The sequence below is a fragment of the Pseudomonas sp. GOM6 genome, from assembly GCF_029537485.1.
Lineage (GTDB): Bacteria > Pseudomonadota > Gammaproteobacteria > Pseudomonadales > Pseudomonadaceae > Aquipseudomonas.
Window position 1 is genome coordinate 1 of sequence record NZ_JARPUS010000016.1, and the last position, 96,750, is coordinate 96,750.

Genomic DNA, 96,750 nt, shown 5'->3' on the forward strand with positions numbered 1-96,750 from the left:
AGGGTCGGCGGTTCGATCCCGTCATCACCCACCAATCTCGCAGTTACGCGCAGCGGTAGTTCAGTCGGTTAGAATACCGGCCTGTCACGCCGGGGGTCGCGGGTTCGAGTCCCGTCCGCTGCGCCATATACAAGCCTTGGTCACACTGCTGATCCGGCTGAAAGAAGCGACCGCAAAGGTCGCTTTTTTTTGCCTGCAAATCCTGCGTAGTTTCGCAGCTTGAATGCCCGCCAATATCTGAACTTATCTCTGGTTCACTGTTCCTAATGTGCCGTAGCCAGTGCTTGTCGCGGGCTGCTAAGCTCGCGCTCTCTCTTCTCGCCCCACGCGGCATCACAAGGAACAAGCATGAAACAACATCGTCTTGCGGCAGCGGTTGCCCTGGTTGGCCTGGTTCTGGCTGGCTGCGATGCACAGACCAGCGAAGTGGAGCTGAAGACTCCCGCGCAGAAAGCCTCTTATGGCATCGGCCTGAACATGGGCAAGAGCCTGTCGCAGGAAGGTCTGGATGATCTGGACTCCAAGGCCGTTGCTCTGGGTATCGAGGATGCCATCGGCAAGAAAGAGCAGAAGCTGAAGGATGAGGAACTGTCCGAAGCCTTTGCCTTCCTGCAAAAGCGCGCCGAGGAACGCATGGCCAAGCTCAACGAGGAGTCGGCGGCTGCCGGCAAGAAATTCCTCGAAGAGAACGGCAAGAAGGAAGGCGTGGTCACCACCGAGTCCGGCCTGCAGTACGAAGTGATCAAGAAGACCGATGGCGCCCAGCCCAAGGCGACCGACGTGGTGACTGTGCACTACGAAGGCAAGCTGACGGATGGCAGTGTGTTCGACAGCTCCATCGAGCGTGGCAGCCCCATCGATCTGCCGGTCAGCGGCGTAATCCCGGGTTGGGTTGAAGGTCTGCAGCTGATGCACGTGGGTGAAAAGTACAAGCTGTACATCCCCAGTGAGCTGGCCTATGGCGCACAGAGCCCGAGCCCGGCGATTCCGGCCAACTCGGTGCTGGTGTTCGACCTGGAACTGCTGGCGATCAAAGATCCGGCTGCGTCTGCCGAATAAGGCGATCCCCTGGTCAGAAACGCCCCGCTTGTCGGGGCGTTTTCATTGGGGGCGGATTAATCGGCGACTGGTGAGTCTGAAAGGGAGGTGAGAGAGGGCAGGTGTTACGCTTATGCACATTCGTGTGGTAACTCTTCTGCTAGCGACTGTTACGGTTTCTGCGATCAGGTCGCATAACATAACTTTATGATTTTAATGAATTTTTTCTGCTGTCCAAAAAATGTTCGATCTGTTGTCCGGCCCCGTGGCTTGGGCGTTTGCTCGTGTTGTAAAGGATGTGTTCACAGGTTTATCCACAGGCTTGGTGGATAACCTGCTGCGAATCAGTACTGGTGCGGTATTGCTGGAGGTGACGATGAAATATCGTGCGGTAGGTGACCGTTACCTGCGTCAGGCTCGACGTGTGTTGAGTCGTGGACGGCTGCCGGCATTGCTGTTGGCGGTGTCGAGAAAAAGCACTAGTAGCGAGCGATTCTCGCGGCTGCGCGAGGATTTGTTATTACTGCAGGGGCTGTGCGCGGCCTGGTGGCGTGGTGAGTATCGCGCCATTAACTCCAAGGCCCTGCTGGCGGTGGTCGCTGCGCTCGTGTACTTCCTGGCGCCGCTGGATGCGGTGCCGGACTGGCTGCTGGGGCTGGGCTTGCTGGATGATTTGGCGGTGTTGGCCTGGGTGTTGCGCACCTGGGACGACGAGTTGCAGCGTTATGCGGGTTGGCGAGCCCAACAGTCGCCGCAGGAGCTGGCGCGTATCGAGAAGTTGCCTCAGGAGAGTTAATGGTTTTCCCGGTTGGCCTGTTCGAACAGTGCTTCTATTGCACCGCTGTCGCGCAGTTCGAGCAGCACTTGGTCGAGTTGTTCCGCTGCCATTTTCAGATGCGGACTGTAGGCGCAATGCATCCAGTATCGATTTACCACCCAGCTGCTGAAACGTACCGGTAGTGTCGGGTTGCGGCGCAGGCGGTAGGCCAATGGGCGCTGCATGTCGATCAGGGCATCCAGGCGCTGACGGCTGAGCATCTGCAGACGGGTTTCCAAGTCGCTCACATCCTGGCGCACTACTTTGCCGTTGCTGAATGCACTCATCAGCGGCTCTGTGTAGATGAAGCCCAGGCTGGTACCCAGGCTCTTACCCTGCAGCTTGGCAAGGTCGCTGAAGTCGGGGCTCTGCATATGTTGCAGCAGGCGATCCTCTTCCTGATACAGCGGCGCAGACCAGTGCAGGCGACTGGCTTGAGGCATCCAGTCCGGATGGGCATTGCAGATGATCTGGATGCGGCCTTCGAGCAGAAAAGCTTCGAGACGGTTGTTGGGGGTCTCGATGAAGCGCACCGGGATGGCCAGTTCACTGCTCACCCGTGCGCCCAGCAGGTGGGTGAAACCGCCGATCAGTTGATGCTGGCGTACGGCGACATAGGGCATGCCGTCATGCGGGCCGAAGCCCCAGAGCAACTCTGCCGTGGCCGGAGTGCTGCTCATAAGCAGTGCCCCCGCTAGAAAGCTGCGTATCACCACTGTTCTAAGGCCTCTCGACTCTTGTCTGCGGGGTCAGTATAGGTCAGGCTTGCACCATAACCGGGCTGTTGAACATGAGCTGCAAGGACGTGCCGGGCGTGTTGGCACTGGGTTTCATGGAGTGTTGTATGAGTGTGCAAGTGATCATGCGCGAGGGGGCACCGGAATACGCCGTGCTGCCCTGGGCCGAATATCAGGCCCTGCTACAGGCTGCCGGGCAGGCTGTAGCCCCAGCGGCGGAGGCTGCCAGTTCGCCACTGAGCCGATTGGCCGAACTGCGCGAGGCAAAAGGAATGTCCCAGGCCGATCTGGCGCGGGCCGTGGGAATCAGCCCGCACTATCTGGGCCTGATCGAGAGCGGTGAGCGTGAGCCGGACGGCGCGATTCTGCGCTCGCTGGCGCGGGTGCTCGAAGTGGCTGACTGGGAGCAGCCGTCTTGAGCGTACGTATTCATCGACAGCACTGGCAGGCTTTGCTCGGGGAGTTGGAGCATGCCCGGCGTCAACGCCATCTGCTGACCTACCGTGCTCTGGTTGAGCGCCTGCAGCTGCCGACTCCTGCCATGCAGACCCTGACCGCCGCGCTGGAGCATCTGGCCGCGCTGGATGCTCGCGCCGAGCGTCCACTGCGCAGTGCGCTGGTGATCAGTCAGGGCGCCAGCCGCCTGCCACGTACCGGCTTCTTCGATTACGTCACGCGTCTGGGACGCTTTACCGGCCCCTCCGATGGTGTGGCTGCTGCCTCCTGGCATGCCGCCGAAGTGGCGCGGGTCTTCGAGTTCAGCTATCCCGAGGAGCCCTGATGCTCCTGCGCCTGCGTGCCCGCCTGAGTTACTGGCTGGCGCGGCGTCTGTTTCATTGGTCATGGTTATTGCGCCAGCCGCGTGCCTGGGCCTGGATGCAGGGGCAGTACGCCCGGATGGCTGCCATGGGCGATGTGCCGGCGCAAAGCTTCTACGGCCATATCCTGCTGTTTCGCGGCCAGGGTTTGGGCGCTCGCGAAGAGGGGCTGCGTTTGTTGCGTCTGGCTGCCCAGGGCGGCGATGGCAAGGCGGCTTACCAGGTGGGCGTGCAGGTGCTGGCGGGCGATAGTCGCCAGGCGCCTGATCGCGAAGCGGCGGCCCGCTGGTGGGGGCTGGCTAGCGAGGCGGGACATCCGCTGGCGGCTCAGCGTCTCTCCAACCTGTATCGTGATGGCGCACCCGGCGTTGAGGCAGACCCACTTCTGGCCGAGCAATATGCCCGGCGTGCCGTGGAGCTTGGGCTCAAGCCGAGAGACTGAGCGTGTCGAGAATGTGCAGGCTGTAGCCCGGTACCGCCTTGGCGTGGCGCTTGGCCTCGGAAGCCATGCCGGCCAGCTGACTGGCGTCGAGGTGCTGGCAGCTTTGCGGGTGCAGATGAACCACGCCGACCGACAGTGACAACAGCGGAAACTCCTCGCGCTTGCCCTGGCGGTTGTGGCTGACGAAGCAGCCGGCCTGCAGGTGTTCCTCATGGTAGAAACGCCGGCACTGGGCCTGAAAATCTTCCAGCAACTGATTGAGGCGCTTGCGCCAGTCCACCGAGCCCAGCACCAGGAGAAAGTCGTCGCCGCCGATATGCCCGACGAAGTCGCGGCTGGGATCGACCCGTTCGTTCAGGCACTGCGCCAGGCACAGCAGCACTTCGTCGCCCTTGGCATAGCCGTACAGGTCGGTCAGGGGCTTAATTCGAGAAAAATCTTAGCTCTGCTGCCGTAGTAGATGCATTCCCAAAAAGTCGCTCTGTTGCTTCATTTGTGAAAAATGCCCTTGCGTTTACAGAGGTACTTTTCTCATTACGTGCATACATTGCTAATGTATGGGGCGTAGGTATTAGAAGTCAGTCTAAGGAGCGGAAATGTCAGTTGAGCAGGTACGTTCGGCATTAGAGAAATTTATTTCTGGGCAGGAAGCTAAGGCTATTGTGCTAAAGGGGGACTGGGGGACAGGGAAAACTTACTTGTGGGATTCTGTGCTCAAACAAAAGAAAGAGAAAATTTCACGGAGAAAATATTCCTATGTCTCTCTTTTTGGGCTAAGTAATCTTTCTGATTTGAAACGTGGGATATTTGAAAATGTGGTTTCTAGCGAGACTGCTGATGTCAGCGGTGATTTTAGAAGCTTGATGGATAATGTTGCAGGGGTCGGGCAAGCTTTAGATAGAGCTTTTCGGAAGGGGGTGAGGGTCACTGCGGAGGCAGCCTCTATTCCCTTTGTTAAAGGGTTGGGGGGTGTTGTAGATGCCGTTTCATTTGCCAGTGTTTCTGATTCATTAATTTGCATTGATGACTATGAAAGAAAGAGTTCTGGTCTTTCTGGGAGAGAGATATTAGGTCTTATTTCTCATCTCGTTGAGAAGAAAAATTGCAGCGTAATTCTGATACTGAATCAAGGGCAGGTAACTGGTGATGCTGCTGAGTATTTACAATTTAGTGAGAAGGTTTTTGACTATGAGGTAGAGTTTTCTCCTACCCCGGAGGAGGCAGCTAATATCGTTTTTAACTATGAGGATGACTATGAAAGAAAGGCAATTGAAAACTCCCTTGCTTTAGGTATATCAAATATACGCCTCTTGAAGAAAGTGAAGTATTTTTCTGGAGCTTTAAGAGATGTGCTTGTGGGGTATCCTGATGCTGTTGTTAGGCAAGTTCTTAATACTCTTACTTTGGCAGTTTGGTCTATATATTCGAGCGATCCGGATAAGGTTGCTATTACTGCTATCAGGGAGTTTGGGGGTGGAGGGTTCGAAAAGTTTTTCGAAGAGGGTTTAGAGGATGAGGGTGGTGCTGCTCAGAATCTTAAAAATAAATCATCGAACTTGCTTCGTAAATATGGGTTTATTAGGTGTGATGAGTTAGATGAGGCGGTTATTTCTCTCGTTGAGAAAGGCTACCTTGATGAGGCTGGACTTAGAATGCTTGCAGAAAAAGCAGCTGAGAATGTTAAGCACAATGAGGATGTTCAGCTGCTGCAAGAGGCGTGGAGAGTATATAGGTGTTCGTTTAGGGATGATGAGGGAGAGATAATAGCAGGATTTGAAAGGGCTATAGCTGCTTGTCTAAATAAGATGAGTGTTATGGATCTGGATTCTATTTGCTTTTTTTATAGGGGTGTGGGGCGCATAGAGCGTTTGGAACAAGTGGTTGATAGTTATTTTGTGGGCATGAGGGAGCAGGGAGTGGCTATAAGCAGGAGGGAGATTTTTAGATGGCCTGGGGATGTGTTTTTGTCTGAAGCGCTAACGGCTTATATAGAAAGTTCTAGAATTGTAAAAAAATTTGAGGATTACATTATTCCGTATGCGGGAACTAATGGCTTGGATAGAGATGATTATCTGAGTTTGTCTTGTTGTGAGGTGGAAGAGTTTTATAATTTCTTCGCTGGTTCGGATTCCGAAAATCTTCACTCTTGGATTTCTTTCTGTTTGGGTTTTGCAACGATTAGAGCATCAGATGATGAGTCGCAGCGGGCTTTCGAGCAGATATTTGTAAGAGCATTTGAAGCGATACTAAGAATAAGGGCAGAATCTAATCTGAATGCTCTTAGAACGAATGTGTATATGAGTTATCAGGACGCTTATGACACACTGGTTCGGAAGAGTTAATGTTTAAGGCCCATGCTCAGCATGGGCCTTTGTCCTCAGATCTTTGCAGTTCTTGTTGCTGCTGCAGCAATCTTACTGGCGAATTCATATATTTCAGTAGTCAGGGCGCTAATATGATGATTGGTGTCAATGGATATCCATGTGGTCGGGTTTCCGACAAACTTTCCTTTGCTGCACTCCATAATGCGATAGTCCCCCCAGCTGAAGTTCTCCCCCATGTAATGTGGGGACTCTACGATAGCTCGGGCAAGCACATTGTTCTGTGCTGCTTTATTTTCTCGCCGTAATGAGTGTCCACGAGCTATGAAGTAGCTATTTTCTATTGTGTACCTGATTTTTCCATTCATGTCAGGGGCGATAATGTTATCAACTGCTCTTGGATTACGAACACCATAGTCGCCAAAGTAGATGCTTGCTGTAGGATATGCCTGCAAGAAGCCTTTCCAGGCCAGCACCTCTTTCCTGAAAATTGTGGCTGATGAGTCTGGTGTTTTTACTGCATGATTTACCGATGTCGGAATTGAGCTTCCCACCGAAATAATATAGGTGAAGCCTAGGGAGCGCATATGTTCATATGCCCGGCTAATCGTCTCAATGGCGTCATTGACAGACTTCTTGGTAATGTCTTCGAGGTCAATTATGACTGGTGTGTTTAGCGGGATTAGATTTGCCTCTGCCAGTATGTCTTCAATAACCTCATTGAAGTAGTCAGGGTCAAGCATGTCCTCTAAAGCTACGCTATCCAAGCGAATGCTGAAAAATTGATCTTTGCCAAGTCTGATAGACTTAATTGCCTCTTTATATTCAGGGGTTTCCCAGCGGTCATAACCAATTAAAGGGCAGGGGAGAATACCTTTCTCTGTAAGCTGGTCGACTGCATAATTCAAAATATGCTCGCCTGACTCAAGCAGGAAATTTTCTGGCCACTGGAAAATATCGAGCATTATCTGTTTTTTAGGAATTGCTTTCGCAATATCGGCTGAGCACTTTTCAATATAATCTTTGAAGGGAGTATCTGTCCGCCTCTGGGCAGTTTCCAGCTGCAATCCGCCAAGCTTGGTGAGTTCAATGATCGGTGTTGTTCTAGCAAGAACGCTTTGAGAAAGGTTGCTCAGGGCATCTAGCTCGCCTTTTTTGGCCTTCAAGACCGGGAAATACTGATCGTTCATAATATGTCACCCTGCATTTCGGATTTAAACAGCTTTCTTACTTCGCCTTGTCCCACAAGGTCAGAGAAGAGATTGTAGTTGCCGCTTTCTTGTCGCAATCTGCCTGCGATAATCGCAGGGTGTATTTTTAAATTTCTAGCAAGATCTAATATAGATTCTTTGCTTGGATTTAGATACGCATCTGATCTTTTCCATATGGATCGAGGTATGAAGGCTTCTCTTGCAATTCTATTTGCTTCGGCTTCTCTCTTGTCTTCAGATGGTCTTTCTAGATCATCTAATATTGCTTCGGAGCTATCATCCATGTGTTTCCAGATGTGTGCAACTTCGTGTATCAGTGTGAACCAGAAATTATCAATCCTATCGTTGCGAAGTGTAAGGCCAATTATTGGTGTTCCGTCTGCATCTAATAATGCAGCGCCGTCAAGCATTGTCCCTTTTAGGTGTGGCTCTATAATTACGGATACGCCTATATCTTCTAGTAGTTTTTTAGCCAGCAAGGGGCCGCTTTCAAATCTACTTAGTTGTGATAGTTCTTTTATGAGGCTATTGTTTATTGAGTCTTTTTTGTACTCATTTGTTTTTCGGGTCTCTCTTGATTTCTGGATTATTCGTGCGACCCATGCATATAGAGTGTAATTTGTGGTAGGAGTTGCAGCCTCACCTTTTAGAGTCCTTCTAAAGGATGCTCCGCCAGTTTGCAGCCCCATCTCGAAGATGAAGTTTTTTACTATTTCTTCGGCACTAGATTTCGCTTTGTCTGTAGCCTTCTGAATCCATCCCCGTGTCACCATTTCGGCGACTGGAAATTTTTTCCAGTCGATACTTTCTTTTTTAGGAGTGTTCTCTATTTCAGAAAGCCCAATTAACGTGTCAGTCGATATTCCAAGTCCTATAGCTAATGCTCTGATCATTGGAACTGTGAGGGGTCTTTTTCGTGAGAGTATTTCTGACACTCGACTGCGTGTTCCAAAATAAGGAACTAGGTCAGCTTGTTTAAGACCTTTTTCCTCCATTCTGAACAAAATGGCATCAATTGGGTCAGGTGCCTCTACGGGGTATTTATTCTTTTCATAATCCTCAATTAGCACGGACAGAAGCTCAAGGTCGTCACTTTCATCAGTGCCTGGCGCTGGCATTTTATGAATAAGCTCTTGAACCTTGTCGAAGTACTCTCTGTACTGCTCTTCGGTTCTAATGACTTTTGCTTCAATAGTATTCATAGTTTTTTAATAAGCTTAGTAATGATCGCAATGCCTTGGGCAAAGGCAATTTTCAATTCTAGAAAGTGTCCCGATGAGCAGACGCAAAAGGAAAAGTGGTTCTCTTCCAGCTTTTGGGCTTTGGGGTACTGCTCTAGAAGCTCAGAGGAGTGCTTCCAGTGGGCGTGCGAAATTTCGCTCACCCAGTTAGAAATCCACTTATCTATGTGCTCGCTTTCCCCCCTAAGGGTTACGAGCTTCTCACGCCCTAGCAATTTCATGATTGATGCTTTGTTCCCAATTTGGGAACAATATAGGGGTGCGCCTGGAGAGCTGTCAAGCGGAATGTTCCCAGATTGGGAACATGATGGTTGGTTCTACTGCAGACTCAGAGTGTGGTGGTCAGCTCACGCTCAATGAGGTCAAAAATCTTATTGATCACCTCTTTTGCTTGCTCCGGCGTCTGGAATAAATTGCCTCCGTACAGGTCGTTGAATGGCTTGAAGCTGTCGATATCCACATAGCACACCACGGCTTCGCGGCTTTGCTGCAGCAGGCGTCCCAGGCATTGCTGGATGGGCACGTTGCCCGGTAGCAGGGTCAGCGGGTTGGCATGGCGGGCCTGCTGGATCTTCAGTTCGGTGATCAGCTTGAGCACATCGATAACTCTCCCCAGGCCGCGGTAGCGGCCGTTCTGCACGATGATGAAGTCTTCCTCCATGCGCTGCCGGGCGCGGCTGGTGAGCAGTCGGCTGACCTGTTGCAGCGACTGGCCGATATCGACGGCGAGGAAGTCCTGGCTCATCAGGCGGCTGATCGGCTTGCGGGCGAACAGGTCGGTGGCGAAGGGCTTGAGCAGTGCGTCCGACAGCGAGTGGCGGTGGACGATGCCCACCGGTTGGCCCTGCTCGTCGAGCACCGCCAGGGAATTGAGGTTGGCCTGGGCGCGGAAAGCCTCCAGCACTTCGGCGATGGCGGTCTGCTGCGGCACGGCCTGCTGCTCGTTGAGCAGTGCTGACAGGTCGCCGCTCTCTTCACCCAGCGTGGGAGACAGGTTATCCAAACGCGGCAGCAGTTTCTGCGCATCGCGGGGCGGCTGTTCCTGAGGACGGCAGAGCAGATAGCCCTGCACCAGATCGATGCCCATCTCGATCAGCGTGGCCAGCTCCTCTTCCAGTTCGATGCCTTCGGCGATCACCTGGGCGCGCGAGGCACGGGCCATCTTCAGGATGGAATCGACGAACTCGCGTTTGACCGCATCCTGGTGGATGCCGTCGATGAAGTGGCGGTCGATCTTCACGTAGTCCGGGCGCAGTTCCGACCACAGGCGCAGGCTGGAATAACCGGCGCCCAGATCGTCCAGGGCGATGGAGAAACCCATGGCGCGGTAGTGGTGCAGGGCGGTGTCGAGCAGAGCGAAATCGTCGATGGGGGCCTGCTCGGTCAGCTCGATGACGACCTGATCCGGCGGAATGCCGAAGTCCCTCAGCAGCTTCAGGGTACGGCCCGGCTGGTGGCTGGGCTCCAGCAGCGACTCCGGCGAGACGTTAAGGAAGAGCTTGCCGTGCAGTTTCTGTGCGCTGAAACACTGGCAGGCGCTCTTGCGGGCCTGCAGTTCCAGTTCGCTCAGGCGCCCGCAATTGCGGGCCACGCTGAACAGGGCGATGGGAGCGTGCAGTGGGCTGTTCGATGGACCACGGGTCAGGGCTTCGTAGCCGAGAATACGCTGCTCGGAGAGGCTGATGATGGGCTGGAACAGGCTATGGAGGTCGCCGTGAGCAAGGATGGACTCCAGGGCGCTCAACTGCTCGGTGACGGTCATGGGGTGTCTCGATCTGGCGGAAAAGAAAAAGGCCGGTATCGCTACCGGCCTCTATTTCACGACAGTTCAGTGACTGTTTGATGACCATTGCCTCAGTGCTTGGCGATGGTCGCCTCCAGTCCCAGGTAGTCGAGCAGGATGCGCCCGCTCTCCGCCAGGTAGGCGTCGTCTTCCGGCTTGGTCTTTTCCGGCTCGACAGGGCTGGCGTCTTCATCTTCCGCTTTGATTTCCTTGAGCAATTCCTCGCCCTTGGCCTTGCGCTTGGTGTTTTCCAGGGCCAGTTGACGCTTCTCGATATCGGCGTGCTGGGCGCGGCGTTTTTCCTCGTTGAGGCTGACGCTGGTCTCGGCCATCAGCTCCTGGGTCAGCGCCAGGCGCTCGCGGGTGAAGACGAAGTCCGGATCGTTCGCCGTACGCGACTCGTGGCGGGCCTTGAGTTCGGCCAGGAAGGGTTTGTAGGGGTTGCTGTCCGGGCGTACGGCCGGTTTGATGCTGTCCCAGGGCATGGCCTCGGGCAGGGCGCTCTCGCCGATTTCCTGGGTATCCACGATGTTCGGGTAGGCGATATCCGGTAGCACGCCTTGGTGCTGGGTGCTTTGCCCGGAAACCCGGTAGAACTTGGCTAGGGTCAGCTTCAGCTCGCCATGGTTGAGCGGCTGGATGGTTTGCACCGTGCCCTTGCCGAAGGTCTGGCCGCCGAGGATCAGGGCGCGATGGTAGTCCTGCATGGCGCCGGCGAAGATTTCCGAAGCGGAGGCGGACAGGCGATCCACCAGCACTGCCATCGGGCCGTTGTAGAACACGCCGGGTTCTTCGTCGGCCAGGACGTCGACGCGGCCGTCGCTGTTGCGTACCAGTACGGTGGGGCCCTGATCGATGAACAGGCCGGTCAGTTCGGTGGCTTCCTGCAGGGAGCCGCCGCCGTTGTCGCGCAGGTCGATGACCACGCCGTCGACTTTTTCCTGCTTCAGTTCGCCGAGCAGGCGTTTCACGTCGCGGGTAGTGCTCTTGTAGTTCGGGTCCTGGGCGCGGTAGGCCTTGAAGTCGAGGTAGAAGGCCGGAACCTTGATCACCCCGAGTTTGTATTCGCGGCCTTCATGCTGCAGCTTGAGCACGGACTTCTGCGCCGCCTGTTCCTCCAGCTTGACTGCCTCGCGAACGATGGTGACCACCTTGCTGGTCAGGTCGCTCGGCGCGTTGCTGGCGGGGATTACTTCCAGGCGCACCTTGGAACCTTTCGGGCCACGGATCAGCTTGACCACTTCGTCGAGGCGCCAGCCGATCACGTCGACCATTTCCTTGTCGCCCTGGGCCACGCCGATGATCTTGTCGGCCGGGGAGATCAGCTTGCTCTTCTCGGCCGGGCCCGCCGGCACCAGGCGTACGACCTTGACGTACTCGTTGTCGTTTTGCAGGACGGCACCGATGCCTTCCAGCGACAGACTCATGTTGATGTCGAAGTTTTCCGCGTTGTCCGGCGAGAGGTAGTTGGTGTGCGGGTCGTAGGTTTGCGCGAAGGCGTTGATGTAGGCCTGGAACACGTCTTCGCCACGGGTCTGCGCCAGACGCTTGCGCTGATTCTTGTAGCGCTTTTGCAGCAGCTCCTGAATGTCCTTGGGCTCCTTGCCGGCGATCTTCAGGCGCAGTACTTCGTCCTTGACGCGCTTGCGCCAGAGATCGTCCAGTTCGGCGTTGTTCTTGGCCCAGGGGGCCTTTTCGCGATCCACCAGCAGGTTCTCGTCGATGCTGAAGTCGATCTTGTCGACCCCCTTGGCGAGCAGGGCGTCGACGTAGTCGAGACGCTCTTCGGAGCGCTGCAGGTAGGTGCGGTAGATGATGAAGCCTGGCTCCAGGTCGCCACCCTTGAGCAGGTCGTCGAAGCGCTTGCTCCAGCGGTCGAACTTCTCGATATCGGCGGCGGTGAAGTAGCTGCGCGCCGGGTCGAGCATCTGCAGGTAGCCCTCGTAGATTTTCTGCGAGCGGGCATCGTCCAGAGGCGGCTTGTTGTAGTGGTGGCGCTTGAGTAGCTCGACCACATTGAGGCTGGCGATCACCTGTTCGCGATCCGGCTGCAGGTAGGCCCAGTTTTCGGCTGCGGCCTTGGCGGCGGCGGGCAGGGCATTGAACCCAAGCAGCAGGGCGAGGGCGGTAGCGGGGATAAGTCTCTGCATGGTGGTTCGACGCGAAGGCAGGTGATAACGCATATTAGGCCGTCTAGTAGGGCGCCGGTTCCGTTGGAGCCGAGCGGCAAAATGCAAAAACCCGGAGTGCGGTGGCGCAAGCCGCGCGCCGTCTACGCCGGGGTCTCATTCACTATGGAGGCAGCATGAAGGCATTGCAAGGCGTTGAGGGGCAGTTGGAATGGGTGGAACGGTCGCTTTCTGCCTGCGATGTGGGGCAGATCCGCATTCGTGTCGCCGCCGCTGGCCTCAACCGTGCGGACCTGTTGCAACGCGCCGGCCACTATCCGCCACCCCCGGGTGCCAGCGATACGCTCGGCCTGGAATGCTCCGGGGTTGTGGTCGAGGCTGGGCCGGGCAGTCAGTGGCAGGTGGGCGAGCGGGTCTGCGCGCTGTTGGCCGGTGGTGGCATAGCCGAGGAAGTGCTGGTCGATGCGCGCCATGCGCTGCCGGTGCCGGAAGGCGTGTCACTGCTTGAAGCTGCGGCGCTGCCGGAAGTCTATGCCACCGCCTGGCTCAACTTGTTCCAGCTGGCGGCTATCAAGCCCGGCGAGAAGGTGCTGCTGCACGCGGGTGCCAGCGGTGTCGGCTCGGCAGCGATCCAGCTGTGCAAGGCGTTCGGCAACCCCTGCTGGGTCAGCGTCGGTTCGGCCGAGCGTCTGGCCTACTGCGAAGCGCTGGGTGCCCAGGGCGGGGCGATTCGCAGTGAGGATCTGCAGAGCCTGCGCGACTTCGGTCCCTTCGATGCGATTCTCGATCCGGTCGGTGCCAGCTATGCCGACCTCAACCTGCAACTGCTGGCCCGCGATGGGCGCTGGGTGTGCATCGGCTTGATGGGCGGCAGCAAGGCGCAGCTGGACATGGCGCTGCTGCTGGGCAAGCGCATCCAGCTGACCGGCTCGACCCTGCGCAACCGTGACGAGCAGTTCAAGGCCGAGCTGATGGCGGATTTGCAGCACCACGTCTGGCCGCTGTTCGGCGAAGGCCGGCTGAAGCCGCAGCTGGAGCGTGCCTATGCGGCCAAGGACGCCGAAGCGGCCTTCGCCGCGCTGGCCAGCAATCAGGTCAGTGGCAAGCTGGTGCTGCAGCTCGACGACAGCCTGGTCTGAGTTAACGCCAGTGCAGGATGTCCCAGCCCTCGCGTTGCGCATGCTCGCGCAGCGTCGGGTCGGGATTGACCGCATGCGGGTACGGCACCTGCGCCAGCAACGGCAGGTCGTTGCGCGAATCCGAGTAGAAGTGCGCCCCCTCCAGAGTCTCGCCCTCGGCCTGCAGCCAGGCGTCGAGGCGGGTGACCTTGCCTTCGCGGTAGGTCAGCACGCCCTGGGTGCGACCGCTGTAGCAGCCGTGTTGCAGTTCGCAGTCGATGGCCAGCACTTCTTCGACGCCCAGGCGCTCGCCGATGGCGCTGACCAGGAAGTGCGCCGAGGCGGAGATGATCAGCAGGCGGTCACCGGCCGCGCGGTGGCTGGCCAGACAGCGCATGGCGTCGCTGTAGATGATCGGCTCGATCACGTCCTCGACGAAGGGCTCGACGACGAAGGCCACTTCCTCCGGCGTGCGACCCACCAGCGGCGACAGGGTGAAGGCCATGTAATCCTCCATGGCCAGCTTGCCTTGGGAGTACAGGGTCATCAGCTCCTGCTCGCGGGTCAGGAAACTGTCGCGGTCGACCCACTGCAGGTCGACCATGTGCTCGGCCCAGAGCGAGGCGCAGTCGCCGTGGATCAGGGTTTCGTCGAGATCGAAGATTGCCAGGGCCATCAGGCCACCTCCCGGATTGCGTTGGCGTCGATGGACAGGCCGATGCACTGGCCCTTGCCGATCAGCTCGCCTTCGCTGCGATTGAGTACGTCTACCAGCAGTTCCACGCCGTTGGCCTGTACCCGGTAGCGGATGACGTTGCCCAGCAGGCTGTGGCCGAGTACTTCGGCGGCGATGGTGCCGCTGTCGTGTAGCTGGATGGCCTCGGGACGGATGGCGATGCGGCTGTTTACCGGGCGCAGCAACAGGCGGCTGGCGGTGTCGGCATCGAGCAGGTTGTAGTTGCCGATGAAGCCCGCGGCGAAGGCATCCACCGGGGCGGTATAGAGCGATTCGGCATCGCCGCTCTGGACGATCTTGCCGGCGTTCATCAGGAAGATGCGGTCGCTCATGGTCAGCGCTTCTTCCTGGTCGTGGGTGACGAAGAGGGTGGTCAGACCCAGCTCCTGCTGGATGGCGCGGATCTGCTCACGCAGGTGTTTGCGGATGCGCGCATCCAGAGCCGACAGCGGCTCGTCGAGCAGCAGCAGGCGCGGGCGGGTGACCAGCGAGCGCGCCAGGGCCACGCGCTGGCACTGGCCGCCGGAGAGCTGGTGCGGGTAGCGCGCGGCAAACTCGTGCAGCTCCACCAGGCGCAGCACTTCGTCGACGCGCTGGGCGGTTTCGTCCTTGCCGACCTTCTGCATGCGCAGGCCGAAGGCGACGTTCTGCGCCACCGTCATGTTGGGGAACAGCGCATAGCTCTGGAACACCATGCCGATGCCGCGCTTCTGCGGCGTCAGCGGCACCAGGTCCTGTTCGCCGAGGAGGATTTGCCCGCCGTCGACTTCGGTGAGGCCGGCGATGCAGCGCAGCAGGGTGGATTTGCCGCAGCCGGAAGGGCCGAGCAGGGTGACGAACTCGCCCTGTTCGATCTCGCAGTGGATGTCGCTGAAGATCGGCGTGTTGCCGTAGCTTTTGTGCAGATTACGGATGGAAAGGTAACTCATGCCTTGTCCTTATTCAGGCGAGTGGCCGCCCAGGTGAAGACCAGTACGAAGAAGAAGTAGGAGATGACCAGGGCGCTGTTGAAGTGGCCGCTGCTGTTGCGCATGTTGTTCAGGTACACCTGCAGGGTTTCGTAGCGGGTGCCGACCAGCAGGTTGGCGAACACGAACTCACCGAACAGGAAGCTGAAGGAAAGGAACAGCGACACCATCAGGCCGTTGCGCAGGTTGGGCAGCACCACCAGGAAGGCGGCCTTCCAGGTGCTGGCGCCGAGCAGGTGGGCGGCGTCCATCAGGTCGCGCAGGTTGATCGCCTGCAGGTTGTTGGTGATGGCGCGGTACATGAACGGCAGGGCCACGGTGAAGTAGCAGCCGATCAGGATCCACGGTGTGCCGACCATCGCCAGTGGCCCGGAGCCATAGACCTGCAGCAGGCCCACCGAGGACACCACCGGCGGCACGGCGAACGGCAGCAGGATGAGGATGTTCATCACCCCGTCCAGCTTGGGGAAGTGGTAATGCACCACGAACAGCAGCGGCAGGATCAATAGCGCCGACAGGGCCAGAGCGCCGAAACAGACCAGCAGCGACTGGCCGAAGGCGTTCAGAAAGCGGCTGTCGCTCCACAGTGCCAGATACCACTTGAGGGTCAGGCCGTCCGGCAGGATGGTCGCGCCCCAGCTGGTGGACAGCGAGTAGAGCAAGGTCGCCGCCAGTGGCAATAGCAGGATCAGGAACAGTAGCCAGACCACGATGCGGTGGTAGAGGGCGGCGGGTTTGCTTTCAGTGCGCATCGTGATAACTCCTGCGCAGCAGCCATTGATGAACCACGGTGATCAGCGCCATCAGGCCGACCAGCACCATCGCCAGGGCACTGGCCAGGTTGGGGTCGAGGCTGATGTCGCCGGCGACCAGACCGGCGATGCGGATGGGCATCACGTTGAAGTTGCCGGTGGTCAGGTAGTACACGGTGGCATAGGCGCCCAGGGCGTTGGCCAGCAGGATGACGAAGGTACCGAGCAGCGCCGGGGTCAGTACCGGCAGACCGATATGCCGCCAGAAGTCCCAGGTGCCGGCGCCGAGCAGTTGCGCCGACTCGCGCCAGTCCTGGCGCAGAGCGTCGAAGGCCGGGTAGAGCAGCAGCACGCCCAGGGGAATCTGGAAGTAGGTGTAGAGCACGATCAGGCCGGTCTTGGAGTAGAGGTTGAAATCCTCGATCAGCCCGGCCTGCTTGAGCAGCAGGGTCAGTGCGCCGTTGAAGCCGAGCAGGATGATGAAGGCGAAGGCCAGCGGCACGCCGGCGAAGTTGCTGGTCATGTTGGAGAAGGCCATGACGAAGTCGCGCAGCTTCGAGTCCACCTGGCGCAGCGAGTAGCTGCCGAGGATGGCGATGACGATGCCGAACAGGCTCGACCAGAAGGCGATCTGCAGGCTGTGCTTGATCGCCTGCAGGTAGAACTTGGACGAGAAGATCTTCTGGAAGTTGGCCAGGCTCCATGTATCGCCGACGATCAGACTGTTGATCGCCACCCACAGTAGCGGGGCGATCTGGAAGGCGAAGAAAAAGAGGGCGAAGGGCAGCAGGCAGAGCAGAGGCAGCCATTTGCCGCGTAATGCAGGCATCACTTGAGCAGTTCCTTGCACAGGGTTTTGTCGTGGGGCGCGCCGAGCAGGGCGCAAAGGGTGCCGCACAGCTCGGTCTGGCGTGGTGCAGCCTCCGGATCGAGGCTGAAGGCGTCGCCCAGCACCAGCAGCGGTACTTCACGCTCTTCCGGCAGCAGGCCGTTGTGCGAGCGGTCTGCGTTCATGCCATGGTCGGCGGTCACCATTACCTGATAGCCGGCATCCAGCCAGCGCTGCAGGTAGTCGGCGAGGATCACGTCGGCGCGGCGGGCGGCGTTGCGGTATTCGGGCGACTGGCCGCCGTGGCGATGGCCGGCGTCGTCGATGTTCATCGGGTGCACCAGGAGGAAGTCCGGGCTGTGCGCCAGGCGCAGGCTCTCGGCATCGGCGAACAGGTGCGAGTCCGGGTAATGGTCGGCCCAGTAGAACAGGCCATGCTGGATCGGCAGGCTGCTGTCGCAGGTCAGGCGATCGCGGGCACTGACGAAGGGTGCGCGGTTGTACAGCTCGCTGACCCAGTGGTAGGCCGCCGCGGCGGTACTCAGGCCGGCTTCGTGGGCGTAGTGGAACACGCTGCGCTGGTTGGACAGACGCACCACATCGTTGTGCACCACGCCGCTGTCGATCGGCGCGACGCCAGTGAGGATGCATTCGTAGAGCGGGCGCGACAGCGCCGGCAGTTCGCATTCCAGCTTGTACAGCTGGGCGCGGCCGGCGTTGCGGTAGGCATACAGGTGGCCCAGGGCGTGGCTGGCGACCTCGAAGTTGAGGCCGTCGAGCAGTACCAGGATGACTTTGTGCTTCATCGGGAATTCCTTGGTGTGTGCGGGGCCGGCAGGCCCCGCATCACGATTACTGCATTTCGATGATCACGTTTTCCTGCCACTGCTGCGGCAGGGCCTTGGACGTGGCTTCCCAGGCGGCGGCATCCTTGATCGGCTGGACCTTGGCGTACTGCTCGTTGGGCAGCAGCTTGGCCTGCACTTCGGCCGGCAGGGTCAGGTGCTCGGCACGGATCGGCCGGGCGTTGCCCTTGGCCAGGTTGATCTGGCCGGCGTCGGAGAGGATGTACTCACGTGCCAGCTTGGCCGCGTTCGGGTGCTTGGCGTACTTGTTGATGATGGTGGTGTAGCCGGAGATCACCGAACCGTCGGACGGGATCAGCACCTCGAAGCGGCTCGGGTCGATCTGGTCGCGGTAGCTCAGGCCATTGAAGTCCCACACCACGCCGACTTCCACTTCACCTTTTTCCAGGGTCTGGATGGTCGGGTTGGACAGCGACAGGCGGCCCTGCTTGGCGATCTCGGCGAAGAAGTCCAGGCCCGGCTGGATGTTCTTCTCGTCACCGCCGTTGGCGATGGCGGCGGCCAGTACACCGTTGACCGCCTGGGCGGCAGCGCTGACGTCACCGATGGCGACCTTGTACTTGCCCTGTTTCAGGTCGGCCCAGGACTTGGGTACTTCCTTGACCAGGTTCTTGTTGACGATGAAGGCGATGGAGCCGGTATAGGCCAGCATCCAATGACCGTCCTGATCCTTGGCCCAGGCGGGGATCTGCTCCCAGGTGCTTGGCTTGTACGGCTGGGTCACGCCCTTCTGCACGGCGATGGGGCCGAAGGCGGCGCCAACGTCGCCGATATCGGCAGTGGCGTTGTCCTTCTCGGCGTCGAACTTGGCGATTTCCTGGGCCGAGCTCATGTCGGTGTCCATGTGCTTGAGGCCATACAGCTTGTTCAGGTCGGCCCAGGTGTCTTTCCAGTTGGCCCAGCTGTCGGGCATGCCGACACTGTTGACTTCGCCCTCGGCACGGGCGGCTTGTTCCAGCGCTTTCAAATCCTCATTGGCCATGGCCTGGTTACCCAGAATGACGGCCGATCCCAGCAGTGAAGCCAGCAGCAGGCGTTTCATGTGGAGCTCCTTGTCAGGTGAAAGGTTGGTCTAGATCAGCAAGACCCAGGCCAAATCTAGTAGCCTTCTGTGACGCTTTTATGGCGAATACGCGGCGATCTTCGTTCTGCGCGTGCCGCAGGAAAGCGTAGACCATGGCCAAGTGCCTGATTTCTCTGGAGGGTTACAGGCGCTGTGGCACAGGGCATGCAGGCATCGGTGAGCGTCCAGTGGCTGTCATCTGAGAGTCATCTAGGCTGCCTAGCATGGCCAGTTCAGGCACTGCTTTGGTGCTGGTCTATTCCAGAATGGAGATTTGCATGCGCGAAGAAGCGCCGCGTACCGTGACTGCCATCTGCCGAGCCCTGCAGGAGCAGATTGACCACGGCCTGTTGCCCCAGGGCGGCAAGCTGCCGGCCGAGCGCAAGCTCAGCGAACTGTTCGAGACTACCCGTATCACCCTGCGCGAGGCGCTGGGCCAGCTGGAGTCCGAGGGCTTGATCTACCGCGAGGAGCGCCGCGGCTGGTTCGTTTCACCGCGCCGGCTGGACTACAACCCGCTGGGGCGCAGCCACTATCACGCCATGGTGCGCGAGCAGGGGCGGGTGCCGTCTACCGAGCTGATCAGTGCGCGCAGCATGCCGGCGCCAGCGGATATTTGCGCACGCCTGGGGCTGCCGGCACTGTCCTCGGTGCTGCAGATCCGCAGGGTGCGGCGCATCGACGGGCGGCTGGTGCTGTATGTCGAGCACTACCTCAATCCGGCCTATTTCCCCGGCATTCTCGATAACGACCTGACCACTTCGCTGACCGAGATGTATGAGCGCCAGTACGACATTCATTACGGGCGGGTGGCTTTCGACATCCTGCCCACGGCACTGCCGGCCGAGGCGGCGTTCAACCTCAAGGCGGCAGCGGGCAGCCCGGGGCTGTGCATCACCCGGGTCAACCGCGACCAGCGCGGGCGGATCATCGATTGCGATGTGGAGTACTGGCGCCACGACGCGGTACGGGTACGGGTGGAAGTGCCGGATTGAGGGGACTGATTCCCCTCTCCCTGTGGGAGAGGGGGCCAGATTTCACGCCAGCTCGGCGCTGGCGTAGAAGGCGCTGAGCACTTTCACCAGATGGGCCAGGTCCTGGCTGCCGGCCAGCTCGCGAATCGAGTGCATGGCGAAGGTTGGCAGGCCGATATCCACGGTGCGCACGCCCAGCTGGCTGGCGGTGATCGGGCCGATGGTCGAGCCGCAGCCCATGTCGCTGCGCACCACGAAGCTCTGCACCGGCACCTCCTCGGCCAGGCACAGGTGGCGGAAGAAGCCGGCGGTTTCGCTGTTGGTGGCGTAGCGCTGGTTGCTGTTGACCTTGATCACCGGGCCGGCGTTGAGTTTGGGGCCGTGGTTGGCGTCGTGTTTGTCGGGGTAGTTGGGGTGCACGCCATGAGCGTTGTCGGCCGAGACCAGCAGCGACTTCTGGATGCAGCGCACGAAATCTTCACCTTCCGGCAGCACGCGGCGCAGCACCTGTTCGAGGAAGGGGCCGTCGGCGCCGCAGGCCGAGCAGGAGCCGATTTCCTCGTGGTCGGTGCACACCAGCACGCAGCTTTCTTCACCTTCTGCCGCCAGCAGGGCCTGCAGGCCGGCGTAGCAGGACAGCAGGTTGTCCAGGCGCGCGCCGGCGATGAATTCCTGGTTGAGGCCGATCACGGCGGCGCTCTGCGTGTCGTAGAAGCTGAGTTCGTAATCCAGCACCGCGTCGGCGCTGACGCCATGTTCCTCGGCAAGACGCTCGGTGAGCAGGGCGCGGAAGTCGGCTTTTTCGTCGCCCAAGACCTGGGCCAGGATCGGTGGCAGTTCGGTCTGCGGGTTGATCGCCCAGCCCTGGTTGGCCTCGCGGTTGAGGTGAATGGCCAGGTTGGGAATCACCGCGATGGGCTGCTGGAAGTCGATCAGCAGGCTCTGCACCTTGCCGCTCTCACGGAAGGTGACACGGCCGGCCAGTGACAGGTCGCGGTCGAACCAGGGGGCGAGCAGGGCGCCGCCGTAGACTTCCACGCCGAGCTGGAAGAAGCCCTGGCGCTGCAGTTCCGGTTGCGGCTTGACGCGCAGGCAGGGGCTGTCGGTATGCGCGCCGACCAGGCGCAGGCCGCCGTCCAGCGGCGCGCGGTTACCCAGTTTGAAGGCGATGATCGAGGAGTCGTTGCGGCTGACGTAGTAACGGCCACCGGGCTCTGTGTGCCAGGGCTCGCGCTCGTCCAGCGGCTTGTAGCCGGCGGCCTGCAGGCGTTGGGCCAGGCTGCGGGTGGCGTGGAAGGGGGTGGGCGAGGCCTTGAGGAAATCGATCAGGCCCTGGTTCAGCTCTGTGCGCATAACGGACTCCGGACAGCGATGCAGCGGAGTTTATCGGATTCGGCCCGATGATTGGCAGGAGAGTCCGGCTGTTGTGCGCCAGGTTTGGCGGGGCAGTCCCGGAGGTCATCCGGTAACTGCCCTGGTGGGCTTCAGCCGACGGTGACCTTGGGCATCTCCGGCATGTTCAGGGTCTGCTCGGCACGTGGGGCGAGGACTTCAGCTTCGCCGTCCACGACTTGCTCATTGTTCTGGTTGAACACCCGGGTGGCGATGCGCACGCGGTTCTTCGGCAGTTTTTCCAGCACTTCCAGCTGCACGGTGAGGGTGTCGCCAAGCTTCACCGGGCGGGTGAATTTGAGCTGCTGGCCCAGGTAGATGGTGCCGGGACCGGGCAGGTTGCAGGCGATGGCCGCACTGATCAGTGCGCCGCTGAACATGCCGTGGGCGATACGTTCCTTGAACATGGTTTCGGCGGCGAAGGTGGCGTCCAGGTGTACCGGGTTGTTGTCGCCGGAGACGGCTGCGAACAGCTGAACGTCGCGTTCATCGACCGTCTTGACAAGGCTGGCCTGCTGGCCGACTTCGAGTTTTTCGTAGGGGATGTTGGTGATCTGGCTCATGGAGCGGTCCTTTCAGGGAGTGGGGCACTGGCGGCTGCGGGCCAGGGCTCGCTCCAGCCAGTCGCGCAGGTAGTGGGTGACCTCGTTGCGGTTGCTCTCATTGAGCAGCTCGTGACGGGCTTCGGGGTAGATCTTCAGTTCGACCTCCTTGAGGCCGGCGGTACGCAAGGCGCCGGCCAGATCGCCCAGGCGTTTGCCGGCGCTGACTGGGTCGTGTGCTCCGCCGATCACCAGTAGCGGCAAGTCGTTATCGATCTGCGCCAGGTTTTCGACGGGGGTGATCTGCTGCAAGCCCTGCATCAGGTCACACCACAGCTGGGTGGTACAGACGAAGCCGCATTGCGGGTCATCGACGTACTTGTCGACTTCATCCGGGTCGCGGCTGAGCCAATCGAAGGCAGTGCGGTTGGGTTTGAACGCCTTGTTGAAGGAGCCGAAGGAGAGAAAATCGATCAGCTTGCTGCGACCGGTCGGGCCCAGGCGCCAGCGCTCGAAGCGGGCGACCAGTGCTGCGGCCTTGTACACCGGCAGTGGCTGATAGTTGGAGCCAGACAGGATGGCGCCCTGCAGGCTGCAGCTGTGCTGCATCAGGTAGGCCATGCCGATGTAGCTGCCCATGCTGTGGCCGAGCAGGAAGATCGGCGTCTGCGGGTGTTGCTTGCGGATATGGTGGTTGAGGCTGGCGAGGTCGCCGACCACCTTGCTCCAGCCGTCCCGCTCGGCGTAGTGGCCCTGGATGCCGCGCTGCGCAGTTTGGCCGTGACCACGCTGGTCGATGGCGTAGACCTCGTAGCCGTTGTCCACCAGCTCACCGGCCAGCCGGGCATAGCGCGCCGAGTGTTCGGCCATGCCATGCGCGATCATTAGGGCTGCTTTCGGGGGGCGATCCGAGTACCAGCGGGTGAGGTGCAGGGCGGTGCCGTCACTGGCGCCAATCCAGGAGTTTTCTTGTTGCATGGCGGGTCCTTATGCCCGGGGTGTCGCGGCATTGTGCATCGCCGCGCTCATTGCGCAAAGGGCGGTGCCGCGTAGCGTTTGAGGATGCGTGTGTATTCCCCGCTGCCGTGCAGTTCACGCAGGCCGCGCTCGAAGATGGCGGCCCAGTCTGGTTCACCCTCACGATGACTGGTGAAACCCACTACCAGGGGGATGCGCTCGAGCGCCGGCTCCTGCCACACCAGTCGGCCGCGTAGCTCACTGTCGTTGGCAATCAGGTGCTCGCCGACGATGCGTTCCAGTAGCACCAAATCGAAGCGGCGGGCCGCCAGCTTGCGCAGGTTGCTGATGTCATCAACCGCTTCTTCGGTAATAAGGCCTGAGGTGAGGAGGCGCGGCGGGTAGCCATAACCGCGCACGATACCGACCTTGAGCCCACGCAGATCAGCGAGGCTGGAAAAGCGGACGGGATCTTGCTGGCGAGCAAACAGGCCAAGTTGGCTGTAGAACAATGGTCTTGAGGCGATCAGCTGTTCTTCCTTTATCTCCTGTGGCCACAGGGCCAGGGCGCCCTGATAAGTGCCTGCGCGCAACTCGGCGCGTACCCGTGCCCAGGGCAGGAAGTCGATTTGCGGTTGATGGCCTTGGCTGGCAAAGGCACGTCGGGTCAGCTCGACGATGCTGCCGCCGCCTTCGAGCACGCTGGAGCTGTAGGGTGGGTATTCCAGCGTCGCCAGGCGTGGTTCGGCCTGGAGCGGCAGGCAGAGCAGGGCGAGCAGGGTCGGCAGGAGCAGGCGGGGCATGGCACGCTCGGTGGGTGATGAACTTCAGGGTCTGTTGACGTTTTGTCGCGAGCCGCATTGCAGCGAAGCATTGCGCAGCTCGCAGGAACGGGCCCGTTTGGGCCATGGCAAAACATCATCAGACCCTAGCTATAGACTAAGGGGTGACGAATCGCTGTAAAGCATGGCAAAGATTCATGCGGTCAATTGGCGCGTTAGGCTATTTGCCAGTGGGTGGGGAGCTGCTAAGTTCCGGCACAGCCCGGTCGCACTCGCAGGCGACCGGCCAGCACATTCAGGGCAAGGGGATAACAACAATGCAACCTGATTTCTGGGACGATAAGCGCCCGGCCGGAGTCGCCAACCACATTGATCTGACCGCCTACCGTTCGGTGGTCGAAGTGTTCGAACGATCCTGCAAGAAGTTCGCCGACCGTCCGGCCTTCAGCAACCTCGGGGTCACGCTCAGCTACGCAGAGGTTGAGCGTCAGTCGGCCGCCTTCGGTGCCTGGCTGCAGCAGAACACCGATCTCAAGCCGGGTGACCGTATCGCAGTGCAGATGCCCAACGTGCTGCATTACCCGATAGCGGTGTTCGGCGCCATGCGCGCCGGGCTGATCGTGGTCAACACCAACCCGCTGTACACCGTGCGCGAGATGCGTCATCAGTTCAATGACGCCGGCGTGCGTGCACTGGTGTACCTCAATACCTTCGGCAAGTCGGTGCAGGAGGTACTGCCCGATACCCAGCTCGAATACCTGATCGAAGCACGCATGGGCGACTTCATGCCGAGCCTCAAGGGGTGGCTGGTCAATACCGTGGTCAAGAAAGTGAAGAAGATGGTGCCGGACTATCACCTGCCCCAGGCCATCTCCTTCAAGGATGTGCTGCGTGGCGGCAAGGGCCATGCACTGAAACCGGCCCAGGTGGGTCTGGACGATGTGGCGGTGCTGCAATACACCGGTGGCACCACCGGCGTAGCCAAGGGCGCGATGCTCACCCATGGCAACCTGGTGGCCAACATGCAGCAGGTGCACAACTGCATGCAGCAGCTGGGCGACGACGGCCAGCCGCTGATGAAGGAGGGCAGCGAGATCATGATCGCGCCGCTGCCGCTCTATCACATCTATGCCTTCACCGCGAACTGCATGTGCATGATGGTCAGCGGCAACCACAATGTGCTGATCACCAACCCGCGCGACATTCCCGGCTTCGTCAAGGAACTGGGCAAGTGGAAGTTCTCCGCGTTGCTGGGCCTGAACACCCTGTTCGTCGCGCTGATGGATCATCCCGAGTTCAAGAACCTCGACTTCTCCAACTTCAAGCTGACCAACTCCGGCGGCACCGCACTGGTCAAGGCCACCGCCGAGCGCTGGGAGCAGATGACCGGCTGTGCGGTGGTCGAGGGCTACGGCCTGACCGAAACCTCCCCGGTGGCCACCACCAACTGCTATGGCGCGCTGTCGCGGCTGGGCACCGTGGGCATCCCGGTGGCCGGTACCGCACTGAAGGTGATCGACGATAACGGCGTGGAGCTGCCACTGGGCGAGCGTGGCGAGTTGTGCATCAAGGGCCCGCAGGTGATGAAGGGCTACTGGCAGCGCGAGGAAGCTACCGCCGAGGTACTGGATGCCGAAGGCTGGTTCAAGACCGGTGATATCGCGGTAATCGACCCGGACGGCTATGTGCGCATCGTCGACCGCAAGAAGGACATGATCATCGTCTCCGGCTTCAACGTGTACCCCAATGAGATTGAGGATGTGGTCATGGCCCACCCGAAAGTTGCGGCTTGCGCGGCAATCGGCGTGCCGGACGAGAAGTCCGGCGAGGCGGTCAAGCTGTTCGTGGTACCGCGTGAGGGCGGCGTGACCGTCGATGAGCTCAAGGCCTTCTGCCGGGAGAACTTCACCGGCTACAAAGTACCCAAGCACATCGTCCTCAAGGATGCGCTGCCGATGACCCCGGTTGGCAAGATCCTTCGCCGCGAGCTGCGCGATATCGCCTGAAGCACGATTCAGGCGACTTCCTTACCCGTGAATCAGGAAGTGACCGGTCGCTAATGATCGGTCATTTTTCTGACCGGGGTGGCCATGTTTGGTGCTAGGCGCCCCCCGGCAAAGCTGCTACTCTCGGCACGCTTTGCGCCAGGCCCCACCTCGCGCCAAGGGCAAAACATCACAACAAATAGCCGCCATCATGCGCGGTGTAGACAAGCTGTTGCTCAGGAGTAGGCTTCCATGACCGATAACTTCTGGAAGGACAAATACCCTGTCGGGATCTCCTCCGAAATCGATGCCGACCAGTACCCCAATATCCAGGCCGTACTGAAAGAGTCCTGCCAACGCTTTGCCGATAAGCCTGCTTTCAGCAACATGGGCAAAACCCTGTCCTACGGCGAGCTGTACGAACTCTCTGGCGTTTTCGCCGCCTACCTGCAGAACCACACCGACCTCAAGGCCGGCGATCGCATCGCCGTACAACTGCCCAACGTTCTGCAATACCCGGTCGTGGTGTTCGGCGCCATGCGTGCCGGCCTGATCGTGGTCAACACCAACCCGCTGTACACCGCGCGGGAGATGGAGCACCAGTTCAACGATTCCGGCGCCAAGGCTCTGGTCTGCCTGGCCAACATGGCCCACCTGGCCGAGGAAGTGCTGCCCAAGACCGGCGTCAAGCACGTCATCGTCACCGAAGTGGGTGACCTGCTGCCGCCGCTCAAGCGCCTGCTGGTCAACGCCGTGGTCAAGCATGTGAAGAAGATGGTGCCGGCGTTCAACCTGCCGCAGGCCGTCAAACTGAACAAGGCGCTGGCGCTGGGCCGTGGCAAGTCGTTCACCGAGGCCAACCCGAGCAATGCCGAGATCGCCGTGCTGCAGTACACCGGCGGCACCACCGGCGTCGCCAAGGGCGCCATGCTGACCCACCGCAACCTGGTGGCCAACATGCTGCAGTCCAAGGCGCTGATGGGCTCCAACCTGGGCGAAGGCTGCGAGATCGTCATCTGTCCGCTGCCGCTGTATCACATCTACGCCTTCACCTTCCATTGCATGGCGATGATGCTGACCGGCAACCACAACATTCTGATCACCAACCCGCGCGACCTGCCGGGCACGGTGAAGGAACTGGGCAACTGGAAGTTCACCGCCTTCGTCGGCCTCAACACCTTGTTTGTCGCCCTGTGCAACAATGAAGACTTCCGTCGTCTGGACCTGTCCAGCCTGAAGCTGACCCTGTCCGGTGGCATGGCCCTGCAACTGGCCACTGCCGAGCGCTGGAAGGAAGTCACCGGCTGCTCCATCTGTGAAGGCTACGGCATGACCGAGACCAGCCCGGTCGCCACCGTCAACCCGTATCAGAACATCCAGATCGGCACCATCGGCATCCCGGTTCCGTCGACCCTGTGCAAGGTGATCGATGACGAGGGTAACGATCTGCCGCTGGGCGAGCGCGGCGAACTGTGCGTCAAGGGCCCGCAGGTCATGAAGGGTTACTGGCAGCGCCAGGAAGCCACCGATGAAATCCTCAACGACGGCTGGCTGAAGACCGGCGATATCGCCGTGATTCAGGAAGACGGCTACCTGCGCATCGTCGACCGCAAGAAGGACATGATCCTGGTGTCCGGCTTCAACGTGTACCCCAACGAGCTGGAAGACGTGCTCGCCACCCTGCCGGGCGTGCTGCAGTGCGCCGCTATCGGCGTGCCGGACGAGAAGTCGGGTGAGGCGATCAAGGTGTTCATCGTGGTCAAGCCGGGCGAGAGCCTGAGCAAGGACCAGGTGATGGAGCACATGCGCTCCAACCTCACCGGCTACAAGGTGCCGCGTTTCGTCGAGTTCCGCGATGCGCTGCCGACCACCAACGTCGGCAAGATTCTGCGCCGTGAGCTGCGTGACGAGGAGCTGAAGAAACTGGCCGCGGCCTGATCTTCGCGCTAGCCAGAAAAAGCCCCGCTTCGGCGGGGCTTTTTCGTTTCTGTGTGATGCTCAGCTGCCTTTCTGCATCCGGCGCAGTGCTTGCTGCCGGGCAGTTGGCAGCATGCCCACGGGGCAAGTGCACACCGGTGGTGTGTCGAGGTGCGGAAGACCACCTCGGCCGAATACTCTCCCTGCGCTGCAGAACGGATGCCGAGGGCTTGCGTATCGGGGGATGGTCGAGTGCGTAGTGGCCTCAGCCCGGTGCACTGGCCGCCGGGCAAGCGTGCCTGGGAGGGGACAGGATGCCGATCAGAACTGCCGTCCGGCGCGCCGTGAGCCTGAAGGCCCCGGCAGGCTTTGGTGCTCGCCGCAGAATCTAGACGGCCAGCACCTCGGCGGACAGCTCGCGCAGGCGCTGTCTGTCCTCCTCCAGGGTTAGCACCGCTTCTGCGCGCTTGAGTGCCAGGCCAGAGTGGCGCTGGGCGTCGGCGCGGTAGCAAGGGTCGAGCAGGGCCAGGGTCAGCAGGGCCTTTTGCAGGCGGATACACACTTCGATCAGTGCTGCCCCGTCGCGGGCAATGGGGGTGAACAGATCGTCGAACAGATCCGCCAGGCATAGGTCCGGGGCATGAATGCGGCTGCAGTCGATGACGCGTTTGGCGTCGGCTTCTGTCTGTGACCACAGGGCCAGCACGCGCACGCTACGACCGAGGATGTCGATGGCGGTGCCAGGGTCGTTGACTGCCGGGGACAAGGCGCGCGAGGCGATTTCTGCCAGTACCGCGGCACCGAAGCGCGGGTCCTGCTGATAGGAGCGGCGTGTGCCGATGGTGAATGCGCCGCGCAGCCTCTCATCGCTGTCCTCGTCGATGCCCACCACGGCGGCCAGCGCCTCGCCGGGCGCGATGAAGCTGCCGGGCACGGCCATCAGGTAGATGGCGCAATGCTCGTTCTGGCTCAGTTCGGCCAGAGCCGGCAGATCGATGTGCTGCACGTAGCCGATCTGTTGCGGGTAAATGCGGCGCGCCTCGCGTGGAATTGCTTCGGCCGAGGCCAGACGGCTGCCCCCCAGATTGGGCAGGCGCAGGCGCTCGACCAGAGCGTTGCAGGTGGCGTTCTCGACTCGGTCGCTGGTTTCGCCCACGCGGCCCAGTTGCGCCAGGTGATCGACCCAGCGCAGCAGGGCGATGACGATCAGCACGATGACCACCAGGGTGACCAGGAACAGCAGCACACGCCCCTTGCTGCCATAGGCGCCCGTGCTCAGGGCGACGATGCCGACCAGGCTGAACAGAAAGGAGCCGATGAAGGTGCCCAGTGCGTTCTGCGTAATGCTGTCTTCGATGACCAGGGGCGTGGCGCGTGGGGTGACGGTGCTGGTGGCGGCGGAATAGGCGGCCACCATGATGCTCAAGGAGAAGGTGGTCACCGTGAGCATGCTGGTGGCGAGGATGCTGAGGATCTTGTCCACCGCGTCGGCGCCGACGCTGTTGGCCAGGCTATCCGGCACATAGTCCTTGAAGGCCAGGGCCAACAGGGCACTGACCACGCCGAGCAGGGAAAACAGGCTGGCGCGGAACCACAGGCGCTTGCCGATCTTTCTGATAATCCATTGCCAGCGTGCGGTCATGGGCGGCTCGGCTCAGTCGATGAGCCTCGATTCTGCCTGCCCATGCCGGAGATGAACAGGCGCTACAGCTTCAGCTTGCGAATCGCCTTGCCGAGCGCCTCGGCCAGCTCGACCAGTTCGGCGCTGGTACTGGCCGAGGCCTGCGTCTGCTGCACGGTCTGTTCGGTGACGTCGCGGATGCCCACCACCGAGCGGGTCATTTCCTCGGCCACCTGGCTCTGCTGCTCGGCGGCCACGGCGATCTGCGTGTTGCTCTCGCGCATCAGGGCCACGGCGCGGGCGATGTCGCCCAGCGCAGCACCGGCGGCGTCGGCTTCCTGCACGCAGTGGTCGGCCTTGTGCGAACTTTCCTGCATGAACTCAACGGCATCGCGGCTGGTGGCCTGCAGGTTGCTGATCATGCGGGTGATTTCGTCGGTGGAGTCCTGCACGCGCTTGGCCAGGTTGCGCACTTCGTCGGCGACCACGGCGAAGCCGCGACCCATTTCGCCGGCACGGGCGGCTTCGATGGCGGCGTTGAGGGCGAGCAAATTGGTCTGCTCGGCGATGCCGTGGATGGTCTCGACCATGCTGCCAATGGTGTGGCTGTCATCGGCCAGCTTCTGAATCATCTCGGCGGTCTGCTGTACGCCTTGTGACAGGCTGGCGATGGCCTGGCTGGCGCGGCCGACTACCTGTTGGCCAACGCCACTGAGGCGATCCGCCTCGGTGGACTGGTCGCGGGTGTCGGCGGCGTGCTGGGCGATGTGGTGCACGGTGGTGGACATCTCGTTGATCGCCGTGGCGGCCAGGTCGGTCTCGCTCTGCTGGCCGAGCATGCCGCTGCGGACCTGCTCCATGCTGCTGGCCAGGCGCCGCGCGCCATCGTCCAGGCTGGCAGCGGCCTGGGCTACGGTGCCGACCACGCGCTGGTAGCCGGCCTGCATGGCGTTGAAGGCGCTGGCCATCTGGCCGACTTCGTCACGGCTGTCCAGTTCCACGCGGGCGGCAAGGTCACCGCTGCGCTCGACATGCAGCATCACGTCCTTGAGCTGGTTGAGATGGCTGAGGATAAAGCGGATCAGCAGCTGTGAGGCGCCGAGTAGCAACAGCATCAGCACGAATACGCACAGTGCATAGGCGCCGGCGCGGGCTTCGAACACCTGCCACAGGCTCGGTGCGGTTGCCGCGATGGCCACGCGCTGGCCGCCGACGTCCTGCACCCAGGCACCGATCACCGGCGAATCGCCCCACAGGTCGTCGTGCTGCACATCCACCCAGCCACGGGCGCTGGTGCTCAAACCCAGTGGCGGCGTGCCGCCCGCCGGGAAGGGCAGGGTTTGCGCGTCGCGCGGCAGCTCGCTGCCAGCCGGCCAACTGGCCAGCAGGGTGGCGCGGGCCTGAGCCGATGCGCGCGCCTCCTCGGCGCGGCCGCTGTGCTCCTGTTGCATGGCGAACAGCACCAGCAGCAGCGTGGTGACGAACGCCACCAGGTTGACGGCCCAGAACTTGTACTTCAGCGAGAGATCACGAATCCATGCAGCCATAGTGAGCTTCATCTGCGAGTGAGGGGTGGCACAAGGCCGCTATCTTGCCTGCGACAATGCGACCGCGGTTGATCGGGGTCAAGCGAAGGTCATCTGCTCGGGTTAGCGGTCGCGCTTGGGCAATCTTTAAGGCGTTTGCGGTGTTGCTTGGGAACAACTTTAGTTGTGCCGATTCTCCGTGAGGCCCCCTCGCGACTGAAGTTGCTCCCACAAAAGCTGCTCTTGGCGTTTTCTGGATGCCCGTCCCCGGTTAGGCCCGGCGCCGACAATCTGCGACAATCGCCGCCTTGCCGAAAACTGTGCCTTTCCCGCCCGATGACCGATAACCACGCCTCTTTGCTGAAGAATCTCGACCAGGCCATGCAGGCCGACCGTCACCGCCTGCGCCGTCAGCTGCACGAGCTGCAGAAGAAACCGGACGAAGCCAAGCTGACGCAGTGGCTGGAGCGCTTCCAGGCATCCGTAGCCAAGGTCGAGGCGCGCCAGCGCAGCATTCCGGCCATCCGCTACGACGACGCTCTGCCGATTGCCGCCAAGCGCGACGAGATCAAGGCCGCGCTGCAGAAGAGCCAGGTCGTGGTGATCGCCGGCGAAACCGGCTCGGGCAAGACCACCCAGCTGCCGAAGATCTGCCTGGAAATCGGCCGCGGCGTGCATGGCCTGATCGGCCACACCCAGCCGCGCCGCCTGGCCGCGCGCAGCGTCGCCACCCGCGTGGCCGAGGAAATCGGCTCGCCGCTGGGTGAACTGGTCGGCTACCAGGTGCGCTTCGAGGATCAGAGCAAGGACAGCACGCTGATCAAGCTGATGACCGACGGCATCCTGCTCGCCGAGACCCAGCACGACCGCTTCCTGGAAAAGTACGACACCCTCATCGTCGACGAGGCCCATGAGCGTTCGCTGAACATCGACTTCCTGCTCGGCTACCTGAAGACCCTGCTGCCGCGCCGGCCTGATCTGAAGCTGATCATCACCTCGGCGACCATCGACCTGGAGCGCTTCAGCAAACACTTTGATAACGCCCCGATTATCGAGGTGTCCGGCCGTACCTACCCGGTGGATACCTGGTACCGCCCGTTGGCCGCCGAGGTGGACGAGGAGGGTGAGAGCCTGCTCGACGACCTGACCGTCGACCAGGGCATCCTCGCCGCGCTGGACGAGATCGCCGCCCACGAGAAGGCCGAAGGCAAGCGCCCCGGCGATGTGCTGGTGTTCCTCCCCGGCGAGCGCGAGATTCGCGAGGCCGCCGAGGTGCTGCGCAAGGCCAACCTGCGCTTCACCGAGGTGCTGCCGCTGTACGCGCGCCTGACCCCGGCCGAGCAGCAGAAGATCTTCGCGCCCATGGCCGGGCGCAAGATCGTACTGGCCACCAACGTGGCGGAAACCTCGCTGACCGTGCCGGGCATCCGCTACGTGATCGACTCGGGCACCGCGCGCATCAGCCGCTACAGCTACCGCGCCAAGGTGCAGCGCCTGCCCATCGAGGCGGTGTCCCAGGCCAGCGCCAACCAGCGCAAGGGCCGTTGCGGGCGGGTCGAGCCGGGCATCTGCATCCGCCTGTACAGCGAGGAGGATTTTCTCGGTCGCCCCGAGTTCACCGACCCGGAGATCCTGCGCACCAACCTGGCGGCGGTGATCCTGCAGATGCTCCATCTGCGCCTGGGCAGCATCGAAGACTTCCCCTTTATCGAGCCGCCAGATGGCAAGGCCATCAGCGACGGTTTCACCCTGTTGCAGGAGCTGTCGGCGGTCAATCGCGAGGGCCAGCTCACGCCCATCGGCCGCCAGCTGGCGCGCCTGCCCATCGACCCGCGGTTGGGGCGCATGGTGCTGGAGGCGGCCAGGCTCGGCAGCCTGGACGAGATTCTGATCGTTGCCTCGGCGCTGTCCGTGCAGGATCCGCGCGAGCGGCCGATGGACCGCCAGCAGGCCGCCGACCAGGCCCACGCGCAGTGGAAGGACGTGGATTCCGACTTCGCCGCGCTGATCAACCTGTGGCGCGGCTTCGAGGAAAAACGCCAGGAGCTGGGCAGCAACCCGCTGCGCAGCTGGTGCAAGAAGAACTTCCTCAACTACCTGCGTCTGCGCGAGTGGCGCGACGCCCACCGCCAGCTGGTGCTGATCGCCCGCGACCTGCAGCTCGGCAATGCTCGTGGGAGCGACTTCAGTCGCGATAAAGGTCAGCAGGCCAATGATCGCGGCCAAGGTTCCTCCCACAAGGGCGCGCCCAGCCCGACCAAGGACACCAAGGTCAACGTCATCGTCCGCGAGCAGGCCGAGGCCAGCGAGGCGGCGCAACGGGCCAAGAGCTACGCCGCCGTGCACAAGGCGATTCTCAGCGGCCTGCTCAGCCAGATCGGCCAGAAGACCGAGGATGGCGACTACCTCGGCGCTCGCCAGCGGCGTTTCTGGGTGCACCCATCGTCGGTATTGGGCCGCAAGAAACCGGCCTGGCTGATGACCGCCGAGCTGGTGGAAACCACCAAGCTGTTCGCCCGCATGGTGGCCAAGATCGAGCCGGACTGGATCGAGCCGCTGGCCGGCCACCTGATCAAGAAGAACCACTTTGAACCGCACTGGGAGAAGAAGCGTGGCCAGGTGGTGGCCTACGAGCAAGTCACCCTCTACGGCTTGATCGTGGTCGGCCGCCGCCCGGTGCATTTCGGCCCGGTCGACCCGGTAGCCGCGCGTGAGCTGTTTATCCGCGAGGGCCTGGTGCGCGGCGAGATCAACAGCCGCGCCAAGTGCCTGGCGGCCAACCGCGAGCTGCTCGAGCGCCTCGACGAGCTGGAGGCCAAGGCGCGCCGCCGCGACATCCTGGCCGACGAGGAAACCCTCTACGCCTACTACGAGGCGCGCATCCCGGCGGAGATCCACCAGGCCGCGACCTTCGAGCACTGGTACAAGGCCGAGAGCGCGAAGAATCCGCAGCTGCTGATCATGCGCGAGGAAGACGTGCTGGCACGGGACGCCAAGGAAGTCACTGCCGCGCAGTACCCGGACATCCTCCAGCTCGGCGAGCTGCAGCTGCCGCTGAGCTACCACTTCGAGCCCAATCACCCACGCGACGGCGTGACCCTGCGCGTGCCGGCGCCGCTGTTGCCGCAACTGCCGGCGGATCGGCTGGAATGGCTGGTGCCGGGCCTGATCGAGGCCAAGGCCATCGCCCTGGTGCGCTGCCTGCCCAAGGCGATCCGCAAAAACTTCGTGCCGGTGCCGGACTTCGTCGGCGCGGCGCTGGCCAAGATCGCCTTCGGTCAGGGCTCGCTGCCTGAATCCCTCGGCCGCGAGCTGACCCGCATGACCGGCGCCCGCGTGCCCGAGGAAGCCTGGCGTGATGCGGCTGCGCAGCTGGAAAACCATCTGAAGATGAACCTGGAAGTGGTCGACGCCCGTGGCAAGTTTCTCGGCGAAGGTCGCGACCTGGCCGAGCTGACCGCGCGCTTTGCCGAGGCCAGCCAGGCCGCGTTGGCCATTCCGCAGCAGAAGCAGGAACAGAAGCCTGTCGAGGCCAAGGCCTTCGCCCAGGTCGCCGAGAAGACCCAGCAGAAGATCGCCGGCCTCTCCATGACCGTGTTCCCGGCGCTGGTGGAAGAGGGCGGGGTGGTCAAGGAAGGCCGTTTCCCGACCCAGGCCGAGGCCGACTTCCAGCACCGCCGCGCGCTGCAGAAACTGCTGCTGCAACAGCTGGCCGAGCCGGCCAAGTACCTGCGTGGCAAGCTGCCGGGCCTCACCGAGCTGGGCCTGCTATACCGCGAAATGGGCCGCCCCGAGGCGCTGGTCGAGGACATCCTGCTGGCCAGCCTCGATGCCTGCGTGCTTGAGGGCGAAGCCAGCCTGCCCCGCGATGGTGCCGCATTGGCAGCCCTGGCCGAGAAGAAGCGTGGCGACTGGACGGCGCATGCCGAACGCATCGCCAAGCTCACCCTGGAGATCCTCAAGCTCGCCCACGGTCTGCAGAAGCGCTTCAAGGGCAAGATCGACCTGGCCCAGGCCATGGCGCTCAATGACATCAAGCAGCAGTTGGCCAACCTGGTCTACCCCGGCTTCGTGCGCGAGACGCCGGGCGAGTGGCTGAAGGAAATCCCGCGTTACCTCAAGGCCATCGAACAGCGCTTTGACAAAATCGGCGGGCAGCTGCAGCGCGACCGCGTATGGACTGGCGAACTCAGTGCCGCCTGGGAGCAGTATCAGGCCAGAGCCGCCAAGCACGCTCAGGAGGGCAAGCGCGACGCCGAGCTGGTGCTGTACCGCTGGATGCTGGAGGAGTACCGCGTGTCGCTGTTCGCCCAGCAGCTGGGCACGAAAATGGCCGTGTCGGACAAGCGCCTGAGCAAGCAGTGGAGTCAGGTCGAGGCCTGAGCCGTGCTCATCACGGGCGGTCGAGAAAGGATCGGTCGCTCACGCAGGTGACGTGCCCGCACTGCTCCAGGGCTGGGCTCGGTGCCGATGCGCGGTAATGACTGCTGCCTGTTTGGCAACGGGATGGCCATGGAGCAGGCCGGCGCGAAAAATCTCGAGACCATCGGGCTGCCTCGGCCCGACCACTGGCTGCCGGCAGCGGGCATAATGCGCGGCCTGTTATCGCGCCGTTCGGAGTTGCCCGTCATGTTCGAAATTCAGCCCATGAGTCCCGAGCTCTACCGCCAGCAGACTCGGCGCAGCACCCTGGTGATCGCCGTGCTATTTCTGGCACTGGCCATGCTCTGTTCCACCCTCAGCACCCAGTTACTGGGCACGCCCGGCGGCGACAACTTCAAGTGGAACCTGCTCGGTGTACTCGCCGGCCTGGCGCTGACCGTGGCCATCGTGCGTCAGCTCTTGTGGTCGCAGCCTTTCATGGCGGCCGCCGCTTATGGCTGGGGCCTCAAACGCAGCCTGATGCGCGTCACCAACGTCATGCACCATGTGAAAGCCGGCGTGGCGGCAGGCGACGACAGCGCCTACAAGCTGCTGCGCTTCTACCACCTGGGCCTGCAGCAGATGTATCAGCTGGATGGCAACAGCAGCGAGCTGAGCCAGCTGGTGCGCGAGATCGATGCCCATCGCGAATTGATGGAGCAACGCGGGCTGGACCTGCAACAGAAACGTCTCGACCCGGCCTGGATCGAGACGGTCAAGGGCCTCAAGGTCTGAATTCGCCGAGTCGTCGAGCCATGCACGCCTGCCTCATCGTCGACGGCCACCTGCAACCCGCTACCCAGTCCGCCCAGTACGTACCCTGGTGGAGCTTCAGCAAGACGGCGCTCGCCGCCACGGCCCTGAGCCTGGTGCGCGACGGTCTGCTCGGCCTTGACGATACGCTGCCCGCAGGCCCTTTCAGCCTGCGCCAGCTGCTGCGCCACGAGGCCGGACTGGCCGACTATGGCGAGCTGGCCGAATACCACGCCGCCGTCGCCCGACCTGATCCGCCCTGGTCGGCCGAAGAAATGCTGCAGCGTCTCGACGCCACGCGTCTGCGCTACCCGCCGGGCGATGGCTGGCGCTACTCCAATGTCGGTTATCTGTATGTGGCGCAGCTTATTGAACGGACTACTGGCCTGGTGCTTGAACAGGCACTGCGCCAACGCCTGTTTGCACCGCTGGGGTTGACCCAGGTGCGCCTGGCTGTTGCGCCCAGCGACCTGCTGAATGTGTGCATGGGCGAGGCGAGCGCCTACCACCCGGGCTGGGTCTACCATGGCCTGCTGGTCGGCCCGCTTAGCGAGGCCGCATGGCTGCTCGACCGCCTGCAAGCTGGTGAGCTGCTACCACCTGGCTTGCTGCAGACCATGCGCGAAGCCCGCGTGCTGGGTGGCCCGATCCCCGGGCGGCCGTGGACCGCGCCCGGTTATGCCCTGGGTCTGATGCAGGGGCCGGCGAATAATGGCCTGCTGTTGAGTGGCCACACGGGTGGCGGGCCGGGGAGCGTGATTGCGGTTTACCACTGCGCCCAGGGTGAGCGCACAGCCACCGTAGCGGTGTTCGCCACGGATGCGGCGGAGGGTGCGGTCGAGTCGGCGGCTGTGCATCAGTTAACTGCCGCTCTGTGCTAGACCAGGATTGCCATCCAGGGCCACGTCAGGCGCAGCAGGCCAACCTGCTCAATTATCGTGCGTCGAGTCAGCCCTACTCGCATGCCGATCAGCGTCGCGGCGATGCTGGCGCGCGCCCCGCGATGTCCTTGATGTACAGCGCCCCGACCTTCTCCCGTGCCCAGGGCGTTTTGCGCAGGAACTTGAGGCTGGATTCGACACTGGGCTCATGCTGAAAGCAGCGGATGGTGATGAGCTGGCCGAGGCGCTCCCAGCCGTACTTGTCGACCAGCGCCTGGAGGATGGCTTTCAGGGGCAGGCCATGGAGGGGGTCGTTGCTCATCGATTGTTGCTCGGGGCTATGGGATTGGGCGGCACTGTAACGCGGGAGCTGCAAAGGGGGGAGGGTCTTGCGCACTGGCCTGTTCTCGATCTCCGACTCCCTGGCTGCCGTGTAAATGACACACAACCGCCCAGGGCTGTCACTGTCATTTACACGCTCAGAGCCTGTTCAGGCTGCTGTTAGCTGGAGGCTGGAGGAAGCGGCCCCAGGAACATGGTTTTCAGACGATCGCGCCCTAATACCCGGGTCAATTCCGAGATGACGCAATACATGAAGATCAAGGTAATGAGCAGAATCTGAACTGCCCAGAATTGAGGCCAGTTCATAGACTCCCAGAGCATGGAGTTAGCCTCTGCGAGGCTTGTCGCTTCTTTTCCGAACTCGTACAGCCGCTCCAGATAATGGATCGCGAGCGCGACCAACGCATACATCAGAGTCTTCCAGGAGACATTCCAGATCAGCGGTTTCTCGGGAAAACGATTGATAAAGGGCAGCATGTCCGCGATCAAGACTGCCTTGCCCAGTACCAGCGATGCGATCAGAACTGAGGCAGAAACTGGAAGCGGAACGCCTGTGCTTTTGATCATCAGCCCACGAATGAGGGCCACGATGTGCAGAATGATGAAAAAGAACAGCGTAGGCGGAAGCGCCTTTAGCGCTTCATGTTTTAGTTTGATCAACAGCGTTTTCATATTGCCCTCCGGTAGGCGTTACAAGCTTGGCGTTTATTAATTGACTGAGCTTAGTGCAGTATTTGAATTCGCCCCTTGTACGTACATGCCGGCATCTTTTACGGCGTGACGCTTCGTTCTCGGGTGTCCGGCGTTGTGATCAGCCTGGAGGTGTCACATGCCACCCCGTCTTCTAGCAAAGCGCTGCCAGCCATCTTCGAGTACTCCCAGGAGCCGCCAGCGAAGGGCGACCCAGCGCGCCAGACCGACTGATCAGGCAGCGCTGTGTCGTCTCGGTGGTATGTGTCCGGGTTGGGGGAGCGCGATGAAATCGATGCGTTCAAGGCGCGTGAAGGGGCGCGCCGCAGATCTATGTCGGGGGCGCCACAGGCGGCGGCGCTTTTGAGGGTGTTGACCTGACGTGCGCTGGCGTGCGGCCATGTGCCGGCTGGCAAGCCTCAGTGGCTTGCTGTGCCGCGCTTTTCCAGTAAGTGCCTGGCCTGCCTTGGCACGCAGTGCCGCAGGCCTAGTCAGGGTCAGTCATGGGCGCCGGCGCGCTTGAGCAGCTGCTTGCAGCGTTCCGACAGATGCACCACGCGCAGGTGCTTGCCGGCGCGTTCGTAGCGTTCGCGCAGGGTCTTCAGCGCGGCGATGGCCGAGTAGTCGACAAAGCTCAGGTGGCGGCAATCCAGGGTCACCTGCTGCGGGTCACCCGCCACGTCGAACAGGTTGAGGAAGGGTGTGGTGCTGGCGAAGAACAGTGTGCCGTGGGCGCGGTACAGCTTGCTGCCGTCAGCCTGCTCGTCGCTGTCGGCGTACAGCTCGCGGGCATGGTGCCAGGCGAAGTTGAGCGCGGCGATGACGATGCCGCAGAGCACGGCGGTGGCCAGGTCGGTGAATACGGTGATCACCGTTACCGCGCCGATCACCAGTACGTCGCTGGTCGGCACCTTGCCCAGTACGCGCAGCGAGCCCCAGGCGAAGGTCTGCTGCGAGACCACGAACATCACCCCGACCAGCGCGGCCAGCGGGATCAGCTCGATCAGCGGCGAGAGGAACAGCACGAACAGCAGGATCATCACGCCGCTGACCACGCCGGACAGGCGGCCACGGCCACCGGAGCTGAGGTTGATCACGGTCTGCCCGATCATCGCGCAGCCGCCCATGCCGCCGAATGCTCCGGAGACCATGTTGGCCGCGCCCAGGGCCACGCACTCGCGGTTGGTGTGGCCGCGGCTCTGGGTGATCTCGTCGGTGAGGTTCAGCGTCAGCAGGGTTTCCAGCAGACCGACCAAGGCCATGAGGGTGGCGTAGGGCGCGATGATGCGCAGGGTTTCCAGGTTCCAGGGGATGTCCGGCAAGGCGAACTGCGGCAGGCCGCCGGCGATATGCGCCATGTCGCCAAGGGTGCGGGTCGGCAGGTCGAGCAGGTAGACCAGCAGGCCGACACCGAGGATCGCCACCAGTGCTGCCGGCACCGCGCGGGTCAGTCTCGGCAACAGGTAAACCACCGCCATGGTCAGCGCCACCAGGCCGAGCATCCAGTACAGCGGCGCGCCGCTGAGCCAGCCTTCTTCGCTGTGGAAGTGCTCCAGCTGGGACAGGGCAATGACGATGGCCAGGCCGTTGACGAAGCCGAGCATCACCGGGTGCGGCACCATGCGCACCAGCTTGCCCAGACGCAGCACGCCGAACAGGATCATCAGCAGGCCACCGAGCAGCACCGTGGCTAGCAGGTATTGCGCGCCGTGCTGCACCACCAGGGCGACGATCACCACCGCCATCGAACCGGCCGCGCCGGAGATCATGCCTGGCCGGCCACCGAACAGCGCGGTGATGGTGCAGATGATGAACGCGCCGTACAGGCCCATCAGCGGGTTGAGCTGGGCGACCAGGGCGAAGGCTATGCACTCGGGCACCAGGGCGAAGGACGAGGTGAGGCCGGCGAGGACGTCGGCGCGCAGACGGGCGATTTTCATGGGCTTCCAGGAGCGATGACAGCCGGTTTGCCCGGCCGTGGTCAACAAGCGAGGGGCGCTATGGTACGCAACCCTGCCCGGTGAGCCAACCGCCAGGGTATGCGCGCCGCTGGGGCTAGCGGTGTTCTAACCAGCCTATTAGCCCCACGGTTTACCCCAGCAGGCGGTCTGGGCAGCGGTTTTTTGTGGGAGTGGCTTTCGCCACGATTGGGGCCTGGCAGAAAAAGCATCGCGGCTGAAGCGGAATGCCGCCCAGCCGCTCCCACAAAAGCTTGTCTGCGCACTGTAGGAGGGGCCTTGGCCGCGACGCTCTTGCACTGCCCTGGTCGCGGCCAAGGCCTCTTCCACAGCCGCATGCGGTGAAGTTCGGGGTCAGTTCAACCGGTAACGCGCCAGTTCCTGTGGCGTAAGCACCTTCATGCGCTGCGGCTCGATGGCCTGCATGTCGCTGGCCAGGCTGGGTGAGACGCCCATGCTGCTCAGGTAGTCTGCCGCGTTGTAGGGCATGCCGGCACGGCTGGCTTGGGCCGACTCGCCAGCGGGAAAGTGTGGGCGGTGGATGGCGACGTGCCCCTTCACCATTCTTTTGCGCCCGGCGGCCAGCAGGTATACGCAGCTGCCCTGGCACACGCCGGTGGAGGGTACCAGCGTTTCAAAGCCGGTCTCGCGCAGCAGGCGACCTATGCGCATGGCCTCGGCGGTGCTGCCGCCGATGCTGTCGAGCAGGGCGATCCGCCGAGCGAACTTGCCGGGGTGGGCACGCAGGCCCTTGAGCAGAGCGTCGTAGTCGCCGGGGGCGATATCCTCGGAAATCTTGGCGACCAGCACGTGGCCGAGGGGTTTCTGTTCACCGGACTCGACCTCGACCTTGGCCAGGGCGCTGGTGCTGATGAGCGCAGCGAGGCAAAAGGGGGCGGCGCGCAGGAAGGAACGGCTCATGGGGACTACGGGTTCTGGCTGATACGACGGCGCAGAAGATACCCGGAGCGCGCGCCGTGTGCACCTGCTCTGGTGCACCGGCGCGATGGCTGGCTCAGTTGCGGCTGGGAATGCTCAGGCCACGCTGTACGGCGGGGCGGGCGAGGAAGGCGTCGAGCACGCGGCGCACGTTGGCGAAGCGCTCGAACTGCACCAAATCGCCTGCTTCGTAGAAGCCGATCAGGTTGCGAATCCAGGGGAAGGTGGCGATGTCGGCGATGCTGTAGTCGTCGCCCATGATCCACTGGCGACCTTGCAGGTGCGTGTCCAGCACGCCGAGCAAACGTGCGGATTCGGCGACGTAGCGGTCACGCGGGCGCTTGTCCTCGTAGTCGCGGCCGGCGAATTTGTGGAAGAAACCGAGCTGGCCGAACATCGGGCCGATGCCGCCCATCTGCCACATCAGCCACTGGATGGCCTGGTAGCGCTGGGCCGGATCGTGCGGCAACAACTGGCCGGTTTTCTCGGCCAGGTAGATGAGGATGGCGCCGGACTCGAACAGGGCCAGCGGTTCGCCGTTCGGGCCATTGGGGTCGAGGATGGCCGGGATCTTGTTGTTCGGGTTGAGGGAGAGAAACTCGGGGCTGAGCTGGTCGTTGGTTTCAAAACTGACCAGATGCGGCTCGTAGGCCAGGCCGAGCTCCTCCAGCATGATCGACACCTTGACGCCGTTGGGCGTGGGCAGCGAATACAGCTGCAGGCGCTCGGGATGCTGGGCGGGCCATTTGCGGGTGATGGCGAAGGCGGACAGGTCGGTCATGGGATTCCCTGGTGACGTTGGGTGTGCGGCGATCAGAACATTTCGCGCACACAGGGTGAAATTGAACGTCATGCTAATGTCCATCGACAGGGCTGATTCACGCCTGGTTCCCTGCGCGCAGCCGAGCCGGTATGGTGCGAGCTTTCTCAACCGGGTCACGGAGCTTTCACCATGAGCCTGCACGGCCAATACGATGCGCAGAACATCTTCGCCAAGATCATTCGTGGCGAGGCCCCCTGCTACAAGCTGTATGAGGACGACGACGTACTCGCTTTTCTCGACCTGTTTCCGCAGTCCTACGGCCATTGCCTGGTGATTCCGAAGAAGGCCGAGGCACGCAATATCCTGGAAATCGATGACGCCAATCTGGCCAAGTTGATGGCTGCCGTGCGCAAGGTCGCCCAGGCTGTGGTCGACGAACTTCAACCTGCCGGTGTACAGGTGGCCCAGTTCAACGGCGCCCCGGCGGGGCAGACGGTGTTCCATATCCATGTGCACATCGTGCCGCGTTACGACGGCGAACAACTCGGCATCCACGCTGCCAAGCAGGGTGATGCCGAAGCGCTCAAGGCGTTGCAGGCGCGACTGGTCAAGCGTCTCGGCTGATCACTTGCCCATGCCGCCAGGGGCGGACAGGGTCCGTCCGGCGAAAACGCCGCGCTCCTTTACCGGGCGCGGCGTTTTTTGTTGTCTACCAGCGGGCTGCCCTCATGGCTACGCGCCCATCTTGCCTGTGCTCATGGCGCGTCCGGCGGCTTGTGCACTCTGAGGCGCGCGGTACATCGCCATCAGCAGGCTGAAAATCCTGCCCGGAACGGTGGCTCTCGCTGGCATCGAGAGATGGCGTTACATCTGCGCGTCGAGCGATGCCTGGATCAAGGCTTGAGTGGCGGCGACTTAGCGCCAATACTGCATCGACTCCACGCACGCCCAAGGAGGGCTCCCATGCGTTCGTTCCTCGCTGTTCTTCCCCTGGTTGTTCTGGCTGGTTGCTCCTCGTTCCGCCCCGATCCCGAGAACATCACTGAGGTGCCGGGCGACCGCCTGCTGGCCTATCAAGACGAATTCCAGAACGGTGGGCAACTGGTGGTGAATCGCGACATGGGCTTGATGGGCGGTGGCTGCTACGTGGCCATCGAGGTGGACCGCAAGCTTGCTGCGCGCATTGGCATGGCCGAGGTGGCCAGCTTCCAGGTGCCGGCCGGCACCCGGGTGCTGGGTCTGAAGATCGATCCACTGGACGATACCCTGTGCGGCATGGGTCGCCTGCACAAGGAGCTGGCGGTCAAGGTCGAGCCGGGCAGCGTGCAGTATTTCCAGGTGGTGAGTGAAAACACGGGCGGCTTCGATATTCGTCCGGATAACGCGCCGCCCCAGCGCTAGGCCAACAAGAGGAAGGCTGCATGGTTAAGTTCGCGCGTTTCCCGCTGGTTTTCGCGCTGCTAGGCAGCCTGTCCGCCCAGGCCGGCGAGTGGCCGCCGGAGGTTCGCCATACCTTCCGCCAAAGCTGTATCGACAGCGCCAGCCAGGCACTGGGCAAACAGCGGGCGCTGCTCTATTGCGAGTGCACCGTGGCGCGTATCGGCACTGACTTCACTACGGCGCAGATCGCCGAACTGGACAAGGCGCAACTGCCGGAGCCGCTGGTCAAGCGCTTGCAACAGGTTTCCCAGCAATGCCTGGGATCGTTGGGCGCTCAGCGATAGCGGGCGAGGATGGCGTCGAATTCGCCGTCCTGTTTCATCTGCACCATGGCCCTCAGCAGGCGTTGCGTAGGCACATCCGGTTCGTCGCGTACCAGGCAGGAAATCAGATCGGCGGCCAGCTCGCCAATCGGGCGCAGGCGCTTTGCCGGGGGCTGATTGCGGTTGAACCAGTCCAGTGTCAGCTGGTTGCTCACGGCAAAGCGGTAGCGGCCGGCGATGAGCTTTTCCAAAGCCAGTTCCTGGGTGCGGGCATCGTCGCGCTGAATCAGGCCGCTGGCGATTTGTGGCTCCAACGTAGGGTAGATAAAGCCCAGTACCGTGCCGATGCGCTCACCGCTGTGGCTGCCGGGCAGGGCCGTTTCGTCGTGGCGGGAGACCAGCAGATCGCGCTGCACCATGAACGGCAGGCTCCAGATGTATTGATGGTGGGACTCCTTGACCCAGTCCGGGTTGACGTAGCAACGCACATCAATTTCGCCGCGCAGCAGCACCTGCTGCACGCGTTGGCGCGGCAGCACCAGTTGCTGTGCCTGGCGGCCGATCTTCTCGGCCAGGCGCTGGTGCAGGTCGAACAGGATGCCGCCAGCGGCACGGCCCTGCTCGTAGCGCATCATGGGCATGCCCCAGCTTTCGTTTACCGAAAAGCGTAGGGGGCGCTCGGCAGCGAAGCTCTGGTGGCAGAGCAGCAACAGGACGACAGCAATCAGGCGCATGCAATGACCGAACCGGATGGCGGCAAGGGTGATCGCAGCTTACCCAAGAATGGTGCTGGCCAGTTCATTAACTGCGCCACAGCGGATTAGCGGCCATCAGTTCGCTGGCCCAGTCAGCGAAGGCACGCACCCGTGCCGAGAGATGGCGTGAGTAGGGGTAGACCAGACTCATGGTCATACTTTCCAGGCGCCATTCGGGTAGCAGCTCCACCAGTCGCCCTTCGGCCAAGGGTTGCTGCGCTTCTGCATGCGGCACGGTGACGAAACCCAGGCCGGCTTCGGCGGCGGCGATATAGGCGCCTCCGCTGTTGAAGCGCATGGCCGGTGTCTGTTCAAGGACGAAACGCTCCTCGCCGCGCTGCAAAATATTGGTCTTCTGCCGCCCGGTGGCGGGGTAGACGAAGGCCAGGTAGCGCAGCGCAGCCAGGTCGCTCGGGTGCCGGGGCATGGGCTTGTCGGCCAGGTAGGCCGCCGAGGCGCAGAGGGTGAAATGCATCTGGCCTATGGGCTTGCACACCAGATCCGGGGTATGCACGGGGCCGCCGCGAATGGCGCAGTCCACGCTTTCCTGAACCAGGTCAACAACCCGCTCACTGCAACCGACATCCAGGTTTACCTGTGGGTATCGGGCAACGAAGTCGGGCAAGGCAGGGATCACCAGAAAGCGGCCGACTGGTGTCGGCATTTCCACGCGTACGCGACCGCGCGCCAGGCTGCGATGCTGCGCCATCGTGGTTTCCAGCTCATCGAGGTCATCGAGCACAACGCGGGCGCGTTCGTAATAGGCGGCGCCATCTGTGGTGGGAGAAACGCGGCGAGTGGTGCGGTGCAGCAGCTTGACTCCGAGCTGCACTTCCAACGCGGCAACCTGGCCGGACACCGTGGTTTTGGCCAGGCCCAGCGCCTCAGCTGCGCGGGTGAAGCTGCCAAGCTCAACGATGCGGCAGAAGGCGCGCATCGCTTCCAGGCGGTCTAAGGCCATTGTCCGTTTACTCGCATAATGTTTGCGTGGCTGGATAATTTATCTGGATTTTTTCGAGCAATACAGTGGCGATCAATCCCGTTACGACATCGGACCACTTCGGAGGAATCGCCATGATGACCAGCCAGCGCAACAACTATCACCTGACCGCTCCGCATGTGTTCAAGGCTGTCTACGCCCTGGACCAGACACAGGCCGCCTTCACTCTGGAAACCTCGCTAGGCGAGCTGATCAAGGTACGTGCCTCGCAGCTCAACGGCTGCGCCCTGTGCCTGGACATGCACAGTGCCGAAGCGTTGAAGCATGGCGAGTCGGCGCGCCGCCTGTTGGCATTGGCAGCCTGGGAGGATGCGCCGTTCTTCAGCGAACGCGAGCGCGCCGCTCTGCTATGGACCGATAGCCTGACCCGCCTGCCCTCGCAGCACGTCTCGGACGCGCTGTACGACCAGGTGGCGGCGCATTTCAATGAGGTGGAAATGGCCGAGCTGACCTTGGCTATTGCCACCATCAACCTGTGGAACCGCTTCGGCGTCGGTTTTGCCATGCAGCCCACCCAATAAGGCATTGCCTGCGGGAGGTCGATATGTTGCGCGAGGTACTGATCGAGACGGCTCATCTGGATGAACACGCCCTGCGCCAGCACCTGGTGGTGCTGGTCGAGCAGGGTTGGCAACTGGAGGCTTGTGGACGGTGCTGGCCTGTCGCTGGGTACGCCGGCTGGACTTCTCAGCGGGTTAGCGGCAAGGCCAGGCCCATGGCGCCGAACAGCCCCCCGCAGCAGCGGTTAAAACCACGCCCGGCACGTTCCAGCCAGGGGCGGGTGCGCTGGGCAGTACGTGCCAGCAGGTACTCCACCAAGCCTTCGACTACGGCGAAGGTCGCCGCCATGATCGCGAACTGCAGCCACAGGCTGCGCCCCGGGTCGAGAAATTGCGGCAGGAAGGCGCCGAAGAACAGGATCACCTTGGGGTTGGATAACGCCGACAGCAGTCCCTGGCGGAACAACTGTACACCCGGGCGTGGCGCGGCCGACTGCAGTGGCGTGAGGTGCAGCGGTGGCGAGCGCCACAACTGGATACCGAGCCAGATCAGGTAGGCGGCGCCGACCCATTTGAGAATCAGCAGGGCGTCGGCCGAGGCTTTGAGCAGGGCAGCCAGGCCGAACATCGACAGGGCCATCAGCAGGACGAAACCGAGCATGCCGCCGCTGACTGTCCACAGGGTGCGGCGATGGCCGTAAAGCGCACCGTGGGTGAGGGCAAGCAGGCCGTTGGGGCCTGGCGTCAGCGACAGTCCGAAGACGGCAGTGAGATAGATCAGCCAGGTATGCAGGGCCATGGTGGTTGCCAGTCAGAAGAGCGAAGCGCAGACGCTAACCGATAGGCGACACCGCTCACAAGCGGCTATCCCGTAGGTTGGTGCTGAGCATCGCGAAGCCCAACACCAAAACCCAACGCCACGATCAAACCCGATCAGCTAAAGCCAGCTTGACGCCCAGCAGGGTGAACAATCCACCCGTGCAGCGCTCCAGCCAGAGTCCCACGCGGCGGCCGACCTGCAGGCGCTGCTGGGCAAAGGCGCTGGAGAGCGCCAACAGGTGGCACCAGAGCATGCCGTTGAGGTTGAAGATGGCGCCCAGCAGGAGAAAGGCCAGGGCCTTGTGTTCGGCGTCCGGGCTGATGAACTGGGGGACGAAGGCCATGAAGAACAGTGCCACCTTGGGGTTGAGCACGTTGGTCAGGAAACCCTGGGCGAAGATACGCCCGTACGGCAGAGCGGGTAGCGCGCTGGCGGGCTTCGCGGCCTCGTCACGTTTGGTCAGCAGCATGCTGATGCCGATGTACAGCAGGTAGGCCGCACCCACCAGCTTGACCACCATGAATGCCGTCGCCGAGGTGGCCAGCAGGGCGGACATGCCCAGGGCAGCGGCGACTATGTGCACGCAGGTGCCGGCGCCAATGCCCAGAGCCGCCGCCGAGCCTGCGCGCCAGCCCTGAGTGGCACTGCGGGCCATGATCAGTAATGAGTCGGGGCCGGGTGCGATGTTCAGCAGCAGGCCGGAAATGATGAAGAGCGCTAGGTCATGGGTGCCGAGCATGGCGGTTTCCTAGGGTGGCTGCGGGCGATTCTGCTATTTCCGGAATGATCGGTCAAAAATCGCATCGATTGACTATTCTGGGTCGTTAAAGGTGCACTCTGTTGAGCTTCTGGACGAGCTTTGACGATGATTAAGGATGTCGTCTCATTTGCCGATGATCCTGCTTTAAATATGTGTCTTCGCCTCTTTTGCGTGCATCTTCACAGGATCGCACAAGGGCCTGCCACCAGTCTGTTGTCATGCTGCTACGGCAGCGCAGGCCGGTCGGCTGTGGCACACTTCGCAGCCTACTGCAGAGTGCCTGCCCGGTTTCTTGCGCACCTGCAACCGAATTCGCGCTTTGGCCCTGGCGCCGAGTGCCGTCGATCAGTCAGCCGCCTGCGGCGGTATAAAAAGAGGAATGTCCTGTGCACAACGCCGTAATCAGTGGCACTGGTCTGTACACCCCGGCCAACAGCATCTCCAACGACGAACTGGTGGCTTCCTTCAATGCCTACGTGCAGCTGTTCAACAGCGAGAACGCCGAGGCCATCGAGCGGGGCGAAGTCGAGGCGCTAAGCGAGTCGAGCAGCGCCTTTATCGAGAAGGCGTCCGGCATCAAGAGTCGCTATGTCACCGACAAGGACGGCATTCTCGATCCGCGTCGCATGACCCCGCGTATCCCCGAGCGCTCCAACGACGAGTGGGGCATCCTCTGCGAGATGTCCGTCGCTGCGGCCAAGCAGGCTCTGGAGCGTGCCGGGCGCACCGTCGCCGATATCGACGGCGTGATTGTCGCCTGTTCCAACCTGCAGCGTGCCTACCCGGCCGTGGCCATCGAAGTGCAGGCGGCGCTGGGTATCGACGGCTGGGGCTACGACATGAACGTGGCCTGCTCTTCAGCCACCTTCGGCATCCAGGCCGCGACCAACGCCATCGCCACCGGCCAGGCCCGCGCCGTACTGATGGTCAACCCGGAGATCTGCACCGGCCACCTCAACTTCCGTGACCGCGACAGCCACTTCATCTTCGGCGACGCGGCCACCGCGGTGATCATCGAGCGTGCCGACCAGGCCACCTCGAAGCACCAGTGGGACATCGTCGGCACCAAGCTGCTGACCCAGTTCTCCAACAACATCCGCAACAACTTCGGTTTCCTCAACCGCGCTGCGGAAGAGGGCATTGGCGCCAAGGACAAGCTGTTCGTTCAGGAAGGCCGCAAGGTGTTCAAGGACGTCTGCCCGATGGTCGCCGAGCTGATCGGCGCGCACCTGCAGGAGAATGAGCTGAACGTCGCCGACGTGAAGCGTTTCTGGCTGCACCAGGCCAACCTCAACATGAACCTGCTGATCGCCCGCAAGCTGCTCGGCCGCGATGCCGAACCGCACGAAGCACCGGTAATCCTCGACACCTACGCCAACACCAGTTCGGCCGGCTCGGTGATCGCCTTCCACAAACACCAGGACGACCTGCCGGCCGGCACTGTGGGCGTGCTCAGCTCCTTTGGTGCCGGGTATTCCATCGGCAGTGTGATCCTGCGCCGCAAGGCCTGACCGCCAAGGTATGTCAGGCGCTGACGGGGAACTGCTCGCACGCCTGCTGGCCGGCGAGCAGCGGGCCTTCCGCGAGCTGGTGGCGACCTACCAGGGCGCCATGCGCGCGGTGGCCTACGCCATCGTCGGCAGTCGCAACGCCGACGAAGTGGTGCAGGACGCCTGGCTGGCCGTGGTGCGTAACCTGGAAGGTTTCCAGCAGCGCTCCAGTCTCAAGACCTGGTTGCTGACCATCACCGCCAATACCGCGAAGAGCCGGCTCAAGCAGCAGCGCCGTGAACCGCTACTGGATGACCTGCCGGCGCCCCATGGCACCGTGGGGGGCGAGCGCTTCGCCGAGGATGGCCACTGGCAGATGCCGCCCAGTCAGTGGGAGCAGGACACCCCCGAGGCCTTGCTGGCCGAAGGCGAGCTGCGCGAGTGCCTGGAGAAAACCATCGCCAGCCTGTCCGAGCTGCAGTCCAGTGTGCTGCTGTTGCGTGAGCGCCAGGGGCTGGAGTTGGAAGAGATCTGTAATCTTCTCGACATCTCGCTCTCCAATGTCCGGGTGCTTCTGCATCGCGCCCGACTCAAGGTATTTGCCACCCTGGAGCATTTCGAGGAGACCGGTCAATGTTGAGCTGTAAGGAACTGGTGGCCCATTCCAGCGACTATCTCGACGGCCAGCTGCGCCTGCGCGAGCGCATCAGCGTGCGTGCCCACTTGGCACTGTGCAGCCACTGCCGGCGTTTCATCCGCCAGCTGAAGCTGAGCCAGGCCGTGCTGCGCAAACTGCCGGATCAGCAGATTCCCGAGCTGGATGCCCTGGCCGAGCGCCTGGCGCAGCAGCAACGCCAGCGCTGATCGAAAAAAATTAAGCGCCTGCTGTAACGTCGCACAGCCTTCTCCGTCTAGTGGGTAACGGGGCAATCAGGCCCCATGACCGACGGAGCAATCCTATGAAACAGCGCAATACCCTGATCGTCACCCTGGGCGCTGCCCTGCTGGGTACCACCCTTGCCGCCCAGGCTGACAGCAACCCCTTTGCGGCCCAGGAGCTGAACAGCGGCTACAACCTGGCGGCTCACGAAAAGGGCCACGAGGGTTCCTGTGGTGAAGGTAAATGTGGCAGCGAGATGAAGGAGCAAGGCAAGAGCGCCGAGGGTAAGTGCGGTGAAGGCAAGTGCGGCGGCGAAGCCGGTGCCGATAAGGCCGCAGAGGGCAAGTGCGGCGAAGGCAAGTGTGGCGCGGACAAGGCCGAGTAAGCTCGCCCATGCTCAATCAATTTGTCGAGGGCGCGGGCCTTGGCCTGCGCCGCGGCTTGCTCGCAGCGTTGCAGGCTGACGCTGCCGAGCAGCTGGACTTTCTTGAAGTGGCCCCGGAAAACTGGATCGACGTTGGCGGCCGTTTCGGCCGCCAGCTGCGCGCGTTGAGTGAGCGCACGCCTTTCCTTTGTCATGGTCTTTCACTCAACCTGGGTGGCACCGCGCCGCTCGACCTGCAGCTGCTGCTGGCCATCAAGGCTTTTCTCGACCAGCACGATGTTCGCGGTTACAGCGAGCACCTGTCGGCCTGCGCCGATGACGGACAGCTGTATGACCTGATGCCACTGCCTTTCAACGACGAGACAGTGCGCCGCGTCGCGGCGCGCATCCGTACCGTCGAGGAGGTGCTGGAGCGGCCGCTGATCATCGAGAACGTCTCGGCCTATGCACGTCTGCCCGGCGCACTGGACGAGGTGCAGTTTGTCCGTGCCGTGTTGGAGGAGGCCGACTGCCAGCTGCTGCTGGACCTCAACAACGTCTTCGTCAATGCCCACAACTTCGGCTTCGATGCCGTCGAGTATGTGGCAGCAATGCCGAGCGAGCGTATTGCCTATCTGCACATGGCAGGGCATTTCGACGAGAGCGCCCAGCTGAAGATCGACACCCACGGCGCGCCGGTGTGCGACCCGGTGTGGGATCTGCTCAGGCACTGCTATGCCACTCACGGCGTACGTCCGACCCTGCTGGAACGCGACTTCAACTTTCCCCCTGTGTCCGAGCTGTACGCCGAGGTGGCGCGCATCAGAACGCTGCAGCAGGAGGCCGGACGATGAGCCAGTCCGACCTGGCCCGCTTTGCCGCGCGTATACGTGATCCCGAAGGCGTGGCGCTGCTGCCGGGCATCAACAGCGAGCGCATGCGGGTCTACGAGCAACTGTTCTTCAATAATCTGGAGGGCTTTCTGGCCAGCGGCTTTCCAGTGCTGCGCAGTCTGCTCAGTGATGAGCGCTGGCAACGCCTGGTGCGCGCCTTCCTTGGCCAATGCCGCTGTCGGACCCCTTATTTCCTGCAGATCGGCGAGGAGTTCGTCGTCTGGCTGGAGGAGGGCTTTGTCGCCGAGGCGGATGACCCGGCCTTCCTGGCGGAGTTGGCACACTACGAGCGGGTCGAACTGGCGCTGGACGTGTCGACTAACGAACTCCCCGCCGGCGGCTGGTCACCACTGGCCTGGCCGCTGGCCTATGCCTGGCCAGTGCAGCGTTTGGGGCGCGACTACCGCCCCCTCGTGCCACCGCCTGAGCCGACCTGCCTGCTGGCCTGGCGTGACCGTGACGACAGGGTTCGCTTTCAGCAGCTGTCGGCCTTCGCCTATCACCTGGCGCTGCGTCTGCAGGCGGGTGAGCCGAGCCATGAAGCGCTACTCGACCTGGCCGAGAGCAATGGCCTGTCCGCCGACACGCACTACTTCGCCAATGCCCGGATGCTGCTGGATGAATGGCAGCGCCAGGACATCTGGTTCCCCCCTGCAACGTGAAGCCTCGTCATCACGGACGAAGCGACTCTGGAGATCCCCATGCTGACCCTATTCAACCGTTTGCAGGACTGCCTGGATGCCACGCGCCGCGTGGACTTTATCGGCCCGCTGCTGCTGCGTCTGTACCTGGTGCCGATCTTCTGGATGGCGGGTACGCACAAGCTGGCCGACATGCCATCGACCATCGCCTGGTTCGGCAATCCGGACTGGGGGCTGGGGCTGCCGTTCCCCACAGTGCTGGCCTGGCTGGCGGCGTTGACCGAGGCGGGCGGAGCGATTCTGCTGCTGTTCGGCCTGGCCGTGCGCTGGGTCAGTATTCCGCTGATCGTCACCATGCTGGTGGCCATCGCCGCCGTGCACTGGCCCTATGGCTGGCAAGCGATCGCCGACCCGTCCGCGCCCTTTGCCAATGAGCGCGTGCTGGCGTCGGCGGAAAAGATCGAGCGGGCGCGGGCGATCCTCAAGGAACATGGCAATTACGACTGGCTGACCGCCAGCGGCAAGTTCGTGGTGCTGAACAATGGCATCGAGTTCGCCGTGACTTATCTGGTGATGCTGGTGAGCCTGTTCTTCACCGGGGCGGGGCGCTGGCTGAGCATCGACCATTGGCTGGCGCACTGCTGGCGCAAGCGCTGATCCGCTGAAAGCCGCCAACCCTGCTGCGGCAGGGGCTGGCTGCTTATTTCTAATAGAAGTAAAAAGTTCCTTTGTAATTAAACTTTCATGCTAAAGAAACCGGTCTGAAATAACCCCCCGCCAAGATTCCCCCCCAACACCAAGGGCCAGCGCCCAGTGTTTTCTTATGACCAATAGGGGAATCCTTCAATGATCCGTAAGCACCTTGCCGGTTTCGTCGCCAGTGCTCTGGCCCTGGCCGTTTCCGCCCAGGCTTTCGCGGGTACCGTTACGACTGACGGCGCCGACCTTGTGATCAAGACCAAAGGCGGACTGGAAGTCGGTACCACCGACAAGCAGTTCAGCTTCAAGGTCGGTGGCCGTCTGCAGGCCGACTACAGCACCTTCGACGGCTTCTACACCAAGGACGGTGATGCCGCTGATGCCGCCTACTTCCGTCGCGCTTTCCTGGAAATCGGTGGCGTGGCTTACGGTGACTGGGCTTACCAGATCAACTACGACTTCTCGCACAACGCCGGTAGCGAAGAAGATGGTTACTTCGACGAAGCCTCCATCGCCTACAACGGGTTTGCTCCGGTACAGATCAAGATGGGCCGTTTCGACCCGGAATTCGGTCTGGAAAAAGCCACCAGCTCCAAGTGGGTGACTGCCCAGGAGCGTAACGCCGCCTACGACCTGGCCAGCTGGTCCAACAGCAGCGAAAACGGCCTGGGTGTGCAGATCTCCGGCAGCGCCATGGATTCCCTGTACGGCTCCGCCGGCGTTTTCGCCAAGGACGCCAACGACGAAGATGGCGAGAGCGTCAAGCAGGTCAACCTGCGTGGCGTATTTGCCCCGCTGCACGAAGCCGGCAATGTCCTGCACTTCGGCGTGAACTACGCCCAGCGCGGCCTGGACGATACCGAAGTCGACGGTCGTATCCGCAGCCGTCTGGGCATGCGCGGTGTTTCCACCAACGGCGGCAACGATGCCGGTGACAACGGCAACCGTCTGCTGCTGGGCGGCGCTGACGCCCCTGCCGGTGCGTATGACGACGACAGCGCCTGGGCCTTCGAAGCGGCCTGGGCCATGGGTCCGTTCTCCATCCAGGGCGAATACATCAAGCGCGACCTGCAGGCTGACTCCGATGCCTTCGAAGACGTGGAAGGCGATGGCTACTACGCCCAGGTGGCCTACACCCTGACCGGCGAAGCACGTGGCTACAAGCTCGGCAAGTTCGACAGCATCAAGCCGGCTGACAAGTCCATCGGCGCCTGGGAAGTCTTCTACCGCTACGACTCCCTGAGCGTTGAAGACAGCACCGTGGGTATCGACCCGCAAGACGACGTCGAAGGCAAGGTGCACAACGTGGGTGTCAACTGGTACGCCAACGATGCCGTCAAGCTGAGCGGCGTGTACGTCAAGTCCACCGTCGACAACCAGGAAAACGGCAACGGTGACGACGATGGCGACGGCTTTGTGGTACGCGCCCAGTACGTCTTCTAATTAAAAGCACTACAGCTGCTCCTTCTTGGCCCCGCCTCGTGCGGGGCTTTTTTGTTCCGCGATATAGTGCGGCCTGGTTTTTTGCTTGGAGCACCGTCGATGCCCTTGCTTCAGCTGCCCTCATTGCACGAAATTGCGCCTGCCGCCTGGGATGCGCTGCTATCCAGGCAGCAGCCGTTCCTGCGCCATGCCTTTCTCAGCAGCCTGGAGGACAGCGGCAGTCTGGATGCCGGTTCGGGCTGGCAGGCGGCGCATCGCCTGTTGTGCGACGAGCAGGGCAGGGTGCTGGCGGCCTTGCCGAGCTATGTGAAGCTGCATTCCTACGGCGAATATGTGTTCGACATGGCCTGGGCCGATGCCTGCCACCGTGCCGGCATCGCCTATTACCCCAAGTTGCTCGGCGCCGTGCCCTTCAGCCCGGTGGCCGGCCCGCGTCTGCTGGGCAACGCGGCGGCCGCCGATCTGTTGCTGGCCGAGGTGGAAGCCGAACTTGAGGCGCAGGGACTGTCAGGCCTGCACATCAATTTCACCGAGGCCGCTGATGACACCGTGCTGGCCCAACGTGATGGCTGGCTGGCTCGCGACGGCTGCCAGTTCCACTGGTTCAACCGCGGCTACCGGGATTTCCAGGATTTTCTCGACGGACTCACCTCGCGCAAACGCAAGCAGCTGCGCAAGGAGCGCGAACAGGTTGCCGGGCAGGGCATCGAATTCGACTGGCGAGGCGGCGCCGAGCTGGCCGAGACGGACTGGGACTTTGTCTATGCCTGCTATGCCAATACCTATCACGTGCGCGGACGCGCACCCTATCTGACGCGGGCGTTTTTCAGCCTGCTGGCCGAACGCATGCCCGAGGCGATCCGCGTGGTCACCGCTCACTGCCAGGGGCGCCCGGTGGCGATGGCATTCAGCCTGGTCGATGAAGAGACCTTCTATGGTCGCTACTGGGGCTGCCTGGGGGATTTCGACCGTCTGCATTTCGAGACCTGCTTCTATCAGGGCATCGACTACGCCATCGCCGAGGGCCTGCAGCGTTTCGACGCCGGCGCCCAGGGCGAGCACAAGCTTATACGTGGTTTCGAGCCGGTGCTGACGCGCTCCTGGCACTACCTGCTGCATCCGGGCTTGCGCGCGGCGGTGGCTGACTTTCTTGAGCAGGAGCGCGCGGGCGTGCAGGGCTATATGGAGGAAGCGCGCCGCCTTTTACCTTACCGTTGCGTCGAGGACTGAGATGCGCGCTGTTTATTTACCGCTGCAATCGCCTGCTCAGCTGTTCAGCCGCTGTCGCAAGCGTGCCGGCCGGTCTGACCACAGAGGCCGGGGCGCGCTGCCCAGCCGACAGACAGGGTGTGGCGAGCTGGTCGAGTGGCAGCAGCGCCAGGCTGGGGGCCGTCTGATATGAGTCGCACGTTACGGCCCAGACCCTGGAAGTGGCTGGGCATCCTGCTGTTGTGCCTGGGGTTCTGCGTGATCGCCGTGCTGATGCTGCGCGACGGGCGCGCAATGGGGTGGTTCTGCCTGACGGTTTTTGGCCTGGGCAGCCTGATTGCCGCGCTGGCGCTGCTGCCAGGCGCCAACTACCTGCGTCTGGAGAATGAAGGCTTCACCTTCAGTTCGCTGTTCCGCGCGCACTTTGTGCGCTGGGATGATGTGGACGGCTTCGGCCTGGTTCGCGTGGCGTCGAACGATATGGTCGGCTGGCGGTATCGGGAAGGGCGTCAGCCGCCGGGGCGGGGTGTGTGCCTGTCGCAGGCGCTGGCGGGATGTCATGCGGCGCTGCCGGAAAACTACGGTCTGTCCGCCGAGGAGCTGGCACGGTGCCTGGAACGGCTGCGCCTGGCTCATGCTGCTGGGGATGGCGAAGCCGCCCTGGAACTGCTGCAGTCCCAGGGCGAGCGTGCTTAGAGCTTCTTCGCGCTGAGGATCAGCACCGGCTCGGTCGGCACGTTCTGGTGCATGCCGCGGTTGCCGGTACGCACCTTGGCGATACGGTCGACCACGTCCATGCCGCGCACCACCTTGCCGAACACGGCGTAGCCGAAGTCGCGACCGCCGTGGTTGAGGAAGTCGTTGTTCTTGTGGTTGATGAAGAACTGGCTGGTGGCCGAGTCCACCACCTGGGTGCGGGCCATGGCGATGGTGCCGCGGTCGTTGCGCAGGCCGTTGTCGGCTTCGTTCTTGATCGGCTTGAAGGTGTCCTTCTCGCGCATGTTGGCATCGAAGCCGCCGCCCTGGATCATGAAGTTGGGGATGACCCGGTGGAACTGGGTGCCGTTGTAGAAGCCGGCGTCGACGTAGCCGAGGAAGTTCTGCACGCTGATCGGTGCCTTCTCGGCGTTCAGTTCCAGTTCGATGTCGCCGTAGCTGGTGGTCAGGACGACGCGCGGGTTGTCCGCAGCCAGCAGGCTGGTGCTCAGCAGTAGGCCGCAGGCAGCGAGAAGCAGTTGTTTCAGCATGGTTGTGGGTCCTTGTTTTCGGGTTGCGGTTGGGTCTGCCTGACCTGGGCGAGGAATTCGTCCAGGGCAGCGTTGAAGCGTTGTGGCTGGTCCATCGGCGTGGCGTGACGCGAACGCTCGATCACCAGCAGGCGAGCGTTGGGCATCTCGGCCACATAGGCCTCCTTGAGGCTGACCGGGGTGTAGTCACGATCGCCGCTGATGACCAGCGTAGGACAGGTGATGCTGTGCAGACGTTCGCGCATGCCCCAGCCGATGATGGCGTCGAGGCTGGCCAGGTAGGCGCGCTTGTCGTTCTGCGGCCAGCGCTGTTCGACCTTGGCGCGCAGCTCGGCCTGCTCGGGGTGGGGGAACAGCAGGCGGGCGAGGCCCTTGGCGATGCTGTTGAGGCTGAGGACGCGCGACAGGGTCCAGCGCTTGGCCAGCATCCACCAGTCGGCGGCACTTTTGGCTTTCACCTCGGGGCTGCTGTTGACGATGGTCAGGCTGCGCAGCAGCTGCGGCTGGTCGACGCCCAGCTGGAAGCCGACCATGCCGCCCATGGAAATGCCGACCAGGTGCACCTGCTGCAGGCCCAGGTGTTCGATCAGTGCCGCTACGTCGGCGGCGAACTGGCTGATGCTGTAGCGCTCGCGCGGTTTGCCGGAGCGGCCGTGGCCGCGCAGGTCGATGGCCACGACCCGGTAGTGCCGCTGCAGATGGGGGATCTGATACTCCCAGTCCTGAATGCTCGAACCCAGGCCGTGTACCAGCAGTACGGGTTCACCCTGGCCGCGGTCTTCGTAGTGCAGCTGACAGCCGGCATGCTCGAAATAGGACATGGGATGTTCCTCAATCCGTGGACAGTGGGGCGGCGAAAGGTGTGGCCAGCGGCGCGGCATCGAAGCTCTTGATCAGCTCGACGAGGATCTGCGTGGCCGGGCCGAGTACCTTGTCCTTGTTGCTGTAGAGGCAGAAGCGTGGCTGGCGGGTGCCACCTTGCTCCATCGGCAGGGGCTTGAGCAGACCCTCCTCCAACTCGCGGGTGATCAGGTGGCGCGGCAGCCAGGCGAAGCCCAGGCCGCTGCAGACGAAGGTGCGGGCGGTGGGCAGGCTGCCGACCGTCCAGCGCTGCTCGGCGCCGAGCCAGCCGGAGTCGCGCGGCTGCACGCGACCGCTGTCGCGGATCACCACCTGCATCTGGCTTTCCAGGTCCTGAAAGGTGACCTCGCGCTGCATGCGGTGCAGGGCATGTTCCGGGTGCGCCACGGCGATGAACTCCACCTCGCTCAGTTCAATCGGCAGGTAACCGGTGATGTTCAGCGCGCTGATGGCCAGGTCGGCCGAACCTTCATGCAGCACTTCCTCGACCCCGGACAGTACCTCCTCGCGCAGGCGCACGCGGCAACCCCGGCTTTGCGGCATGAAGGCGGTCAGTGCGCGCACGATGTTGGCGGTGGGGTAGGCGGCATCCACCACCAGGCGTACTTCCGCCTCCCAGCCCTGCTCCATGTGGTGAGCCAGCTCTTCCAGCTGGGTGGCCTGCTTGACCAGTTGCCGCGAGCGGCGCAACAGCACTTCGCCGGCTTCGGTCAGCACCGCCTTGCGTCCGTCGATGCGCAGCAGCGGCGCGCCGAGCTGCTCCTGCATGCGCGCCACGGTGTAGCTCACCGACGACTGCGAGCGGTGCATGGCCTCGGCGGCCTGGGCGAAGCCGCCGTGGTCGACCACCGCCTGCAGGGTGCGCCATTGTTCCAGGGTGACACGGGGCGCTTTCATCGCCGCTTCCTCTTCTCTACTCTGGGCACCTTCAAAAAGGAGAGTGCCAATGAAAAAGACCTGCCTGGCCCTGGCCGTCACACTGCTGCCGCTGACCGCATTCGCTTATCCGAGCGAACTGGAGAAACAGCTCAATGGTGCCGAGGTATCCGCCGAAGTCCAGGAGATCGATAGCAATATCGGCGGCCTCATTCTGTACAACTACGGCCAGATGGACGCCAAGTGCAAGGCACGCTTTCGCAACGGCCCCGAGGCACCCCGTACCCGCTCGGCGGACCTGAAAGCCGGCGAGCGCAAACTGGTGACCATGAAGTTCGCCCGCAACATCATCAAGCTGCGGGTCGACCTGACCTGCGAACAGAATGGAGCCTAGGGGCGTTCATTTGATAAATCAACTTTGTTGATTGTTTTGTGTTGTTTTTTGCGCTTTTTTATCTTCTTGTCTGACCATAATCTGCACTCCATCGAAGCCAACCACTCTGATGGAGTCAGCCAAATGTCCCGCATCCTCGTTATCGAAAGCAGTGCCCGCCAGGAAGGTTCCGTTTCCCGTCAACTGACCGCCGATTTCATCGGCCAGTGGCAAGCGGCTCACCCGCAAGATGAAGTTACCGTTCGCGACCTGGCCAAGCAGCCGGTGCCGCACCTGGACGAAACCCTGCTGGCCGGCTGGATGAAGCCTGCCGAGCAGCAGAGCGAGGCCGAGAAGGCCGCCGCCGCGCGCTCCAACCAGTTGACCGATGAGCTGCTGGCTGCCGACGTACTGGTGCTGGCCGCACCGATGTACAACTTCGCCATCCCCAGCACCCTCAAGTCCTGGCTGGACCATGTGCTGCGCGCCGGTGTGACCTTCAAGTACACCGAAACCGGCCCGCAGGGCCTGCTCACCGGCAAGCGCGCCTATGTGCTGACCGCCCGTGGCGGCATCTACGCCGGCAGTGGCCTGGATCACCAGGAGCCCTACCTGCGTCAGGCGCTGGCCTTCATCGGGATTCACGATGTGCAGTTCATCCATGCCGAGGGCCTGAACATGGGCGCGGAGTTCTCGGAAAAGGGCCTGGCCAAGGCGCGCGAGCAACTGGCTCAGGTCGCCTGATTCAACCTCTCTCCCTGGGGCCGCTATGTGCGGCCCAACCTCCACGGCTCGCCTGGGTGCTCCTCCCGGTGGGCCGTTTTTTATGGGCGGCTACCCGGCGTTCAGCCCAGCCCGGCCAAGTACCCCGAGTGCCAGTAGGATCAGCAACGTCCCCGATACCCGCTCCAGCCACGGCAGCGCCCGGTTGAAGCGGCGCAGCATCCGCCGGTTGCCGATTAGCACGGCGATCAGCAGGTCCCACACCAGCACTACCGCAAACATCCACAGGCCATAGACCAGCTTCCAGCCGGCACTGGCATAGGGGCCGCTGAGCATGGCGGCGAGGCTGGCGTAGAACAGGGCGTTCTTCGGATTGAGCAGGGCCGAGAGCAGGCCCATGCCGGTGACGCGGTACCAGCTCGCGGTACTGCCGTCAGTCCCAGTCAGCGTCAGCTCGCTGCGTCCGGCGTGGCGGATGAACAGCACGCCCAGGTACAGCAGGTAGCCACAGCCGGCCAGTTGCAGGGCGAGGAACCAAGGGCTATCGGCCTTTAGTGCGCCCGTGCCGAGGAACGCCAGCAGGATGAACAGGCCATTACCCAGCGCAATGCCCAGGCAGGCGCCAGTGGCGATGCGCCAGCCATGGGCCAGAGAACAGCGGGCGATGAGAAAGAAATCGGGGCCTGGAGAGAGCAGGGCGAGGAAGTGCGCGGCGGCGATCAGGAGAAAAACGTGCATGGCGAGGCTTCTGGCAGGGTTTGCCGCAGTCTGCCGAGGTGCCTGTGCCGGGTATTGAAGGAAATTGCGACTAGGCGCGATAGCGTCCGGGCGTCACGCCGGTATGCGCCTTGAATACCCGCTGGAGGTGCGCCTGGTCGGCGAAGCCCAGGTCCTGGGCAACGGTGGCGATATCCGCGCCGGCGCGCATGTGCTCGCGGGCCAGGTTGATGCGCTGGTTGAGTTGCCAGGCGTGCGGCGTCAAACCGGTGCTGCGGCGAAAGGCACGTATCAGCTGATAGCGGCTCATGCCGGCCAGGCTGGCCAACTCGCCCAGCGGTACGTCCGCGCCTGGCGTCTTGGCCAAGCGCCGCAGGGCAGGTTGCAAGCGTTCGTGGCTGACGTTGTCCGGCAATGGCAGGTGGATGCCGGCGAGGTGAGTGAGATCCTGGTCACCGATGAACTCGATCAGCGCCGTTTCCTTTTCGGCACTGTCCGCGGTGGAAAACAGCACGTCGTTGAGCCGGCAGAACTGCCGGTACAGCCCTGGCTCGTCGAGGATGCGGATGGGTTCGTCGGCCAGGGTTGTGGCGTATTCCGCACGAGTGGCCTGTAGCCAGGCGGCGTCCAGGTGCAGCATCTGGTAGCTCCATGAGGCGTCTGGAGCCGGGTTGCAGGCATGCACGCGGCTGGCCGGCACGAACACCAGCATGCCGGGATGCAGGGCAATGGGCTGTTCGCCAGCGCCGCTGAACACGCTGCGTCCGGCATCCACCGCGCCGATGGAGACGGTCGGGTGGCTGTGTGCGCGGTAGCAGGCGCGGCTATGGCAGGCGCGGCGGCTTTCGACGAAAGGCAGTGCCGGGTCGCGCCAAAAAGCCTGCTGCTGGCGCGACTCGCGGGTGTTTGTACGCGGCATCTCGACGGCTCCTGACGATGGACGGGGAGTGTAACGCAGGCTGTATGGCCAATCCGCTGGCTGACTGTGTTTGAAATACTGAACGCACTGTGTTGCCATAGCCGCCTTTCCTCTTGGTGTCGGAGGCTGCCGTGCAGCTGTCGGGTCGTGGTGTGGGGCTGTCAGTGACGGCCTCGGTGCTGTTCGTGCTGATTCCCGGCTATGTCCTGTGGCTGCAGCCACTGGATGGCTTGCAGGTGTTCGCCCAGCGGATTCTCTGGTCGATCCCGGCCGTTTTGTTGCTGGTGCTGCTGAGCCGGCAGTTCGGCGTGCTGGCAGAGAGCTTTGCCCGTCTGCGCCGCGAGCCGCTGCTGTTGGCTGCCTTGCCGCTGGCCGCCGCGCTGATGGGTGTGCAGTGGTACCTGTTCGTCTGGGCGCCATTGGCCGGGCGCATGCTGGATGTCTCGTTGGGCTACTTCCTCCTGCCGCTGGCCATGGTGTTGTGCGGGCGCGTGTTCTATGGCGAGCGCCTGCGCCCGCTGCAGAGCATCGCCGTGGCCTGTGCGCTGCTCGGGGTGCTGCACGAGCTGTGGCTGACCCGTGCCTTCTCCTGGGTGACGCTGGTGGCGGCGCTGGGGTATCCGCCGTATTTCATGCTGCGCCGCTGGATGCGCCTGGACGCGCTGTCCGGCTTCGTGCTGGAAATGCTGGTGCTGGCGCCATTGGCGATCTGGCTGATCATGCGTTTCAGCCCTCCGGAGGTCTTCGCCCTGCAACCTCAGCTGTGGTGGCTGCTGCCGGGCCTCGGACTGCTCAGCGCACTGGCCTTCGGCGCCATGATGGCGGCCAGCCGTCTGTTGCCGCTGGGGCTGTTCGGCATTCTCAGTTATGTGGAGCCGGTATTGCTGTTCGGCGTGGCGGTGGTGGTGCTGGGCGAGGCTTTCGATGTGCGTCAGTTGTGGACTTACGGGCCGATCTGGCTGGCGATCGTGCTGACCGGCTGGGACAGCGTGCGCCTGTTGCGCAAGCAGGCTAGGCAGGGCGTGGTTGTTACTCCGTGACGTACTGCGGCTCGGGCAAGACCCGGTAGTGCAGGTGAATGCTGCCGCCGTTGAGGTTGTAGGCATCGATGAGCTGCAGCTGGCGTTCCATGCCGCCGGCGAACAGCGGTACGCCCGCACCCAGCAGGTGCGGCATCAGCCGGACCACCAGTTCGTCCAGTAGGCCGGCGGCAGAGCAGTTGCCGGCCAGGCTGCTGCCGCCGAGCAGGCGTACTCGCCGGCAGCCGAGCGCGGCCAGTTCGTCGAGGGCTTCGCTGGGGGTGCAATGCCGGGCGCGTACCTGCTCCGGCGGGTGTGTGGGGCGGTGGCGGGTCAACAGCAGGGTAGGTTTTTTCGGCAGCGACCAGTGCGCGCTGAGGGCGTCATAAGTGGCGCGGCCCAGTAGCAGACCGTCGCAGGCAATGGCTTCGTCATCACCGGCCAGCCAGTCGCAGCTGCCGTCCGGGCGGGCAATGTAGCCGTCCAGGCTGGCGGCTACGCAATAGATCAGCGTCGGTTTCATGGGCCCCCGTGATGGCCTGTGGACAGTGGCCGTCACGGGTTGGAGTCGAGGTGGCGGGTTGAAGTTTCCGCCGCTCAGTCGAGGACGTTATCCAGAATCTCGTAGATCAGGCCAGTGGCCAGGGTCACCAGTACCACATCGGTGCCGACCTGGCGCCATTCGTAGCCGTCGTAGTGCGGCAGCTTGCCGAGCAGGCGGTTGTCGAAGCGTTTGGCGATGCCCGGTGGCAGCGGCTTGCCGCGTGCCAGGTTCTTGCGGATGCCGGGCGGCAGCGACTGCGCCGGGCCGATCAGGTCGCGGTTATCGCCGAGCACCACGCGTACCCGGCCGATATCGATGCTCGGCCCACGTAGATCGACGGTCACGTCCGGCTCGCCACCATGCTTATCGTGTTTGTCATGCTTGGGTGCGGCCTGTGCGGATAGCGTAGGCAGGGCGAGCAGGCCGGCGAGAACGAAAGGCACAATGCGCATGGTCATCTCCTGAGTTGTGTGCACTTGGATGCGTGCAGACGCGTGTTGTTCCCCGCTCAGTATGGCCGAGCCCTGAGGATTGCGGGGCCGGCGGACTAACGCTCCCCTCGAGCGCCGGGCTCAGGACGGGGTCAGCATCTCAGGCGACTGCACCACGGCGCCCGTCGAGCAGGCGCAGGATGGCGTTGAGCAGCATGCCGTATAGCGGCACGAACAGCATCAGGCTGATGGCCAGCTTGACGCCGTAGTCCACCGTGGCGATCTCCACCCAGTGCTCGGCCATGAAGGGGTTTTCGCTGCGCCAGAAGGCCACCGAGAAGAAGGCGAAGGTATCCAGCAGATTGCCCAGCACAGTGGAAGCGACCGGGGCGATCCACCACTGGCGTAGCTGGCGCAGGCGGTCGAACACCTGGATATCCAGTACCTGGCCGAGTACATAGGCGAGGAAGCTGGCCACCGAGATGCGCAGAACAAACTCGTTGTACTCGGCGAGCGCGCCCAGACCGCGGAACGCGCCTTCCTGGAACACCACCGACACCACATAGGAGGCAACCAGCGCCGGGATCATGACCCGGGCGATCACCTGGCGCGCCGGGCGCTTGCCGAGCAGGCGTACGGTCAGGTCGGTGGCGAGGAAGATGAACGGGAAGCTGAAGGCGCCCCAGGTGGTATGCCAGCCGAACAGGGTGATCGGCAGCTGCACCAGGTAGTTGCTGGCGATGATGATCAGGATGTGGAAAGCGATCAGCGCCGGGAGGGCGAAGCGCGGACGAGAAGCGGCGAGCGGCGGCATGGCACGGACCTTTTTAGTGAATGGGGTTAGGGAACCCATGCCCACGGGATGCAGGGCGGCGCGCATTCTAACTACGGGGTCAGCTTTGTGCAAATGTTGTACAGCTGTGGACGCCGACAGTGCGGCGCGGCGGTCGAGCGAGTAACCTATGCAGCTGTTTTTTCGATTGCGCCGAGGTAAGCCCCGTGTTCTCCCAATTCGCCCTGCATGAACGCCTGCTCAAGGCCGTCGCCGAGCTCAATTTCACCGAGCCGACGCCGGTGCAGGTGGCGGCTATTCCGCCGGCGCTGGAAGGACGTGACCTGCGGGTGACGGCGCAGACCGGCAGCGGCAAGACCGCGGCGTTCCTGCTGCCGCTGCTCAACCGTCTGCTCGGCGATGCCAACTCGAAGAAGCGCACCGACGTGCGCTCGCTGATCCTGCTGCCGACCCGCGAGCTGGCGCAGCAGACCCTCAAGGAAGTGGAGCGCTTCTCCCAGTTCACCTTCATCAAGGCGGGTCTGGTCACCGGCGGCGAGGACTTCAAGGAGCAGGCCGCACTGCTGCGCAAGCAGCCGGACATCCTGATCGCCACGCCGGGGCGGCTGCTGGAGCACCTCAACGCCGGCAGCCTGAGCCTCAAGGAAGTCGAGGTGCTGGTGCTGGACGAGGCCGACCGCATGCTCGACATGGGCTTCGCCGAGGACATCGAGCGCATCACCAGCGAGTGCGCCAACCGCCAGCAGACCCTGCTGTTCTCCGCCACCGGCGGCGGCAAGGTATTGCGCGAGATGATCGCCAAGGTGCTGCGCGAACCGACCCACCTCAAGCTCAACAGTGTTGACCAGCTCAGCGAAACCACGGTGCAGCAGATCATCACCGCCGACGATCCCGTGCACAAAGAGCGCCTGGTGCAGTGGCTGCTGAGCAACGAGACCTACCGCAAGGCCATCGTGTTCTGTAACACCCGCACCCAGGTCGACCGCCTCTACGGCCACTTGGTGGCGCTGGACTACAAGGCCTTCGTGCTGCACAGCGACAAGGACCAGAAGGACCGCAAGCAGGCCATCGACCGCTTCCGCCAGGGCGGCAGCAAGGTGCTGGTGGCCACCGACGTGGCTGCCCGCGGCCTGGATATCGAAGACCTCGACCTGGTGATCAACTTCGACATGCCGCGCTCCGGCGACGAGTACGTGCACCGCATCGGCCGTACCGGCCGCGCCGGCGCCGACGGCCTGGCCATCTCGCTGATCTGCCACAACGACTGGAACCTGATGTCGAGCGTCGAGCGCTACCTCAAGCAGCGTTTCGAGCGTCGCGTAATCAAGGAGCTGAAAGGCAGCTACCAGGGGCCGAAGAACGTCAAGGCGTCGGGCAAGGCTGCCGGCGTGAAGAAGAAAAAATCCGACAAGAAGGACGGCGCCAAGAAGAGCGCTGCCAAGCCGAGCGCCAAGCGCCGGCCGAGCGCGCCCAAGGCACCTTCGGCGCTGGTCAGCCAGGACGGCATGGCGCCGCTCAAGCGCAAGAAGCCAGCAGCTGAATAACAGAGAAGGGGCCGAAAGGCCCCTTTTTCTGCCTGCTCTTTTTCGCGGCTGAAGCCGCTCCCACGCGGCCTATGCAGGTTGTTGTGGGAGTGGCTTCAGCCACGATGGGCTACACCGCATGGTTGCTCACGGCACGATCAGGATCTTGCCGTCGCGCTCGCCACCGGCGGCCGCGGCGACCGCTTCCTTGATCTGACTGAGGTTGTAGGTAGCGGCGATGCGCGCCTTGAGCTTGCCGCTGGCGATCAGTTGGGTCAGCTCGCCGAATACCTTCATCTGCTCGGCCGGGCTGGCCTTGCGGAACCACTTGGCCAGCCAGAAACCGCGCAGGGTGATATCGCGGAAGACGAAGGAGGTGGCCGACACCTGGCACGGCTCGCCACTCATCAGTCCGTAGTTCACCAGGGTGCCGCTTTCGCTCAGGCAGGCAGCGATATGGTCGGTGGCGGCGCCGCCCACGGCGTCGATGCCCAGCATCAGCTTGGCGTCGCCGATGGCCTCGCGTACCTGCTTGTGCAGATGGGGGCCATCGACCAGCACCACGTCGCCACCTTCGGCCTTGACGCCCGCGACTGCCGATTCACGGCGTACCACGTTGATGGTCTTGAAGCCGCGCAGCCTGGCCAGCTGGATCAGGTAGCCGCCGACGCCGGAGTTGGCGGCGTTCTGGATCACCCAGTCGCCGGGCTGCAGGTCGACGAACTCGCTCAGCAGCAGTGAGGCGGTCGGCGGGTTGACAGTCATCATCGCCAGTTGCTGCGGGTCGGCATCCGGCAGCGGGATCAGCTTGTCGGCGGGCGCCTGCAGGTGGCTGACCCAGGTGCCGCAGCCCACCGGCAGCAGCACGGTCTGACCGACCTTGAGGTGCTTGACCCCTTCGCCGAGCTGCTCAACACGGCCGACGCCTTCGTTGCCACCAATGGCCGGCAGCGGCGGCAACATGCCGTACTCACCGGTCAGGGTCAGCACATCGGATGGGTTGATCGGTGCCGCCAGTACCTTGACCAGAGCCTGGCCGGCGGCCAGCGGTGGCAGCTGCAGTTCCACGGCGGCGATGACATCCTGCGGCACCTTGCCGCGTTGCTGGTATTCGGCTTTGAGCATGAGGGTTCTCCAAGTGGTGAGCGGAGAGTCTAGCGCCTGCCGGCTGGCGGCGGATGAATGGAGCAACATCGCTTGGCATGATGGCCCTGAGCATCTATGGCGCCTATGCTTGGGCGACTGTGTGAGGGGGATACATGCTTCGATGCCTATGGCCGCTGCTGTTGGTACTGTCAGCATCTGCTGTATCGGCGGAAACCTTGCGTATTGGCTTTGGCACGAATAAACCGCCCTATGTATTCGAAGGCGAAAATCGCGGGCTGGAGTTCGATATCGTTGCTGCAGCCCTGCGCGAGGCCGGCTACCACATGGAGGTGCGCCACGCCCCCATGGAGCGTCTGCACTTGGCCTTGCGCCGCGGCGAACTGGACGCCATCGCCACCACCAACCCGCGCAGTGGCATCGAGGCGCATTATTCGGCGACCTATATCCACTACCACAACCAGGCAGTCGCCTTGTCTTCGCGGGGCTATCGCATCAACAGTATCGCCGAGCTGGGGCGTTACTCGATCAGCAGCTTCCAGCGCTCACGCTATCTGCTGGGGGGTGAGTTCCAGGCCATGGCTGACGCCAATCCGCGCTATCGGGAGGAGGCCTTGCAGATCAATCGCAATCGTCTGCTCTACAGCGGGCGGGTCGATGTGGTGATCGGCGATCCGCGCATCCTGCGCTTTTTCAACTCCCGGGTGGCGGATCAGGTGGATGTTACCCAGCCGCTGACCTTCTACCTGCTGTTTGCGCCCACCCCTTACAGCGTGGGCTTTCGCCAACCCTTGCAGCGCGACCGCTTCGACCAGGGTTTGCAGGCGATTCGCGACAGTGGCGAATACCTGCAGATCGAGCGGCGTTACGCGGATTACCGTTGAGGGTTCCTTAAAATTTTTCGTTCGCGCCCAGATAGCGCCAGTGTCCGACCGGCAGCTTGGCCAGGCCGGTGCGGCCGAAGCGCAGGCGGCGTATGCCCTGCACCTGCAGGCCAAGGCTCTCGCACATATGGCGCAGCTGGCCCGGCTGCACGGCCTTGATGGCGAAGCGCAGGCGGTTCTCGCTCTGCCAGCTGACCTTGCACGGCGGCACCGTGACGCCCTTGTAGGTCTGGCCGAATGACAGGCGCTTGAGGCCGCGCTCATCCAGGCTGCCGGCAACGTCAACCAGATACTCCTGCTCCAGCGTCGCGCCCTTGTCCTTGAACAGACGGATCACCCCGGGGCTCTGGCTGAACACCAGCAGCCCGCTGGCATCGGTTTCCAGCGGAGTCAGCAGTTCCAGGCGGCGCAGATGGCGCTGCAAGGGGCGCATGCCGCTGGCATCTTCGGCCCAGCGATAGTCATGGCTCAGCAGTTGCTGGCAGGAGTTGGCACCCAGGCCGCACCCCAGGCCGGCGGGTTTGTTCAACAGCAGGGTGATTGGCGGCTGGGTCTCGGCCTTGGCGCCGGGCAGCAGGGCAACCTGCTGGTGGGTGACGGGGAACTGCGGCTCCTCGACCACCACACCATCCACTGTGACCCAGCCATTCTCGATATACAGCTCCGCTTCGCGCCGGGAACAGGCGATTTGCTGGATCAGGCGTTTGGACAGGCGTTCGGCTTCGGTCATGGCGGCGAGTGTCACATCGGGAAATGAAAGGCATTGTACCCGGCCTGGGCTGTGCGCCGGTGTTGGGCTACAAGGTTAGCGTCGAGAAGGAGGGCAAACATGAAACATCTTCTGATGGCGCTGAGCCTGATGCTGAGTCCATTGGCCATGGCCGAGCGCAGCGAGCTGGGTGAGCTGCAAGTAACCGAGGTGGTCGGCAATCTACAACACCCCTGGGCGCTGGTCTTCTTGCCGCAGGGGCAGGGCAGCCTGATCACCGAGCGGCCGGGGCGCTTGCGCTGGCTGAATGCGCAGGGGCAGTTGAGCGAGCCATTGGGTGGTGTGCCCGAGGTCTATGCCAAGGGTCAGGGCGGCTTGCTCGACGTGGTGCTGTCGCCGCAGTTCGCTGAGGATCGCCTGGTCTATCTGAGTTATGCAGAGGGCGATGCTCAGGGGGATAAGGCCGGTACGGCCGTGGGGCGAGGGCGTCTGCGTGAGGACATGGGCGCGCTGGACGACTTCCAGGTGATCTTCCGCCAGCAGCCGAAGCTGTCGACCGGCATTCACTTCGGTGCGCGTCTGGCGTTCGATCGCGAGGGTTATCTGTTCATCAGCCTGGGCGAGAACAACCAGCGGCCCACCGCCCAGCATCTGGACAAGCTGCAGGGCAAGCTGGTGCGCCTGCAGGCCGATGGTCGCGTGCCGCCCGACAACCCTTTCGTCGACCAGCAGGGCGCGCGGGCGGAAATCTGGTCCTATGGCCACCGCAACCCACAGGGGCTGGCGCTCAACCCCTGGAGTGGGCGTATCTGGCTGCATGAGCATGGTCCGCGCGGCGGCGACGAGATCAATATCCCGCGCAAGGGCCTGAATTATGGTTGGCCGTTGGCGACGCATGGGGTCAATTACAGCTTCCTGGCCATTCCCGAGGCGCAGGGCGAGCAGGTCGCTGGCACCGAGGCGCCACAGCATGTCTGGGAAAAATCGCCGGCCATATCCGGCATGGCGTTCTACGCCGCCGAGCGGTTTCCGGCCTGGCAGCACAACCTGTTCATCGGCGCGCTGGCCGACCAGTCGTTGATCCGTCTGCAGCTGGACGGCGACAAGATCGTTCGTGAGGAGCGCTTGTTGAAGGACAAGGGCTGGCGGATCCGCGATGTGCGCCAAGGGCCGGATGGTTATCTCTACCTGTTGACCGATGCGCCGGACGGCAAGTTGATCAGACTGGGGCTGGAGAAGGGGCAATAGCGCTAGCCCCTTTTCAGGCAACTCGGCCGTAGCCCGGATGCAATCCGGGAGGCAGGCAACACCGCCCCGGATTGCATCCGGGCTACCGCTGTTAGTGCGCTGCGGCTTCCAGCGCCGTGTCGACACTCTGCTCGGCCACCAGCTCCGGCGGTAGCGGCTCGGTGACCACACTGAAATCACTGATGCGGATGGCGCCGTGGCCTTCGCCGAGCAGGTGGAAGGAGAAGGCCTTGCGCGTCTCCGGGTTGTCGAAGTCGAAGCTCAGCTCGACGCTCTCGCCGCGCTTGAGTGGCGGCAGCGCCGGGATGTGCAAGGCGTTGTTGCGGTCGTATTCCTTGGTCAGCAGGCGCAGGGTCGCACCGTTGCGGTCCAGGCGCACGGCCTCGATCTTCAGGGTCACGCGGGTGCGCGTGCCCTTGGGCATCTCCAGGTACTGGGCGCCGATCAGGTTGTCGGCCCAGTCGTCGTTTGGCCCGGCCTTGAGGTTGATGCGCTCGCGGTTGGCGAACTGGTAGCGCTGGCCGACCTGCCCGCCGGTGATGGACTGGTCGAGCAGCGCCGCGCGCTGGCTGACCAGCCGCGCCTGGCGACCGCTGAACCGGCCCAGGTATTTGGCCGAGCGGGCGATGAAGCCGCTGCTCTCATAGCGCCGGCAGACCTGCTGGAAGTTGCACTCGGTGAACACCTTGCCGTCGTGTTGGCGCAGCAGGCCGTTGGTGTAGGACATGATCTCGCGCGGCGTTGCGTAGTCGCGCAGCAGCGAGCGACCGGCGATGTTGTCCGGTATCGGCAGGTCGAAGTAGTCGAGCATCGAGGCGGTCAGGTCGACATGGCCATACACGCCGCGCTTAACCTCCGGCAGCTTGTCCTGCTCCGGGGCCAGTATCAGGTTGAAGCCCCAGGCCGAGGCCAGGCGCACGTTCTCCAGGCCGTGGGATTCGTCGGAGGTGACGACGACCAGGGTGTCCTTGAGCACGCCCTGTTTTTCCAGTCCGCTGAGGAAGTCGGCCACTGCATCGTCCAGGTAGGCGATGGCGGCCTGCTTGGCCGTGGGGTAGCGCGCCAGGTACTCCTTGGGCGCGGAGTAAGGCTGGTGAGTGCCGACAGTGAGCAGGGTGAGCATCCACGGCTGCCGGTCCTGGCGCAGCTGCTGGACGTACTTCAACGCACCTTCGAAGTAGGCCTTGTCGTCCATGCCCCAGGGAAAATCGAGGTAGGGCTTGTTCTTGAACCATTCGCGGCCGTGGGTCTGCTCAAAGCCCATGTGCGGCATGATCTGGTCCTTGGCCATGAAACGCAGCCCGGCGCCCTGCAGGAAATGCGTGCGAAAGCCCATGCTGCGCAGCTGGTGCGGCAGGCACTGCAGGTTGCGCGTTTCGTTATTGAGCAGCTCAACGCCCTTGGGCGTGCCGGAATCGAGCTTGCCGTAGTCGCCGCAGAGCATGGCGTACAGGCCGCGAATGGTCTGGTGGCTGTGCAGCACGTAGTCTGGCGTGGTCATGCTGCGCTCGGCCCACTGGCTCAGGCGCGGCATCAGGTCTTCTGCGTAGGGGGTGCCGATCAGCTGGCGATTCCTGGCGATATAGGCGCCGGGAATACCCTCCATCGCAATGACCAGCAGGTTGCGCGCCTTGCCCCCTTCGGGCAGCAGAGGCGTGCCGGACATGTCCAGCTTGCTCAGCCCGTCGATATCCGGTGGCAGGCCCGACTCATCGCCGGCGTACCAGTGGTCTTCCAGGGCCAGGCGCACATGGCTGGCGCCTTCGGCCAGCAGCTTGTGGGGGAGGTTGAACAGGCGCCACTGGTCGTCTTCGCTGGGCGCGACGTATTGCCCAACGGCGTGACCGAGCAGCAGCGCGACCGGCAGTGCGTAGGTGTAGCGGGGGATATTCGGCCCCTGGCGGCGGCCCAGCAGCAGGCAGGCCAGCACGGTGGCGACCAGCGCGCCGGCCAGCAGTGGATAGCGGATACCGCTCCCCTGGGTCGACTGGCTGATGAATTGCGGATCGCTCAGGTACTTGAGGTCACTGGGCTCGGGCATGCGGCCGACCGCGTTGATCAGCTCGGCGTTGCCCAACAGCAGCAGCGCCCAGGCGATGGCCAGTGGTACGGTGAGCCAGGGGCGGCGGTAGCACAGCAATACAAGCAGGCTGCCGATGCCCAGGTCGGAGGCATAGCCCGGCCAGCTCGACCAGCCCAGCCAGTAGCGGCTGGCCATGGGCAGAAGCAGGAACAACGAGCCGAGGGCCAGAAGCGACGCGGCAGGATAAGGCAGCCAGCGGCTGGAAGGATGCACAGGAGCTCCAGGGAAAGGCAGCGAGAAGTCCGTGTCGTTCAGACAGAGGGGCGAGGCCGAAGTTTGCCTGCCTGCCATGATTTTGAAACATGCGCGTGCTATGTGCCAGCGATGGCTGTATCCGCATGCTGCCGCGGCTTAGAATGTCGAACTTTTGCCTCAGGTGACGACCATGGCTCTGATCGGGCGCTTCAACTCAATGCAGGTGGCCAAGCTGGCCGACTTCGGCCTCTTCCTCGATGGCGGCAGCGACGGCGAGATCCTCCTGCCCAAGCGCTACATCCCCAAGGACGAGCCCTGCGAGGTCGGCGACTGGCTCAATGTGTTCGTCTACCTGGACAGCGAAGACCGGCTGATCGCCACCACCGAGAAACCCAAGGTGCAGGTCGGCGGCTTCGCCAGCCTCAAAGTGGTGGATATCAACCGCATCGGCCTGTTTTTCGACTGGGGCCTGCCCAAAGACCTGCTGATGCCACACTCCGAGGAGAAGCGCCCGCTGCAGGTCGGCGATTACTGCGTGGTGCACGTCTACCTCGACCGCAGCCGCCGCATCACCGCCACCGCGCGCCTGGACCGCTATCTGGACAAGACGCCGGTCAACTACCAGGTTGGCCAGGAAGTGGACCTGCTGGTCGTTGAACAGACCGACCTGGGCTTCAAGGCCATCATCAACGGCCAGCACTGGGGCCTGATCCACAAGAACGAGGTGTTCAAGTTCCTGCGTGGCGGCTCCCAGGAGAAGGGGTTCATCAAGGAACTGCGCGCCGACGGCAAGATCAGCCTGAGCCTGCAGCCGGTCGGCCAGCAGGCCCGCGATGAATTGTCCGAGCAGATCCTCGGCGCCCTGCGCGATGCCGGTGGCAGCCTGGCGCTGTCCGACAAGAGCCCGCCCGAAGCCATCAGCAAGGCCTTCGGTGTCAGCAAGGGCAATTTCAAGAAGGCCATCGGCGGCCTGTTCAAGCAGGGCCTGATCCGCATCTTCGACGACCGCATCGAGCTGATTTGAAACGGCGGTAGATTGGGCTGAGGTGCCGCGCGCCGGAGCCCGACGTGGCGAGCCGTGGGCTTCTGGATGATGTCAGCGTATCGCGGCGCTCAGAGGCGGGCATCGGTGGGAGCGGCTTTAGCCGCGATGCTTTGTTGTTGCTCCGTATCGCGGCTAAAGCCGCTCCCACCGTCCTTCCAGTGCAGTAGCGTCGCCGACTAACGTTCGATCTAGCCCTGCTTGGGCGGTGTCAGGCCCAATCCCTTGAGGATGATGCGTTCGAGGTTGTCGGCGGCATCTGCGTAGTCGGCCTTCTTCAGGCTGTTCTTGCCGGTGAACAGGCAGATCTGGCTGGCGAAGTCGGCGTAGTGCTGGGTGCTGCCCCACAGCAGGAAGATCAGGTGAGCGGGGTCGACCGGCTCCATCTTGCCGGCGTCGATCCAGGCCTGGAACACGGCGGCGCGCTGGCGGAACCACTCGCGGTAGTCCTGGTTGTAGTGGGCGGTCAGGTACTGGCCGCCGCTGATCACTTCCATGGCGAAGATGCGTGAAGCCAGCGGCTGGGTGCGCGAATACTCGATCTTGGCGCGGATGTAGCGCGACAGCGCCACGGCTGGGTCGTCCTCGGCGGACAGGTTGCTGAAGGTAGCGTCCCACTGGTCGAGGATGTTGTTCAGTACGGCGATGTACAGGCCCTGCTTGCTGCTGAAGTAGTAGTGCAGGTTGGCCTTGGGCAGCCCCACCGCCTGGGCGATGCTGTTCATGCTGGTGCCTTTGTAGCCGTGGCGGGCGAATTCCACTTCGGCGGCGGCGATGATGGCTTGTTCGTTCTTCTGGCGGATGCGGCCGGCAGGTTTCTCGGCGCTGGGGGCGGGGGAGGATGCGGGCATCGGGGATTCCGTACTGAGTGATCGGTTTCGTGTGCGCACTGATACCCCACGACGGGTCACGAAACAACCCCTGCGTGTCAAAAACGTGTGCTTTTTGTAGGAAGTGCAACTGTACCGGTGAAAGCCGGAGAAAACGCGCCAAAAATTCGACTGTTCAGGTCCGCCAAATGGCGCTGGAATAACGACGAAAAGCCTTGTGGTACGCGCGTTCCAGCTTAGTCGGCGTGGTCGACCGAACTGTGGATCAGCAGCCCGGCAGGCGTGCGAGTCAGCACATAAGATTCACACCAGCTGAGCAGCGGCTGACCGGCTTCATCCAGCAGCTCCCAGGTCAGGCTGGCGAACAGGTTGTGCGCGCCTAGCGCCTGGGTGTGCAGGTCGTGAAAGCGGCAGGTGCGGCAGCCTTGGTGGAAATACTCATCGAGCACCTGCTGGAAGTAGGCAGCGATCTGCTGCGTTTCGCTGAACAACCGGGCCTGGCCCTGGTCATCCAGCGCCAGATAGGGCAGGCCATAGCGCTGGGCGATCAGCTCGCCGTCGGCGGCGGCGAAGTCTTCGGCGAAGCGGGCGAAGAACTGCTGCGCCTCTTTTCGGGTGTCCATTGGCAACGCCTGTCACAGACCGGTGCCGGCCAGCGCTTCGAGGAAGGTTTCCAGCACCAGTTGCGGGCGCCGGCCCTTGCGTGTCACCGAGGCCAGGGTCAGGTCGTAGAAACGCTCATTGGGCTTGAGTACGCGCAGGCGGCCCTGCTGCACCCACTGCTGAGCGTAGTGATCCGGCAGATAGCCGATGTAGCGCCCGGTCAGCAGGAGGAAGGCCATGCCCTCGCGGTCCGAGGCGCTGGCGGTGCAGTTGAGCACCTGATACTGGCTCTGCACCTCGGCCGGCAGGCGGAAGGTCGGGGCGATGGCTTCCTGGGCGTTGAGGCGTTCGTCGGCCAATTGGCTGTCGTCCACGTAGAACAGCGGGTGGCCTACGGCGCAGTACAGCAGCGAGCGCTCGTCGTACAGCGGCTGGTACTCCAGGCCGGACAGCGGATGGCTCTGCGGCACCACACCAACATGCAGGCTGCCGTCGAGCACGCCCTGTTCCACTTCCGAGGGCGGCGTCATGCGGATCTGGATGCGCACGTCCGGGCCTTTCTCCTTGAGCCGCGCCAGCGCGTGGGTGATGCGCATATGCGGCACGGTCACCAGGTTGTCGGTCAGGCCGATATGCAATTCGCCGCGCAGCTCGCGGTGCAGGCCGTTGACCCCGTTGCGAAAGCTCTCCAGCGCGCCGAACAGCTGCAGCGCCGACTGGTACACCTCGCGGCCTTCCTCGGTCAGGGCGAAGCCGGCGCGGCCGCGCTGGCACAGGCGCAGGCCCAGGCGCTGCTCCAGGTCGCTCATCTGCTGGCTGATCGCCGAACGGCCAATGCCCAGCACGGTTTCCGCGGCGGAGAAGCCGCCGCACTCGACCACGCTGCGGAACAGGCGTAGCAGGCGAATCTCGAAATCACTGACCTGGGCCAGCGGGTCTTGGCGGCGTGCGCTCATTGTTTACTCATGGCTAAAGTAAATATTCGAAGATTTGGATTTTCGTGACTTTATGCCCGTGGCACCTTTCGTTGCAACAAGACCACAGTGCCGCTCTGGAGAGCCACGATGAACATGCCGCAGACCGAAATCCCGTCCCTGGCCAGCCAGCTCAAGCTGGATGCCCACTGGATGCCGTTTTCCGCCAACCGCAACTTCAAGCGCGACCCGCGCCTGATCGTGGCCGCCGAAGGCAACATCCTGATCGACGACAAGGGCCGTCGCGTGTTCGACAGCCTCTCCGGTCTGTGGACCTGTGGCGCCGGCCACAGCCGTAAGGAAATCCAGGAAGCCGTGGCCAAGCAGCTGGGCACCCTCGACTACTCGCCGGGCTTCCAGTACGGCCACGCGCTGTCCTTCAAACTGGCCGAGAAGATCGCCGACCTGATGCCGGGCGAACTCAACCACGTGTTCTTCACCGGTTCCGGCTCCGAGTGCGCCGACACCGCGGTAAAAATGGCCAAGGCCTACTGGCGCCTGAAAGGCCAACCGACCAAGACCAAGTTCATCGGCCGCGCCCGTGGCTACCACGGCGTCAACATCGCCGGCACCAGCCTCGGCGGCATCGGCGGTAACCGCAAGATGTACGGCCAGCTGATGGACGCCGATCACCTGCCGCACACCCTGCAGCCGCACCTGGCCTTCACCAAGGGCATGGCCGAGACCGGCGGCGTGGAGCTGGCCAACGAACTGCTCAAGCTGATCGAACTGCACGACGCCTCCAACATCGCCGCCGTCATCGTCGAGCCGCTGTCCGGTTCCGCCGGCGCCATCATCCCGCCGAAGGGCTACCTGGAGCGTCTGCGCGAGATCTGCACCCAGCACAACATCCTGCTGATCTTCGACGAAGTGATCACCGGCTTCGGCCGCATGGGCAAGTGGAGTGGCGCGGAATACTTCGGCGTCACCCCGGACATCATCAACGCCGCCAAGCAGATCACCAACGGTGCCATCCCGCTGGGCGCGGTGATCGCCTCCAAGGAGATCTACGACACCTTCATGCACCAGGCCACTCCTGAGCACATGATCGAGTTCACCCACGGCTACACCTACTCGGCCCACCCGGTCGCCTGCGCCGCCGGCCTGGCCACCCTGGAGCTGCTGGAGCGCGACGGCCTGCTGCAGCAGTCCGCCGCCCTGGCGCCGCACTTCGAGAACATGCTGCACGGCCTCAAGGGCAGCCAGCACGTCATCGACATCCGCAACTGCGGCCTGGTCGGTGCCCTGCAACTGGCCCCGCGTGACGGCGACCCGACCATCCGCCCGTTCGAGGCCGGCATGGCGCTGTGGAAGGCCGGTTTCTACGTGCGCTTCGGTGGCGACACCCTGCAGTTCGGGCCGACCTTCAACACCAAGCCGGAAGAGCTCGACCGCCTGTTCAACGCCGTCGGCGAGACCCTGAACAAGCTGGACTGATGCACCGCTTCCACCCCTCTCCCTCTGGGAGAGGGGCCGGGGGTGAGGGACTGCCGGGCAACTTCGAGCTGCCTGTTTTTCCTCCCCCCTGACCCTCTCCCAGGGGGAGAAGGGACTGAACCCAATTAAGTCGAGATACGAGAGAGCACCCATGAGCAACATCGGACACCTGATCAACGGCGAGATCGTGCACAGCAACGGTCGCACCCAGGCCGTCTTCAACCCGTCCATCGGCGAGCCAGTGCGTCAGCTGGAGCTGGCCGACCAGGCCACCCTGCGCGCCGCCATCGACACCGCCAAGGCCGCCTTCCCGGCCTGGCGCAACACCCCGCCGGCCAAACGCGCCCAGGTGATGTTCCGCTTCAAGCAGCTGCTGGAGCAGAACAAGGACGCCATCGTCGCCCTGATCAGCGAAGAGCACGGCAAGACCATCGAAGACGCCGCCGGCGAACTGCAGCGCGGCATCGAGAACGTCGAGTACGCCTGTGGCGTGCCCGAGCTGCTGAAAGGCGAATACAACCGCAACGTCGGCCCGAACATCGACAGCTGGAGCGACTTCCAGCCGCTGGGCGTGGTTGCCGGCATCACCCCGTTCAACTTCCCGGCCATGGTGCCGCTGTGGATGTACCCGCTGGCCATCGCCTGCGGCAACTGCTTCATCCTCAAGCCTTCCGAGCGTGACCCGAGCTCGACCCTGATGATCGCCCAGCTGCTGCACGAAGCCGGCCTGCCCAAGGGCGTGCTGAACGTGGTCAACGGCGACAAGGAAGCCGTGGACGCGCTGATCGAAGCGCCGGAAGTCAAAGCCATCAGCTTCGTCGGCTCCACGCCGATCGCCGAATACATCTACACCGAGGCCAACCGTCGCGGTAAGCGCGTACAGGCCCTGGGCGGCGCCAAGAACCACGCCGTGGTCCTGCCGGACGCCGACCTCGACAACACCGTCAACGCCCTGATGGGCGCCGCCTACGGCTCCTGCGGCGAGCGCTGCATGGCCATCTCCGTGGTCGTGGCGGTGGGTGATCAGGTTGCCGACAAGCTGGTCGAAAAGCTGGTACCGAAGATCGAAGCCCTGAAAATCGGCGCCGGCACCTCCTGCGGCCTGGACATGGGCCCGCTGGTCACCGGCGCGGCGCGCGACAAAGTCAAGGGCTACATCGACGCCGGTGTGGCGCAGGGCGCCAAGCTAGTGGTCGACGGTCGCGGCCTGAGCGTGCCGGGCAACGAAGCCGGCTTCTTCGTCGGCGGCACCCTGTTCGACAACGTCACCCGCGAGATGAGCATCTACCAGGAAGAAATCTTCGGCCCGGTGCTGTGCATCGTGCGCGTCGGCAGCCTGGAAGAAGCCATGCAACTGATCAACGACCACGAATACGGCAACGGCACCTGCCTGTTCACCCGCGACGGTGAAGCGGCGCGCCTGTTCTGCGACGAGATCGAAGTCGGCATGGTCGGCGTCAACGTACCGCTGCCGGTGCCGGTGGCCTACCACAGCTTCGGCGGCTGGAAGCGCTCGCTGTTCGGCGACCTGCACGCCTACGGCCCGGACGGTGTGCGCTTCTACACCAAGCGCAAGACCATCACCCAGCGCTGGCCGCAGCGCGCCACGCACGAGGCGGCGCAATTCGCCTTCCCGAGCAACAGCAACAGCTAAGCACTACCAGGGCTGGTCTTCGGACCGGCCCTTTTTTTGCTCTGTATTTGGGAGCTTACGGATTACTTGTGGGAGCGGCTTCAGCCGCGATTGCTTTTGTAGGAGGGGCTGGGCGGCATCCCGCTTGGCTGCGACTACAGGCAACACAAGTTCTGTCTCTGTGGGATCGGCTGGGCGGCACTCCGCTTCAGCCGCGATAGCTCTTGGTTGGGCCAATCGCGGCTAAAGCCGCTCCCACATAGACCGAGCAACACCCAGCAACACCGAACAACCTGCCGCGCGGGCGCGGCATTGGTGCAGTGAACCGGCACAGATCGGGACGCGGCACCCCTTGGGCGAGCGGACTCACGTTTCAGGTGAACCGCTAGCCCGCTCTCCCAAGGGCAGCCCACTTCAACCATTTAGAACCGGTTCAGGAGTGGGTGCGCTAGAGAAAAACAAGGCAAAAGCGGGCGAGGGTGCGGAGTTTACGCCCTGTAAATGAGCAGCCCGAGCCCGCTTTCAACGCAGTTTTTCCGACGCGCAATCACTCCTGGGCTGGTTCTCAGAAGAGGACTACCCAAATGAGCAAACCCATGATTGGCCTTCCCCTGTGCCGCTGGCAGCTGACCGACCGTGACATCGGCTGGTTTCACCTGGTCGGCGAAAAGTACATCCAGGCAGTCACTGGCTTTGACGCCTTCCCCCTGATGATCCCGGCCTTCGCCGACGATCTCGACCTCGACACCGTGCTCGACAGCGTCTCCGGCATCATGTTCGGCGGCTCGCTGTCCAACGTGCACCCGAGCTTCTACGGCGACGACCACCCCGGCCTGGGCCTGGCCGACAAACCCCGCGACGCCACTGTGCTGCGGCTGATGCGCGCTTGCATCGAGCGTGGAATTCCGTTCCTCGGCATCTGCCGTGGCGTGCAGGAACTCAACGTGCTGTATGGCGGCACGCTGCACCGTGAAGTGCATGAGGTGGAAGGCCGCATGGACCACCGTGAGCGCAAGGGCGTGCCGGATGATGTGGCCTATGGGCCGATGCACAGTGTTCGCCTCACTGAAGGCGGCGTGCTGCACAAGCTGCTCGGTGAGCGCGAGATCAGTGTCAATTCGCTGCATGGGCAGGGGATTGATCGGCTCGGTGAGGGGCTACAGGTTGAGGCTGTCTGTGAAGACGGGCAGATCGAGGCCGTCAGCGTGAAGGGCGCTAAGGCTTTTGCGGTGGGGGTGCAGTGGCATCCGGAGTATCGGTATTGGGAGAAAGCCGATTACAACGCGCTGATTGGGGCGTTTCATGAGGCGGCGAGGGAATATCAGGCCAGTAAGTTGATTAATCGTAAGTACGTTGTAGGCGTATGATTGGTAATTGTCAGTAGATGTTAAGTGAAACTAATAGCCCTGTCGAATGATGGGGCTATTAGCTTAAGTAGTTATATGTTTAGTAATCTGCAGATATAAATACGTCATCCGCCTTTCCGTTGCGCTCGATGTTGTCAGTTCCTTCGAGGTTTGGTTGCTTTACAGATATAAAGCTGACAGGCAGTCCTGGTTTTATTTTTGTATCGCGCTGCCCTTCGCGGATATTGCTGATATAGAAGTGCCAGCTATCTCCATTGGACTCAATAAAACCGTAATTTCCAAGCCAGCGTTTCACTGTGCCTTGAATTCGCTCTGGTATGGCGGTTTTGTTCTTTGCTCTTATGAAGCATTGGTCGATTGTTTCGTTATCTATTAAAAACAATTCGGAGTGGCTCTTGACCATTTTCTTTAGCGTGGCATGCCCATACGTTCTGGGGTCGAATGCAGAATTTATGGATTTTAATCTTTTTCCGTAGGCTCCTAAGTTTACTGGCTCGCCGAGCGCTGAGCAGTCGGTATATGCTCTGAGTAGCAGAGACTCTACGCTGGTTTCTTCTATGATGGACTCATAAACAGGTTCTGTGGTTTCTAGGTTGTCTACATATACAAAATTTAGGCACGCTTTTATTAGCCGATCAGGCGTATTCCTTCTGCCGATGCCCATCATATATAGGCCGCGCTCTCTGATGCGTTGGGCAAGGCTGTAGAAGCCGCCGTCACTGGAAACTACACAAATCGCATTAATTCTTTTATTTGTGGATATCAGCTCAATTGCGTCCATTATTAAGGCATGGTCTGCGGCATCTTTTCCGTAGTGAAATTGCTGCTCTGGTCTGAAGCTGTAATTTTGTAGTGCATCTTTCCATGGCGTCATAGATGGCTGTGTCCAGTCGCCATATACCTTTCGAACGGCTGCTACTCCAAGTCGTTCTACTTCATTGACAATTTGGCCTAGAAGACTGCTGCCAACATTTTCTCCATCAATTAATACTGCGAAAACTAGCTCTTTTGTCATTTAATTTCCAAAGTAATTTTTGTCTGCATGAGTTTTTAGGAGGCTGCTTAGATACTCGATAATAATCGAGGTGGCCCCGTTTAATCCTGAAATCACGCCTTTCGCCTTCTTGGCGAGTCACTTTCTCTTTGCTTGTGCAAAGAGAAAGTAACCAAAGAGAAAGCACACCCGGCATCCGGCCCCGCCTGCGGCGGGGTTCCTTCGTTCCATCATTGTTCCAGGGGCACGCCGCGAAGGGCCATCCTTGGCCCATCGCGGCTCTCGCGACATCCATGCCGCTCAACCCCTGGCTCAACGATTCCACTCAGCCTCCTGACGGGACCTGATCCCGGCCCGACCTTTTGGTGGAAGGTTGTGAGTGTGGCGGTGGCTTTTGAGTCTGTTGATGGTTCCCACGCTCCGCGTGGGAACCCCTCCGGGGACGCTCTGCGTCCCGCAGACGCGGAGCGTCTGTGGCTGCATGCCCACGCAGAGCGTGGGCACGATCAGCGCGCGATGAAGAGAACCGACAACTCCGACCGGCCTGAAACGCGAAACCCTCATGCGCGCAAACTCCCCGTCAGTAGGCCGAGTGGAGGTGTTGCGGAGGGGGACGAGCCGCATGGATGCGGCGAGAGGCTTAAAGGGGCATGGACGCCCCTTGTAAGCCGGCCCCCGGAGCGGCACCGGAAGGAGGGGAGTCGAGCGCAGCGAGACCCGGATGCCGGGGTGTGTTTCTTTGCTTACTTTCTTTGCACAAGCAAAGAAAGTGAGGCGCCCAGCAGGGCGAAACTGGATTACCTGGCAAGGCGTGATTTGGCTATTGCAGGCTAGGCAATAAGCAACATGCGCGACGCAACCTGTAGTCGAATGCCGAGGAAGGTGCTGAGGAAAGACTTGAATAAGCAGGCCACCGAACAGGCAATGGCCGCTCGGCAAAGCTGAAGGAGTCAGGCTAGGAATCGTGGCAATCACCGCCATGAACAGCGCATCCCTGCAAATCGATACCCGACCTTACCGCCAATGACTGGCCCAACGCCATACCTGACAAACCCGTCAACTAGAAACAACAAGCCCCGCATCTGCGGGGCTCGTGGTCACCAATGCCGGTGATGGTGCTTGTGCCTGTGCTTATGGCCATGCTTGTGCCCATGACCGTAACGGTAACGCGGCGGCTCCGCGACGTAATACACCGGCGCGCGGCGGTAGTAGACCGGGCGTGGTTGCACATACACCGGCTGTGCATAGACCGGCTGTGGGTAATAGGCCACCGGGGGCGGCGGGGCGTGGTACACCGGCGCCGGCTCATAAACCCGTACCGGCCGCTGGCTGGCAATAACACCGCCGATGATGGCGCCAACCGCCACGCCAGCGGCCACGTCGCCGCTGTCCGCCGCGTAAGCCTGCTGTTCACCAAGCAAGGCAAGGCTGGCCAGCAGGCCCGTGATGAGGGGGATGCGTGCACCCATGATCGAAACTCCTCTGCTACCGGACTGTCCGGTTACAGCTTCGACTGGGCCAGTCGGCCTCTGTATCCATCCTGAAATGTAAAACCTGAGTAAAGCCTTGGGGCTTTCCCGCGCTCTGTCGTTTTGCGCTTTACTCCTTGCAACGCGGAGATGGGGGGGCACCATGAGGCGTATCGGGGGCTACGGAGGCTGCTGGCCGGCACTCGGTCTGGCGCTGCTGCTGGCGTTGGGCGGCTGCACGGGGCGGCTGGATCACGCCAGCATCATCAACAAGACGGCGGAGCTCAACCCGCGCGAGCTGCTGCAGAGCGACGTCGACCGCATGGCGACCCTGGCCATGCGCAACAACCTCAACAGCCTCTATCGGCTGATGGGCAAGCTGTACCAGCGCAACCCCAAGGAATGGCGCAAGAGCGGGCTGGCCAGCCGCTCGGCGGCCGAGCAGGCCATTCACCAGGCCATTGAGCACAACCAGCCCTTGCCTCAGTTGGGCGGGCGACGCGATGTGGCGGCGCTCAGCTATGCGCTGGGGCCGGATTTCCAGGGTGACCGGGTGGGTGCCTTCATCTATGCCCTGGGCAGCATGCTGGTCACCGCCCATGGCGGGCGAACCGAGTTCTACCTGACTGATTCCTTCAACGCCGAGTTCATCCACAATGCTGCGCGCAACGTGGAGAAGGCCGCCTGGATGCTCGGCCAGCGCCGCGACGAGCAGGGCCGGCCGCTGTTGCTGTCCAACGAGGCCGGCAACCTCAGCTATGCGGTGGAGTTCGGCAAGATGGTGGCGCGCCTGGACCTGCTCACCCATGTGCTGGAGGAGCGTTACCGGCGCATGGGCGCCAATTACGCGCAGAGCCTGATGTTCATCAACTTCCTGCCGGTGCAGTGACGCCTTATTGCTCCCAGCGGTGCAGGATCGCGTCCAGTTCGCCGCGCTCGCGCAGGTTTTCCAGCGCCTCGGCGAACTGTTCGGCGCGGGCGCGATCGCCCTTGGCGAAGGCGACGTAGCGCGGCATTTCCACCAGTGACCTGGGCAGCAGGCGTACCTGCTCCTGGGCGCGCTGTTCCTGGACGAAGTAGAGCAACTGAGTACGGTCGCCGACGATGATGTCGATGCGCCCAGCCAGCAGCATGGACACGAGTTGGCGCGGGTTCTGTGCGCTGGTGTCGCGCGACAGGTCGGCCTTGTCGAAGTCGGCCTGGTAGGCATAGCCACGCACCTGGCCGATGACGAAGGGGTGGAAGTCGTCGAGGCTGCGCCAGTCTTCGATCTTGGTCTTGTGGGTGGTCATGAACACCGTGGAGCCGGTGCGCAGCGGGCCGACCAGTTCGTACTGGGCCTTGCGCTCGGGGGGGCCGGCGAACTGGAAGGCCATGTGCGTTTCGCCGCGGTCGAGCATGCGCTTGACCCGCTCCCAGGGGTACAAACGCAGCTGATAGTCGACCTTGGCCTCCTTGAGCACGGCTTCGACCAGTTCGACGTCCAGGCCGCGCGGCTGGTCGCTGTCGAGAGTGACGAAGCTGTAGGGGGCAAATTGTTCGTCGCCGACCACCTTCCAGGGTTGGGCGTACAACCACGGGCTGACCAGCAACAGCAGGGCAAGCAATAGAACGCGCATGGTGACCACCCCCGACCAGGCAAGGGCACGTTGCGTGCCCACGGGTATCAGCCTAGTCGAGCGTGGCGCATCAGACCTTGCGCACGAACTCCGATTTCAGCTTCATGGCGCCGATGCCGTCGATCTTGCAGTCGATGTCGTGGTCGCCGTCGACCAGGCGGATGTTCTTCACCTTGGTGCCAACCTTGACCACCAGCGAGCTGCCCTTGACCTTGAGGTCCTTGATCACGGTGACGGTATCGCCGTCCTGCAGCAGGTTACCGACCGAGTCCTTGATCACGCGGGCGTCGTCATCGCCCTGGGCGGCGGCCTCGGCCGACCATTCATGGGCACATTCGGGGCAGACCAGCTGGGCGCCATCTTCGTAGGTGTATTCGGACCCGCACTTGGGGCAGGGCGGCAGGGTGCTCATGATGGACCTCGACGGTGTGGCTGCGAAAAGCCGCGCATTGTATAGGGTTTTATCTCCGTTCAGGGCGTATTGACGGTCTGCGGCCAGTTGAGGGTGCCGGCGCTGCTGAAACGCGCGGTGCCGAACAGGCCTCCACCCAGTTTGCCGCGCAGCTCGTAGGGCAGGTTGCGGCCCTGCTGGTAACCGGCGGCGGCCCAGGCCTGGCGCATCACGGAGAAGGCCGAAATGGTCACCGGGATCTTCAGCAGCGCCTCGCCGAAGCGCGGCACCTGGCCACTGGCATCGCTCACGCCGCTGGCCAGGGGCTGCTGGTTGACGTCCAGTTCCACGGACAGGCCGTTGTAGTCGATCACCCTGTCGTTGGGGTTCTGCACTCGCAGCACCACGGCGAAGCGCATCTCCATGCCCTGCGCCGGCAGGGGTTCGAGGCCAACCAGATCGATGCGCAGCGGATCGCGCGGGCCGAGCATCGCACAGCCGTGCAGGGTCAGGGCGAGCAACAGGACGAGCAAAGTTCGCAGGGAGTACTGGCGCATGGGCTGGCTCCACGATGGCTGATAGCGACTAGCAAAGCGCGTCGGGCCGCAAGACTCAAGCGTGGAAACGCTTGGGCGGTACTGCACTGCAATCGCGACGCTTCTGTGCGGCTTGGGTCGCGGCCAAGGCCGCTCCTACAGCGCGGAGATGGAACATCGTGGGAGCGGCTTTAGCCGCGATGCTCTTCCGTCGATCTCATCGCGGCTAAAGCGGAGTGCCGCCCAGCCGCTCCCACAAAAGCAGTTTGCCCCTACCCTGTTTCAGTAACTGAACCCTGTATAAGGGCCGCTCAGCCAGTTCCACAAATAACTTGTCTATGCCCCTTTGCCGTTGGACAAACAGGGCAGGCAGAAACGAAAAACGGGGGCCGAAGCCCCCGTTTCTGGTGATGCCGAGCGCGAGGCTTACAGCACCTCGAACAGCCCGGCTGCGCCCATGCCGCCGCCGACGCACATGGTGATGACCACGTACTTCACGCCGCGACGCTTACCTTCCAGCAGGGCGTGGCCGACCATGCGCGCGCCGCTCATGCCGTAGGGATGGCCGATGGCGATGGCGCCGCCGTTGACGTTCAGCTTGGCCGGGTCGATACCGAGCTTCTGTGCGCTGTACAGCACCTGGCAGGCGAAGGCTTCGTTGAGTTCCCACAGGCCGATGTCATCGACGGTCAGGCCGTGCTGCTTGAGCAGCTTGGGTACGGCGAATACCGGGCCGATGCCCATTTCTTCCGGGGCCAGACCGGCCACGGCCATGCCGCGGTACAGGCCCAGCGGCTGGATGCCACGCTGGGCGGCCAGGGCGCCGCTCATCAGTACGCTGGCGCTGGCGCCATCGGACAGCTGGCTGGCGTTGCCGGCGGTGATGCAGCCGCCTTCGATGACCGGCTTGAGGTTCTGCAGGTCGGCCAGCACGGTCTGCGGGCGGTTGCCTTCGTCCAGGCTGAGGGTGACTTCCTGGTAGCTGACCGCGCCGGTTTCCTTGTCGACCAGTTTCTTGGTGGCGGTGACCGGCACGATTTCATTGGCGAACAGGCCGGCAGCCTGGGCGGCAGCGGTGCGTTGCTGCGACAGGAAACCGTACTCGTCCTGGGCTTCGCGGCTGATGTTGTAGCGCTTGGCGACGATCTCGGCGGTCTGCAGCATCGGCATGTAGGCGTGCTCTGCCATCTTCACCACGTTCGGGTCGAAGTCGGCGCCGGACCATTTCATGTGGGTGTTCTGCACCAGGCTGATCTGCTCCTGGCCGGCACCGACGGTGACCTGCATGCCGTCGACCATGATCTGCTTGGCGGCGATGGAGATGGCCATCAGGCCCGAGGCGCACTGGCGGTCGATGGTCTGGCCGCTGACCGACAGCGGCAGGCCGGCGGCGAGGGTGGACAGGCGCGCCAGGTTGATCGCGGCGGTGCCGCCCTGCATGGCGGTACCCATGACCACGTCTTCGATCTCACCCGGCTCGATGCCGGCGCGCTCGACGGCGGCGCGCAGGGCGACGGCGGCCATGGACGGCGACTTGAGGTCGTTGAAGGCGCCGCGGAAGGCCTTGGCGATGGGCGTGCGGGCGGTGGATACGATGACGGCGTCTTGCATGGCAGGTTCCTCTGGAGTTGTTGGGGGTCAATCGCGCAGCAGGCGGGCGAGTGCCGTGCGCAGGGGATCGGGGATGCTCACCGGACGGTTGCTAGCGCGGTCGACGAAGACGTGGACGAAGCGCCCGGCAGCGCAGGCTTCCTCTTCGCCGGCCTTGAAGATGGCCAGCTCGTACTGCACCGAGCTGTTGCCCAGCTTGCCGACGCGCAGGCCGACTTCGATGCGTTCGGGGAAGGCAATGGAGGCGAAGTAGTCGCAGGAGGAACTGACCACGAAGCCGATGACTTCGCCCTCGTGGATATCCAGGCCGCCAACCTCGATCAGGTAGGTGTTCACCGCGCTGTCGAAATAGCTGTAGTACACGACGTTGTTGACGTGACCGTAGACGTCGTTGTCGTGCCAGCGTGTGGTGATCGGCTGGAAGTGGGCGTAATCGCCGCGCAGGTGTTGCGGTGGGTTCATGCTCGTTCCTCGTTCTTGCGCCTCACCCTAAGGCCTGGGCGTGGCGCGGGATACTTTGATTCGTGGGCTGTATTGCGAGCTATAGCTCCCCTCTCCCTTTGGAAGAGGGGCAGGGCGGCCCGCGTAGGGTGAGGGACTCAACAGGCTGCTCCGAGTGGCCTGCGTCACCCTCACCCCAACCCTCGGCTTTGGCATCCTGCGTCGCCCTACCTCCTGCATCCATGCAGTCGTCTTCCAGGGGGAGAGGGGGTTACTCAGTACGCCGCCTGGTAGATCGCCAGCGCGTCGGCTTCGCTGACTTCACGCGGGTTATTCACCAGCAGGCGCTGCTGCAGCATGGCGTCGCTGGCCAGTTGGCCGAGCATGGCCTCCGGCACGTTGGCGTCGCGCAGGCGGCTGGGCAGGCCGCAGCGTTCGTTGAGTGCTGCCAGTTCTTCGATGAACTGCGCGCACAGTTGCTCCGCATTGCCGGGACGCAAGCGCTCACCGAGCAGCAGCGGGGCCAGTTCGGCATACAGCGCGGTGGCGACGGGGGCGTTGAAGCGCAGCACGTGTGGCAGCACCAGTGCGTTGGACAGACCGTGAGGAATGTGGAAGTGCCCGCCCAGCGGGTAGGCCAGGGCATGCACCGCCGCCACCGGTGAGTTGGCGAAGGCCTGGCCGGCGAGCAGGGCGCCGAGCAGCATGGCTTGGCGCGCCTCGCGGTTCTGCCCGTTGTGCACCGCCTGGTCGAGATTGGCGGCCAGCAGGCGCAGGGCCTCGCGGGCCAGCAGGTCGGACAGCGGGTTCTTCTTGATCTTGCTGGTGTAGGCCTCGATGGCATGCACCATGGCGTCGATGCCGGTGGCGGCGGTCACCGCCGGCGGCAGGCCGAGGGTCAGGTCGGCGTCGAGCAGGGCCAGATCGGGCAGCAGCAGCGGCGAGACCACGCCCATCTTGGTGGTTTCGCCGGTGGTGATGATGGCGATCAGCGTCACTTCCGAACCGGTGCCGGCGGTGGTCGGCACCTGGATCAGCGGCAGGCGCTTGCCCCGGGCATTGCCCACGCCGTAGATGTCCTTGAGGCCCTGGGCGCAGTCGGGGTGGGCGAGCAGGGCGACCAGCTTGGCCACGTCCATCGAGCTGCCGCCGCCGAAACCGACGATCAGCTCGGCCTTCAGTTCGCGAGCGCGCTCCACGGCGTTGAGCACGATGGCCTCGGGCGGATCGGCGATCACCTGGTCGAACACCGCCACTTCCACGCCGGCACTGGCGAAGCCCGGCAGCACGCCGTCGAGCAGGCCGAAGCGGGTGATGCCGGGGTCGGTGACGATCAGCACGCGGTGTGCCTCGCGCTCCCGGCACAGCTCGGCCAGGCGTGCGGCCGAGCCGGATTCGCAGAGGATCTGGGCGGTGGTGGCGAAACTGAAGGGCTGCATGAGGGTTCCTCCGATGAGTCAGGGCTGGGCCGGCGCGGGGCGCTGGCGGGCGAAGAAGTCCCAGATCGCCTGGGGGCCGTCGAAGCCGCTCAGGGTCGGGCCGAGCAGGCGTGGGGCGCGGAAACCGGCCTGCGGCAGCAGGTGGCCGCCGCCGATCAGGCTGTACAGGGCCACCTCGGCGCGTTCGGCGCTTTGCCATTGGTCGAGCGTAGCGCGTTGTGCCGGGGCGTCCGGGTTCTGCCAGGCGACGCTGCTGCGTACGGCGTCCCGGGCATAGCCGGCGCGTTCGGCGAAATAGCTGGCCGACGCGTAGGCCGCGCGCACTTCGCCGCGGTTGCCCAGGCCGAACAGGGTGACCACGCCGCCGTTGTAGGGGTTGATCGGGTCGCGGGTGCCGTTCATCAGCAATACCGGCACGCTGCCGGCCACCGACTGGCAGTCGAGGTTGTCGTCGGTCGGCAGGTTGGCGGCGAAGGCGGCGACGCCGGCCAGCAGCTGCGGCTGTTCCAGGGCGATGCGCAGGCCCAGGTGGCCGCCATTCGAGTAGCCGGTGAGGAAGGCGCGGCGAGCATCGGCGCCGTGCTGGCTGGCAAAGCGCTGGATCAGCGCGGCGATCAGGCCGATGTCGTCGATGTTCTGCGCGCGCGCCGGGTAATCCGCCGTGCGTCGGCAGTCGTTCCAGTTGCGCTCGAAGCCCTGCGGGTAGACGACGATGAAACCGTGCTGATCGGCCAGGCGCTCGAACTCATAGGCGCTGTAGCGGCGAATGTCGTCGATGGTCTGCAGCGAACCGTGCAGGACGAACAGCAGCGGCGCCTTGGCCGGCAACTGGGCGGGGATGTAGTAGGCGTAGTCGCGTTGGCGCTCGCCGAGGGTGATCTGGCCCTGCTGCAAGGCGGCGCTCAGGCTCGGTTGCGTGGGGGCGGGGGTATGGAGGAAATAGCCGTACAGCCCGGCGAGGGTCACGGCGATCAGTAACAGCAGGCTCAGCACGATTTTTATTATTTTCATTGGTGCCTCTCGGGATGCGGGTTTTCGGTGTGCGTTCGCGGCCAGCCCGGCAATTGCCAGGGCTGGCCGCGAGATCCGCTTACAGCGCGAAGCTGTCTTCCGGCATGGCCATCAGGCAGCCCGCACCACCGAGCAGGGCTTCGCGGTGGGCGCTGGCACGCGGCAGCACGCGGCGCAGGTAGAACGCCGCGCTGTGCAGCTTGGCCTGGTAGAACTCGGCCTCGCCGCTACCGCCGTCCAGTGCAGCCTGCGCCGCCGTGGCGGCCTGCAGCCAGAAACCGGCCAGCAGGACATAGGACGAGTACTGCAGGAAGTCCACCGACACGGCGCCGATTTCCTCGGCATCCTGCTGGCTCATGGCGATCACCTGGCCGGCCAGTTCGCGCCACTGGCGCAGGCGGGCGATGACCACGTCAGCCATCTCGGCCAGGGCTGGCTGTGCGGCGGCCTGGGTGGCCTGGGCCAGCAGCTCCTCGATCAGCCCCTGCAGCTCGCTGCCGCCGTCGCCCAGTAACTTGCGGCGGATCAGGTCCAGCGCCTGGATGCCGTTGGTGCCTTCATAGAGCTGGGTGATGCGACTGTCGCGCATCAGCTGTTCCATGCCCCACTCGCGGATGAAACCGTGGCCGCCGTAGACCTGCACCGCGTGGCTGGCCACTTCCTGGCTCATGTCGGTGAAGAACGCCTTGACGATCGGGATCAGCAGGGCGGCGCGCTTGGCCGCGGCCTTGCGCTCGGTCGCGTCTTCGGCGCCGTGTTCCAGGTCGAGTTGGCGCGCGGTGTAGGCGGCGAGCATGCGGCAGCCTTCGACCAGGCTCTTCTGGGTCAGCAGCATGCGCCGCACGTCCGGGTGGACGATGATCGGGTCGGCGGCTTTTTCCGGTGCCACGGCACCTTTCAGGCCGCGCGACTGCAGACGTTCGCGGGCATAGCTCAGCGCACCCTGGAAGGCCGCTTCGCCGATGCCCAGGCCCTGCAGGCCAACCTGGAAGCGTGCGTCGTTCATCATGGTGAACATGCAGGCCAGGCCCTGGTTGGCTTCGCCGACCAGCCAGCCGGTGGCGCCGTCGAAGTTCATCACGCAGGTGGAGGCGCCCTTGATGCCCATCTTGTGCTCGATGGCGCCGCAGGACAGCGCGTTGGCCGCGCCCGGCGTGCCGTCGGCATTGGCGATGAACTTGGGTACCAGCAGCAGGCTGATGCCCTTCACCCCGGCTGGAGCGTCCGGCAGACGGGCCAGGACCAGATGGACGATGTTCTCCGACATGTCCTGTTCGCCGCCGCTGATGAAGATCTTGTTGCCGCTGACCTTGTAGCTGCCGTCGGCCTGCGGTTCGGCCTTGGTGCGCAGCAGTGCCAGGTCGGTACCGGCCTGCGGTTCGGTCAGGCACATGGTGCCGGTCCACTGGCCGCTGACCATCTTGCCCAGGTAGTCGCGCTTGAGCGCTTCGCTGCCGTGCTTGTGCAGGGCCAGCACGGCGCCTTCGGTGAGGCCGGAGTAGATGCGGAACGACAGCGAGGAGGCCATCAGCATCTCGTGGAAGGCGAAGCTGACCAGCTGCGGGAAGCCCTGGCCGCCAAACTCGACCGGCCCGGTCATGCTCGCCCAGCCGTTGTCCACATATTGCTGGTAGGCGGCGCGGAAGCCCTTGGGCGTGCTGACCTTGCCGTTTTCCAGGCGGCAGCCTTCCTCGTCGCTGTTGCGATTGAGCGGGGCGATTTCATTGCCGGTGAAGGCGGCGGCTTCTTCCAGCACGCCGTCGATCAGCTCGCGGTCCAGGCCGTTGCCCAGGCGTTCGCAGTGGCCGGCGACGTCGAACAGTTCGTGGAGGACGAAGCGCATGTCGCGCAGGGGGGCTTGGTAGCTCATGCTTTACCTTCCTGTACGTCGCTGAATTGCTTGCCGTCGGCCACCAGGCGGTCGATCAGCTTGGCCGGCTGCCAGCGCTCGCCGAGGTGCTCGCGCAGGTGCAGCAGGCGCTCGCGGATATGCGCCACGCCCTGGGCATCGGCCCAGGCCATCGGGCCGTCGGCGGGGAAGCCGTAGCCGTTGAGGTAGACCAGATCGATGTCACGGCTGTTGGCGGCGATGTTCTCTTCGAGGATCTTTGCGCCCTCGTTGACCAGGGCCAGCAGGCAGCGTTCGAGGATTTCCTCGGCGCCGACGTTACGGCGCTGGTAGCCGAGGCGCTCGGATTCGCGCTGCACCAGGTCGTCCACCAGCGGGTCGTGCTCGGCCTGGCGGCTGCCCGGGGCATATTGGTAGTAGCCCTGGCCGGATTTCTGGCCGAAGCGGCCCAGCTCGCAGAGGCGGTTGTCGACCTGTACCTGGTCGACGTCCTGGCCCTTGCCGGCCAGCTCGCGGGCACGCCATTCCAGATCGATGCCGACCACGTCGTACATGCGGAACGGGCCCATTGCGAAGCCGAAGCCCTGCAGCACGCTGTCGATCTGGTGCGGGAAGGCGCCTTCCAGCAGCATGCTGCGCGCCTCGAACACGTAGGTGTGGAGCATGCGGTTGCCGATGAAGCCGTCGCAGTTGCCGGCCACCACGCTGATCTTGCCGATGCGCTGGCCCAGGGCCACGGCGGCGTCGAGCACGGCCGGCGCGGTCTTGGCGCCACGCACGATCTCCAGCAGCTTCATGATGTGCGCCGGGCTGAAGAAGTGCAGGCCGAGCACGTCCTGCGGGCGCTCGGTGACGGCGGCGATGGCGTCGATGTCCAGCGCCGAGGTGTTGCTGGCGAGGATCGCGCCCTGCTTCACGGTGCTGTCCAGGGTGCGGAAGATCTGCTGCTTGAGTTCCAGGTTTTCGTAGACCGCTTCGATCACCAGATCGACCTCGGCCAGGTCGGCGTAGCCGCTCACCGCCTGGATGCGCGAGCGGCGCAGGCTGGCTTCGCCGGGCGTGATGCGGGCCTTGGCGACGTTCTGCGCCCAGGTGTCTTCGGCCATCTTGAGGCCGGCGGCCACCATGTCCGGGTTGTTGTCCAGCCACAGCACCGGAATGCCGGCGTTGGCCAGACTGATGACGATACCGCGGCCCATGGTGCCGGCACCGATCACGGCGGCCTGTTCGATTTTGTAGTTGTTGCTCATAGCCTTACCTCGGTCACGAAAAACGGAACTGACGCACCTTATGCAAGGCAGTACTATTTGAGAAATTTTGACTTGTGATAAGAAGTATTTAGTCAGTGAATATCTCGACCTTCGACCTCAACCTGCTGCGCGTGCTCGATGCCCTGTTGCGTGAGCGCAATGTGTCGCGGGCCGCCGAGCGCCTGGCGCTGAGCCAGCCGGCGGTTAGCAATGCGCTGGGTCGCCTGCGCGATCTGCTCGACGATCCGCTGCTGGTCCGCGTGGGGCGGGCCATGCAGCCAACGCCGCGGGCCCTGGAGCTGGAAGGACCGATTCGCGCGGCGCTGCGGCAGATCGAGGAAAGCCTGAGCGAAGGTACGCGCTTCGACCCGGCGCACAGCCGCCAGCGTTTCACCATCGCCATGACCGACTATGCCGAGATGCTGCTGATGCCGCGCCTGCTGCCGCGCCTGGCTGAGCAGGCACCCGGCGTGCGCCTGGATGTGCGTCACCTGACGCCGCGTCTACCGGCCGAAGCCCTGGAGAAGGGGGAGCTGGATCTGGTGCTGGGTCGTTTCGAGGCACTGCCCCCGCGTTTTACCGGCAGTCGCTGGATGAGCGAGACGCTGCAGGTAGTGGCCTGCAAGGGGCATCCACAGCTGCGTCAGGGCCTCGACCTGCAGCGCTTTCTCGAACTTCGTCACCTGTGGGTGCACGGCGGGCAGACGCGCGGCATGGTCGAACAGTGGCTGGGCGAGCAGGGCCTGGTCCGGGAGATCGTCTACAGCACGCCGAACTACCTGCAGGCCGCACACATTGCCGCCGGCAGTGAGCTGGTGGCCGTACTGCCGACCCGTCTGGCGCAGTATTTCGCCGGCCTTCTGCCGCTGCAACTGTTCGACCTGCCCTTCGAGCTGGGGCCTTTTCATCTGGATGTGGTCAGCCTGGAGTTGCGCCAGCGTGATGTCCCCCTGCAGTGGCTGGTGGGTGAGATCATCGCGCTGGGCGATAGTGCGTGAGCCTCGGCGCTGTCCGTAGCGGGTTGCGCATGAACGGTGGTCGTGGTGCCATCACGGCTGCATATAACAAAGGAAAAAACGCCATGCATGCTCCTGTACTCCTCTCCGGTCTGTTGGCCGCCGTCTGTCTGGCTGGCTGCAACGAGGGTTCGAAGATGGCCATCGAGCAGGGCTATGGCCCACAGCCGAAACTGCCGGCGCCCAGCGAAGGGCTGCTGCCCACCGTCAACATTGCACCGGCCGTGGGCTGGCCCGAGGGGCGCCAGCCGACGGCAGCCCCTGGCACCGAGGTCAACGCCTTCGCCGGTGAGCTGGATCATCCGCGCTGGCTGTACGTGCTGCCCAACGGCGACGTGCTGGTGGCCGAAAGCAATGCACCGGCCCGCGAGAGCCGTGGCCTGAAGGACTGGATCGCCGGCAAGATCATGGCCAAGGCCGGGGCGGGTGTGCCCAGCGCCGACCGCATCAGCCTGCTGCGCGATGCCGATCAGGATGGCGTCGCCGAAACGCGCACGGTCTTCCTCGACCAGCTGCATTCGCCGTTTGGCATGGCGTTGGTGGGTGATCAACTGTACGTCGCCAATGCCGATGCGCTGGTGCGCTTCCCCTACCAGGAGGGCCAGACCCGCATCACGGCCAGCGGCGAGACAGTCACCGACCTGCCGGCGGGCCTCAACCACCATTGGACCAAGAACGTCATTGCCAGTCCTGATGGACGCAAGCTGTATGTCACGGTCGGCTCCAACAGCAATGTCGGCGAGAACGGCATGGATATCGAGGAGGGGCGTGCGGCGATCTGGGAAGTCGATCCGGCCAGCGGCGACAAGCGCCTCTTCGCCAGCGGTCTGCGCAATCCCAACGGCCTGGCCTGGGAGCCGGTGAGCGGCAAGTTGTGGACATCGGTCAATGAGCGTGACGAGCTGGGCGACGACCTGGTGCCCGACTACATCACCTCGGTGCAGGACGGCGGTTTCTATGGCTGGCCCTACAGCTATTTCGGCCAGCACGTCGATGAGCGGGTGCAGCCGCAGCGGCCCGATCTGGTCGCCAAGGCACTGGTGCCGGATTACGCCCTGGGCTCGCACACCGCCTCGCTGGGCATTGCCTTCGCCGAACAGGCGCAGCTGCCACCATTCAAGGAGGGGATGTTCATCGGCCAGCACGGCTCGTGGAACCGCAAGCCGCACAGTGGCTACAAGGTGATCTTCGTACCCTTCAAGAACGGCAAGCCCGACGGCATGCCGCAGGATGTGCTGACCGGCTTCCTCGACGAGGACGAACAGGCGCTGGGGCGCCCGGTGGGCGTGGTCGTCGACAGCCAGGGCGCACTGCTGGTGGCGGATGATGTCGGCAACCTGATCTGGCGGGTCAGCGCCAAAGCCGATGAGTAAGCCGGTGTCGCGCTGGTTGCCTGGGCTGCTACTGCTGCCGGGGCCGTTGTGGGCCGCCGAGGTGCTGCTGCTCGAACCCTCGGTGATCACCGGCTCGCGCAGTGCCGAGCGCAGCTTCGACCTGCCGTTCTCGGTCGACAGCCTGGACCGCACCACCCTCAGCGAAGGGCAGCCGGGGATCAATGCCTCGGAAGTGCTGCAGCGGGTGCCGGGGCTGGTGGTGCAGAACCGGCAGAACTACGCCCAGGACCTGCAGGTCTCGTCGCGCGGCTTCGGCGCCCGCGCCACGTTCGGTGTGCGTGGCATCAAGCTGATTGCCGACGGCATTCCGGCCAGTACGCCGGACGGCCAGGGCCAGCTGGCGACGTTCGACCTGGACAGCGCCGAGCGTATCGAAGTGTTGCGCGGGCCGATGGCGACCCTCTATGGCAGCAATGCCGGCGGCGTGATCCAGCTGTTTTCCCGCGATGGCGAGGGCCCGCCGCAGGTGGCGGCCGGCACGGCCTGGGGCAGCGATGGCCTGGAGCGCCAGCGGCTGAGTGCCGAGGGCGGCAATCAGTGGGGCGGTTTTGTTCTCGATACCTCGCGGCTGGATACCGACGGCTACCGCGACCACAGCTCGGCGCGGCGCGAGCAGAGCTTCGCCAAGCTGACCCTGCACCCGGACGACGCCACGCGCCTGGCCCTGAGTTTCAGTGACTTCAATCAGCAGAGCGATGACCCCCTCGGCCTGACCTGGGACGCTTATCAGGCCGACCCGCGCTCGACGCCGGCGGTGGCCGAGCTGTTCGATACGCGCAAGAGCATCGACCAGCAGCAGGTGGGGCTGAACTTCGAGCGCCAGTTCGACATGGGCACGCTGCAGAGCACGCTGTACAGCGGTACTCGGCGGGTGGTGCAGTACCAGTCGATTCCGGTGGCGGTGCAGAGCAACCCGACCCAGGCGGGTGGGGTGATCGATTTCGAGCGGACCTTTCACGGCGGCAGCCTGCGCTGGCTGCAGCCGGTCGCGGCGCTGCCGGGCGAGTTCGAGTGGATCGTCGGGCTGGACTATGACGCCAGCGAGGATGACCGCCAGGGCTACGAGAACTTTGTCGGCAGCCAGTTGGGCGTCAAGGGCCGCCTGCGGCGTGACGAAATCGATACGGTGACCAGCCTCGACCCCTACCTGCAGGCCAACTGGCGTCTTGGCGACTGGTCCCTGCAGGCGGGGCTGCGGCACAACCACGTCGAAGTGGAGGTCGACGACCACTACCTCAGCAACGGTGACGACAGCGGGCGGCGCACCTACCAGCAGACCACGCCTGCCGTTGGCGTGCTGTACGCCTTCACGCCCGCGCTGCACGGCTACTTCAGCGTTGGCCAGGGCTTTGAGACGCCGACCCTGACCGAGCTGGCCTATTCGCCGAATGCCGGCGGCTTCAACCTGGAACTCGATGCCGCCACCAGCCTCCAGTACGAGCTCGGCCTCAAGGCGCAGTTTGGCGAGGCGACGCGCCTGAACGCCGCGCTGTTCCAGATCGAAACCGACGATGAGCTGGTGGTGGCCAGCTCGACCGGTGGGCGCAGCACCTACCAGAACGCGGCGCAGACCCTGCGCCGCGGCTTCGAGCTGAGCCTGCAGCAGCAGTGGAGCGAGCAGTGGAGCAGCAGCCTTGCCTACACCTACCTGCAGGCCACCTACGATGGCGATTTCAGCAGCGCCGGGCGGCCCATCGAGGCGGGCAATCGCCTGCCGGGCGTACCCGCCACCAGCCTGTTCGGCGAGCTGCTCTGGCGCCCGAGCGACACCCTCTCCACCGCCCTGGAGGGGCTGTACCGCAGCAAGGTCTATGTCGAGGACAGCAATCAGCAGCGCGCCGCGCCGGGCTACGCGCTGTTCAACTGGCGCCTGCGCCACGAGCATGTCCTGCAGCAGTGGACCTTTGGTCAGACCCTGCGGGTGGATAACCTGCTGGACCGCGACTACATCGGCTCGGTGATCGTGGCCGAGGGCAACGGTCGTTACTACGAGCCGGCACCGGGGCGTAACTGGTATGTCGGGGCCGACCTGGCCTACCGTTTCTGAGCAGCTGCTCGGGATCGGGCGCCTGGTTTTCAGCGCGCTGGCGGGGGCCCGTTGCTCCCCTGTTCCAGCGAGGCCGATCACTTCCGCTAGGAAAGGGCCGTTGTCTCAGGGCGTCCTTGACCTGGCCGGTGCAGGGCCTGCCCGGTTAATGTCGGCGGCACGATCCGCCCGGTTGCCCAGGTACCAGCCGAGCATGGCCCATACCGCAGCACAGCCGGCGCCGACCAGCGCTATCAGCACGGCGCCCTGGCCGAGGGTGTCGAGCAGGCTCTTGGCCCAGCCGCTGAGTGCATCACCACCGCGGTAGACCACGGTGTCGATGAAGTTCTTCGCCTTGTACTTGGTTTCGGCATCGAGCGGGGCGAACAGCATCTCGCGGCCGGGGCGGACAAAGGCATATTCGCCGATGCGCCGCACGATCATCAGCCCCGCCAGTACCGCGAAGGTCGGCGCCAGGGCCAGGCCGACGAAGCCCAGGCACATCAGCAGCGGGACGGCCGTCAGCAGCATGCGGATGCCCAGGTGCTGGGCAACCCGCCCGGTGATGAACAGCTGGCTGGCCAGTGCGCCGGCCTGCACGACGAAATCGATGCTGGCAAAGACTCTGACCTGGGCGTTGCGCTCGGGAAACAGTTCGGCCACCAGACGCGCCTGCTCGAAGTAGAGAAAGGTGCTTACCGTCGCCAGCAATACCACGAATGCCGCCACGCCGAGCAGGTAAGGCGAATGCAGCACCCGGGTCAGTCCGCTGAAGGGATTGCCCGGCACCGGGTGGCGCGGATTTTCGCTGGGGGCGGCGCCTGGCCGTCCAGCCCCGCACCGCTCTCGCCAGGCCATCAGCCCGTGTTTGAGCCACAGGGCCAGCCCCAACAAAAGGGTGGTCAGCAGGATCAGCCCCGCAGCGTCCAGCTGCGCGATCAGCAGAGCGCTGAGCGCCGGCCCACTCAAACCGCCCAGACTGGCGCCGGCGGCGATAAAGGCAAACAGGCGCTTGGCCTGCAGTATGTCGAACACATCGGCCATCAGGCTCCAGGCCAGCGAGACGACGAACAGGTTGTAGATCGGAAGAGCGTCGTGT

Annotated in this window: 93 protein-coding genes, 1 tRNA gene and 1 pseudogene; 42 read left to right on the top strand and 53 right to left on the bottom strand. The window is 63.1% G+C overall.

The genetic code is table 11. From position 1 onward, the window contains the following. Positions 1 to 49 precede the first annotated feature (49 nt). The 3 genes from P7A97_RS16910 (at position 50) to P7A97_RS16920 (ending at position 1,834) form a co-directional block, all read left to right on the top strand. A tRNA-Asp gene (locus P7A97_RS16910) sits at positions 50 to 126 on the top strand. A gap of 222 nt (positions 127 to 348) precedes the next feature. Further along, the gene (locus tag P7A97_RS16915) at positions 349 to 1,059 is read left to right on the top strand and encodes an FKBP-type peptidyl-prolyl cis-trans isomerase (protein WP_277691239.1); all 711 of its coding nucleotides are present in this window, start codon (positions 349 to 351) and stop codon (positions 1,057 to 1,059) included. Between the two features lie 355 nt (positions 1,060 to 1,414). Beyond that, positions 1,415 to 1,834 carry a DUF1232 domain-containing protein gene (locus P7A97_RS16920; protein WP_277691240.1) on the top strand — a complete coding sequence of 140 codons (420 nt, stop codon included), beginning with the start codon at positions 1,415 to 1,417 and terminating at the stop codon, positions 1,832 to 1,834. Here P7A97_RS16920 and P7A97_RS16925 read toward each other — a convergent pair. Beyond that, complete coding sequence (locus tag P7A97_RS16925) at positions 1,831 to 2,535, bottom strand: transporter substrate-binding domain-containing protein (RefSeq protein ID WP_277691242.1); 705 nt, start codon at positions 2,533 to 2,535, stop codon at positions 1,831 to 1,833. The genes P7A97_RS16920 and P7A97_RS16925 overlap by 4 nt on opposite strands. Positions 2,536 to 2,699: 164 nt before the next feature. On the opposite strand from P7A97_RS16925, the gene P7A97_RS16930 reads away from it, so the two are divergent. From P7A97_RS16930 to P7A97_RS16940, 3 genes are read left to right on the top strand one after another with little or no spacing between them, the layout of a single operon-like run. After that, complete coding sequence (locus P7A97_RS16930) at positions 2,700 to 3,011, top strand: helix-turn-helix transcriptional regulator (protein WP_277691243.1); 312 nt, start codon at positions 2,700 to 2,702, stop codon at positions 3,009 to 3,011. After that, positions 3,008 to 3,373, top strand: a complete 366-nt coding sequence (locus tag P7A97_RS16935) for a hypothetical protein (RefSeq protein WP_277691244.1) — start codon at positions 3,008 to 3,010, stop codon at positions 3,371 to 3,373. Before P7A97_RS16930 ends, P7A97_RS16935 begins: the two co-directional genes overlap by 4 nt. Next, a complete protein-coding gene (locus P7A97_RS16940; protein ID WP_277691245.1) occupies positions 3,373 to 3,852 on the top strand; it encodes a sel1 repeat family protein in 480 nt (159 codons plus the stop codon). The genes P7A97_RS16935 and P7A97_RS16940 overlap by 1 nt, the downstream gene beginning before the upstream one ends. Here P7A97_RS16940 and P7A97_RS16945 read toward each other — a convergent pair. Further along, positions 3,836 to 4,279, bottom strand: a complete 444-nt coding sequence (locus P7A97_RS16945) for a diguanylate cyclase (protein ID WP_347177306.1) — start codon at positions 4,277 to 4,279, stop codon at positions 3,836 to 3,838. The two genes, P7A97_RS16940 and P7A97_RS16945, sit on opposite strands and share 17 nt — an antisense overlap. 169 nt (positions 4,280 to 4,448) lie before the next feature. On the opposite strand from P7A97_RS16945, the gene P7A97_RS16950 reads away from it, so the two are divergent. Beyond that, complete coding sequence (locus P7A97_RS16950; protein ID WP_277691246.1) at positions 4,449 to 6,194, top strand: hypothetical protein; 1,746 nt, start codon at positions 4,449 to 4,451, stop codon at positions 6,192 to 6,194. A 35-nt stretch (positions 6,195 to 6,229) separates the two neighbouring features. Here P7A97_RS16950 and P7A97_RS16955 read toward each other — a convergent pair whose 3' ends face one another. From P7A97_RS16955 to P7A97_RS16970, 4 genes and pseudogenes are all read right to left on the bottom strand, one after another. Beyond that, positions 6,230 to 7,363, bottom strand: a complete 1,134-nt coding sequence (locus P7A97_RS16955; protein WP_277691247.1) for a beta family protein — start codon at positions 7,361 to 7,363, stop codon at positions 6,230 to 6,232. Continuing rightward, on the bottom strand, positions 7,360 to 8,586 hold the full coding sequence (locus tag P7A97_RS16960; protein ID WP_277691248.1) for an ImmA/IrrE family metallo-endopeptidase: 1,227 nt from the start codon (positions 8,584 to 8,586) through the stop codon (positions 7,360 to 7,362). Before P7A97_RS16960 ends, P7A97_RS16955 begins: the two co-directional genes overlap by 4 nt. 457 nt (positions 8,587 to 9,043) lie before the next feature. After that, positions 9,044 to 10,387: pseudogene (locus tag P7A97_RS16965) on the bottom strand (EAL domain-containing protein); the annotation flags it as partial. Positions 10,388 to 10,479: 92 nt separating this feature from the next. Next, positions 10,480 to 12,558, bottom strand: a complete 2,079-nt coding sequence (locus P7A97_RS16970) for a carboxy terminal-processing peptidase (protein ID WP_277691249.1) — start codon at positions 12,556 to 12,558, stop codon at positions 10,480 to 10,482. A gap of 155 nt (positions 12,559 to 12,713) precedes the next feature. Here P7A97_RS16970 and P7A97_RS16975 point away from each other — a divergent pair, with 155 nt between their 5' ends. Further along, positions 12,714 to 13,676 carry an NAD(P)H-quinone oxidoreductase gene (locus P7A97_RS16975; protein ID WP_277691250.1) on the top strand — a complete coding sequence of 321 codons (963 nt, stop codon included), beginning with the start codon at positions 12,714 to 12,716 and terminating at the stop codon, positions 13,674 to 13,676. A gap of 1 nt (position 13,677) precedes the next feature. Here the strand turns inward: P7A97_RS16975 and P7A97_RS16980 are convergent, their stop codons facing one another. From P7A97_RS16980 to P7A97_RS17005, 6 genes are read right to left on the bottom strand one after another with little or no spacing between them, the layout of a single operon-like run. Then, complete coding sequence (locus P7A97_RS16980) at positions 13,678 to 14,331, bottom strand: HAD family hydrolase (RefSeq protein ID WP_277691251.1); 654 nt, start codon at positions 14,329 to 14,331, stop codon at positions 13,678 to 13,680. Next, positions 14,331 to 15,320: an ABC transporter ATP-binding protein gene (locus P7A97_RS16985; RefSeq protein WP_277691252.1), complete on the bottom strand. Its 990-nt coding sequence runs from the start codon at positions 15,318 to 15,320 to the stop codon at positions 14,331 to 14,333. Before P7A97_RS16985 ends, P7A97_RS16980 begins: the two co-directional genes overlap by 1 nt. Beyond that, on the bottom strand, positions 15,317 to 16,111 hold the full coding sequence (locus tag P7A97_RS16990) for an ABC transporter permease (protein WP_277691253.1): 795 nt from the start codon (positions 16,109 to 16,111) through the stop codon (positions 15,317 to 15,319). Before P7A97_RS16990 ends, P7A97_RS16985 begins: the two co-directional genes overlap by 4 nt. Then, positions 16,101 to 16,940: an ABC transporter permease subunit gene (locus P7A97_RS16995; protein ID WP_277691254.1), complete on the bottom strand. Its 840-nt coding sequence runs from the start codon at positions 16,938 to 16,940 to the stop codon at positions 16,101 to 16,103. The genes P7A97_RS16990 and P7A97_RS16995 overlap by 11 nt, the downstream gene beginning before the upstream one ends. Further along, a complete protein-coding gene (locus tag P7A97_RS17000; protein WP_277691255.1) occupies positions 16,940 to 17,746 on the bottom strand; it encodes an alkaline phosphatase family protein in 807 nt (268 codons plus the stop codon). The genes P7A97_RS16995 and P7A97_RS17000 overlap by 1 nt, the downstream gene beginning before the upstream one ends. A 46-nt stretch (positions 17,747 to 17,792) precedes the next feature. Next, the gene (locus P7A97_RS17005) at positions 17,793 to 18,848 is read right to left on the bottom strand and encodes an ABC transporter substrate-binding protein (RefSeq protein WP_277691256.1); all 1,056 of its coding nucleotides are present in this window, start codon (positions 18,846 to 18,848) and stop codon (positions 17,793 to 17,795) included. 299 nt (positions 18,849 to 19,147) lie between these two features. Here P7A97_RS17005 and P7A97_RS17010 point away from each other — a divergent pair, with 299 nt between their 5' ends. Further along, on the top strand, positions 19,148 to 19,864 hold the full coding sequence (locus P7A97_RS17010) for a UTRA domain-containing protein (RefSeq protein ID WP_277691257.1): 717 nt from the start codon (positions 19,148 to 19,150) through the stop codon (positions 19,862 to 19,864). Positions 19,865 to 19,906: 42 nt separating this feature from the next. Here P7A97_RS17010 and P7A97_RS17015 read toward each other — a convergent pair whose 3' ends face one another. The 4 genes from P7A97_RS17015 to P7A97_RS17030 form a co-directional block, all read right to left on the bottom strand. After that, positions 19,907 to 21,196, bottom strand: a complete 1,290-nt coding sequence (locus P7A97_RS17015) for a M18 family aminopeptidase (RefSeq protein WP_277691258.1) — start codon at positions 21,194 to 21,196, stop codon at positions 19,907 to 19,909. Between the two features lie 131 nt (positions 21,197 to 21,327). Continuing rightward, the gene (locus tag P7A97_RS17020) at positions 21,328 to 21,798 is read right to left on the bottom strand and encodes a MaoC family dehydratase (RefSeq protein WP_277691259.1); all 471 of its coding nucleotides are present in this window, start codon (positions 21,796 to 21,798) and stop codon (positions 21,328 to 21,330) included. A 12-nt stretch (positions 21,799 to 21,810) separates the two neighbouring features. Continuing rightward, positions 21,811 to 22,755 carry an alpha/beta hydrolase gene (locus P7A97_RS17025; protein WP_277691260.1) on the bottom strand — a complete coding sequence of 315 codons (945 nt, stop codon included), beginning with the start codon at positions 22,753 to 22,755 and terminating at the stop codon, positions 21,811 to 21,813. 47 nt (positions 22,756 to 22,802) lie between these two features. Then, the gene (locus tag P7A97_RS17030; RefSeq protein WP_277691261.1) at positions 22,803 to 23,537 is read right to left on the bottom strand and encodes a transporter substrate-binding domain-containing protein; all 735 of its coding nucleotides are present in this window, start codon (positions 23,535 to 23,537) and stop codon (positions 22,803 to 22,805) included. Positions 23,538 to 23,833: 296 nt separating this feature from the next. Between P7A97_RS17030 and fadD2 the strand changes: the two genes are divergently transcribed. Next, positions 23,834 to 25,522, top strand: a complete 1,689-nt coding sequence (gene fadD2 / locus P7A97_RS17035) for a long-chain-fatty-acid--CoA ligase FadD2 (RefSeq protein WP_277691262.1) — start codon at positions 23,834 to 23,836, stop codon at positions 25,520 to 25,522. A gap of 231 nt (positions 25,523 to 25,753) precedes the next feature. After that, complete coding sequence (gene fadD1, locus P7A97_RS17040) at positions 25,754 to 27,439, top strand: long-chain-fatty-acid--CoA ligase FadD1 (RefSeq protein ID WP_277691264.1); 1,686 nt, start codon at positions 25,754 to 25,756, stop codon at positions 27,437 to 27,439. Between the two features lie 367 nt (positions 27,440 to 27,806). Here fadD1 and P7A97_RS17045 read toward each other — a convergent pair whose 3' ends face one another. Further along, positions 27,807 to 29,060 carry a DUF2254 domain-containing protein gene (locus P7A97_RS17045; RefSeq protein WP_277691265.1) on the bottom strand — a complete coding sequence of 418 codons (1,254 nt, stop codon included), beginning with the start codon at positions 29,058 to 29,060 and terminating at the stop codon, positions 27,807 to 27,809. A 62-nt stretch (positions 29,061 to 29,122) separates the two neighbouring features. Further along, complete coding sequence (locus P7A97_RS17050) at positions 29,123 to 30,586, bottom strand: methyl-accepting chemotaxis protein (RefSeq protein WP_277691266.1); 1,464 nt, start codon at positions 30,584 to 30,586, stop codon at positions 29,123 to 29,125. A 315-nt stretch (positions 30,587 to 30,901) separates the two neighbouring features. Between P7A97_RS17050 and hrpA the strand changes: the two genes are divergently transcribed. From hrpA to P7A97_RS17065, 3 genes are all read left to right on the top strand, one after another. After that, positions 30,902 to 34,948: an ATP-dependent RNA helicase HrpA gene (hrpA, locus tag P7A97_RS17055; protein ID WP_277691267.1), complete on the top strand. Its 4,047-nt coding sequence runs from the start codon at positions 30,902 to 30,904 to the stop codon at positions 34,946 to 34,948. A gap of 246 nt (positions 34,949 to 35,194) precedes the next feature. Further along, a complete protein-coding gene (locus P7A97_RS17060) occupies positions 35,195 to 35,722 on the top strand; it encodes a DUF3087 domain-containing protein (RefSeq protein ID WP_277691268.1) in 528 nt (175 codons plus the stop codon). Positions 35,723 to 35,742: 20 nt separating this feature from the next. After that, positions 35,743 to 36,621, top strand: a complete 879-nt coding sequence (locus tag P7A97_RS17065; RefSeq protein WP_277691270.1) for a serine hydrolase domain-containing protein — start codon at positions 35,743 to 35,745, stop codon at positions 36,619 to 36,621. A gap of 88 nt (positions 36,622 to 36,709) precedes the next feature. On the opposite strand, the gene P7A97_RS17070 is transcribed toward P7A97_RS17065, so the two are convergent. From P7A97_RS17070 to P7A97_RS17090, 5 genes are all read right to left on the bottom strand, one after another. Beyond that, entirely contained in the window at positions 36,710 to 36,943 is a 234-nt protein-coding gene (locus tag P7A97_RS17070; protein WP_277691272.1) for a VF530 family protein, read from the bottom strand. 179 nt (positions 36,944 to 37,122) lie between these two features. Further along, positions 37,123 to 37,635 (bottom strand): hypothetical protein, encoded by a 513-nt coding sequence (locus tag P7A97_RS17075; RefSeq protein ID WP_277691273.1) that lies wholly within the window; start codon positions 37,633 to 37,635, stop codon positions 37,123 to 37,125. A 515-nt stretch (positions 37,636 to 38,150) separates the two neighbouring features. Then, positions 38,151 to 39,593, bottom strand: coding sequence for a SulP family inorganic anion transporter (locus P7A97_RS17080; RefSeq protein ID WP_277691274.1), 1,443 nt, complete (start codon positions 39,591 to 39,593; stop codon positions 38,151 to 38,153). 372 nt (positions 39,594 to 39,965) lie between these two features. Beyond that, positions 39,966 to 40,532: a hypothetical protein gene (locus P7A97_RS17085; protein WP_277691275.1), complete on the bottom strand. Its 567-nt coding sequence runs from the start codon at positions 40,530 to 40,532 to the stop codon at positions 39,966 to 39,968. A gap of 94 nt (positions 40,533 to 40,626) precedes the next feature. Continuing rightward, the gene (locus tag P7A97_RS17090) at positions 40,627 to 41,331 is read right to left on the bottom strand and encodes a glutathione S-transferase N-terminal domain-containing protein (protein ID WP_277691278.1); all 705 of its coding nucleotides are present in this window, start codon (positions 41,329 to 41,331) and stop codon (positions 40,627 to 40,629) included. A 171-nt stretch (positions 41,332 to 41,502) separates the two neighbouring features. Between P7A97_RS17090 and P7A97_RS17095 the strand changes: the two genes are divergently transcribed. From P7A97_RS17095 to P7A97_RS17105, 3 genes are all read left to right on the top strand, one after another. Then, the gene (locus tag P7A97_RS17095) at positions 41,503 to 41,937 is read left to right on the top strand and encodes an HIT family protein (protein ID WP_277691279.1); all 435 of its coding nucleotides are present in this window, start codon (positions 41,503 to 41,505) and stop codon (positions 41,935 to 41,937) included. Positions 41,938 to 42,276: 339 nt separating this feature from the next. Beyond that, a complete protein-coding gene (locus P7A97_RS17100) occupies positions 42,277 to 42,714 on the top strand; it encodes a 3-isopropylmalate dehydratase (protein ID WP_277691280.1) in 438 nt (145 codons plus the stop codon). A 20-nt stretch (positions 42,715 to 42,734) separates the two neighbouring features. Beyond that, positions 42,735 to 43,037: a hypothetical protein gene (locus P7A97_RS17105; protein ID WP_277691282.1), complete on the top strand. Its 303-nt coding sequence runs from the start codon at positions 42,735 to 42,737 to the stop codon at positions 43,035 to 43,037. Here P7A97_RS17105 and P7A97_RS17110 read toward each other — a convergent pair. Together P7A97_RS17110 and P7A97_RS17115 are read right to left on the bottom strand one after the other, a co-directional pair. Further along, the gene (locus P7A97_RS17110; protein ID WP_277691283.1) at positions 43,028 to 43,750 is read right to left on the bottom strand and encodes an ABC transporter substrate-binding protein; all 723 of its coding nucleotides are present in this window, start codon (positions 43,748 to 43,750) and stop codon (positions 43,028 to 43,030) included. The two genes, P7A97_RS17105 and P7A97_RS17110, sit on opposite strands and share 10 nt — an antisense overlap. Positions 43,751 to 43,817: 67 nt before the next feature. Beyond that, positions 43,818 to 44,732, bottom strand: a complete 915-nt coding sequence (locus P7A97_RS17115) for a LysR family transcriptional regulator (protein WP_277691284.1) — start codon at positions 44,730 to 44,732, stop codon at positions 43,818 to 43,820. A 116-nt stretch (positions 44,733 to 44,848) separates the two neighbouring features. Here P7A97_RS17115 and P7A97_RS17120 point away from each other — a divergent pair, with 116 nt between their 5' ends. Continuing rightward, the gene (locus tag P7A97_RS17120; protein ID WP_277691349.1) at positions 44,849 to 45,292 is read left to right on the top strand and encodes a carboxymuconolactone decarboxylase family protein; all 444 of its coding nucleotides are present in this window, start codon (positions 44,849 to 44,851) and stop codon (positions 45,290 to 45,292) included. Positions 45,293 to 45,458: 166 nt separating this feature from the next. On the opposite strand, the gene P7A97_RS17125 is transcribed toward P7A97_RS17120, so the two are convergent. Together P7A97_RS17125 and P7A97_RS17130 are read right to left on the bottom strand one after the other, a co-directional pair. Beyond that, complete coding sequence (locus P7A97_RS17125) at positions 45,459 to 46,070, bottom strand: LysE family translocator (protein ID WP_277691285.1); 612 nt, start codon at positions 46,068 to 46,070, stop codon at positions 45,459 to 45,461. Positions 46,071 to 46,194: 124 nt separating this feature from the next. Further along, positions 46,195 to 46,830: a LysE family translocator gene (locus P7A97_RS17130; protein ID WP_277691287.1), complete on the bottom strand. Its 636-nt coding sequence runs from the start codon at positions 46,828 to 46,830 to the stop codon at positions 46,195 to 46,197. A gap of 407 nt (positions 46,831 to 47,237) precedes the next feature. Here P7A97_RS17130 and P7A97_RS17135 point away from each other — a divergent pair, with 407 nt between their 5' ends. The 10 genes from P7A97_RS17135 (at position 47,238) to P7A97_RS17180 (ending at position 55,166) form a co-directional block, all read left to right on the top strand. Beyond that, on the top strand, positions 47,238 to 48,362 hold the full coding sequence (locus P7A97_RS17135; RefSeq protein ID WP_277691288.1) for a beta-ketoacyl-ACP synthase III: 1,125 nt from the start codon (positions 47,238 to 47,240) through the stop codon (positions 48,360 to 48,362). Positions 48,363 to 48,372: 10 nt separating this feature from the next. Then, on the top strand, positions 48,373 to 48,981 hold the full coding sequence (locus tag P7A97_RS17140) for an RNA polymerase sigma factor (protein WP_277691290.1): 609 nt from the start codon (positions 48,373 to 48,375) through the stop codon (positions 48,979 to 48,981). Beyond that, positions 48,975 to 49,205, top strand: coding sequence for a zf-HC2 domain-containing protein (locus tag P7A97_RS17145; protein ID WP_277691292.1), 231 nt, complete (start codon positions 48,975 to 48,977; stop codon positions 49,203 to 49,205). Before P7A97_RS17140 ends, P7A97_RS17145 begins: the two co-directional genes overlap by 7 nt. Before the next feature lie 95 nt (positions 49,206 to 49,300). Next, positions 49,301 to 49,606 carry a hypothetical protein gene (locus tag P7A97_RS17150; protein ID WP_277691293.1) on the top strand — a complete coding sequence of 102 codons (306 nt, stop codon included), beginning with the start codon at positions 49,301 to 49,303 and terminating at the stop codon, positions 49,604 to 49,606. A gap of 8 nt (positions 49,607 to 49,614) precedes the next feature. Further along, positions 49,615 to 50,439: a DUF692 domain-containing protein gene (locus P7A97_RS17155; RefSeq protein ID WP_277691294.1), complete on the top strand. Its 825-nt coding sequence runs from the start codon at positions 49,615 to 49,617 to the stop codon at positions 50,437 to 50,439. Next, a complete protein-coding gene (locus P7A97_RS17160; RefSeq protein ID WP_277691295.1) occupies positions 50,436 to 51,140 on the top strand; it encodes a putative DNA-binding domain-containing protein in 705 nt (234 codons plus the stop codon). The genes P7A97_RS17155 and P7A97_RS17160 overlap by 4 nt, the downstream gene beginning before the upstream one ends. 39 nt (positions 51,141 to 51,179) lie before the next feature. Next, positions 51,180 to 51,776, top strand: a complete 597-nt coding sequence (locus tag P7A97_RS17165) for a DoxX family protein (RefSeq protein WP_277691296.1) — start codon at positions 51,180 to 51,182, stop codon at positions 51,774 to 51,776. A gap of 189 nt (positions 51,777 to 51,965) precedes the next feature. Next, the gene (locus tag P7A97_RS17170; RefSeq protein WP_277691297.1) at positions 51,966 to 53,261 is read left to right on the top strand and encodes a porin; all 1,296 of its coding nucleotides are present in this window, start codon (positions 51,966 to 51,968) and stop codon (positions 53,259 to 53,261) included. Between the two features lie 99 nt (positions 53,262 to 53,360). Next, the gene (locus tag P7A97_RS17175) at positions 53,361 to 54,491 is read left to right on the top strand and encodes a GNAT family N-acetyltransferase (RefSeq protein WP_277691298.1); all 1,131 of its coding nucleotides are present in this window, start codon (positions 53,361 to 53,363) and stop codon (positions 54,489 to 54,491) included. A gap of 168 nt (positions 54,492 to 54,659) precedes the next feature. Beyond that, a complete protein-coding gene (locus P7A97_RS17180; protein WP_277691299.1) occupies positions 54,660 to 55,166 on the top strand; it encodes an STM3941 family protein in 507 nt (168 codons plus the stop codon). Here the strand turns inward: P7A97_RS17180 and P7A97_RS17185 are convergent. The 3 genes from P7A97_RS17185 to P7A97_RS17195 are packed head-to-tail and all read right to left on the bottom strand — an operon-like array spanning position 55,163 to position 57,475. Continuing rightward, positions 55,163 to 55,717, bottom strand: a complete 555-nt coding sequence (locus P7A97_RS17185) for a peptidylprolyl isomerase (RefSeq protein WP_277691300.1) — start codon at positions 55,715 to 55,717, stop codon at positions 55,163 to 55,165. The two genes, P7A97_RS17180 and P7A97_RS17185, sit on opposite strands and share 4 nt — an antisense overlap. After that, a complete protein-coding gene (locus P7A97_RS17190; protein WP_277691301.1) occupies positions 55,711 to 56,538 on the bottom strand; it encodes an alpha/beta hydrolase in 828 nt (275 codons plus the stop codon). Before P7A97_RS17190 ends, P7A97_RS17185 begins: the two co-directional genes overlap by 7 nt. 10 nt (positions 56,539 to 56,548) lie before the next feature. Then, positions 56,549 to 57,475 (bottom strand): LysR family transcriptional regulator, encoded by a 927-nt coding sequence (locus tag P7A97_RS17195; RefSeq protein ID WP_277691302.1) that lies wholly within the window; start codon positions 57,473 to 57,475, stop codon positions 56,549 to 56,551. A 49-nt stretch (positions 57,476 to 57,524) separates the two neighbouring features. On the opposite strand from P7A97_RS17195, the gene P7A97_RS17200 reads away from it, so the two are divergent. Both P7A97_RS17200 and P7A97_RS17205 read left to right on the top strand, forming a co-directional pair. Next, positions 57,525 to 57,848, top strand: coding sequence for a 3-phosphoglycerate kinase (locus P7A97_RS17200; protein ID WP_277691303.1), 324 nt, complete (start codon positions 57,525 to 57,527; stop codon positions 57,846 to 57,848). Positions 57,849 to 57,971: 123 nt separating this feature from the next. After that, complete coding sequence (locus P7A97_RS17205; protein WP_277691304.1) at positions 57,972 to 58,571, top strand: FMN-dependent NADH-azoreductase; 600 nt, start codon at positions 57,972 to 57,974, stop codon at positions 58,569 to 58,571. Between the two features lie 90 nt (positions 58,572 to 58,661). Here the strand turns inward: P7A97_RS17205 and P7A97_RS17210 are convergent, their stop codons facing one another. Together P7A97_RS17210 and P7A97_RS17215 are read right to left on the bottom strand one after the other, a co-directional pair. Continuing rightward, positions 58,662 to 59,288 carry a LysE family translocator gene (locus P7A97_RS17210; RefSeq protein ID WP_277691305.1) on the bottom strand — a complete coding sequence of 209 codons (627 nt, stop codon included), beginning with the start codon at positions 59,286 to 59,288 and terminating at the stop codon, positions 58,662 to 58,664. A 70-nt stretch (positions 59,289 to 59,358) separates the two neighbouring features. Continuing rightward, on the bottom strand, positions 59,359 to 60,186 hold the full coding sequence (locus tag P7A97_RS17215; protein ID WP_277691306.1) for an AraC family transcriptional regulator: 828 nt from the start codon (positions 60,184 to 60,186) through the stop codon (positions 59,359 to 59,361). A 131-nt stretch (positions 60,187 to 60,317) separates the two neighbouring features. Here P7A97_RS17215 and rarD point away from each other — a divergent pair, with 131 nt between their 5' ends. Further along, positions 60,318 to 61,226, top strand: coding sequence for an EamA family transporter RarD (gene rarD, locus P7A97_RS17220; protein WP_277691307.1), 909 nt, complete (start codon positions 60,318 to 60,320; stop codon positions 61,224 to 61,226). On the opposite strand, the gene P7A97_RS17225 is transcribed toward rarD, so the two are convergent. The 3 genes from P7A97_RS17225 to P7A97_RS17235 form a co-directional block, all read right to left on the bottom strand. Beyond that, the gene (locus P7A97_RS17225) at positions 61,216 to 61,728 is read right to left on the bottom strand and encodes a dihydrofolate reductase family protein (protein ID WP_277691308.1); all 513 of its coding nucleotides are present in this window, start codon (positions 61,726 to 61,728) and stop codon (positions 61,216 to 61,218) included. The genes rarD and P7A97_RS17225 overlap by 11 nt on opposite strands. A 74-nt stretch (positions 61,729 to 61,802) precedes the next feature. Then, positions 61,803 to 62,201 (bottom strand): anti-virulence regulator CigR family protein, encoded by a 399-nt coding sequence (locus tag P7A97_RS17230; RefSeq protein WP_277691309.1) that lies wholly within the window; start codon positions 62,199 to 62,201, stop codon positions 61,803 to 61,805. Positions 62,202 to 62,340: 139 nt separating this feature from the next. After that, positions 62,341 to 62,994 (bottom strand): 7-cyano-7-deazaguanine/7-aminomethyl-7-deazaguanine transporter, encoded by a 654-nt coding sequence (locus P7A97_RS17235; RefSeq protein WP_277691311.1) that lies wholly within the window; start codon positions 62,992 to 62,994, stop codon positions 62,341 to 62,343. 185 nt (positions 62,995 to 63,179) lie between these two features. Here P7A97_RS17235 and P7A97_RS17240 point away from each other — a divergent pair, with 185 nt between their 5' ends. Further along, a complete protein-coding gene (locus tag P7A97_RS17240) occupies positions 63,180 to 64,517 on the top strand; it encodes a DEAD/DEAH box helicase (RefSeq protein WP_277691312.1) in 1,338 nt (445 codons plus the stop codon). A gap of 126 nt (positions 64,518 to 64,643) precedes the next feature. On the opposite strand, the gene P7A97_RS17245 is transcribed toward P7A97_RS17240, so the two are convergent. Then, a complete protein-coding gene (locus tag P7A97_RS17245; RefSeq protein WP_277691313.1) occupies positions 64,644 to 65,621 on the bottom strand; it encodes a zinc-dependent alcohol dehydrogenase family protein in 978 nt (325 codons plus the stop codon). A gap of 134 nt (positions 65,622 to 65,755) precedes the next feature. Here P7A97_RS17245 and P7A97_RS17250 point away from each other — a divergent pair, with 134 nt between their 5' ends. Next, positions 65,756 to 66,484, top strand: coding sequence for a transporter substrate-binding domain-containing protein (locus P7A97_RS17250; RefSeq protein ID WP_277691314.1), 729 nt, complete (start codon positions 65,756 to 65,758; stop codon positions 66,482 to 66,484). A 7-nt stretch (positions 66,485 to 66,491) separates the two neighbouring features. On the opposite strand, the gene P7A97_RS17255 is transcribed toward P7A97_RS17250, so the two are convergent. Next, positions 66,492 to 67,214, bottom strand: a complete 723-nt coding sequence (locus P7A97_RS17255; protein WP_277691315.1) for an rRNA pseudouridine synthase — start codon at positions 67,212 to 67,214, stop codon at positions 66,492 to 66,494. Between the two features lie 99 nt (positions 67,215 to 67,313). Between P7A97_RS17255 and P7A97_RS17260 the strand changes: the two genes are divergently transcribed. Continuing rightward, the gene (locus P7A97_RS17260; RefSeq protein ID WP_277691316.1) at positions 67,314 to 68,441 is read left to right on the top strand and encodes a PQQ-dependent sugar dehydrogenase; all 1,128 of its coding nucleotides are present in this window, start codon (positions 67,314 to 67,316) and stop codon (positions 68,439 to 68,441) included. Between the two features lie 91 nt (positions 68,442 to 68,532). Here the strand turns inward: P7A97_RS17260 and P7A97_RS17265 are convergent, their stop codons facing one another. Beyond that, positions 68,533 to 70,737, bottom strand: coding sequence for an LTA synthase family protein (locus tag P7A97_RS17265; protein ID WP_277691317.1), 2,205 nt, complete (start codon positions 70,735 to 70,737; stop codon positions 68,533 to 68,535). A 172-nt stretch (positions 70,738 to 70,909) separates the two neighbouring features. On the opposite strand from P7A97_RS17265, the gene P7A97_RS17270 reads away from it, so the two are divergent. Continuing rightward, positions 70,910 to 71,743 (top strand): S1-like domain-containing RNA-binding protein, encoded by an 834-nt coding sequence (locus P7A97_RS17270; protein ID WP_277691318.1) that lies wholly within the window; start codon positions 70,910 to 70,912, stop codon positions 71,741 to 71,743. A 209-nt stretch (positions 71,744 to 71,952) separates the two neighbouring features. Here the strand turns inward: P7A97_RS17270 and P7A97_RS17275 are convergent, their stop codons facing one another. The 3 genes from P7A97_RS17275 to P7A97_RS17285 form a co-directional block, all read right to left on the bottom strand. Further along, complete coding sequence (locus P7A97_RS17275) at positions 71,953 to 72,612, bottom strand: TetR/AcrR family transcriptional regulator (RefSeq protein ID WP_277691320.1); 660 nt, start codon at positions 72,610 to 72,612, stop codon at positions 71,953 to 71,955. Positions 72,613 to 72,827: 215 nt separating this feature from the next. Beyond that, the gene (locus P7A97_RS17280; RefSeq protein ID WP_277691322.1) at positions 72,828 to 73,214 is read right to left on the bottom strand and encodes a hypothetical protein; all 387 of its coding nucleotides are present in this window, start codon (positions 73,212 to 73,214) and stop codon (positions 72,828 to 72,830) included. Between the two features lie 12 nt (positions 73,215 to 73,226). Next, the gene (locus P7A97_RS17285; RefSeq protein WP_277691323.1) at positions 73,227 to 74,150 is read right to left on the bottom strand and encodes a LysR family transcriptional regulator; all 924 of its coding nucleotides are present in this window, start codon (positions 74,148 to 74,150) and stop codon (positions 73,227 to 73,229) included. A gap of 108 nt (positions 74,151 to 74,258) precedes the next feature. On the opposite strand from P7A97_RS17285, the gene P7A97_RS17290 reads away from it, so the two are divergent. The 3 genes from P7A97_RS17290 to P7A97_RS17300 all read left to right on the top strand — a co-directional run bounded on the left by P7A97_RS17290 (position 74,259) and on the right by P7A97_RS17300 (position 78,605). Further along, positions 74,259 to 75,605 (top strand): aspartate aminotransferase family protein, encoded by a 1,347-nt coding sequence (locus tag P7A97_RS17290; protein WP_277691324.1) that lies wholly within the window; start codon positions 74,259 to 74,261, stop codon positions 75,603 to 75,605. Positions 75,606 to 75,756: 151 nt separating this feature from the next. Beyond that, positions 75,757 to 77,259 (top strand): CoA-acylating methylmalonate-semialdehyde dehydrogenase, encoded by a 1,503-nt coding sequence (locus tag P7A97_RS17295; protein WP_277691325.1) that lies wholly within the window; start codon positions 75,757 to 75,759, stop codon positions 77,257 to 77,259. A 575-nt stretch (positions 77,260 to 77,834) separates the two neighbouring features. Continuing rightward, positions 77,835 to 78,605, top strand: coding sequence for a gamma-glutamyl-gamma-aminobutyrate hydrolase family protein (locus P7A97_RS17300; RefSeq protein WP_277691326.1), 771 nt, complete (start codon positions 77,835 to 77,837; stop codon positions 78,603 to 78,605). A gap of 79 nt (positions 78,606 to 78,684) precedes the next feature. Here the strand turns inward: P7A97_RS17300 and P7A97_RS17305 are convergent, their stop codons facing one another. Together P7A97_RS17305 and P7A97_RS17310 are read right to left on the bottom strand one after the other, a co-directional pair. Then, complete coding sequence (locus P7A97_RS17305; protein ID WP_277691328.1) at positions 78,685 to 79,620, bottom strand: NYN domain-containing protein; 936 nt, start codon at positions 79,618 to 79,620, stop codon at positions 78,685 to 78,687. A 1,076-nt stretch (positions 79,621 to 80,696) separates the two neighbouring features. Beyond that, positions 80,697 to 81,068, bottom strand: coding sequence for a hypothetical protein (locus P7A97_RS17310; RefSeq protein ID WP_277691329.1), 372 nt, complete (start codon positions 81,066 to 81,068; stop codon positions 80,697 to 80,699). A 163-nt stretch (positions 81,069 to 81,231) separates the two neighbouring features. Here P7A97_RS17310 and P7A97_RS17315 point away from each other — a divergent pair, with 163 nt between their 5' ends. Next, positions 81,232 to 81,957 (top strand): hypothetical protein, encoded by a 726-nt coding sequence (locus P7A97_RS17315; RefSeq protein WP_277691330.1) that lies wholly within the window; start codon positions 81,232 to 81,234, stop codon positions 81,955 to 81,957. 4 nt (positions 81,958 to 81,961) lie between these two features. Here P7A97_RS17315 and P7A97_RS17320 read toward each other — a convergent pair whose 3' ends face one another. The 9 genes from P7A97_RS17320 to P7A97_RS17360 all read right to left on the bottom strand — a co-directional run bounded on the left by P7A97_RS17320 (position 81,962) and on the right by P7A97_RS17360 (position 91,215). Beyond that, positions 81,962 to 82,687: a transporter substrate-binding domain-containing protein gene (locus P7A97_RS17320; RefSeq protein ID WP_277691331.1), complete on the bottom strand. Its 726-nt coding sequence runs from the start codon at positions 82,685 to 82,687 to the stop codon at positions 81,962 to 81,964. 70 nt (positions 82,688 to 82,757) lie between these two features. Continuing rightward, positions 82,758 to 83,099: a zinc ribbon domain-containing protein YjdM gene (locus tag P7A97_RS17325; protein ID WP_277691332.1), complete on the bottom strand. Its 342-nt coding sequence runs from the start codon at positions 83,097 to 83,099 to the stop codon at positions 82,758 to 82,760. A 59-nt stretch (positions 83,100 to 83,158) separates the two neighbouring features. Next, the gene (locus tag P7A97_RS17330; RefSeq protein WP_277691333.1) at positions 83,159 to 83,635 is read right to left on the bottom strand and encodes an LEA type 2 family protein; all 477 of its coding nucleotides are present in this window, start codon (positions 83,633 to 83,635) and stop codon (positions 83,159 to 83,161) included. Positions 83,636 to 84,040: 405 nt separating this feature from the next. Further along, a complete protein-coding gene (locus P7A97_RS17335) occupies positions 84,041 to 85,225 on the bottom strand; it encodes an acetyl-CoA C-acyltransferase (protein ID WP_277691334.1) in 1,185 nt (394 codons plus the stop codon). A gap of 27 nt (positions 85,226 to 85,252) precedes the next feature. Continuing rightward, complete coding sequence (locus P7A97_RS17340; RefSeq protein ID WP_277691336.1) at positions 85,253 to 85,687, bottom strand: thioesterase family protein; 435 nt, start codon at positions 85,685 to 85,687, stop codon at positions 85,253 to 85,255. Between the two features lie 254 nt (positions 85,688 to 85,941). Continuing rightward, positions 85,942 to 87,105, bottom strand: coding sequence for an iron-containing alcohol dehydrogenase (locus P7A97_RS17345; RefSeq protein ID WP_277691337.1), 1,164 nt, complete (start codon positions 87,103 to 87,105; stop codon positions 85,942 to 85,944). Between the two features lie 18 nt (positions 87,106 to 87,123). Beyond that, positions 87,124 to 88,116: a PHB depolymerase family esterase gene (locus P7A97_RS17350; protein WP_277691339.1), complete on the bottom strand. Its 993-nt coding sequence runs from the start codon at positions 88,114 to 88,116 to the stop codon at positions 87,124 to 87,126. Between the two features lie 79 nt (positions 88,117 to 88,195). Then, entirely contained in the window at positions 88,196 to 89,986 is a 1,791-nt protein-coding gene (locus P7A97_RS17355; protein ID WP_277691340.1) for an acyl-CoA dehydrogenase C-terminal domain-containing protein, read from the bottom strand. Beyond that, a complete protein-coding gene (locus P7A97_RS17360; RefSeq protein WP_277691341.1) occupies positions 89,983 to 91,215 on the bottom strand; it encodes a 3-hydroxyacyl-CoA dehydrogenase in 1,233 nt (410 codons plus the stop codon). Before P7A97_RS17360 ends, P7A97_RS17355 begins: the two co-directional genes overlap by 4 nt. A 95-nt stretch (positions 91,216 to 91,310) precedes the next feature. Between P7A97_RS17360 and P7A97_RS17365 the strand changes: the two genes are divergently transcribed. The 3 genes from P7A97_RS17365 (at position 91,311) to P7A97_RS17375 (ending at position 95,672) form a co-directional block, all read left to right on the top strand. After that, positions 91,311 to 92,213 carry a LysR family transcriptional regulator gene (locus P7A97_RS17365; RefSeq protein ID WP_277691342.1) on the top strand — a complete coding sequence of 301 codons (903 nt, stop codon included), beginning with the start codon at positions 91,311 to 91,313 and terminating at the stop codon, positions 92,211 to 92,213. 83 nt (positions 92,214 to 92,296) lie between these two features. Further along, positions 92,297 to 93,604 carry a sorbosone dehydrogenase family protein gene (locus P7A97_RS17370; protein ID WP_277691343.1) on the top strand — a complete coding sequence of 436 codons (1,308 nt, stop codon included), beginning with the start codon at positions 92,297 to 92,299 and terminating at the stop codon, positions 93,602 to 93,604. Then, positions 93,597 to 95,672 carry a TonB-dependent receptor gene (locus P7A97_RS17375; RefSeq protein WP_277691345.1) on the top strand — a complete coding sequence of 692 codons (2,076 nt, stop codon included), beginning with the start codon at positions 93,597 to 93,599 and terminating at the stop codon, positions 95,670 to 95,672. Before P7A97_RS17370 ends, P7A97_RS17375 begins: the two co-directional genes overlap by 8 nt. A gap of 105 nt (positions 95,673 to 95,777) precedes the next feature. Here P7A97_RS17375 and P7A97_RS17380 read toward each other — a convergent pair. Beyond that, positions 95,778 to 96,750: MFS transporter (locus tag P7A97_RS17380; protein ID WP_277691347.1), on the bottom strand; the 973-nt coding region annotated here is incomplete at its 5' end.

What these genes read in the sequence shown, in the direction of transcription:
- P7A97_RS16920 (WP_277691240.1), top strand. Translation starts at nt 1,415, where the DNA reads ATGAAATATCGTGCGGTAGGTGACCGTTACCTGCGTCAGGCTCGACGT.
- P7A97_RS17340 (WP_277691336.1), bottom strand. Translation starts at nt 85,687, where the DNA reads ATGAACCCACCGCAACACCTGCGCGGCGATTACGCCCACTTCCAGCCG.
- P7A97_RS17000 (WP_277691255.1), bottom strand. Translation starts at nt 17,746, where the DNA reads ATGAAGCACAAAGTCATCCTGGTACTGCTCGACGGCCTCAACTTCGAG.
- P7A97_RS17290 (WP_277691324.1), top strand. Translation starts at nt 74,259, where the DNA reads ATGAACATGCCGCAGACCGAAATCCCGTCCCTGGCCAGCCAGCTCAAG.
- P7A97_RS17200 (WP_277691303.1), top strand. Translation starts at nt 57,525, where the DNA reads ATGAAAAAGACCTGCCTGGCCCTGGCCGTCACACTGCTGCCGCTGACC.
- P7A97_RS17335 (WP_277691334.1), bottom strand. Translation starts at nt 85,225, where the DNA reads ATGCAAGACGCCGTCATCGTATCCACCGCCCGCACGCCCATCGCCAAG.
- P7A97_RS17160 (WP_277691295.1), top strand. Translation starts at nt 50,436, where the DNA reads ATGAGCCAGTCCGACCTGGCCCGCTTTGCCGCGCGTATACGTGATCCC.
- P7A97_RS17130 (WP_277691287.1), bottom strand. Translation starts at nt 46,830, where the DNA reads ATGCTCGGCACCCATGACCTAGCGCTCTTCATCATTTCCGGCCTGCTG.
- P7A97_RS17045 (WP_277691265.1), bottom strand. Translation starts at nt 29,060, where the DNA reads ATGACCGCACGCTGGCAATGGATTATCAGAAAGATCGGCAAGCGCCTG.
- P7A97_RS16930 (WP_277691243.1), top strand. Translation starts at nt 2,700, where the DNA reads ATGAGTGTGCAAGTGATCATGCGCGAGGGGGCACCGGAATACGCCGTG.
- P7A97_RS16990 (WP_277691253.1), bottom strand. Translation starts at nt 16,111, where the DNA reads ATGCGCACTGAAAGCAAACCCGCCGCCCTCTACCACCGCATCGTGGTC.
- P7A97_RS17210 (WP_277691305.1), bottom strand. Translation starts at nt 59,288, where the DNA reads ATGCACGTTTTTCTCCTGATCGCCGCCGCGCACTTCCTCGCCCTGCTC.
- P7A97_RS16940 (WP_277691245.1), top strand. Translation starts at nt 3,373, where the DNA reads ATGCTCCTGCGCCTGCGTGCCCGCCTGAGTTACTGGCTGGCGCGGCGT.
- P7A97_RS17225 (WP_277691308.1), bottom strand. Translation starts at nt 61,728, where the DNA reads ATGAAACCGACGCTGATCTATTGCGTAGCCGCCAGCCTGGACGGCTAC.
- P7A97_RS17190 (WP_277691301.1), bottom strand. Translation starts at nt 56,538, where the DNA reads ATGTCCTATTTCGAGCATGCCGGCTGTCAGCTGCACTACGAAGACCGC.
- P7A97_RS17150 (WP_277691293.1), top strand. Translation starts at nt 49,301, where the DNA reads ATGAAACAGCGCAATACCCTGATCGTCACCCTGGGCGCTGCCCTGCTG.
- P7A97_RS17090 (WP_277691278.1), bottom strand. Translation starts at nt 41,331, where the DNA reads ATGACCGACCTGTCCGCCTTCGCCATCACCCGCAAATGGCCCGCCCAG.
- P7A97_RS17030 (WP_277691261.1), bottom strand. Translation starts at nt 23,537, where the DNA reads ATGCCCCGCCTGCTCCTGCCGACCCTGCTCGCCCTGCTCTGCCTGCCG.
- P7A97_RS17060 (WP_277691268.1), top strand. Translation starts at nt 35,195, where the DNA reads ATGTTCGAAATTCAGCCCATGAGTCCCGAGCTCTACCGCCAGCAGACT.
- fadD2 (WP_277691262.1), top strand. Translation starts at nt 23,834, where the DNA reads ATGCAACCTGATTTCTGGGACGATAAGCGCCCGGCCGGAGTCGCCAAC.
- P7A97_RS16985 (WP_277691252.1), bottom strand. Translation starts at nt 15,320, where the DNA reads ATGAGTTACCTTTCCATCCGTAATCTGCACAAAAGCTACGGCAACACG.
- P7A97_RS17155 (WP_277691294.1), top strand. Translation starts at nt 49,615, where the DNA reads ATGCTCAATCAATTTGTCGAGGGCGCGGGCCTTGGCCTGCGCCGCGGC.
- P7A97_RS17085 (WP_277691275.1), bottom strand. Translation starts at nt 40,532, where the DNA reads ATGAGCCGTTCCTTCCTGCGCGCCGCCCCCTTTTGCCTCGCTGCGCTC.
- P7A97_RS17005 (WP_277691256.1), bottom strand. Translation starts at nt 18,848, where the DNA reads ATGAAACGCCTGCTGCTGGCTTCACTGCTGGGATCGGCCGTCATTCTG.
- P7A97_RS17320 (WP_277691331.1), bottom strand. Translation starts at nt 82,687, where the DNA reads ATGCGCGTTCTATTGCTTGCCCTGCTGTTGCTGGTCAGCCCGTGGTTG.
- P7A97_RS16975 (WP_277691250.1), top strand. Translation starts at nt 12,714, where the DNA reads ATGAAGGCATTGCAAGGCGTTGAGGGGCAGTTGGAATGGGTGGAACGG.
- P7A97_RS16915 (WP_277691239.1), top strand. Translation starts at nt 349, where the DNA reads ATGAAACAACATCGTCTTGCGGCAGCGGTTGCCCTGGTTGGCCTGGTT.
- P7A97_RS17195 (WP_277691302.1), bottom strand. Translation starts at nt 57,475, where the DNA reads ATGAAAGCGCCCCGTGTCACCCTGGAACAATGGCGCACCCTGCAGGCG.
- P7A97_RS17125 (WP_277691285.1), bottom strand. Translation starts at nt 46,070, where the DNA reads ATGGCCCTGCATACCTGGCTGATCTATCTCACTGCCGTCTTCGGACTG.
- P7A97_RS17010 (WP_277691257.1), top strand. Translation starts at nt 19,148, where the DNA reads ATGCGCGAAGAAGCGCCGCGTACCGTGACTGCCATCTGCCGAGCCCTG.
- P7A97_RS17330 (WP_277691333.1), bottom strand. Translation starts at nt 83,635, where the DNA reads ATGCGCCAGTACTCCCTGCGAACTTTGCTCGTCCTGTTGCTCGCCCTG.
- P7A97_RS17305 (WP_277691328.1), bottom strand. Translation starts at nt 79,620, where the DNA reads ATGACAAAAGAGCTAGTTTTCGCAGTATTAATTGATGGAGAAAATGTT.
- P7A97_RS16950 (WP_277691246.1), top strand. Translation starts at nt 4,449, where the DNA reads ATGTCAGTTGAGCAGGTACGTTCGGCATTAGAGAAATTTATTTCTGGG.
- fadD1 (WP_277691264.1), top strand. Translation starts at nt 25,754, where the DNA reads ATGACCGATAACTTCTGGAAGGACAAATACCCTGTCGGGATCTCCTCC.
- P7A97_RS17205 (WP_277691304.1), top strand. Translation starts at nt 57,972, where the DNA reads ATGTCCCGCATCCTCGTTATCGAAAGCAGTGCCCGCCAGGAAGGTTCC.
- P7A97_RS17120 (WP_277691349.1), top strand. Translation starts at nt 44,849, where the DNA reads ATGACCAGCCAGCGCAACAACTATCACCTGACCGCTCCGCATGTGTTC.
- P7A97_RS17250 (WP_277691314.1), top strand. Translation starts at nt 65,756, where the DNA reads ATGCTTCGATGCCTATGGCCGCTGCTGTTGGTACTGTCAGCATCTGCT.
- P7A97_RS17350 (WP_277691339.1), bottom strand. Translation starts at nt 88,116, where the DNA reads ATGAAAATAATAAAAATCGTGCTGAGCCTGCTGTTACTGATCGCCGTG.
- P7A97_RS17075 (WP_277691273.1), bottom strand. Translation starts at nt 37,635, where the DNA reads ATGAAAACGCTGTTGATCAAACTAAAACATGAAGCGCTAAAGGCGCTT.
- P7A97_RS17070 (WP_277691272.1), bottom strand. Translation starts at nt 36,943, where the DNA reads ATGAGCAACGACCCCCTCCATGGCCTGCCCCTGAAAGCCATCCTCCAG.
- P7A97_RS17025 (WP_277691260.1), bottom strand. Translation starts at nt 22,755, where the DNA reads ATGCAACAAGAAAACTCCTGGATTGGCGCCAGTGACGGCACCGCCCTG.
- P7A97_RS17175 (WP_277691298.1), top strand. Translation starts at nt 53,361, where the DNA reads ATGCCCTTGCTTCAGCTGCCCTCATTGCACGAAATTGCGCCTGCCGCC.
- P7A97_RS17145 (WP_277691292.1), top strand. Translation starts at nt 48,975, where the DNA reads ATGTTGAGCTGTAAGGAACTGGTGGCCCATTCCAGCGACTATCTCGAC.
- P7A97_RS17100 (WP_277691280.1), top strand. Translation starts at nt 42,277, where the DNA reads ATGCGTTCGTTCCTCGCTGTTCTTCCCCTGGTTGTTCTGGCTGGTTGC.
- P7A97_RS17245 (WP_277691313.1), bottom strand. Translation starts at nt 65,621, where the DNA reads ATGCTCAAAGCCGAATACCAGCAACGCGGCAAGGTGCCGCAGGATGTC.
- P7A97_RS16960 (WP_277691248.1), bottom strand. Translation starts at nt 8,586, where the DNA reads ATGAATACTATTGAAGCAAAAGTCATTAGAACCGAAGAGCAGTACAGA.
- P7A97_RS17280 (WP_277691322.1), bottom strand. Translation starts at nt 73,214, where the DNA reads ATGGACACCCGAAAAGAGGCGCAGCAGTTCTTCGCCCGCTTCGCCGAA.
- P7A97_RS17255 (WP_277691315.1), bottom strand. Translation starts at nt 67,214, where the DNA reads ATGACCGAAGCCGAACGCCTGTCCAAACGCCTGATCCAGCAAATCGCC.
- P7A97_RS16980 (WP_277691251.1), bottom strand. Translation starts at nt 14,331, where the DNA reads ATGGCCCTGGCAATCTTCGATCTCGACGAAACCCTGATCCACGGCGAC.
- P7A97_RS17215 (WP_277691306.1), bottom strand. Translation starts at nt 60,186, where the DNA reads ATGCCGCGTACAAACACCCGCGAGTCGCGCCAGCAGCAGGCTTTTTGG.
- P7A97_RS17360 (WP_277691341.1), bottom strand. Translation starts at nt 91,215, where the DNA reads ATGAGCAACAACTACAAAATCGAACAGGCCGCCGTGATCGGTGCCGGC.
- P7A97_RS17165 (WP_277691296.1), top strand. Translation starts at nt 51,180, where the DNA reads ATGCTGACCCTATTCAACCGTTTGCAGGACTGCCTGGATGCCACGCGC.
- P7A97_RS17275 (WP_277691320.1), bottom strand. Translation starts at nt 72,612, where the DNA reads ATGCCCGCATCCTCCCCCGCCCCCAGCGCCGAGAAACCTGCCGGCCGC.
- P7A97_RS17230 (WP_277691309.1), bottom strand. Translation starts at nt 62,201, where the DNA reads ATGCGCATTGTGCCTTTCGTTCTCGCCGGCCTGCTCGCCCTGCCTACG.
- P7A97_RS17015 (WP_277691258.1), bottom strand. Translation starts at nt 21,196, where the DNA reads ATGCGCACAGAGCTGAACCAGGGCCTGATCGATTTCCTCAAGGCCTCG.
- P7A97_RS17115 (WP_277691284.1), bottom strand. Translation starts at nt 44,732, where the DNA reads ATGGCCTTAGACCGCCTGGAAGCGATGCGCGCCTTCTGCCGCATCGTT.
- P7A97_RS17105 (WP_277691282.1), top strand. Translation starts at nt 42,735, where the DNA reads ATGGTTAAGTTCGCGCGTTTCCCGCTGGTTTTCGCGCTGCTAGGCAGC.
- P7A97_RS16995 (WP_277691254.1), bottom strand. Translation starts at nt 16,940, where the DNA reads ATGCCTGCATTACGCGGCAAATGGCTGCCTCTGCTCTGCCTGCTGCCC.
- hrpA (WP_277691267.1), top strand. Translation starts at nt 30,902, where the DNA reads ATGACCGATAACCACGCCTCTTTGCTGAAGAATCTCGACCAGGCCATG.
- P7A97_RS17345 (WP_277691337.1), bottom strand. Translation starts at nt 87,105, where the DNA reads ATGCAGCCCTTCAGTTTCGCCACCACCGCCCAGATCCTCTGCGAATCC.
- P7A97_RS17270 (WP_277691318.1), top strand. Translation starts at nt 70,910, where the DNA reads ATGGCTCTGATCGGGCGCTTCAACTCAATGCAGGTGGCCAAGCTGGCC.
- P7A97_RS17300 (WP_277691326.1), top strand. Translation starts at nt 77,835, where the DNA reads ATGATTGGCCTTCCCCTGTGCCGCTGGCAGCTGACCGACCGTGACATC.
- P7A97_RS17065 (WP_277691270.1), top strand. Translation starts at nt 35,743, where the DNA reads ATGCACGCCTGCCTCATCGTCGACGGCCACCTGCAACCCGCTACCCAG.
- P7A97_RS17285 (WP_277691323.1), bottom strand. Translation starts at nt 74,150, where the DNA reads ATGAGCGCACGCCGCCAAGACCCGCTGGCCCAGGTCAGTGATTTCGAG.
- P7A97_RS17110 (WP_277691283.1), bottom strand. Translation starts at nt 43,750, where the DNA reads ATGCGCCTGATTGCTGTCGTCCTGTTGCTGCTCTGCCACCAGAGCTTC.
- P7A97_RS17185 (WP_277691300.1), bottom strand. Translation starts at nt 55,717, where the DNA reads ATGCTGAAACAACTGCTTCTCGCTGCCTGCGGCCTACTGCTGAGCACC.
- P7A97_RS17375 (WP_277691345.1), top strand. Translation starts at nt 93,597, where the DNA reads ATGAGTAAGCCGGTGTCGCGCTGGTTGCCTGGGCTGCTACTGCTGCCG.
- P7A97_RS17295 (WP_277691325.1), top strand. Translation starts at nt 75,757, where the DNA reads ATGAGCAACATCGGACACCTGATCAACGGCGAGATCGTGCACAGCAAC.
- P7A97_RS17080 (WP_277691274.1), bottom strand. Translation starts at nt 39,593, where the DNA reads ATGAAAATCGCCCGTCTGCGCGCCGACGTCCTCGCCGGCCTCACCTCG.
- P7A97_RS17050 (WP_277691266.1), bottom strand. Translation starts at nt 30,586, where the DNA reads ATGGCTGCATGGATTCGTGATCTCTCGCTGAAGTACAAGTTCTGGGCC.
- P7A97_RS17355 (WP_277691340.1), bottom strand. Translation starts at nt 89,986, where the DNA reads ATGAGCTACCAAGCCCCCCTGCGCGACATGCGCTTCGTCCTCCACGAA.
- P7A97_RS17370 (WP_277691343.1), top strand. Translation starts at nt 92,297, where the DNA reads ATGCATGCTCCTGTACTCCTCTCCGGTCTGTTGGCCGCCGTCTGTCTG.
- P7A97_RS16955 (WP_277691247.1), bottom strand. Translation starts at nt 7,363, where the DNA reads ATGAACGATCAGTATTTCCCGGTCTTGAAGGCCAAAAAAGGCGAGCTA.
- P7A97_RS17310 (WP_277691329.1), bottom strand. Translation starts at nt 81,068, where the DNA reads ATGGGTGCACGCATCCCCCTCATCACGGGCCTGCTGGCCAGCCTTGCC.
- P7A97_RS17140 (WP_277691290.1), top strand. Translation starts at nt 48,373, where the DNA reads ATGTCAGGCGCTGACGGGGAACTGCTCGCACGCCTGCTGGCCGGCGAG.
- P7A97_RS17325 (WP_277691332.1), bottom strand. Translation starts at nt 83,099, where the DNA reads ATGAGCACCCTGCCGCCCTGCCCCAAGTGCGGGTCCGAATACACCTAC.
- P7A97_RS16970 (WP_277691249.1), bottom strand. Translation starts at nt 12,558, where the DNA reads ATGCAGAGACTTATCCCCGCTACCGCCCTCGCCCTGCTGCTTGGGTTC.
- P7A97_RS17315 (WP_277691330.1), top strand. Translation starts at nt 81,232, where the DNA reads ATGAGGCGTATCGGGGGCTACGGAGGCTGCTGGCCGGCACTCGGTCTG.
- P7A97_RS17020 (WP_277691259.1), bottom strand. Translation starts at nt 21,798, where the DNA reads ATGAGCCAGATCACCAACATCCCCTACGAAAAACTCGAAGTCGGCCAG.
- P7A97_RS17095 (WP_277691279.1), top strand. Translation starts at nt 41,503, where the DNA reads ATGAGCCTGCACGGCCAATACGATGCGCAGAACATCTTCGCCAAGATC.
- P7A97_RS17170 (WP_277691297.1), top strand. Translation starts at nt 51,966, where the DNA reads ATGATCCGTAAGCACCTTGCCGGTTTCGTCGCCAGTGCTCTGGCCCTG.
- P7A97_RS17180 (WP_277691299.1), top strand. Translation starts at nt 54,660, where the DNA reads ATGAGTCGCACGTTACGGCCCAGACCCTGGAAGTGGCTGGGCATCCTG.
- P7A97_RS16925 (WP_277691242.1), bottom strand. Translation starts at nt 2,535, where the DNA reads ATGAGCAGCACTCCGGCCACGGCAGAGTTGCTCTGGGGCTTCGGCCCG.
- P7A97_RS17260 (WP_277691316.1), top strand. Translation starts at nt 67,314, where the DNA reads ATGAAACATCTTCTGATGGCGCTGAGCCTGATGCTGAGTCCATTGGCC.
- P7A97_RS17235 (WP_277691311.1), bottom strand. Translation starts at nt 62,994, where the DNA reads ATGCCGCCGCTCGCCGCTTCTCGTCCGCGCTTCGCCCTCCCGGCGCTG.